The sequence below is a fragment of the Shinella sp. Sh6 genome (assembly GCF_055392685.1).
The window spans coordinates 1,156,485-1,267,067 of the sequence record NZ_AP044005.1 but is presented as its reverse complement, the minus strand read 5'-3'; the positions used below and the strand labels follow the sequence as shown (position 1 = coordinate 1,267,067).

102 protein-coding genes, 3 tRNA genes and 1 pseudogene (1 of these 106 cut by a window edge) are annotated in these 110,583 nt (G+C 65.9%); 43 read left to right on the top strand and 63 right to left on the bottom strand.

The genetic code is table 11. The features are described 5' to 3' along the window. Positions 1 to 85: 85 nt before the first annotated feature. The gene (locus tag ACZ5TO_RS06110) at positions 86 to 859 is read left to right on the top strand and encodes an NAD kinase (RefSeq protein ID WP_184145465.1); all 774 of its coding nucleotides are present in this window, start codon (positions 86 to 88) and stop codon (positions 857 to 859) included. A 31-nt stretch (positions 860 to 890) separates the two neighbouring features. After that, positions 891 to 1,382, top strand: coding sequence for a hypothetical protein (locus ACZ5TO_RS06105; RefSeq protein WP_184145464.1), 492 nt, complete (start codon positions 891 to 893; stop codon positions 1,380 to 1,382). Positions 1,383 to 1,614: 232 nt separating this feature from the next. On the opposite strand, the gene prfB is transcribed toward ACZ5TO_RS06105, so the two are convergent. The 3 genes from prfB to ACZ5TO_RS06090 all read right to left on the bottom strand — a co-directional run bounded on the left by prfB (position 1,615) and on the right by ACZ5TO_RS06090 (position 6,772). Further along, a protein-coding gene (prfB, locus tag ACZ5TO_RS06100; protein WP_184145463.1) for a peptide chain release factor 2 occupies positions 1,615 to 2,746 on the bottom strand; the annotation gives its coding sequence in 2 pieces (ribosomal slippage) (positions 1,615 to 2,676 and positions 2,678 to 2,746; 1,131 coding nt in all). Between the two features lie 100 nt (positions 2,747 to 2,846). After that, entirely contained in the window at positions 2,847 to 5,297 is a 2,451-nt protein-coding gene (locus tag ACZ5TO_RS06095; RefSeq protein ID WP_184145462.1) for a penicillin-binding protein 1A, read from the bottom strand. Positions 5,298 to 5,536: 239 nt separating this feature from the next. Next, on the bottom strand, positions 5,537 to 6,772 hold the full coding sequence (locus tag ACZ5TO_RS06090; RefSeq protein ID WP_464799919.1) for an N-acetylmuramoyl-L-alanine amidase: 1,236 nt from the start codon (positions 6,770 to 6,772) through the stop codon (positions 5,537 to 5,539). Between the two features lie 626 nt (positions 6,773 to 7,398). Here ACZ5TO_RS06090 and ACZ5TO_RS06085 point away from each other — a divergent pair. Both ACZ5TO_RS06085 and ACZ5TO_RS06080 read left to right on the top strand, forming a co-directional pair. Next, positions 7,399 to 10,230 carry an Rne/Rng family ribonuclease gene (locus ACZ5TO_RS06085; RefSeq protein WP_464799918.1) on the top strand — a complete coding sequence of 944 codons (2,832 nt, stop codon included), beginning with the start codon at positions 7,399 to 7,401 and terminating at the stop codon, positions 10,228 to 10,230. A gap of 134 nt (positions 10,231 to 10,364) precedes the next feature. After that, positions 10,365 to 11,129 (top strand): SDR family oxidoreductase, encoded by a 765-nt coding sequence (locus ACZ5TO_RS06080; protein ID WP_464799917.1) that lies wholly within the window; start codon positions 10,365 to 10,367, stop codon positions 11,127 to 11,129. 68 nt (positions 11,130 to 11,197) lie between these two features. On the opposite strand, the gene ACZ5TO_RS06075 is transcribed toward ACZ5TO_RS06080, so the two are convergent. Further along, complete coding sequence (locus ACZ5TO_RS06075) at positions 11,198 to 12,337, bottom strand: pyridoxal phosphate-dependent aminotransferase (protein ID WP_464799916.1); 1,140 nt, start codon at positions 12,335 to 12,337, stop codon at positions 11,198 to 11,200. A gap of 207 nt (positions 12,338 to 12,544) precedes the next feature. Between ACZ5TO_RS06075 and ACZ5TO_RS06070 the strand changes: the two genes are divergently transcribed. The 5 genes from ACZ5TO_RS06070 (at position 12,545) to aat (ending at position 16,362) form a co-directional block, all read left to right on the top strand. Continuing rightward, the gene (locus tag ACZ5TO_RS06070) at positions 12,545 to 13,303 is read left to right on the top strand and encodes a DsbA family protein (RefSeq protein WP_464799915.1); all 759 of its coding nucleotides are present in this window, start codon (positions 12,545 to 12,547) and stop codon (positions 13,301 to 13,303) included. Positions 13,304 to 13,452: 149 nt separating this feature from the next. After that, entirely contained in the window at positions 13,453 to 13,890 is a 438-nt protein-coding gene (aroQ, locus tag ACZ5TO_RS06065; RefSeq protein WP_184145456.1) for a type II 3-dehydroquinate dehydratase, read from the top strand. Positions 13,891 to 13,912: 22 nt separating this feature from the next. Further along, the gene (accB, locus tag ACZ5TO_RS06060; RefSeq protein WP_184145455.1) at positions 13,913 to 14,377 is read left to right on the top strand and encodes an acetyl-CoA carboxylase biotin carboxyl carrier protein; all 465 of its coding nucleotides are present in this window, start codon (positions 13,913 to 13,915) and stop codon (positions 14,375 to 14,377) included. A 10-nt stretch (positions 14,378 to 14,387) separates the two neighbouring features. Beyond that, on the top strand, positions 14,388 to 15,734 hold the full coding sequence (gene accC, locus ACZ5TO_RS06055; protein ID WP_464799914.1) for an acetyl-CoA carboxylase biotin carboxylase subunit: 1,347 nt from the start codon (positions 14,388 to 14,390) through the stop codon (positions 15,732 to 15,734). Between the two features lie 13 nt (positions 15,735 to 15,747). After that, complete coding sequence (gene aat / locus ACZ5TO_RS06050) at positions 15,748 to 16,362, top strand: leucyl/phenylalanyl-tRNA--protein transferase (protein WP_464799913.1); 615 nt, start codon at positions 15,748 to 15,750, stop codon at positions 16,360 to 16,362. Positions 16,363 to 16,530: 168 nt separating this feature from the next. Here the strand turns inward: aat and ACZ5TO_RS06045 are convergent, their stop codons facing one another. The 4 genes from ACZ5TO_RS06045 to gatB form a co-directional block, all read right to left on the bottom strand. Further along, a complete protein-coding gene (locus tag ACZ5TO_RS06045) occupies positions 16,531 to 16,923 on the bottom strand; it encodes a DUF2155 domain-containing protein (RefSeq protein WP_464800340.1) in 393 nt (130 codons plus the stop codon). Positions 16,924 to 17,063: 140 nt separating this feature from the next. Then, the gene (locus ACZ5TO_RS06040) at positions 17,064 to 17,459 is read right to left on the bottom strand and encodes an NADH:ubiquinone oxidoreductase subunit NDUFA12 (RefSeq protein ID WP_184145451.1); all 396 of its coding nucleotides are present in this window, start codon (positions 17,457 to 17,459) and stop codon (positions 17,064 to 17,066) included. Between the two features lie 129 nt (positions 17,460 to 17,588). Continuing rightward, positions 17,589 to 18,089, bottom strand: coding sequence for an N-acetyltransferase family protein (locus ACZ5TO_RS06035; RefSeq protein WP_464799912.1), 501 nt, complete (start codon positions 18,087 to 18,089; stop codon positions 17,589 to 17,591). Positions 18,090 to 18,093: 4 nt separating this feature from the next. Then, a complete protein-coding gene (gatB, locus tag ACZ5TO_RS06030) occupies positions 18,094 to 19,596 on the bottom strand; it encodes an Asp-tRNA(Asn)/Glu-tRNA(Gln) amidotransferase subunit GatB (protein WP_464799911.1) in 1,503 nt (500 codons plus the stop codon). A 130-nt stretch (positions 19,597 to 19,726) separates the two neighbouring features. Here gatB and ACZ5TO_RS06025 point away from each other — a divergent pair, with 130 nt between their 5' ends. The 4 genes from ACZ5TO_RS06025 (at position 19,727) to ACZ5TO_RS06010 (ending at position 21,968) form a co-directional block, all read left to right on the top strand. Then, entirely contained in the window at positions 19,727 to 20,032 is a 306-nt protein-coding gene (locus ACZ5TO_RS06025) for a DUF1294 domain-containing protein (protein WP_464799910.1), read from the top strand. Positions 20,033 to 20,089: 57 nt separating this feature from the next. After that, the gene (locus tag ACZ5TO_RS06020) at positions 20,090 to 20,533 is read left to right on the top strand and encodes an Rrf2 family transcriptional regulator (protein ID WP_464799909.1); all 444 of its coding nucleotides are present in this window, start codon (positions 20,090 to 20,092) and stop codon (positions 20,531 to 20,533) included. Between the two features lie 83 nt (positions 20,534 to 20,616). Beyond that, positions 20,617 to 21,519, top strand: coding sequence for an NAD(P)/FAD-dependent oxidoreductase (locus tag ACZ5TO_RS06015; RefSeq protein ID WP_464799908.1), 903 nt, complete (start codon positions 20,617 to 20,619; stop codon positions 21,517 to 21,519). 191 nt (positions 21,520 to 21,710) lie between these two features. Further along, complete coding sequence (locus ACZ5TO_RS06010; protein ID WP_464799907.1) at positions 21,711 to 21,968, top strand: YjhX family toxin; 258 nt, start codon at positions 21,711 to 21,713, stop codon at positions 21,966 to 21,968. 37 nt (positions 21,969 to 22,005) lie between these two features. On the opposite strand, the gene ACZ5TO_RS06005 is transcribed toward ACZ5TO_RS06010, so the two are convergent. The 5 genes from ACZ5TO_RS06005 to ACZ5TO_RS05985 form a co-directional block, all read right to left on the bottom strand. Further along, entirely contained in the window at positions 22,006 to 22,224 is a 219-nt protein-coding gene (locus ACZ5TO_RS06005) for a hypothetical protein (RefSeq protein WP_464799906.1), read from the bottom strand. Between the two features lie 51 nt (positions 22,225 to 22,275). Further along, complete coding sequence (locus tag ACZ5TO_RS06000; RefSeq protein WP_464799905.1) at positions 22,276 to 22,518, bottom strand: GNAT family N-acetyltransferase; 243 nt, start codon at positions 22,516 to 22,518, stop codon at positions 22,276 to 22,278. A 102-nt stretch (positions 22,519 to 22,620) separates the two neighbouring features. Next, entirely contained in the window at positions 22,621 to 24,102 is a 1,482-nt protein-coding gene (gene gatA, locus ACZ5TO_RS05995; protein ID WP_464799904.1) for an Asp-tRNA(Asn)/Glu-tRNA(Gln) amidotransferase subunit GatA, read from the bottom strand. Positions 24,103 to 24,147: 45 nt separating this feature from the next. Then, positions 24,148 to 24,435, bottom strand: coding sequence for an Asp-tRNA(Asn)/Glu-tRNA(Gln) amidotransferase subunit GatC (gene gatC / locus ACZ5TO_RS05990; protein WP_184145440.1), 288 nt, complete (start codon positions 24,433 to 24,435; stop codon positions 24,148 to 24,150). Between the two features lie 226 nt (positions 24,436 to 24,661). Next, entirely contained in the window at positions 24,662 to 25,366 is a 705-nt protein-coding gene (locus ACZ5TO_RS05985) for a metal-dependent hydrolase (RefSeq protein WP_464799903.1), read from the bottom strand. A gap of 111 nt (positions 25,367 to 25,477) precedes the next feature. Here ACZ5TO_RS05985 and ACZ5TO_RS05980 point away from each other — a divergent pair, with 111 nt between their 5' ends. After that, complete coding sequence (locus tag ACZ5TO_RS05980) at positions 25,478 to 25,774, top strand: alkylphosphonate utilization protein (protein WP_184145438.1); 297 nt, start codon at positions 25,478 to 25,480, stop codon at positions 25,772 to 25,774. 10 nt (positions 25,775 to 25,784) lie between these two features. Then, complete coding sequence (ruvX, locus tag ACZ5TO_RS05975; protein WP_464799902.1) at positions 25,785 to 26,270, top strand: Holliday junction resolvase RuvX; 486 nt, start codon at positions 25,785 to 25,787, stop codon at positions 26,268 to 26,270. Here ruvX and ACZ5TO_RS05970 read toward each other — a convergent pair. Continuing rightward, positions 26,216 to 26,542 (bottom strand): DUF6105 family protein, encoded by a 327-nt coding sequence (locus ACZ5TO_RS05970; RefSeq protein WP_464799901.1) that lies wholly within the window; start codon positions 26,540 to 26,542, stop codon positions 26,216 to 26,218. The two genes, ruvX and ACZ5TO_RS05970, sit on opposite strands and share 55 nt — an antisense overlap. Further along, positions 26,539 to 26,670, bottom strand: coding sequence for a hypothetical protein (locus ACZ5TO_RS05965; RefSeq protein WP_281396990.1), 132 nt, complete (start codon positions 26,668 to 26,670; stop codon positions 26,539 to 26,541). Before ACZ5TO_RS05965 ends, ACZ5TO_RS05970 begins: the two co-directional genes overlap by 4 nt. A gap of 209 nt (positions 26,671 to 26,879) precedes the next feature. Between ACZ5TO_RS05965 and ACZ5TO_RS05960 the strand changes: the two genes are divergently transcribed. Then, the gene (locus tag ACZ5TO_RS05960; protein ID WP_464799900.1) at positions 26,880 to 27,815 is read left to right on the top strand and encodes an AEC family transporter; all 936 of its coding nucleotides are present in this window, start codon (positions 26,880 to 26,882) and stop codon (positions 27,813 to 27,815) included. Here the strand turns inward: ACZ5TO_RS05960 and ACZ5TO_RS05955 are convergent. Then, positions 27,797 to 29,443 (bottom strand): acyl-CoA dehydrogenase family protein, encoded by a 1,647-nt coding sequence (locus ACZ5TO_RS05955; RefSeq protein ID WP_184145434.1) that lies wholly within the window; start codon positions 29,441 to 29,443, stop codon positions 27,797 to 27,799. The genes ACZ5TO_RS05960 and ACZ5TO_RS05955 overlap by 19 nt on opposite strands. A gap of 171 nt (positions 29,444 to 29,614) precedes the next feature. On the opposite strand from ACZ5TO_RS05955, the gene ACZ5TO_RS05950 reads away from it, so the two are divergent. The 4 genes from ACZ5TO_RS05950 (at position 29,615) to dprA (ending at position 33,789) form a co-directional block, all read left to right on the top strand. After that, complete coding sequence (locus ACZ5TO_RS05950; RefSeq protein ID WP_464799899.1) at positions 29,615 to 30,556, top strand: aspartate carbamoyltransferase catalytic subunit; 942 nt, start codon at positions 29,615 to 29,617, stop codon at positions 30,554 to 30,556. Further along, positions 30,553 to 31,845, top strand: coding sequence for a dihydroorotase (locus tag ACZ5TO_RS05945; protein ID WP_464799898.1), 1,293 nt, complete (start codon positions 30,553 to 30,555; stop codon positions 31,843 to 31,845). Before ACZ5TO_RS05950 ends, ACZ5TO_RS05945 begins: the two co-directional genes overlap by 4 nt. A gap of 172 nt (positions 31,846 to 32,017) precedes the next feature. Next, positions 32,018 to 32,632: a glycerol-3-phosphate 1-O-acyltransferase PlsY gene (gene plsY, locus ACZ5TO_RS05940; RefSeq protein WP_464799897.1), complete on the top strand. Its 615-nt coding sequence runs from the start codon at positions 32,018 to 32,020 to the stop codon at positions 32,630 to 32,632. Positions 32,633 to 32,634: 2 nt separating this feature from the next. Beyond that, on the top strand, positions 32,635 to 33,789 hold the full coding sequence (gene dprA / locus ACZ5TO_RS05935; protein ID WP_464799896.1) for a DNA-processing protein DprA: 1,155 nt from the start codon (positions 32,635 to 32,637) through the stop codon (positions 33,787 to 33,789). Here the strand turns inward: dprA and ACZ5TO_RS05930 are convergent. Then, positions 33,721 to 33,972, bottom strand: coding sequence for a hypothetical protein (locus ACZ5TO_RS05930; protein ID WP_184145429.1), 252 nt, complete (start codon positions 33,970 to 33,972; stop codon positions 33,721 to 33,723). The two genes, dprA and ACZ5TO_RS05930, sit on opposite strands and share 69 nt — an antisense overlap. 258 nt (positions 33,973 to 34,230) lie before the next feature. Here ACZ5TO_RS05930 and topA point away from each other — a divergent pair, with 258 nt between their 5' ends. From topA to rpmG, 6 genes are all read left to right on the top strand, one after another. Next, positions 34,231 to 36,879 (top strand): type I DNA topoisomerase, encoded by a 2,649-nt coding sequence (gene topA / locus ACZ5TO_RS05925; RefSeq protein WP_464799895.1) that lies wholly within the window; start codon positions 34,231 to 34,233, stop codon positions 36,877 to 36,879. Positions 36,880 to 36,882: 3 nt separating this feature from the next. After that, positions 36,883 to 39,234, top strand: a complete 2,352-nt coding sequence (rnr, locus tag ACZ5TO_RS05920; RefSeq protein ID WP_464799894.1) for a ribonuclease R — start codon at positions 36,883 to 36,885, stop codon at positions 39,232 to 39,234. A 31-nt stretch (positions 39,235 to 39,265) separates the two neighbouring features. Beyond that, positions 39,266 to 39,745, top strand: coding sequence for a DUF983 domain-containing protein (locus ACZ5TO_RS05915; protein WP_464799893.1), 480 nt, complete (start codon positions 39,266 to 39,268; stop codon positions 39,743 to 39,745). Then, a complete protein-coding gene (locus tag ACZ5TO_RS05910; RefSeq protein ID WP_464799892.1) occupies positions 39,742 to 40,404 on the top strand; it encodes an NUDIX hydrolase in 663 nt (220 codons plus the stop codon). The genes ACZ5TO_RS05915 and ACZ5TO_RS05910 overlap by 4 nt, the downstream gene beginning before the upstream one ends. A gap of 13 nt (positions 40,405 to 40,417) precedes the next feature. Next, entirely contained in the window at positions 40,418 to 41,602 is a 1,185-nt protein-coding gene (locus ACZ5TO_RS05905) for an MFS transporter (protein ID WP_464799891.1), read from the top strand. An 87-nt stretch (positions 41,603 to 41,689) separates the two neighbouring features. Then, on the top strand, positions 41,690 to 41,857 hold the full coding sequence (rpmG, locus tag ACZ5TO_RS05900; protein WP_034795357.1) for a 50S ribosomal protein L33: 168 nt from the start codon (positions 41,690 to 41,692) through the stop codon (positions 41,855 to 41,857). Between the two features lie 689 nt (positions 41,858 to 42,546). On the opposite strand, the gene ACZ5TO_RS05895 is transcribed toward rpmG, so the two are convergent. Both ACZ5TO_RS05895 and ACZ5TO_RS05890 read right to left on the bottom strand, forming a co-directional pair. Beyond that, complete coding sequence (locus ACZ5TO_RS05895) at positions 42,547 to 43,914, bottom strand: PleD family two-component system response regulator (RefSeq protein ID WP_184145424.1); 1,368 nt, start codon at positions 43,912 to 43,914, stop codon at positions 42,547 to 42,549. Positions 43,915 to 43,929: 15 nt separating this feature from the next. Further along, the gene (locus ACZ5TO_RS05890; RefSeq protein ID WP_184145423.1) at positions 43,930 to 44,301 is read right to left on the bottom strand and encodes a response regulator; all 372 of its coding nucleotides are present in this window, start codon (positions 44,299 to 44,301) and stop codon (positions 43,930 to 43,932) included. Positions 44,302 to 44,442: 141 nt separating this feature from the next. Between ACZ5TO_RS05890 and ACZ5TO_RS05885 the strand changes: the two genes are divergently transcribed. The 3 genes from ACZ5TO_RS05885 to ACZ5TO_RS05875 all read left to right on the top strand — a co-directional run bounded on the left by ACZ5TO_RS05885 (position 44,443) and on the right by ACZ5TO_RS05875 (position 47,665). Continuing rightward, complete coding sequence (locus tag ACZ5TO_RS05885; RefSeq protein WP_464799890.1) at positions 44,443 to 44,742, top strand: DUF3572 domain-containing protein; 300 nt, start codon at positions 44,443 to 44,445, stop codon at positions 44,740 to 44,742. A gap of 127 nt (positions 44,743 to 44,869) precedes the next feature. Further along, positions 44,870 to 46,216: a DNA polymerase IV gene (locus ACZ5TO_RS05880; protein ID WP_464799889.1), complete on the top strand. Its 1,347-nt coding sequence runs from the start codon at positions 44,870 to 44,872 to the stop codon at positions 46,214 to 46,216. Positions 46,217 to 46,348: 132 nt separating this feature from the next. Beyond that, positions 46,349 to 47,665, top strand: coding sequence for a L,D-transpeptidase family protein (locus tag ACZ5TO_RS05875; protein ID WP_464799888.1), 1,317 nt, complete (start codon positions 46,349 to 46,351; stop codon positions 47,663 to 47,665). A gap of 106 nt (positions 47,666 to 47,771) precedes the next feature. Here ACZ5TO_RS05875 and ACZ5TO_RS05870 read toward each other — a convergent pair whose 3' ends face one another. Further along, positions 47,772 to 48,341, bottom strand: a complete 570-nt coding sequence (locus tag ACZ5TO_RS05870; RefSeq protein WP_184145475.1) for a TetR/AcrR family transcriptional regulator — start codon at positions 48,339 to 48,341, stop codon at positions 47,772 to 47,774. Positions 48,342 to 48,519: 178 nt separating this feature from the next. Between ACZ5TO_RS05870 and ACZ5TO_RS05865 the strand changes: the two genes are divergently transcribed. Continuing rightward, positions 48,520 to 48,918 carry a RidA family protein gene (locus ACZ5TO_RS05865; protein WP_184145419.1) on the top strand — a complete coding sequence of 133 codons (399 nt, stop codon included), beginning with the start codon at positions 48,520 to 48,522 and terminating at the stop codon, positions 48,916 to 48,918. 3 nt (positions 48,919 to 48,921) lie between these two features. Here ACZ5TO_RS05865 and dnaE read toward each other — a convergent pair whose 3' ends face one another. Further along, entirely contained in the window at positions 48,922 to 52,416 is a 3,495-nt protein-coding gene (gene dnaE / locus ACZ5TO_RS05860; protein WP_464799887.1) for a DNA polymerase III subunit alpha, read from the bottom strand. A 355-nt stretch (positions 52,417 to 52,771) separates the two neighbouring features. On the opposite strand from dnaE, the gene ACZ5TO_RS05855 reads away from it, so the two are divergent. Continuing rightward, positions 52,772 to 53,344, top strand: a complete 573-nt coding sequence (locus ACZ5TO_RS05855; protein WP_464799886.1) for a hypothetical protein — start codon at positions 52,772 to 52,774, stop codon at positions 53,342 to 53,344. A gap of 9 nt (positions 53,345 to 53,353) precedes the next feature. On the opposite strand, the gene ACZ5TO_RS05850 is transcribed toward ACZ5TO_RS05855, so the two are convergent. The 25 genes from ACZ5TO_RS05850 to ACZ5TO_RS05730 form a co-directional block, all read right to left on the bottom strand. Next, a complete protein-coding gene (locus tag ACZ5TO_RS05850) occupies positions 53,354 to 54,040 on the bottom strand; it encodes an ABC transporter ATP-binding protein (RefSeq protein WP_184145416.1) in 687 nt (228 codons plus the stop codon). Positions 54,041 to 54,053: 13 nt separating this feature from the next. Continuing rightward, a complete protein-coding gene (locus ACZ5TO_RS05845; protein WP_464799885.1) occupies positions 54,054 to 55,361 on the bottom strand; it encodes a lipoprotein-releasing ABC transporter permease subunit in 1,308 nt (435 codons plus the stop codon). A gap of 26 nt (positions 55,362 to 55,387) precedes the next feature. Beyond that, the gene (proS, locus tag ACZ5TO_RS05840) at positions 55,388 to 56,716 is read right to left on the bottom strand and encodes a proline--tRNA ligase (protein ID WP_184145414.1); all 1,329 of its coding nucleotides are present in this window, start codon (positions 56,714 to 56,716) and stop codon (positions 55,388 to 55,390) included. 709 nt (positions 56,717 to 57,425) lie between these two features. Next, the gene (locus tag ACZ5TO_RS05835) at positions 57,426 to 57,692 is read right to left on the bottom strand and encodes a DUF1467 family protein (protein WP_184145413.1); all 267 of its coding nucleotides are present in this window, start codon (positions 57,690 to 57,692) and stop codon (positions 57,426 to 57,428) included. A gap of 75 nt (positions 57,693 to 57,767) precedes the next feature. Further along, positions 57,768 to 58,172, bottom strand: coding sequence for a methylmalonyl-CoA epimerase (gene mce, locus ACZ5TO_RS05830; RefSeq protein WP_464799884.1), 405 nt, complete (start codon positions 58,170 to 58,172; stop codon positions 57,768 to 57,770). A 208-nt stretch (positions 58,173 to 58,380) separates the two neighbouring features. Beyond that, positions 58,381 to 60,048, bottom strand: a complete 1,668-nt coding sequence (locus tag ACZ5TO_RS05825; protein ID WP_464799883.1) for a ribonuclease J — start codon at positions 60,046 to 60,048, stop codon at positions 58,381 to 58,383. Positions 60,049 to 60,063: 15 nt separating this feature from the next. After that, positions 60,064 to 60,828, bottom strand: coding sequence for a biotin--[acetyl-CoA-carboxylase] ligase (locus tag ACZ5TO_RS05820; RefSeq protein ID WP_464799882.1), 765 nt, complete (start codon positions 60,826 to 60,828; stop codon positions 60,064 to 60,066). Then, positions 60,828 to 62,270: an NADH-quinone oxidoreductase subunit NuoN gene (gene nuoN / locus ACZ5TO_RS05815; RefSeq protein ID WP_464799881.1), complete on the bottom strand. Its 1,443-nt coding sequence runs from the start codon at positions 62,268 to 62,270 to the stop codon at positions 60,828 to 60,830. The genes ACZ5TO_RS05820 and nuoN overlap by 1 nt, the downstream gene beginning before the upstream one ends. Before the next feature lie 18 nt (positions 62,271 to 62,288). Next, on the bottom strand, positions 62,289 to 63,803 hold the full coding sequence (locus ACZ5TO_RS05810) for an NADH-quinone oxidoreductase subunit M (protein ID WP_184145408.1): 1,515 nt from the start codon (positions 63,801 to 63,803) through the stop codon (positions 62,289 to 62,291). Beyond that, positions 63,803 to 65,800 (bottom strand): NADH-quinone oxidoreductase subunit L, encoded by a 1,998-nt coding sequence (gene nuoL, locus ACZ5TO_RS05805; protein WP_464799880.1) that lies wholly within the window; start codon positions 65,798 to 65,800, stop codon positions 63,803 to 63,805. The genes ACZ5TO_RS05810 and nuoL overlap by 1 nt, the downstream gene beginning before the upstream one ends. A 7-nt stretch (positions 65,801 to 65,807) precedes the next feature. After that, the gene (gene nuoK, locus ACZ5TO_RS05800; protein WP_184145406.1) at positions 65,808 to 66,116 is read right to left on the bottom strand and encodes an NADH-quinone oxidoreductase subunit NuoK; all 309 of its coding nucleotides are present in this window, start codon (positions 66,114 to 66,116) and stop codon (positions 65,808 to 65,810) included. Positions 66,117 to 66,143: 27 nt separating this feature from the next. Then, positions 66,144 to 66,758, bottom strand: a complete 615-nt coding sequence (locus ACZ5TO_RS05795) for an NADH-quinone oxidoreductase subunit J (protein ID WP_464799879.1) — start codon at positions 66,756 to 66,758, stop codon at positions 66,144 to 66,146. Positions 66,759 to 66,860: 102 nt separating this feature from the next. Next, on the bottom strand, positions 66,861 to 67,352 hold the full coding sequence (gene nuoI, locus ACZ5TO_RS05790; RefSeq protein ID WP_184145404.1) for an NADH-quinone oxidoreductase subunit NuoI: 492 nt from the start codon (positions 67,350 to 67,352) through the stop codon (positions 66,861 to 66,863). A gap of 36 nt (positions 67,353 to 67,388) precedes the next feature. Continuing rightward, on the bottom strand, positions 67,389 to 68,435 hold the full coding sequence (nuoH, locus tag ACZ5TO_RS05785) for an NADH-quinone oxidoreductase subunit NuoH (RefSeq protein WP_184145403.1): 1,047 nt from the start codon (positions 68,433 to 68,435) through the stop codon (positions 67,389 to 67,391). A gap of 20 nt (positions 68,436 to 68,455) precedes the next feature. Beyond that, the gene (nuoG, locus tag ACZ5TO_RS05780) at positions 68,456 to 70,534 is read right to left on the bottom strand and encodes an NADH-quinone oxidoreductase subunit NuoG (protein ID WP_464799878.1); all 2,079 of its coding nucleotides are present in this window, start codon (positions 70,532 to 70,534) and stop codon (positions 68,456 to 68,458) included. A 119-nt stretch (positions 70,535 to 70,653) separates the two neighbouring features. Further along, a complete protein-coding gene (locus tag ACZ5TO_RS05775) occupies positions 70,654 to 71,265 on the bottom strand; it encodes an NADH:ubiquinone oxidoreductase (RefSeq protein ID WP_464799877.1) in 612 nt (203 codons plus the stop codon). Between the two features lie 4 nt (positions 71,266 to 71,269). Then, the gene (nuoF, locus tag ACZ5TO_RS05770; RefSeq protein ID WP_184145400.1) at positions 71,270 to 72,574 is read right to left on the bottom strand and encodes an NADH-quinone oxidoreductase subunit NuoF; all 1,305 of its coding nucleotides are present in this window, start codon (positions 72,572 to 72,574) and stop codon (positions 71,270 to 71,272) included. A gap of 11 nt (positions 72,575 to 72,585) precedes the next feature. Next, positions 72,586 to 73,698: an NADH-quinone oxidoreductase subunit E gene (locus ACZ5TO_RS05765; protein WP_464799876.1), complete on the bottom strand. Its 1,113-nt coding sequence runs from the start codon at positions 73,696 to 73,698 to the stop codon at positions 72,586 to 72,588. 16 nt (positions 73,699 to 73,714) lie between these two features. Next, positions 73,715 to 73,951, bottom strand: a complete 237-nt coding sequence (locus ACZ5TO_RS05760; RefSeq protein ID WP_464799875.1) for a hypothetical protein — start codon at positions 73,949 to 73,951, stop codon at positions 73,715 to 73,717. Continuing rightward, entirely contained in the window at positions 73,951 to 75,141 is a 1,191-nt protein-coding gene (locus ACZ5TO_RS05755; protein ID WP_184145397.1) for an NADH-quinone oxidoreductase subunit D, read from the bottom strand. Before ACZ5TO_RS05755 ends, ACZ5TO_RS05760 begins: the two co-directional genes overlap by 1 nt. Positions 75,142 to 75,189: 48 nt before the next feature. Beyond that, the gene (locus ACZ5TO_RS05750) at positions 75,190 to 75,795 is read right to left on the bottom strand and encodes an NADH-quinone oxidoreductase subunit C (RefSeq protein ID WP_464799874.1); all 606 of its coding nucleotides are present in this window, start codon (positions 75,793 to 75,795) and stop codon (positions 75,190 to 75,192) included. 19 nt (positions 75,796 to 75,814) lie between these two features. Next, entirely contained in the window at positions 75,815 to 76,396 is a 582-nt protein-coding gene (locus tag ACZ5TO_RS05745) for a NuoB/complex I 20 kDa subunit family protein (protein ID WP_464799873.1), read from the bottom strand. Next, complete coding sequence (locus tag ACZ5TO_RS05740) at positions 76,387 to 76,752, bottom strand: NADH-quinone oxidoreductase subunit A (RefSeq protein ID WP_184145395.1); 366 nt, start codon at positions 76,750 to 76,752, stop codon at positions 76,387 to 76,389. Before ACZ5TO_RS05740 ends, ACZ5TO_RS05745 begins: the two co-directional genes overlap by 10 nt. A gap of 489 nt (positions 76,753 to 77,241) precedes the next feature. Continuing rightward, a tRNA-Asp gene (locus ACZ5TO_RS05735) sits at positions 77,242 to 77,318 on the bottom strand. Positions 77,319 to 77,365: 47 nt separating this feature from the next. Continuing rightward, positions 77,366 to 77,442: transfer RNA gene (locus ACZ5TO_RS05730), tRNA-Asp, on the bottom strand. Between the two features lie 242 nt (positions 77,443 to 77,684). Between ACZ5TO_RS05730 and ACZ5TO_RS05725 the strand changes: the two genes are divergently transcribed. Continuing rightward, positions 77,685 to 77,760, top strand: a tRNA-Val gene (locus ACZ5TO_RS05725). A gap of 123 nt (positions 77,761 to 77,883) precedes the next feature. On the opposite strand, the gene hutC is transcribed toward ACZ5TO_RS05725, so the two are convergent. Beyond that, complete coding sequence (gene hutC, locus ACZ5TO_RS05720) at positions 77,884 to 78,561, bottom strand: histidine utilization repressor (RefSeq protein ID WP_464799872.1); 678 nt, start codon at positions 78,559 to 78,561, stop codon at positions 77,884 to 77,886. Positions 78,562 to 78,719: 158 nt separating this feature from the next. Then, entirely contained in the window at positions 78,720 to 80,066 is a 1,347-nt protein-coding gene (locus ACZ5TO_RS05715; RefSeq protein ID WP_464799871.1) for a formimidoylglutamate deiminase, read from the bottom strand. 105 nt (positions 80,067 to 80,171) lie between these two features. Here ACZ5TO_RS05715 and hutI point away from each other — a divergent pair, with 105 nt between their 5' ends. The 9 genes from hutI (at position 80,172) to ACZ5TO_RS05670 (ending at position 90,643) form a co-directional block, all read left to right on the top strand. Continuing rightward, positions 80,172 to 81,395 (top strand): imidazolonepropionase, encoded by a 1,224-nt coding sequence (gene hutI, locus ACZ5TO_RS05710; protein ID WP_464799870.1) that lies wholly within the window; start codon positions 80,172 to 80,174, stop codon positions 81,393 to 81,395. Between the two features lie 40 nt (positions 81,396 to 81,435). Continuing rightward, positions 81,436 to 82,971: a histidine ammonia-lyase gene (gene hutH / locus ACZ5TO_RS05705; RefSeq protein WP_464799869.1), complete on the top strand. Its 1,536-nt coding sequence runs from the start codon at positions 81,436 to 81,438 to the stop codon at positions 82,969 to 82,971. Between the two features lie 202 nt (positions 82,972 to 83,173). Next, complete coding sequence (gene hutG / locus ACZ5TO_RS05700) at positions 83,174 to 83,977, top strand: N-formylglutamate deformylase (protein ID WP_464799868.1); 804 nt, start codon at positions 83,174 to 83,176, stop codon at positions 83,975 to 83,977. 16 nt (positions 83,978 to 83,993) lie between these two features. Continuing rightward, positions 83,994 to 85,670: a urocanate hydratase gene (gene hutU / locus ACZ5TO_RS05695; protein ID WP_464799867.1), complete on the top strand. Its 1,677-nt coding sequence runs from the start codon at positions 83,994 to 83,996 to the stop codon at positions 85,668 to 85,670. Then, the gene (locus tag ACZ5TO_RS05690; protein WP_464799866.1) at positions 85,670 to 86,248 is read left to right on the top strand and encodes a HutD/Ves family protein; all 579 of its coding nucleotides are present in this window, start codon (positions 85,670 to 85,672) and stop codon (positions 86,246 to 86,248) included. Before hutU ends, ACZ5TO_RS05690 begins: the two co-directional genes overlap by 1 nt. An 83-nt stretch (positions 86,249 to 86,331) precedes the next feature. Next, positions 86,332 to 87,318 carry an aldo/keto reductase gene (locus ACZ5TO_RS05685; protein ID WP_464799865.1) on the top strand — a complete coding sequence of 329 codons (987 nt, stop codon included), beginning with the start codon at positions 86,332 to 86,334 and terminating at the stop codon, positions 87,316 to 87,318. A gap of 122 nt (positions 87,319 to 87,440) precedes the next feature. Further along, complete coding sequence (locus ACZ5TO_RS05680) at positions 87,441 to 88,217, top strand: ABC transporter substrate-binding protein (RefSeq protein ID WP_464799864.1); 777 nt, start codon at positions 87,441 to 87,443, stop codon at positions 88,215 to 88,217. A gap of 264 nt (positions 88,218 to 88,481) precedes the next feature. Next, positions 88,482 to 89,438 (top strand): LysR substrate-binding domain-containing protein, encoded by a 957-nt coding sequence (locus ACZ5TO_RS05675; protein ID WP_464799863.1) that lies wholly within the window; start codon positions 88,482 to 88,484, stop codon positions 89,436 to 89,438. Between the two features lie 80 nt (positions 89,439 to 89,518). Further along, complete coding sequence (locus ACZ5TO_RS05670; protein ID WP_464799862.1) at positions 89,519 to 90,643, top strand: NAD(P)/FAD-dependent oxidoreductase; 1,125 nt, start codon at positions 89,519 to 89,521, stop codon at positions 90,641 to 90,643. A gap of 36 nt (positions 90,644 to 90,679) precedes the next feature. Here the strand turns inward: ACZ5TO_RS05670 and secD are convergent, their stop codons facing one another. The 4 genes from secD to ACZ5TO_RS05650 form a co-directional block, all read right to left on the bottom strand. Continuing rightward, positions 90,680 to 93,208, bottom strand: coding sequence for a protein translocase subunit SecD (gene secD / locus ACZ5TO_RS05665; protein ID WP_184145371.1), 2,529 nt, complete (start codon positions 93,206 to 93,208; stop codon positions 90,680 to 90,682). 102 nt (positions 93,209 to 93,310) lie between these two features. Then, positions 93,311 to 93,733: a hypothetical protein gene (locus ACZ5TO_RS05660; protein ID WP_464799861.1), complete on the bottom strand. Its 423-nt coding sequence runs from the start codon at positions 93,731 to 93,733 to the stop codon at positions 93,311 to 93,313. Between the two features lie 118 nt (positions 93,734 to 93,851). Next, complete coding sequence (locus ACZ5TO_RS05655; protein ID WP_464799860.1) at positions 93,852 to 97,310, bottom strand: ATP-binding protein; 3,459 nt, start codon at positions 97,308 to 97,310, stop codon at positions 93,852 to 93,854. 1 nt (position 97,311) lies between these two features. Beyond that, positions 97,312 to 98,580, bottom strand: a complete 1,269-nt coding sequence (locus tag ACZ5TO_RS05650; RefSeq protein ID WP_464799859.1) for a metallophosphoesterase family protein — start codon at positions 98,578 to 98,580, stop codon at positions 97,312 to 97,314. 247 nt (positions 98,581 to 98,827) lie between these two features. On the opposite strand from ACZ5TO_RS05650, the gene ACZ5TO_RS05645 reads away from it, so the two are divergent. Next, a complete protein-coding gene (locus ACZ5TO_RS05645; protein ID WP_464799858.1) occupies positions 98,828 to 99,292 on the top strand; it encodes a MarR family winged helix-turn-helix transcriptional regulator in 465 nt (154 codons plus the stop codon). 265 nt (positions 99,293 to 99,557) lie between these two features. On the opposite strand, the pseudogene ACZ5TO_RS05640 reads toward ACZ5TO_RS05645, so the two are convergent. From ACZ5TO_RS05640 to ACZ5TO_RS05610, 7 genes and pseudogenes are all read right to left on the bottom strand, one after another. Then, a pseudogene (locus ACZ5TO_RS05640) lies at positions 99,558 to 99,761 on the bottom strand (hypothetical protein); the annotation flags it as partial. Positions 99,762 to 99,966: 205 nt separating this feature from the next. Further along, entirely contained in the window at positions 99,967 to 100,242 is a 276-nt protein-coding gene (gene hupB / locus ACZ5TO_RS05635) for a DNA-binding protein HupB (RefSeq protein WP_108001199.1), read from the bottom strand. 201 nt (positions 100,243 to 100,443) lie between these two features. Further along, complete coding sequence (gene lon, locus ACZ5TO_RS05630) at positions 100,444 to 102,867, bottom strand: endopeptidase La (protein ID WP_184144554.1); 2,424 nt, start codon at positions 102,865 to 102,867, stop codon at positions 100,444 to 100,446. Positions 102,868 to 103,412: 545 nt separating this feature from the next. Beyond that, the gene (clpX, locus tag ACZ5TO_RS05625; RefSeq protein ID WP_184144555.1) at positions 103,413 to 104,690 is read right to left on the bottom strand and encodes an ATP-dependent Clp protease ATP-binding subunit ClpX; all 1,278 of its coding nucleotides are present in this window, start codon (positions 104,688 to 104,690) and stop codon (positions 103,413 to 103,415) included. 293 nt (positions 104,691 to 104,983) lie between these two features. Continuing rightward, positions 104,984 to 105,616 (bottom strand): ATP-dependent Clp endopeptidase proteolytic subunit ClpP, encoded by a 633-nt coding sequence (gene clpP / locus ACZ5TO_RS05620; protein WP_184144556.1) that lies wholly within the window; start codon positions 105,614 to 105,616, stop codon positions 104,984 to 104,986. 224 nt (positions 105,617 to 105,840) lie between these two features. Next, a complete protein-coding gene (locus ACZ5TO_RS05615; RefSeq protein WP_464799857.1) occupies positions 105,841 to 106,227 on the bottom strand; it encodes a type II toxin-antitoxin system VapC family toxin in 387 nt (128 codons plus the stop codon). Further along, positions 106,224 to 106,472: a type II toxin-antitoxin system Phd/YefM family antitoxin gene (locus tag ACZ5TO_RS05610; RefSeq protein ID WP_464799856.1), complete on the bottom strand. Its 249-nt coding sequence runs from the start codon at positions 106,470 to 106,472 to the stop codon at positions 106,224 to 106,226. The genes ACZ5TO_RS05615 and ACZ5TO_RS05610 overlap by 4 nt, the downstream gene beginning before the upstream one ends. A gap of 100 nt (positions 106,473 to 106,572) precedes the next feature. Between ACZ5TO_RS05610 and ACZ5TO_RS05605 the strand changes: the two genes are divergently transcribed. Then, positions 106,573 to 107,823 (top strand): cytochrome P450, encoded by a 1,251-nt coding sequence (locus ACZ5TO_RS05605; RefSeq protein WP_464799855.1) that lies wholly within the window; start codon positions 106,573 to 106,575, stop codon positions 107,821 to 107,823. 18 nt (positions 107,824 to 107,841) lie between these two features. On the opposite strand, the gene ACZ5TO_RS05600 is transcribed toward ACZ5TO_RS05605, so the two are convergent. The 4 genes from ACZ5TO_RS05600 to ACZ5TO_RS05585 form a co-directional block, all read right to left on the bottom strand. Continuing rightward, positions 107,842 to 108,186, bottom strand: coding sequence for a cupin domain-containing protein (locus ACZ5TO_RS05600; RefSeq protein WP_464799854.1), 345 nt, complete (start codon positions 108,184 to 108,186; stop codon positions 107,842 to 107,844). A gap of 110 nt (positions 108,187 to 108,296) precedes the next feature. Beyond that, entirely contained in the window at positions 108,297 to 109,580 is a 1,284-nt protein-coding gene (locus ACZ5TO_RS05595) for an O-acetylhomoserine aminocarboxypropyltransferase (RefSeq protein ID WP_464799853.1), read from the bottom strand. 111 nt (positions 109,581 to 109,691) lie between these two features. Next, positions 109,692 to 110,120, bottom strand: a complete 429-nt coding sequence (locus ACZ5TO_RS05590; protein ID WP_184144562.1) for a CoA-binding protein — start codon at positions 110,118 to 110,120, stop codon at positions 109,692 to 109,694. A gap of 65 nt (positions 110,121 to 110,185) precedes the next feature. Beyond that, positions 110,186 to 110,583 carry the 3' portion of a CoA-binding protein gene (locus tag ACZ5TO_RS05585; protein ID WP_464799852.1) on the bottom strand. 40 nt of this gene lie beyond the right edge of the window, so only the last 398 of its 438 coding nucleotides appear in the window; its start codon lies beyond the right edge, outside the window; it ends in the stop codon at positions 110,186 to 110,188.

Below are 110,583 nucleotides of genomic sequence, written 5' to 3'. Positions count from 1 at the left end.
ACATTTTTCAGATGCGCATGCCGTAAAGGCATGCGACAAAGACCGGCCCGACGGGCGCCGTTCGAACGAGGATGCGGGATCCGGCATGACGCGTAACTTCCACTCCCTTTCCTTCGTCGCCTCGCAGGCGGCCGAAGCGCAGGAAGCGCGCGAGGAGCTGATCTCCGTCTACGGCAATACCGATCCCGAGGAAGCGGACGTGATCGTCGCGCTCGGCGGCGACGGCTTCATGCTCCAGACGCTGCACACGACCATGAGCACCGGCAAGCCGGTCTACGGCATGAACCGCGGCTCGGTCGGCTTCCTGATGAACCGCTACGACACGAAGGACCTGCCGGCCCGCATCGACGGGGCGGTGGAGAACGCCTTCCGGCCGCTGGAAATGGTGACGGGCGATGCGAGCGGCCAGGAGCGCCGGGCGCTCGCCATCAACGAGGTCTACGTCTTCCGCCAGTCCTACCAGGCGGCGAAGCTGAGGGTCAGCATCGACGGGCGCGTGCGGCTGGAGGAGCTGATCTGCGACGGGCTGCTTCTGGCGACGCCCGCCGGCTCGACGGCCTACAACCTTTCCGCCCACGGCCCCATCCTGCCGCTGGAGGCGCCTCTCCTGGCGCTCACCCCCGTCAGCGCCTTCCGCCCCCGGCGCTGGCGCGGCGCGCTGCTGCCCAACAAGGTGACGGTGGAGATCGAGGTGCTGGAGGCGGAAAAGCGTCCGGTCAACGCGGTCGCCGACAATACCGAGGTCAAGTCCGTCACATCGGTGCGCATCGCCGAATCGGCCCACCTTGCGGCCCGCATCCTGTCCGATCCGGATCATTCCTGGTCCGACCGGATTCTCGCCGAACAGTTCGATTATTGACGGATCGACGGAACCGAACGGACTTTTCGCCATGAAGCGCCCCCTGCTTGCCAGCGCCCTCACCCTTCTCCTCCTTGCCGCGCCCGCCTTCGCCGAAGGCGAGCCGCCCGTGCCGGAGACGATCACCTTCGTGGTGAGCACCGGCTACTGGGAAGAGCCGGCCGACGCGGAGGACGGCGAAACGGCAGAGGCCCCTGCCGGCAAGCCGGCGGAGATGCGGCGCGGCTACTACAAGCTGATCGCCGTGCGCCAGCCGGACGGCACGGCCGAAATCCATCTCCAGCAGATCGAATCGACGGCCGAAGGTCCGAAGATCGCCTCCTCCACCGAACTGGAGGAGTTTTCGGCGCTGAAACCCTACGTGACGGATATCCGCCCGGAAAATTCTTCCGGCATCACCACGCAGCCCGGTCTCTTCGCCACCGTCTACCTCAAGACGGACCCGAAGGCGGCGGAACCGGAAAGCTGGACGGTGCTGGTCGACGATCTCGGCGAGATCAGGATAGAACGGGCGACGAACTGAGCCGCAATCGTTGCGGGTGAGTTGTGGATCCTCGGGTCAAGCCCGAGGATGACGGTGGGGGAGGAGAAGCCGACCACCTCCTGCCGACAGCGCGGCATGCCGGACCATCGCTTTGGCCGCCATACGTCCCTTCTGCCCTTATTCTTGGGCTTGACCCGGGGATCCACAAGGCGCCGCTCGCAAAAACGGGCGCCGAAGCGCCCGTTTTCCATTCCGGATAGACAGCCCAACCTCAGTTCAGGTCGTCCACCACGGCATCGGCGCCGCCGTTGACGCGGTGGGCGAGCGCGGCTTCCATGAACTCGTCGATTTCGCCGTCAAGGACATCGGAGGGCGCCGTGCTTTCGACGCCCGTGCGAAGGTCCTTGACGAGCTGGTAGGGCTGGAGGACGTAGGAGCGGATCTGGTGGCCCCAGCCGATATCCGTCTTGGAGGCGGCTTCGGCGTTGGCGGCTTCCTCGCGCTTCTTCAGCTCGGCCTCGTAGAGACGGGCGCGCAGCATGTCCCAAGCCTTGGCGCGGTTCTTGTGCTGCGAGCGCTCCTGCTGGCAGGCGACCACGATGCCGGTCGGGATATGCGTGATGCGCACGGCCGAGTCGGTCGTGTTGACGTGCTGGCCGCCGGCACCCGAGGAACGGTAGGTATCGATGCGGCAATCGCTCTCGTTGACCTCGATATTGATCGATTCGTCGACAACGGGATAAACCCAGATCGACGAGAACGAGGTGTGCCGGCGCGCATTGCTGTCATAGGGCGAGATGCGCACGAGGCGATGCACGCCCGATTCCGTCTTCAGCCAGCCATAGGCGTTGTGGCCCTTGACGAGCATCGTCGCCGACTTGATGCCGGCCTCTTCGCCGTCGTGGACTTCCAGCAGCTCCACCTTGTAGCCCGAGCGCTCCGCCCAGCGGGTGTACATGCGCAGAAGCATGTTCGCCCAGTCCTGGCTTTCCGTGCCGCCGGCGCCGGAATGCACTTCGAGATAGGTGTCGTTGCCGTCCGCCTCGCCCGAGAGCATGGCCTCGACCTGCTTGCGCGCGGCCTCGGTCCTCAGCGCCTTCAGGGCGTCCTCGGCGTCCTTGACGATCGCCTCGTCGCCTTCTTCCTCACCCATTTCGATGAGTTCGACATTGTCCCTGAGCTGCTGCTCGATGGCCTTGACGCCATTGATGCCCTCATCCAGCTGCTGGCGCTCGCGCATCAGCTTCTGGGCTTCCTGGGCATCGTTCCAGAGGCTCGGATCCTCTGCCTTGTTGTTCAACCAGTCCAGTCGTCTTACCGCCTGATCCCAGTCAAAGATGCCTCCTCAGCAGGCTTATGGCCTGCTTGATTTCGTCGACGATATTCTCGATTTCCGCGCGCATGTCCGTTTCTTCGATGCTTCAGGTTTCGGTGGCCCCGAAATAGAGAGGGCGGGCGCGGATGTAAAGCCCCGCGCCCGCCCTCGAAGTGGGTGGCGATGGATCAGAACAGGCCGCCGCTGCCGCCCGTCACGGCCTGGTTCGCCTGTGGCGAGCTCTTCAGGATTTCCTCGGGCGTCGCGTATTCGTCGCCGCCGATGACGGAGAAGACGTCGGCGGGGCCGGTGCCGGGCTTGAAGGCTTCCATGATCGTGTCCGGATCGCCCTCGATGGCCTGCATGCCCGTCTTGCGGTTGACGGCGATGAACTTCATGCCTTCCGGCACGATGAACTTCGTCTGCGGCGTGCCGTCGACGGCGGCCTGCATGAACTCGTTGAAGATCGGCGCGGCAAGCGAGCCGCCGGTCGCGCCACGCCCCAGCGGAGCCGGGTTGTCGAAGCCGATATAGAGGCCGGCCACGAGGTCCGGCGTATAGCCGACGAACCAGGCGTCCTTCTCGTCGTTGGTCGTGCCGGTCTTGCCGGCCACCGGGCGGTCGAGCTTGACCTTGCCGGCGGCGGTGCCGCGCGAGATGACGCCTTCCATCATCGAGGTGATCTGGTAGGCGGTCATCGGGTCGAGCACCTGCTCGCGGTTGTCCACCAGCACCGGCTCTTCCTGGTTCTCCCAGTCGCCGGCATTGCAATCCTCGCAGATGCGCTGCTCGTGGCGGAAGATGGTCTTGCCGTAGCGGTCCTGGATGCGGTCGATCAGCGAGGGCTTGATCTGCTTGCCGCCGTTGGCAAGCACGGCATAGGCCGAGACCATGCGCAGCACCGTCGTCTCGCCCGAGCCGAGCGACATGGCAAGCACGGGCAGCATCTTGTCGTAGATGCCGAAGCGCTCGGCATATTCGGCGACGAGGTTCATGCCCATGTCGTTGGCAAGGCGGACAGTCATCAGGTTGCGCGACTTCTCGATGCCGAGGCGCAGCGTCGAGGGGCCGGACGAGCCGCCGCCATAGTTCTGCGGCCGCCAGACCTGCCCGCCCGAGACCATCTCGAAGGGCGCGTCGAGGATCACCGAGGCCGGCGTATAGCCGTTGTCGAGCGCGGCGGCGTAGACGAAGGGCTTGAAGGAGGAGCCCGGCTGGCGCATCGCCTGCGTGGCGCGGTTGAACTCCGACTGGGCATAGGAGAAGCCGCCGACCATGGCGAGCACGCGGCCGGTATGCGGGTCCATGGCGACGAGACCGCCCTGCACCTTCGGCGGCTGGCGCAGGCGGTAGGACTTGCCGTCCTCCGTCGGCTCGACATAGACGACGTCGCCGGCGTCGAACACGCCGACCGGCGTCTTCGTCGTCTTGCGGTCGCCCTTGGCCGAGCGGAAGGCCCAGCTCATGTCCTTGGCCTCGATGCGGCCCGTCACGCGCTCGGCGACGACCTTGCCGGCGCTGTCCTTGCGCGGCTGGAGGCCGATATCGGCGCCGCTTTCGTCCACGGCGAGGACGACGGCGAGCTTCCATTCCGGCACGTCGGAGAAGCTGTCGACCTTGGCCAGTTCCACGCCCCAGTCGCCGCCGACCTCGATCGTCTTGATCGGGCCGTGGAAGCCGCGGCGCTCGTCGTAGGTGACGAGGCCGTGCTGGAGCGCCTTGCGGGCCGCGACCTGGACGCGCGGGTCGAGCGAGGTGCGCACCGAAAGGCCGCCCTCATAAAGGGCGTTGTCGCCGTAGCGCTCGATGATCTGGCGGCGGACCTCCTCGGAGAAATATTCCGAGGCGAAGAGATGGGAACCGCGTTGACGCGGCGTCACGCCGAGCGGCTGCGCCTTGGCTTCCGCTCCGTCGGCCTGGCTGACATAGCCGTTCTCGACCATGCGGTCGATCACCCAGTTGCGGCGCTCGAGCGCGGCGTCCGGATGGCGGAACGGGTGGTAGTTCGACGGGCCCTTCGGCAGGGAGGCGAGGTAGGCGGTCTCGGCGATCGTCAGTTCCGTCACCGACTTGTCGAAATAGGTGAGCGCGGCGCTGGCGATGCCGTAGGAATTGAGGCCGAAGAAGATCTCGTTGAGGTAGAGCTCGAGAATGCGGTCCTTGGAATAGGCCTGCTCGATGCGGAAGGAGAGGATCGCTTCCTTCACCTTGCGGTCGATCGTCTGGTCGGAGGAGAGCAGGAAGTTCTTGGCGACCTGCTGGGTGATGGTCGAGGCGCCGACCGGACGGCGGCCCGAGCCCATGTTCTGGATGTTGACGAGGACGGCGCGGAAGAGGCCCGTCACGTCGACGCCGGGGTGCTGGTAGAAGTTCTTGTCTTCCGCCGACAGGAAGGCGGCCTTCACCCGGTCGGGGATCGCCTGGATCGGCAGGAAGAGGCGGCGCTCGCGGGCATATTCGGCCATCAGCGCGCCGTTGCCGGCATGCATGCGGGTCGTCACCGGCGGCGCGTAGCTATTGAGGACCTCATAGTCGGGAAGATCCTTCGTGACACTTCCGAGATAGAGCGCGACCGCAGCCGCCACGCCGAGGAACGCCACGGCGCCAATCCCGAAGAAATATCCAATCAGTCTGATCATGAGCCAGCTACCGATGCCTGTATCTTGTCGTTCTCTCGGGCAGCCCTGCCGCCCGGCCTCTTCGCCACGGCCGCAGACGACCGTCGCGCCTTCGCGTGCGAAGACGAGTCACCCCATTCTGCCGATCCCGTCTAGCGATCGGAATGTGAGGAAAATAGGGCTTACAGCATGCATCCCGGCTTCGCCACCGCACAATGGCGGCCAATGTCACTTTTCCAGCACAACGCGAAGGCCCCGCGTCAGCCGCCGTTCGCCACCACCGTCGTGCGGTATTCGCCCACGGCCTTTGCGAGCAGGCCGGCCACCTTCTTCTGCCAGGCCGGATCGACCAGCAGCTTCTCGTCGTCCTTGTTCGACAGGAAGCCGAGCTCGACGAGGACGGAGGGCACGTCCGGCGCGGTCAGCACGCGGAAGCCGGCATGGCGGTGGGGATTGTTGATCAGCAGCACCTGGTCCTTGAAGGCGCCGACGACGCTGCGGGCAAGGTTGACGGAGAAGGCCTGCGTCTCCCGGCGCGTCAGGTCGAGGAGGATGTCGGCGACCTCCGCCGGCTCCTCGGAAAGGGCGATGCCGGCGATCTGGTCGGAAAGGTTCTCGCGCTCGGCAAGGCTTGCGGCAAGGCTGTCGGAGGCCTTGTCGGAGATCGTGTAGACCGTCGCGCCGCGGATGTCCTTCTGCCTGACCGTGTCGGCATGGATGGAGATGAGGAGATTGGCGCCCTCGTTGCGGGCAAGCTGCACGCGCTGCGAGAGCGAGAGGAATTCGTCCTTGTCGCGCGTCAGGAAGGCGCGCGTGTCCGGCAGCTTGTTCAGCGCCTCGGCAAGCTGCCGCGCGAAGGCCAGCGTGACGACCTTCTCCTCCGTCTTGGTGACGCCGCCGCTCGCGCCGTTGTCGATGCCGCCATGGCCCGCATCGACGGCGATGATGAAGGGACCGCCGGCCTTGCCGCCGGGCAGCAGCATGGCGGACTGGCCGGCAGAGGCCGAGGCCTCCTGCCAGCTCTGCGTCTTCATCTTCTCCTGGAAGGCCTGGTCGGTGACGATCGCCGTATCGATCACGAGGCGGTAGGTCGTCGCCCCCTTCTCTTCCTGCACCTCGGCCAGCACCACGCCGATGGGACGCGCCGCCGTGAGCACGATGCGCGAGCGGCCGGCGGCCATGGTGCCGTAGCGGATATCGGAAATGATGCCGCGCGCCTCCATCTCCTCCGCCTTGATGCCGAAATCGGTCTCCGGCAGGTCGATCAGCACGCGGTAGGGATTGGCGACATAGTGCACCTCGAATTCCGGCTTGCGGTCGAAATCGATGACGAGGCGCGTGCGCGCATCGTCGCCGGCGACGCGGGCGGAAAAGGCGAGCAGCGGGGCGGATGCGGGCGCGGCGGCGAAGGCCGGCACGGCAAGCGCCACGCAGAGAAGGAAAAGGAGCGCGCCGGCGGCAAGGCGGAGCGGATATGGAATCGGAAGACTTGGCATCACCAGTGGCGGTCCGTTCAAACGCGTGAATTGCGCGCGGTGCGGCGCTGGACAAGCCCCATAGATGCCCCCATATGGTTAACCGAAACTTGCCACCGCCCGCGTTCCGGCAGCCATAAGGGCAAATCCATCAGGATTATGGCGCTTTCGGCTTTTCCCTTGCCATTGTGACATATCCGCCATAAAAGCAAAATCAGGGAAAAAGAATAGACGGGATAGAATCGTCTGGAGCAGGCAGCCCCCCTTCCCGGGACTTGGCGCCAAACCGGGCCTTCATCCGCCGTCGCACCGTTTTTTCCCGGCCGATTAGATCGCGTAAACCGGCGGTGGCCGGAACAGTCAAGGTGGATTTCCACCGCTCGCCCTTCACGAAGGGCAATTTCATCGGACCTTCAGGGTCTATGGCACTGGCATTCTCGTTGGACGTTGATGTTGTCACGGCGGCTTTTATCAGAGGGTAACAGGTATCGGGACGCTCGCGTGCCCGCCGCCCTCCGGCCGCTCACCCCTCACCGGGGCCTGACGGGAACTTACTTATCCGGCGCATCCCACTCCTCCCCCGGCTCATCCCTCCTAGGGAACAGCTTGCCGCACGGATTGCGGCTGCGCCGAGGAGCTCAATCTACATGGCAGAGAAAATGCTTATCGATGCGTCTCACGCTGAGGAGACGCGGGTTGTCGTCGTACGCGGGAACCGCATAGAAGAATTCGACTTCGAGTCCCAATACAAGAAACAGATCCGCGGCAATATCTACCTTGCCAAGGTCACGCGCGTCGAACCGTCGCTCCAGGCGGCCTTCGTCGACTACGGCGGCAACCGCCACGGCTTCCTGGCCTTCGCCGAAATCCACCCGGATTACTACCAGATCCCGCTTGCCGACCGTCAGGCCCTCCTGAGGGCCGAGGCCGAGGAGCACCGCCGCGACGACGACATCGAGCATGTCGAGACCGCCGGCGACCGTTCCGAGGAGAGCGAGGCACCGGCCGAGGCCGAAGCCGCCGCCACCGTCGAGGAGACGCCGGTCGAGGCCGTAGCCGAACCCGAGGTCGTCGAGGCCTCCGCCGATCTGGCCGAGGAAGCCCCGGCCGAAAAGCCGAAGAAGCCGCGCCGCACCCGCAAGGCCAAGGCGAAGACCGAGGACGCCCCGGCCGCCGAAGAGGCCGCCGCCCCCTCCGAAGGCAGCGACGACGAGACGCCCGGCGGCGCGATGGCCATGGCCGTCGACACCGATGAGGTCTCCGAACCCGCCGAACGCAAGCGCGGCCGCCGCCGGCGCGACGAAGACGAGGATGACGACGACCACAACGGCGAGGAAAAGGAAGTCATCGAATCCGTCGGCGCCGAAGACGCCATGGAAGAGGTTCCGGACCGCGTCCAGCGCAAGCCGCGCAAGCAGTACCGCATCCAGGAAGTCATCAAGCGCCGCCAGATCCTGCTCGTGCAGGTCGCCAAGGAAGAGCGCGGCAACAAGGGCGCGGCGCTGACCACGTACCTGTCGCTCGCCGGCCGCTACTCCGTCCTGATGCCGAACACGGCGCGCGGCGGCGGCATTTCCCGCAAGATCACCAACCTGCAGGACCGCAAGCGCCTGAAGGAGATCGCCCGCGATCTGGAAGTTCCGCAGGGCATGGGCGTCATCCTGCGCACCGCCGGCGCCAACCGCACCCGCGTCGAGGTCAAGCGCGACTTCGAATACCTGATGCGCCTTTGGGAGAACGTCCGCACGCTCACCCTCGCCTCCACGGCGCCCTGCCTCGTCTACGAGGAAGGCTCGCTCATCAAGCGCTCGATCCGCGACCTCTACAACAAGGACATCAGCGAGATCGTCGTTGCCGGCGAGGAAGGCTACAAGGAGGCGAAAGCTTTCATGAAGATGCTGATGCCGAGCCACGCGAAGGTCGTCCAGCCCTATCGCGACGTGCATCCGATCTTCTCGCGCTCGGGCATCGAAGCCCAGCTCGACCGCATGCTGCAGCCGCAGGTGACGCTGAAGTCCGGCGGCTACATCATCATCAACCAGACCGAGGCGCTCGTCTCGATCGACGTCAACTCCGGCCGCTCGACGCGCGAGCACTCCATCGAGGAGACCGCGCTGCAGACGAACCTGGAAGCGGCGGAAGAAGTCGCGCGCCAGCTGCGCCTGCGCGACCTTGCCGGCCTCGTCGTCATCGACTTCATCGACATGGAGGAGAAGCGCAACAACCGGGCCGTCGAGAAGCGCCTGAAGGACCATCTCAAGAACGACCGCGCGCGCATCCAGGTCGGCCGCATCTCGCATTTCGGCCTGCTCGAAATGTCGCGCCAGCGCATCCGCGCCTCCGTTCTCGAATCGACCATGCAGACCTGCCCGCACTGCAACGGCACGGGGCATATCCGCTCGCAGTCGTCCGTCGCGCTGCATGTCCTGCGCGGCATCGAGGAATATCTCCTCAAGAACACGACGCACAACATCACCGTCCGCACCACACCGGACATCGCGCTCTACCTCCTCAATCACAAGCGCGGCACGATCATCGACTATGAGGCCCGCTTCGGCGTCGCCATCATCATCGAGGCGGATGCCCATGTCGGCGCGCAGCACTTCGCTGTCGACCGCGGCGAGCCCGTCGAGAACCCGGTCAAGATCGAACAGCTCATGCATTTCGAGCCCGAGCCGGAAGAAGACGACGTCGTGATCGAGGAGGAGATCGACGAGGAAGAGGACGAGGCCCGTCCCGCTGCGGCAGCCCAGGCCGCGCAGTCGGCCTCCGACGAGAACGGCCGCAAGCGCAAGCGCCGCCGCCGCCGTCGCGGCAAGGGCCGCGAGAACGGCGAAGGCGCCGACACCGCCTCCTTCGGCGGCGAGCGGGCGGGCGATGAAGACACGCTCGACGGCGACGACGAGGATGCCGAAGGCGAGGAAGGCCAGGACGGCGCACAGGCCTCCGATTCCGAGCCCCGCCGCAAGCGCCGCCGCCGCGGCAAGCGCGGTGGCCGCCGCAATCGTCCCGAGGACGAGGGTTCCGCCGATGCCGAAGGCGCCGATGGCGAGGATGAAGGCGACGACGAGGGTGAAGAGATCGCCGCCGTCGAAGCCGAAACCGTCGAGGTAGCGGCCGCTCCCGAGGAAGTGCCGGCCGAGGTCGTCGCCGAAGAGGCGCCGGCCAAGCCGAAGCGGGCCCGCCGCAGCCGCGCCAAGGCTGCTGCCGAGGACGTCGCGCCGGACGAAGCCGCCCGCAGCGAAGTCGAGGCGCAGCCCGTCGCCGTCGTGGAAGAAGCCGCTCCGGCCGAGCCGGAAGTCGAGGAGGCCTCCGCCGATCTCGAAGAGCCGGCCAAGCCCGTCCGCGCCAACCGCGACATCAACAAGATCGCTTCCGAGCCGGTGGTGAAGTCGTCCACGACGAAGGAAGCCACGCCGGAAGACGAACCGGAAAAGCCCAAGAAGGGCGGCTGGTGGCAGCGCCGCGGCTTCTTCTGAGACGCCTGTCTTAACGGATGAATTTGAAAGGCCCGGTTTCGACCGGGCCTTTTGCTTTCATGCGGAAATCGGGTGGCTGCCTGCCTGCCCTTCTGCGACACCCGCGGTCGTCAGAAACCAGCAGGGAGACATCCATGACCCGCCTCGACGACAAGGTCGCCATCATCACCGGCGCAAGCTCCGGCATCGGCCGCGCCGCCGCCCTCCTCTTTTCCCGCAATGGTGCAAAACTCGTGCTCTCATCGCGCGGGCGCGACCGGCTGGAGGCCGTGGCCGGCGAGGTCCGCGCGGCCGGCGGCAGCGCCATCGCCCTTGCCGGCGACGTCGCCGACGAAGCGCATCACCGGGACCTTGTCGATGCCGCGAAGGCGGAATTCGGCGGCCTCGACATCGCCTTCAACAATGCCGGCACGACGGGACCCGTCGGCCCGCTGCCCGACCTTTCCATGGAGGACTGGCAGGGCGTCCTCGGCGCCAATCTCACGAGCGGCTTCCTTGCCGCCAAGTACCAGTTGCCGGCGCTGGAGGCGCGCGGCGGCGGCTCGCTGGTCTTCACCTCCACCTTCGTCGGCCATACGGCGGGCTTTCCGGGGCTTGCGGCCTATGCCGCCTCGAAATCGGGCCTCATCGGCCTCGTGCAGGTGCTCGCCTCGGAATGCGGGCCGAAGGGCATCCGCGTGAACGCGCTGTTGCCGGGCGCCACGGACACGCCGATGGGACGGGAAGTGGCGGCGACGCCCGAGGCACGCGCCTTCGTGGCGGGCCTCAACGCCTTCAAGCGCATGGCCGAGCCGGAGGAGATCGCCGAGGCGGCGCTTTTCCTCGCCGCGCCGGCCTCCAGCTTCATGACCGGCACGGCCATGCTGGTGGACGGCGGCGTCTCGATCAACCGCGTGTGAGAAAGTGATTCACCTGCCTGAAAGATCGATTCCGCTTCGCGCCGCAACGCCTTGAAGCGGAATCCTTTTCAGCCGAGCCAGCGTGCGAGGCGGTCGACCGCCTCGCTCATCTCCTCGAAGGAACCGGCATAGGAAAAGCGCATCGTGTGATGGCCGTCCTTCGGGTCGAAGTCGATGCCGGGCGTCGCCGCCACGTCGGTCTCGGCCAGCATGCGCCGGGCGAAGGCCATGCTGTCGTTGGTGAAGCGGCTGACATCGACATAGGCGTAGAAGGCGCCGTCCATCGGCGAGGCGACGGAGAAGCCGAGTTCCGGCAGGCGCTTGACGAGGAAGTCACAGTTCACCCGGTAGGCGTCGCGATAGACGTTCAGCTCCGCCTCCGCGCCGAGCGCCGCCTCCGCTGCGATCTGCGAGAGCTCCGGCGCGGAGATGTAGAGGCTCTGGGCGATGCGCTCGACGGGGCGCACCAGTTTTTCCGGCAGCACCATCCAGCCGATCCGCCAGCCGGTCATGCAATAGTATTTCGAGAACGAGTTGATGATGACGGCATCCTCGCCGAATTCCAGCGCCGTCGCCTCCTCGCCGACGAAGGTGAGGCCGTGATAGATCTCGTCCGAGATGAAGGCGATGCCGTTCTCCCGGCAATAGGCCGAGAGCGCGGCAAGGTTCGCCCGCCCCGTCACCGTGCCGGTGGGATTGGCGGGGCTTGCCAGCAGCACGCCGTCGATGCGGCCCGCGGCCTGAAGCGCCTCCGGCGTCAGCGTGAAGCCGTTTTCGGCGCTCACCTCAATCTCCACCGTCTCGATGCCGAGCGCGGCGAGGATGTTGCGATAGGCCGGGTAGCCGGGACGCGCGATGGCAACGCGGTCGCCGGCATCGAAGAGGGCGAGGAAGGCAAGGTTGAAGCCGGCCGACGAGCCCGTGGTAATGGCGATGCGGCCGGGATCGACCGAAACGCCGTGGCGCTCCCGGTAGAAATCCGAGATGGCGCGGCGCAGCGAGAGAAGGCCGAGCGCGTCCGTATAGCCGATGCGGCCGATCTCCAGCGCCTTGCGCGCCGCCTGGCGGGCCGCCTCGGGCGCCGGGTGCACGGGCTGGCCGACGGCCATGGAGATGACCGGCCGGCCGCTTGCGCGCCGCTTCGTCGCCTCGGCGAGCACGTCCATGGCGTGGAAGGGTTCGACGGCCCCGCGGCGGGAGAGTTTCATGGCTTGCCTTTCTGCGCTTCCGGTCCGCCGCCTTCCTGCCGCAAGACGCCGCTCTTCACAATCCCGCGAGGGCCGAAAATCCGCCGCTTTTGCCCTGTCGTTTGCAAGGCTTGCGTCATAAGGTCGTTGAAAGCCCGCCCCCGGCATTGACGCGGCGGCGCGGGCAATGGCACTTCTGCGGCGCATCACGACGAGGACAGGACAAAGATGATTTTCAAGACGAAGCTCGCGGCCACCGTTGCCCTTGCCATTACGGTCGCAGCCCCCCTTCCCGCCCTCGCGCTCGACGACGCGCAGAAGAAGGAGTTCGGCGACTTCATCAAGGAATACCTCGTCGAGAATCCGGAAATCCTCATCGACGTGCAGGAAGCCCTGCAGAAGAAGCAGGCGGCGCAGCAGCAGGCCAAGGCCGAGGCCGTCATCACCGACAACGAGAAGACGATCTTCTCCTCGCCCTACGATATCGCCCTCGGCAATCCGAAGGGCGACGTCACCATCGTCGAGTTCTTCGACTACAATTGCGGCTACTGCAAGCGGGCGCTGCCGGACATGGACGCGATCCTGAAGGACGACAAGAACGTCCGCTTCGTCCTCAAGGAACTGCCGATCCTCGGCCCCGATTCGCTTGCCGCCCACAAGGTGAGCGCCGCCGTGCGCGACCTTGCGCCGGAAAAATACGGCGCGTTCCACCGGGCGCTGCTCGGCAGCGAAGGCCGCGCGACGGAGGAGAGCGCCATTGCGATCGCCTCCGGCATGGGCATTTCCGAGGCGGATATCCGCAAGACCATGGCCGACAAGCCGCATGACGACGCCGTGCGCCAGGCCTATTCGCTGGCGAACGACCTCGGCATCACCGGCACGCCGTCCTATGTCGTGGGCCAGGAAATGGTGTTCGGCGCGGTCGGCGAAGAGGACCTTCGCGAAAAGATCGCCAACGTGCGCGCCTGCGGCAAGGCAACCTGCTGATTTCGCCATCTTCCTGCCATGCTGGCCGTGTTGAGCGCTTGGCTTGTGGACATCGGCCCTTTCGACCGGCAAAGCCCCTGCCCTTGGGGCTTTCCCTGCGGGAACCGCCGGTCTATAGGTAGTCCTCTATCCAGCATGCGGAATTGCGAATGGCTCTACCCCTTTTCGTGCTCAACGGCCCCAACCTCAACGCACTCGGCAAGCGCGAGCCCGGTATCTACGGCGGCCACACGCTCGCCGACATCGAGGCGCTCTGCAAGGCGGAGGGCGAGAAGCTGGGCTTTGCCGTCGATTTCCGCCAATCCAACCACGAAGGCGATCTGGTCGACTGGATCCATGAGGCCGGCGACGTTGCCGCCGGCATCGCCATCAACGCCGGTGCCTATACCCACACCTCGCTCGCCCTGCATGACGCCATCCGCGCCATCAAGATCCCGGTGGTCGAGCTGCACCTTTCCAACGTGCATGCCCGTGAGGAATTCCGCCACAAGTCGATGATCGCGCCCGCCGTGAAGGGCGTCATCTGCGGCTTCGGCGCGCACAGCTATATCCTCGCGCTCCATGCGCTCTCATCCATCACGACATAAGAAGAACCAGAGGCTCACTTCCATGGCTGAAAAGAAACACGGCATCGATCAGGCTCTGATCCGCGATCTCGCCAACATCCTCAACGAGACGGACCTGACCGAGATCGAAGTGGAGCAGGACGACCTGCGCATCCGCGTCTCGCGCGCCGGCACGCCGCAATATGTCCAGGCCCCGATCGCCGCTCCCGCCCTCAGCGCGGCCCCGGCCGCCGCGCCCGCCGCAGCGGCAGCCCCCGCCGACGCCCGCAACAACAAGAATGCCGTGACGGCGCCGATGGTGGGCACCGCCTACCTCTCGCCCGCCCCGGGCGCCCGCGCCTTCGTCGAAGTCGGCGCGAGCGTCAAGGAAGGCCAGACCATCCTCATCATCGAAGCCATGAAGACGATGAACCAGATCCCCGCGCCGCGCTCGGGCAAGGTCACCGAAATCCTCGTCTCGGATGCAAGCCCGGTCGAATACGGCGAACCGCTGATCGTCATCGAATAAGGCGGGTCCCATGATCTCCAAAGTCCTCATTGCCAACCGCGGCGAAATCGCCCTTCGGGTCCTTCGGGCCTGCAAGGAGCTGGGCATCGCCACGGTCGCCGTGCATTCGACGGCCGACGCCGATGCCATGCATGTGCGCCTTGCCGACGAGAGCGTGTGCATCGGCCCGCCGCCCTCGCGCGAAAGCTACCTCAACATCCACCAGATCGTCGCGGCCTGCGAGATCACCGGCGCCGATGCCGTGCATCCGGGCTACGGCTTCCTGTCGGAGAACGCCAAGTTCGCGGAAATCCTCGACGCGCACGGCATCACCTTCATCGGCCCGACGGCGGAGCACATCCGCATCATGGGCGACAAGATCACTGCCAAGCAGACGGCGCAGGAACTCGGCATTCCCGTCGTTCCGGGCTCCGACGGCGAGGTGAAGCCGGAGAACGCGCTGGAAGTCGCCCGCAAGATCGGCTTTCCCGTGCTCATCAAGGCCACCGCCGGCGGCGGCGGCCGCGGCATGAAGGTCGCCAAGACCGAAGCCGACCTCGACGAGGCCGTCTCGACCGCCCGTTCCGAGGCGCTTGCCGCCTTCGGCAACGATGCCGTCTACATGGAAAAGTACCTCGGCAAGCCGCGCCACATCGAAATCCAGGTCGTCGGCGACGGCATGGGCAATGCTGTGCACCTCGGCGAGCGCGACTGCTCGCTGCAGCGCCGCCACCAGAAGGTCTGGGAAGAAGCCAATTCCCCGGCCCTCAATGTCGAGCAGCGCATGAAGATCGGCCAGATCTGCGCCGATGCCATGAAGAAGCTGAAATACCGCGGCGCCGGCACGGTGGAGTTCCTCTACGAGAACGGCGAGTTCTATTTCATCGAGATGAACACGCGCCTGCAGGTGGAGCACCCGATCACCGAGGCCATCACCGGCATCGACCTCGTGCACGAGCAGATCCGCGTCGCCTCCGGCGCCGGCCTCTCCGTGGAGCAGAAGGACATCGTCTTCTCGGGCCATGCCATCGAGTGCCGCATCAACGCCGAGGACCCGCGCACCTTCGTTCCCTCGCCGGGTACGATCACGCATTTCCATGCGCCGGGCGGCCTTGGCGTGCGCGTCGATTCGGGCGCCTATCAGGGCTACCGCATCCCGCCCTACTACGACAGCCTGATCGGCAAGCTCATCGTGCACGGGCGCACGCGCGTCGAATGCATGATGCGCCTGCGCCGCGTGCTCGACGAGTTCGTCATCGACGGCATCAAGACGACGCTGCCGCTGTTCCAGGACCTCATCGGCAACCAGGACATCGCCAACGGCGACTACGACATTCACTGGCTGGAAAACTACCTGGCCAGCAAGACCGACGCCTGAGAGGGCGCCGGTCATGGCAGGGCGGCGCAGCAGGCACCCGGAGATCACCCCGGAACTCCTCCTGCGCGCCTATTCCATCGGTCTCTTCCCGATGGCCGATTCGGCAGACGACCCGGAGCTCTTCTGGGTCGAGCCGGACATGCGGGGCGTCATCCCGCTCGATGGCTTCCATGTCTCGCGCAGCCTCGCCAGGACGATCCGCAGGAAACCCTTCGACATCCGTTTCGACACCGCCTTCGACGCGGTGGTGGCCGCCTGCGCCGAGGCCGCGCCGGACCGGCCGTCGACCTGGATCAACGCGAAGATCAAGTCGCTCTACGGCACGCTGCACCGTATGGGCCACGCACATTCCGTCGAGGCCTGGGAGGGCGATACGCTGGTCGGCGGCCTCTACGGCGTCTCGCTGGGCGCTGCGTTCTTCGGCGAAAGCATGTTCTCGCGGCGCACGGACGCCTCCAAGATCTGCCTCGTGCATCTCGTGGAGCGTCTCAGGGAACGCGGCTTCCGCCTGCTCGACACGCAGTTCACGACGGAGCACCTGAAGACGTTCGGGGCGGTCGACGTGCCGAAGATCGAGTACGAGGACATGCTGGCGGGCGCGCTGGCCTCGCCGCATTTGCCGTTCTGACGGTCGTGCCGGGGGCGTGGATCCTCGGGTCAAGCCCGAGGATGACGTAAGAAGACAGAATTGCGATAAAAGCAGCGTTGCCTATGCCGCGCCAGTCGACGGAAGGAAACCTCCTCCCCTCCGTCATCCTCGGGCTTGACCCGAGGATCCACGCGGCACGGGAGTCCCCTACTCGGCCTTCGCCTGCGAATCGTCCGGGGGCGGGACGTCCGACTTCGTCTTGCACTCGGTCAGCCACACGTCGTAGACGGGGTGCTCCACGGCGTTGAGGCCGGGGCTGTCGGCGAACATCCAGCCGGTGAAGATGCGGCGGATCTTGCGGTCGAGGGTGATTTCGTCGACCTCGACGAAGGAGGTGATCTTCTGCGCCTCGGTGTCGTCGCGGCTGTAGCAGACCTTCGGCGTCACCTGCAGCGCGCCGAACTGCACCGTCTCGCCGATATAGACGTCGAAGCTGGTGATGCGGCCGGTGATCTTGTCGATGCCGGAAAAGGTGGCGACGGGATTTTCGATGCGCGCGGCCTTTGAGGGCACGGGCGCCATGACGATGCCGGCAGCCATCGCCGCGAACGCGGCCGAAAGAAGCCGCCGCCCTGCCCTTGCCGTCGAAAAGCCGATTGTCATGAATGCCGTCTCCTGCGCTCCGCGCCGGCCTTTGCCGGCCCGTTCGGAGCTACCGGCGAAATGTGGCCAAATCGGTGTCAGTTGCCCGGCGTCCAGGCATCGTAGTCGCCCGTCACGCGCGGACGCTCGCCGGCAGCGGCAATCGAGCCCGGCGGGCGATAGGCCTGGGCGGTGCCGGTGGGGTTCTTGCGGTGCGGCTGTTCCCACTCGCGCGCCTTGTAATCCTCGTCGGCCGGGGAAACGTCGGTGCGGTGGTGCATCCAGCCGTGCCAGCCGGCCGGAATGGCCGAAGCTTCGGCGTAACCGTTGTAGATCACCCAGCGGCGCGTGCGCCCCTCGGAATCCTTGCCGCCCTGATAATAGACGTTGCCGAACTCATCCTGTCCGACCCGGGTGCCGAAGCGCCAGGTGTGAAAGCGGGTGCCGATCGTCTGACCGTTCCACCAGGTGAAGATCTGCTTGAGAAGGTTCATGGGCTGGCGTCCTTGGCAGGGCCATGCCGGAAGCGCGGCCCGAGACTGATATTTTCTTCCGCTTATGGCGCGGCGGGGCCGGAATGTCCAGCGATTCCCGCGCCTTCGCATAGGGCTTTTCGCCGCTTTTCAGCCGCCGAGCGGCTTCTCGTAGACGTGCAGCGGCACGCCGGAAACATCGTCCGCCGTGTGCCTGGCCTCGCCGACCTTGGCAAAGCCGTGCGCCAGATAGAAGGCGACGGCCGCTTCGTTGCGCGGATCGACCTCCAGCAGCATGGCATTGGCATCGGGAAAGCAGGTCTCTAGCTCGGCGAACATGTCGCGGCCGATGCCCTGCCGCTGGTAGCGCGGCAGCACGTAGAGCTGGTGCAGCAGTGCCGTCTTCGGCCGGTCCTTTGCCATGGCGACATAGCCCATGCCGGCGAACTCCCTGCCGTTGTCGGCGACGACGAACTCGCTGTCCTTGCGCTCCAGCCGGGCCTTCAGCGCCGGCACGGAATGCCAGCGCGCGGTGATCTCGCTCACCCTGTCCGCGCCGTAGAGGCCATCATAGGTCGCGTGCCACGTCTCGGCCAGAAGCGCGCTGACCTTCGCCAGATCGCGCTCCGAAGCCGTACGGACAAAAAACACCGGGTTACTCCTCGATGCCGAGCTTGGCCTTGACGAGGGCCTGCACGGCCTGCGGGTTGGCCTTGCCGCCCGTCGCCTTCATCACCTGGCCGACGAACCAGCCGGCAAGCGTGGGCTTGGCCTTGACCTTCTCGACCTGATCGGGGTTCGCGGCGATGATCTCGTCCACGGCCTTCTCGATGGCGCCGGTATCCGTCACCTGCTTCATGCCGCGCGCCTCGACGATCTCCGCCGGGTTGCCGCCCTCGTTCCAGACGATCTCGAAGAGGTCCTTGGCGATCTTGCCGGAGATGGTGCCGTCCTTGATGAGGTCGATGATGCCGCCGAGCTGGTCGGGCGAAACCGGAGTCTCCTCGATGGCCTTGCCGCCCTTGTTCAGGGCGCCGAGCAGGTCGTTGATGACCCAGTTGGCGGCAATCTTGCCGTCGCGGCCGGCGGCGACGGCCTCGTAGTAATCGGCGATCGCCTTCTCCGAGACGAGCACCGAGGCGTCATAGACCGAAAGGCCGAGATCCTTGACGAAGCGCAGCTTCTTGTCGTCCGGCAGTTCCGGCAGGTCGGCGAGAAGCGCGGCGACGAAGGCATTGTCGAATTCGAGCGGCAAGAGGTCCGGATCGGGGAAGTAGCGGTAGTCGTGCGCGTCTTCCTTGGAGCGCATGGAGCGCGTCTCGCCCTTGCCCGGATCGAAGAGGCGGGTTTCCTGGTCGATGGAACCGCCATCCTCCAGAATGCCGATCTGGCGGCGGGCCTCATATTCGATGGCCTGGCCGATGAAGCGGATGGAGTTGACGTTCTTGATCTCGCAGCGCGTGCCGAAGGGTTCGCCCGGACGGCGCACCGAGACGTTGACGTCCGCGCGCATCGAGCCCTCGTCCATGTTGCCGTCGCAGGTGCCGAGGTAGCGCACGATGGAGCGCAGCTTCGTCATGTAGGCCTTGGCCTCGTCCGAGGAGCGCATGTCCGGCTTGGAGACGATCTCCATCAGTGCCACGCCCGAGCGGTTGAGGTCGACATAGGACATGGTCGGATGCTGGTCGTGCATCGACTTGCCGGCGTCCTGCTCGAGGTGCAGGCGCTCGATGCCGATCTCGATATCCTCGAAATTGCCCTGCCGGTCGGGCCCGAGCGAGATGACGATCTTGCCCTCGCCGACGATCGGGTCCTTGAACTGCGAGATCTGGTAGCCCTGCGGCAGGTCCGGGTAGAAGTAGTTCTTGCGGTCGAAGATCGAGCGGTGGTTGATCTCGGCTTTCAGGCCAAGGCCGGTGCGCACCGCCTGCCGGACGCATTCGATGTTGATGACGGGCAGCATGCCGGGCATGGCGGCGTCGACGAGCGAGACATTGGCGTTCGGCGCCTTGCCGAACTCGGTGGAGGCGCCCGAGAAGAGCTTGGAATTGGACAGGACCTGCGCATGCACCTCCATGCCGATGATGACTTCCCAGTCGCCGGTGGCGCCGGGGATCAAGCGTTTCGGATCGGGGGTGCGGACGTCGACGAGGGTCATTGCAGGCTCTTTTTGTGGTGTCTTCGGTGCTGTCTCGGTAGAACATATGGGCAGGCGGCGCAAGGTTTTCAGCGGGTGCCGCCGACCCTCGTTAGCCAAGCCGCAAGGTTGACCGGCTATAAAGCGCGCCATGGGCACGACAGCAACGCTTTTCATCATCTTCCTCCTCTTCAACGTCGTCACCTTCTGCCTCTACTGGTGGGACAAGGAAGCAGCGCGGGACGGCCACTGGCGCGTTTCCGAGGCACGGCTGCTGCAGTTCGCCTTCCTCGGCGGCAGTCTCGGCGCCGTTGCTGCGCAACGCCTGCTACGGCACAAGACGCGCAAGGAACCGTTCCGCACGCAACTGATGGCGATCCTAGTCCTTCACGCGGCGCTCGTGCCGGCGGCGCTGATCTTCGGCCCTACCCTGCTCGATATGCTGCGTGCCGGCTGAGCGGCCTCTTGCCCGCATGTGTTGACAGACGGCAAGATTCGTAACTATTATTGTTACATGAAGAGAAACAGCCGACTTTCCGCCGTGCTCCATGCACTCATGCACATGGCCGAGCGCGAGGCGCCGATGACCTCGGAAGACCTCGCCTTCTGCCTCGACACCAATGCCGTCGTCGTCCGGCGCACCATGGCCGGGCTGCGCGATGCCGGCATCGTGCAATCCGGCCGCGGCCATGGCGGCGGCTGGCACTTCGCCCGGCCGCTCGCCGACATCTCGCTGCTCGACATCTACAACGCACTCGGCGAGCCCATCGTCTTCCAGATCGGCCCGGCGACGGAAATGCCGGGCTGCGCGGTCGAGCAATCCGTCAACCGGGTGATCGGCGATGCCCTGAAGGATGCCGAGGCGATCCTGATGGCGCGCTTCGCCGCCACGACGCTCGCCGACCTTGCCGCCGATTTCCGGGTGGCGGCGAAACACTGCCGGGCCGATACCGGCTGACGGCAGCCAATTCCCGAGACCTGCATCGAACGGCCGGCACCTGTCGGGCGAACGATGCCGCACGCTCCACGAAAGGATGAACCATGACCGAAGATGCCATCATCATCGGCGGGGGCTTTGCAGGCCTTTCCGCCGCCCTGCAGCTTGCCCGCGCCCGCCGCCGCATCACCGTTCTCGACACCGGCGAGCCGCGCAACCGCTTCGCCGCCCGTTCGCACGGCTTCCTCGCGCAGGACGGCAGGCCGGGACGCGATATCCTCGCGGAAGCCCGCCGGCAACTTGCCGCCTACGGGACCGTCAATTTCCGAAACGCGCCGGCCGAGCGGCTGGACGGCGAGAGGGATGCCTTTTCGGTCGTCACCGGCGACGGCAGCCGGATCGAGGGGCGGCGCGTGCTGCTCGCCACCGGCTTCGAGGACCGGCTGCCCGACATTCCCGGCCTTGCAGAGCGCTGGGGCAGGACGGTGCTGCATTGCCCCTACTGCCACGGCTACGAGGTGGGCGGCGGCCCCGTCGGCGTGCTGGCCCGCACCGCCGAAGCGGCCCGCTTTGCCGCCGTCGTCGCCGACTGGGGCGACGTCACGCTCTTCACCAACATGGCACCGGAGCCGGACGAGGAGGCGCTTGCCGTACTCGCCGCCCGAAAGGTCAGGCTCCGGCCCGGCCGCGTCACCGCCATTGCCGACGGGCCGGACGGCATGCTCTCCGTCGAGACGGGGCCGGGCATCCCGACATTGGTGAAGGCGCTGTTCGTGATGCCGGAGGCACGGGTGCGCAGCGCCATCCCCGCCGGGCGCGGCCTGAAGCTGAAGGAAACGCCGGTCGGCAGCATCCTTGCAACCGACGACACGGGCCAGACCTCCCTGCCCGGCCTCTATGCCGCCGGCGACATCGCGCTCGGCGCGGCCAATATCTCGCTCGCCTCGGCCAATGGCGTGAAGACAGCGGTGTTCCTGCACCATTCGCTGATCTGGCCGTCGCATTGACCTTCGCGGCTCTCCCGGTTATCCCGGGATATCCGCAAATGGAGTTTTGATGTCCAACTCGTCCGAGACCTGCTGAGGACCCTGCCCGCAACGGTTTGCGCGCAGGGTCGGAAAAACGATGAGCCTGCCGCCCTCAGGGCGGCGGAACGTTTTTTCGCGTTCATCCGAACGCCGGACGGATTCTCAAGACAATGGACATTTCCCGCGCCGAACAGCGCATTCTCCACCTGCTCGCCCAGGGCGGCAGGATCGACATCGAAAAAGACGAGATGAAAACGATCGTGGCCGTGACCTGCGTCACCCGCGAGGGGTGGCGCGCCGGCGGGCTCGACATCGCGCTCTTCCGCAAGCTGAAACGCCGGCGATGCATCGCCTCCTCCGGCGGCAGGCCCTATCGCATCACCCAGCGCGGGCTGGAACTGGTGCGCTCGCAGTTGAACAACCGCTAAGGCAGCCGGGAGGGGCGGCGAAGGCCGCCTCTCCTCCTCAAAACCCGCCCGGCCCGTAGCCGAGCGGCTCGTCCGCGACGAGTTGCCGGTGGAGGCCGATCGATTCGACATCGCGGTCGAGGCGCGGGGAATAATCGACGGAAAGCCAGCTCACCGAATAGCCGTGCTTCTGGAAGAAGCCGACGGCGGCAGAATTGCGCGCATGGGTCTGGAGCCGCGCGGCTTCGAAGCCGGCCGCGACGATCTCCGCTTCCATCGCGGCAAGAAGGGCAGCGCCGAGCCCCTTGCGCTGCCGCGGCGGGTCGACTCAGAGATCGGTGATCTCGTCGTCCAGCGCCTCGCGGGAAGCCCAGCCGGCGGGAACGCCGTCCGCCTCGGCGAGGGTGACGCGCAGCCAATGGTTGGCAAGGAACTGCTGGAAGGCGTTGCGCGCATGCTCGCGCCGCATCTGGAGGTCGACGGCGCCCGTCACGGCCTGTTCCCAGGCACGCACGCCAATCTCGATCAGGCCCGGCACATCCTCTTCAAGGGCATTGCGAACGGTGATCATGCGGCACCTCTTCCTGCCCCCATGAAAGCATTCCGGGGGCCGGTTGGCGAGAGAGGCTGGCGGCTATCCACGGATGAAGAGCCGACAGGGGGCTATCGCCCGTTACCACCACCTGGTCGGCGAGAAGCGGCCGGCGGCTTTTTCGATGACATGGGCCGTCTTGAAGAGGGTTTCTTCCTCGAAGGGCTTGCCGATGAGCTGGAGGCCGAGGGGCAGGCCCTTGTGGTCGAGGCCGGCGGGGACGGAAAGGCCCGGCAGGCCCGCCATGTTCACCGTCACCGTGAAGATGTCGTTGAGGTACATCTTCACCGGATCGGAGGCGAGGTCCTCGTCGGCGATGCCGAAGGCCGACGACGGCGTGGCCGGCGTCAGGATGGCGTCGACGCCGGCGTTGAAGGCGAGCTCGAAGTCGCGCTTGATCAGCGTACGCACTTTCTGCGCCTGCAGGTAATAGGCGTCGTAGTAGCCGGCCGAGAGCACATAGGTGCCGATCATGATGCGGCGCTTGACCTCGGCGCCGAAGCCGGCGGCACGGGTCTTCTCGTACATGTCGACGATGTCCTTGCCGTCGACGCGCAGGCCGTAGCGCACGCCGTCGTAGCGGGCAAGGTTCGAGGAGGCTTCGGCCGGGGCGACGATGTAATAGGCCGGAAGGGCGTATTTCGTGTGCGGCAGGGAGATGTCGATGACGTCGGCGCCGGCATCCTTCAGCCAGGCGATGCCCTGCTGCCAGAGCGCCTCGATCTCCTCGGGCATGCCGTCGACGCGGTATTCGCGCGGAATGCCGATGCGCATGCCCTTCAGCGACTGGCCGAGCGAGGCTTCGTAATCCGGCACCGGCAGATCGACGGAGGTCGTGTCCTTGGCGTCGACGCTGGCCATGGATTTGAGGAGGATCGCCGCGTCGCGCACGTCGCGGGCGATGGGGCCGGCCTGGTCCAGCGAGGAGGCGAAGGCGACGACGCCCCAGCGCGAGCAGCGGCCGTAGGTCGGCTTGATGCCGACGGTGCCGGTGAAGGCGGCCGGCTGGCGGATCGAGCCGCCGGTATCCGTTGCGGTCGCACCCGCGCACAGGAACGCAGCGACGGCGGCGGCCGAGCCGCCCGAGGAACCGCCCGGCACGAGGTCGGCGTTGGAGCCCTTGGCGCGCCACGGGTTCTTGACCGCGCCGTAGTAGGAGGTCTCGTTGGAGGAGCCCATGGCGAACTCGTCCATGTTCAGCTTGCCGAGCATGACGGCGCCGTCGTTCCACAGGTTCTGCGTGACGGTCGATTCGTAGCGCGGCTTGAAGCCGTCGAGGATGTGGCTTGCCGCCTGCGTGTGCACGCCCTCGGTGGCGAAGAGGTCCTTGATGCCGAGCGGAATGCCTTCCAGGCTGCCTGCCTTGCCGGCGGCGATGCGGCCGTCGGAGGCTTTCGCCATCTCCCGCGCCTTGTCCGGCGTGACGGCGATATAGGCGTTGATCGCCGGGTTCGCCGCTTCGATCGCGGAAAGATACGCGTCCGTCAGCTCGACGGCCTTGATCTCCCCGGCGGAGAGTTTCTCGCGGGCTTCGGCAATGGTGAGGCGGGTGAGGTCGGTCATGGAAGAACTACTTTCGGAAGCGGAGGCTCTGGCGGCTAAGGGGCGTTACTCGACGACCTTCGGAACCTGGAAGAAGTTGCGATCGGAGGCCGGCGCGTTGGCGACGATGTCGTCGGCCTTGTTGCCGTCGTTGACGACGTCCTCGCGCTTCCGCATCTCCATGGGCGTGACGGAGGTCATCGGCTCGACGCCTTCGACATTCACCTCGGAAAGCTGCTCGACGAAGCCGAGGATGCCGTTCAGCTCGCCCGTCATGCGGTTTGCCTCTTCCTCGCTGACAGCGATGCGGGCAAGGCGCGCGACGCGCTTCACGGTTGCTATATCTACGGACATGGACGGTCTCCGATGGGAAATTTCCCCTTCGCTATACTGACCAAGCCCAAGGGGCGCAACGGGGAATGCAGGCAAACTGGCCCCTCACCCTAACCCTCTCCCCGCAAGCGGGGAGAGGGAACGTGCCTTGCTAACGGATATTGGTTGGGGAAAGGGACGCAACAGGTTCCCTTCGCCCCGCCTGCGGGGAGAAGGTGGCCGGCAGGCCGGATGAGGGGCGGCACCTTCAGCGCGAGACCGAGCCGCCGGGCTTGGGCACCTCGATCTTCGTGGATGCGCCGTCCATGGCCTGCACGAAGAGGTCGGCCGTCTGGTCGATGATGCCGAAGGAGCCGTAGTGGCAGGGAAGGACGGTGTCGAAGTCGAGGAAGCGCTGGCAGGCGAGCGCGGCGACGGCCCCGCCCATGGTGAAGCGGTCGCCGATCGGCACGAGGCCGATTTCCGGCCGGTGCAGTTCGTTGATCAGCGCCATGTCGGAAAAGATGTCCGTGTCGCCCATGTGATAGAGCGTCGGCTCGTCCTCGAAATGCAGGACGAGGCCGTTGGCGTTGCCGAGCGAATGGGAGACGCCGTCCTCGGTGATCTGCGCGGAGGAATGCAGCGCGTTGACGAAGGTGGTGGAGAAGCCGTCGAAATGCACCGTGCCGCCGGTATTGCCCATGTCGATCTTCTCCACACCCTTCGCGCCGAGCCAGGCGGCAAGGTCGGCATTCGCCAGCACCGTGGCGCCGGTCTCCTTCGCGATCGCGATCGTATCGCCGACATGGTCGCCATGGCCGTGCGTCAGCAGGATATGGGTGAGGCCGGCGACGGCGTCCTTGCGGGTCGCCTCGTCGAAGGCGGGATTGCCGGTGAAGAACGGGTCGATCAGGATTTTCGCCTTCGCCGTTTCGATGCGGAAGGCGGAGTGGCCGAGCCAGGTGATTTTCATGTCTGTTCTCCCGTTTGGATTCGCCACGCAATATAGTCCCGGCGAAGGCCGTTTCCATCCGCCGCCGGATCGTTATAAGCGTGGGCTTGAACGTATCGAAGGGAACCCGCCATGAGCGACGACGACTATATCTATGACGAAGCGACCGGCGAATGGCGCCCGGCCTCGGAGATCGCGGCCGAGAAGGCCGCGCAGAACGTCGTGCGCGACGCCAGCGGCACCGTGCTTTCCGACGGCGATTCGGTCGTGCTGATCAAGGACCTCAAGGTCAAGGGCGCCGGGCAGACGCTGAAGCAGGGCACGGTGATCAGGTCGATCCGCCTCACCGACAATCCCGAAGAGATCGACTGCCGGCACGAAGCCATCAAGGGGCTGGTGCTGCGGACGGAATTCGTGCGCAAGCGCTGAGGAACTTCAAATGGCGACGCTGACCCTCGAAGAACTGGCAGAGACCCTTGCCCCCGGCCAGCCGGTCGCCGGCCTCGACCTCGGCACCAAGACGATCGGCCTTTCCGTCTCCGATCTCGGCCGGCGGCTGGCAACGCCGCGCCCGGTGCTCAAACGCGTGAAGTTCACGCAGGACGCCGAAGTGCTGCTCGCCTTCGCGGCGAAGGAGAAGGTCGCCGCCTTCGTCATCGGCCTGCCGATGAACATGGACGGCAGCGCGGGTCCGCGCGTCCAGGCGACGCGCGCCTTCGTGCGCTCCATGGCGGACAAGACCGACATTCCCTTCGTCTTCTGGGACGAGCGGCTGTCGACGGTGGCGGCGGAGCGCACGCTGATCGAGATGGACGTCTCGCGCAAGAAGCGGGCCGAGCGCATCGACTCGGCCGCCGCCTCCTTCATCCTTCAGGGGGTGCTGGACAGGCTCTCGTCGCTGGCAAGGGCTGCTGGCGCGGACTGACGGCGGGCCTGCCACCAGGCCCGGATCTGCCTGCGGCGGCGGAAGGCGAGCAGCGCGAAGACCAGGAAGCTGTCGAAGACGATGGCGCGCATCACCAGCGGCGGCAGGTCCTCCGGCGGAATGCCGAGGATATGGCCGTAAATCTGGAACACCAGATCGTGCGCATCGCGCGTCAGCATGAAGATGCCGAAATTCATGTCGTAGTAGGAAAGCCCGTACCAGCTTCCCAGAAGCGCGATGGGCCCCGCCCAGAAGATCAGGAACCACTTCATGCCGCCCTCCCCTTCAACGCGAGGAGGTCGGCGGCGGCGAAGATCATCTCGCTCACCGCGACGCCCGCGACAAGCACGAGGAGCGGCACGACGATATCCACCGCCGCGAAGGAAAACAGGGTCGTCATGACCGATATGCGGGCCGTTCTGGCCATACTCAGCACTCGCTTCACATGGTTAACACCAAGTAAACATCACCTTTGCCCGTTAACCCTCTTCGCGCAACGCAAACCCGTCGTTAAGGTTAATTTCCACATGGCCGCATCGCCCGATGCCCCTTGCCATGCGCTTGCGGGCATGGAATGAGCGACAACCCTTTTTCAGCCGATCCGGTTCCATGCTCGCCATCTTCGAAAGCATTCTCCCCGTCTTCCTGCTCGTCGTGCTGGGGGCGCTTCTCAAGCGCTGGCGGGCGATCGACCGCGACATGTGGGGCGGGCTCGAGCAGCTCGGCTTCTACGTGCTGTTCCCGGCGCTCCTCTTCGTCACGCTCGCCGAGGCGGAATTCTCCGGCATGGCCGTCGGCGGCCTTGCGGTCGAATCGATCGGCTCGCTGAGCCTCATCGCCCTCCTCCTCACGCTTTGCTGGCCGCTCTTCAACGCCGCCGGCGTCTCGGGACCGGCCTTCACCTCGGTCTTCCAGACCTCGACGCGCTGGAACGCCTTCATCGCGCTCGCTATCGCCGAAAAGCTCTACGGCGCGCAGAGCCTTGCCCTCGTCGCGCTGATCGCGACGCTGATCATCATTCCGATCAACCTCTACAATATCGGCATGCTGGTCTGGTTCGGCGGCGGCACGCGCAGCCTGGGCATCTTCGCAAAGAAGATCGCCACCAACCCGATGATCATCGGCTCGGTGGCGGGCGTTGCGGTCAACCTCCTGAAAATCCCGATCTACCATCCGCTGATGGAAGCGGCGGAGCTCGTCGGCCACACGTCCCTCAGCCTCGGCCTCCTGATGGTGGGTGCGGGCCTCAAGCTCGCCGACGCGCTGAAGCCGCGCCCGCTCGCGCTGCTGCCCGTCATCCTGAAGCTCCTCTTCATGCCGCTCATCATGACCGTTTCGGCCTATGTTCTCGGCATTCGCGGCGAACAGCTCCTCACCATCGCCATGGGCGCGAGCGTGCCGACGGCGATGAACGGCTATGTGCTGGCAAAGCAGATGGGGGGCGACGCACCGCTCTATGCGGCGGTCGCAACGCTCCAGACCGTCGCGTCCTTCTTCACCATTCCGGTGGTGCTGGCGGCGACGGCCTATCTGGCCGGCGGATAGAGCAGGTCGACGATATAGGCCGAATCGAAGCGCGAATCGAGCATGCCGTAGGTCGAGCGCCAGCCGGAGGCGAGGCGCGTTTCCAGGAACGCATCGGCAACGCGCCCGGCGCCGGCGCGGTAGAGTTCCGCGGCGGCGGCGGCAAGAGCCAACTGCTCGACCAGCATGCGGGCCGCGCCCTCGTCGCGCTCGCAGAGCGAGAGGCAGGCGCGCAGCACCTCCACCGTCTTGCGGCCGGCCGAGCCGAGGTCGCGGGCAAGGCCGGCGAAGAGCATTTCGAACAGGTCCCTGCCGCGGGCGATGACGCGCATCAGGTCCAGCGCCATGACATTGCCCGAGCCTTCCCAGATCGCGTTGACCGGCGCCTCGCGGTAATGCCGGGCGATGGGGCGTTCCTCGACATAGCCGCTGCCGCCGATGCACTCCATCGCCTCGTAGATCAGCGCGGGGGCGATCTTGCAGCACCAGTATTTCGTCACCGGCGTCATGATGCGGGCATAGGCGGCGTCTTCCGCGCTGTCGCGGGCCTTGTCGAAGGCCTCGGCAAGGCGGAAGGAAAGCGCCGTCGCACCGGCGACGTCGAGCGCCATGTCGGCGAGAACGCGCGTCATGATCGGCTGGGCGACAAGCGGCTTGCCGAAGACGCTGCGCCCGCGGGTGTGGTGCACCGCCTCGGCCAGCGAGGCGCGCATGATGCCCGAGGAGGCGAGCGCGCAGTCGAGCCGCGTCAGCGTCACCATGTCGAGGATGGTGCGGATACCGGCGTCCGGCGCGCCGAGCAGGAAGCCGAACGTATCGGAGAACTCGACTTCCGAGGAGGCGTTCGAGCGGTTGCCGACCTTGTCCTTGAGGCGCTGGAAGCGAAGGCCGTTGGTCGAGCCGTCCTCCAGCAGGCGCGGCACGAGGAAGCAGCCGAGGCCCTCGCGCGTCTGCGCCAGCATGACGAAGCCGTCGCTCATCGGCGCGGACATGAACCACTTGTGGCCGGTGAGGCGATAGATGCCCTCGCCGACGCGCTCGGCGGTCGAGGTGTTGGCGCGCACATCCGTGCCGCCCTGCTTTTCCGTCATCCCCATGCCGAGCGTGACGGCGCTCTTCTGCATGGCGGGCTTGTTGGCGCTGTCGTATTTGCGCGAGAGGATCTTGCGGCCCCATTCGCGCTGCACCTGCGGCGAGGCGGAGAGCGCGGCGACGGAGGCGCTCGTCATCGTCAGCGGGCACAGATGCCCGCATTCGAGCTGGGCGGTGAGATAGAAGCGCACGGCGCGCGCCTTGTGCGCCCTGCCCTGCTCGTCCGGCACGTTCTCCCAGAGCGAGGAATGCAGGCCGCTCGCCATGGAGCGGCGCATCAGCGCGTGCCAGGCGGGATGGAAGTCCACGACATCGAGCCGCTCGCCGCGGGCCCCGTGCGTGCGAAGCTGCGGCACGCCGACATTGGCCATGCGGGCAAGCTCCTGCGCCTCCGGCGAGGTCACGTAGCGGCCGATCGCGTCGAACTCGTCGCGCAAGGCCTTCGGCATGGCGTCGGTGGCGTCGACCAAGAGCGGGTCCGAGCGATAGGCATTGATGCCCGACCAGAGCGGCGGCTGGTTGAGATCGGCGAGTTTCTGTTCGGTGTCGCGAGTCATGAGCGGGTTCTATCCCAAGTCGCGGGCCGGCGAAACGGGGCGTTGCGGCGCCATGCACCGTTGCGCGCACAAAAGCGTGGGAATGCACGAGCGCCCGCCCTCTTCGCCTTGCCGCGACCGGATCGAGGCTCTATAGACCGCGCGTATCCACGACAGTTGAGGCGGAGCCCCATGGACTTCTTTCCGCATCGCCACCTTCTCGGCATCAAGGGTCTGACCGAGCAGGACATCACCGTCCTGCTCGACCGCGCCGACGAGGCGGTCAAGATCTCCCGCCAGCGGGAAAAGAAAACCTCCACCCTACGCGGCCTGACGCAGATCAACCTGTTCTTCGAGGCCTCCACCCGCACGCAATCCTCCTTCGAACTGGCCGGCAAGCGCCTCGGCGCCGACGTGATGAACATGTCGGTCGGCAATTCCTCGGTGAAGAAGGGCGAAACGCTGATCGACACGGCGATGACGCTGAACGCCATGCACCCGGACGTGCTGGTGGTGCGCCATTCCTCCGCCGGGGCCGCCGCGCTCCTGGCGCAAAAGGTCTCCTGCGCGGTGGTCAATGCCGGCGACGGCCAGCACGAGCATCCGACACAGGCCCTTCTCGACGCGCTGACCATCCGCCGCGCCAAGGGCAAGCTCTCGCGCATCATCGTCGCCATCTGCGGCGACGTGCTGCATTCGCGCGTCGCCCGCTCGAACATCCTCTTGCTCAACGCCATGGGCGCGCGGGTGCGGGTCGTCGCGCCCGCGACGCTGCTGCCGGCCGGCATCGGGCAGATGGGCGCGGAAGTCTACCATTCCATGGAGGAAGGCCTGAAGGACGCCGACGTCGTGATGATGCTGCGCCTCCAGCGCGAGCGGATGTCCGGCGCCTTCGTGCCCTCGGTGCGCGAATATTTCCACTACTACGGCCTCGACGCGGAAAAGCTGAGGGCGGCCAAGGACGATGCGCTCGTCATGCATCCCGGCCCGATGAACCGCGGCGTCGAGATCGCCTCGGAGATCGCCGACGGCCCGCAGAGCGTCATCGAGCAGCAGGTCGAGATGGGCGTCGCCGTGCGCATGGCCGTGATGGAAACGCTTCTCGTCTCGCAGAACCAGGGCCCCCGCGCATGACCCGCACGAAAGTCCTCAAGAACCTCCGCATCCTCGATCCCTCCCGCAACGTGGACGAGAACGGCTCCATCGTCATCGAGAACGGCCGGATCGCCGCCATCGGCAGCGGCGCGCAGAACCAGGGCGCGCCGGAGGGCGCGAAAATCGTCGACGGGCGCGGCCTCATCGCCGCCCCCGGCCTCGTCGATGCGCGCGTCTTCGTCGGCGAGCCCGGCGCGGAACACCGCGAGACCATCGAATCCGCCTCGCGGGCGGCGGCGGCCGGCGGCGTCACCACCTTCGTCATGATGCCCGATACCGATCCGGTGATCGACGACGTGGCGCTGGTCGAATTCGTGCTGAAGACGGCGCGCGACAAGGCCGTCGTCAACATCCATCCGGCAGCGGCGCTCACCAAGCACCTTGCGGGCGAGGAGATGACGGAATTCGGCCTCCTGCGCGATGCCGGCGCCGTCGCCTTCACCAACGGCCGCAACCCGATGCACAATGCGCAGGTGCTGCGCCGCGCCATGACCTATGCGCGCGAATTCGGCAGCGTGATCGCGCTCGAAACCCGCGACAAGCATCTGGGCAATGGCGGCGTGATGAACGAGGGGCTGCTTGCAAGCTGGCTCGGCCTTTCCGGCACGCCGCGCGAAGCCGAGCTCATCCCGCTCGAACGGGACCTGCGCATCGCCGCCCTCACCCGCGCCAAATACCACGCCGCGCAGATTTCCGTGCCCGAATCGGCCGAGGCCGTGAAGACCGCCCGCGAGCGCGGCGCGAACGTCACCTGCGCGGTCTCGATCAACCACCTGACGCTGAACGAGAACGACATCGGCGAATACCGCACCTTCTTCAAGCTCTCCCCGCCGCTGCGCGGCGAGGACGACCGCAAGGCGATGGTCGACGCGCTGGCACGGGGCGAGATCGACATCGTCGTTTCCTCGCACGATCCGCAGGACGTCGACACCAAGCGCCTGCCCTTCGCCGATGCCGCGGACGGAGCCATCGGCCTCGAGACCATGCTGGCCGCCGCGCTCCGGCTGCATCACAGCGGCGAAGTCCCGCTGATGCGGCTCCTCGATGCGCTCTCGACGCGCCCGGCGAAGATTTTCGGCCTCGACGCCGGCACGCTGGCGCCGGGCGCGAAAGCCGACATCGTGCTCATCGACCCCGACGAGCCGTGGCTCGCCACCAAGGATCGCTTCGTCTCGCGTTCGAAGAACACGCCCTTCGAAGATGCCCGCTTTACGGGACGCGCCGTCAGCACCTATGTTGCCGGCGAACGGGTGCATTCGCTGGACTGAGGGGACAGCCGGCGGAAAGCGTGTGGATCCTCGGGTCGAACCCGAGGATGACGGAGGGATAGGGTGTGCTTCGCCTTCCCTTCCCGCCTTCCACCGCGTTTCCGTCGCCATCCTCGGGCTCGACCCGAGGATCCACGGCCGCGAATGCCACTATATGAACGGGGGAACGACCATGTCCGACATCTTCACCTGGCAGCTCGGCGCGCTGCCGAGCCTTGCCACCCTCGCCTTCGGCTATCTCCTCGGCTCCATTCCCTTCGGCCTCCTCCTCACGCGGATGGCCGGGCTCGGCGACGTGCGCAAGATCGGCTCGGGCAATATCGGCGCGACGAACGTGCTGCGCACCGGCAACAAGAAGCTCGCCGCCGCAACGCTCCTGCTCGACGCGCTGAAGGGCACGGCGGCGGCGGCCATTGCTTCGCGCTGGGGGCTCGATGCCGGCATCGCCGCCGGCTTTGCCGCCTTCCTCGGCCATCTCTTTCCCGTCTGGCTCGGCTTCAAGGGCGGCAAGGGCGTCGCCACCTATGTCGGCGTGCTGCTCGGCCTTGCGCCCGTCATGGTCCTCGTCTTCGCCGTCGTGTGGATCGGGCTTGCCTATCTCACGCGTTATTCGTCCCTCTCCGCCCTGGTTGCAACAATCGTATCTCCGGTTGTATTGTGGTTCATCGGTCACGAGAAGGTCGCGCTGCTCTTTGCCGTCCTCACCGTGATCACCTGGTGGAAGCACCGCGCCAATATCGGCCGCCTCCTCGGCGGCACCGAAAGCAGGATCGGCAGCAAGGGATAGCCATGGACGACCGCAGCGCAGGGACAAGGGGAATTGCGCTGACGGAAAGACAGAGGATCGCCTGGCTGCGCCTCATCCGCAGCGACAATGTCGGGCCGGTCACCTTCCGCGAACTCATCAACCATTTCGGCAGCGCCGAGACGGCGCTGGAGATGCTGCCGGAGCTTTCGCGCCGCGGCGGCGCGTCGCGCAGCATCCGCGTCGCCGGCCGGGCCGATGCGGAGCGCGAGCTGGAGATCGCCGAGCGGCACGGCGCCGCCTTCGTCGGCATCGGCGAACCGGACTATCCGCCGCTCCTGCGCCAGATCGACGGCGCGCCGCCGCTTCTCGCCGTGAAGGGCAACCGCAAGGCTGCGGCCGCACCGGCGGTCGGCATCGTCGGCGCGCGCAACGCCTCCATCGCCGGCATGAAGTTCACCGGGCAGCTCGCCCGCGAGATCGGCCGGGCGGGCTATTGCATCGTCTCCGGCCTTGCCCGCGGCATCGACACGGCCGCCCACCGCGCCAGCCTCGACACCGGCACCGTCGCTGCCATGGCCGGCGGGCTCGACAAGCCCTATCCGCCGGAAAACATCGGCCTCCTGAACGAGCTCACCGAAGGACAGGGGCTTGCCGTCAGCGAGATGCCCTTCGGCTGGGAGCCGCGCGCGCGGGACTTCCCCCGCCGCAACCGGCTGATCGCCGGCATGTCGCTCGGCCTCGTCGTGGTGGAGGCGGCGGTGCGCTCCGGCTCGCTGATCACCGCGCGCAATGCGGCGGATTTCGGCCGGCTCGTCTTCGCCGTGCCAGGCTCGCCGCTCGACCCGCGCTGCGAAGGCACGAACGGCCTCCTCAAGGACGGCGCGACGATCGTGACGACGGCGGACGATGTGCTGGAGGGCCTGCGGCCGCTCTGCGAGCCGGATCTCTTCTCCGCCCGCGGGACGGGCGCGGACGAACCGGCGGAGGAGACGCCCCCCGCCCTGCGCCTGCCGCCGAGCGAAACCGAGCGGGAGCGGATTGCCGAGGCGCTGAGCCAGGTGCCCGCCGAGATCGACGAGATCATCCGCCATACCGGCATAACGGCCGCGACCGTCTACCTCGTCCTTCTAGAGCTTGAACTTGCCGGTCGCCTTGAACGCCACGTCGACGGCCGGGTCGCGATGGCCGCGGACTGACAGCGGGCGCAGGCCCGTGAGGATATCGCCCGCCTCCACATAGGCCATCTCGATCAGGTAGCGCAGCATGTCTGCCCCCTCGTTGTTGGCGACGGTGCGCAATTCACCCAGCATCTGGCGAAGATAGGCGATGTTCTCTTCCGTCGAATGCGGCGGCGGGGCGGGCTTGGTTTTCGAGTTCATGGCTTCCTCGTTGTGCCAAGGATTCAGAATCACCGATAGGTTGCAATTCCTACACCCAGGAAACGATACAACGATTATTTATAATTGCAACCAATGATTAATCTCGCAATGGTTGCATCACGTTGCATCCCACTAATTTCAGCCCTACCTCTTGACCCGAACGCTTTGTCTGTTCATGTCGAGACACTATCCTTCGGCGGAGAACCGCCCTTTTCGCCGCGCCTTCAAGCCGCGGCACCCGGTATCAGAGAAATGACGATGAATGTTGTAGTTGTGGAATCGCCCGCCAAGGCCAAGACGATCAACAAGTATCTCGGCCCCGGCTACAAGGTGCTTGCCTCCTTCGGCCATGTGCGCGACCTGCCGGCCAAGGACGGCTCCGTGCGCCCGGACGAGGACTTCGAGATGTCCTGGGAAGTGGACAGCGCCTCCGCCAAGCGCATGAAGGACATCGCCGACGCGGTGAAGTCCTCCGACGGCCTGATCCTGGCAACCGACCCGGATCGCGAGGGCGAGGCGATTTCCTGGCACGTTCTGGACGTCCTGAAGAAGAAGCGCGTCATCGGCGACAAGCCGGTCCAGCGCGTCGTCTTCAACGCCATCACCAAGTCGGCCGTGCTCGACGCGATGAAGAACCCGCGCGATATCGATACGCCCCTGGTGGACGCCTATCTCGCCCGCCGCGCGCTCGATTATCTCGTCGGCTTCAACCTGTCGCCCGTTCTCTGGCGCAAGCTGCCGGGCGCCCGCTCGGCCGGCCGCGTGCAATCGGTGGCGCTGCGCCTCGTCTGCGACCGCGAGGCCGAGATCGAGCGTTTCGTCTCGGAAGAATACTGGAACCTTTCCGCGCTCCTGAAGACGCCGCGCGGCGACGAGTTCGAGGCACGCCTCGTCTCGGCCGAAGGCAAGCGCCTGCAGGCGAAGTCCATCGGCAACGGCGAGGAGGCGAACCGCCTCAAGGCGCTGCTCGACGGCGCGGCCTATCGCGTCGAGAGCGTCGAGGCCAAGCCGACGAAGCGCAATCCCGCCCCACCCTTCACCACTTCGACCCTGCAGCAGGCCGCCTCCTCCAAGCTCGGCTTCTCCGCCTCGCGCACCATGCAGGTGGCGCAGCGGCTCTATGAAGGCATCGACATCGGCGGCGAGACGGTCGGCCTGATCACCTATATGCGTACCGACGGCGTGCAGATGGCGCCCGAGGCGATCGACGCGGCCCGCCGGGCCGTCGGCGAGCAGTTCGGCGCGCGCTACGTGCCGGAAAAGCCGCGCTTCTACTCCACCAAGGCGAAGAACGCGCAGGAAGCCCACGAGGCGATCCGCCCGACCTCCTTCGACCGCACGCCCGACCAGGTGCGCCGCTACCTCGACCCCGACCAGCTCCGCCTCTACGACCTCGTCTGGAAGCGCGGCATCGCCAGCCAGATGGCCTCGGCCGAGATCGAGCGCACGACCGTCGAGATCGAGGCGGACAACGGCGGTCGCAAGGCGGGCCTTCGCGCCACCGGCTCCGTCATCCGCTTCGACGGCTTCATCGCCGCCTATACGGACCAGAAGGAGGACGGCGAGCAGCCGGACGAGGGCGACGAGGACGGCCGCCTGCCGGAGATCAACGCGCAGGAGAAGCTCGACAAGCAGAAGGTGAACGCCACCCAGCACTTCACCGAGCCGCCGCCGCGCTATTCCGAAGCCTCGCTGATCAAGAAGATGGAAGAGCTCGGCATCGGCCGCCCCTCGACCTACGCCGCGACGCTGGCGACGCTGCGCGACCGCGAATACATCACCATCGACAAGCGCAAGCTCATCCCCGAGGCCAAGGGCCGGCTGGTGACGGCCTTCCTCGAAAGCTTCTTCACCCGCTATGTCGAATACGACTTCACGGCGGACCTTGAAGAGAAGCTCGACAAGATTTCGGCCGGCGAGCTCGACTGGAAGCAGGTTCTCCGCGATTTCTGGAAGGACTTCTTCGCCCAGATCGAGGATACGAAGGAGCTGCGCGTCACCAACGTGCTCGATGCGCTCAACGAGGAGCTGGCACCGCTCGTCTTCCCCAAGCGCGAGGACGGCAGCGATCCGCGCATCTGCCAGGTCTGCGGCACGGGCAAGCTCTCGCTGAAGCTCGGGAAATTCGGCGCCTTCGTCGGCTGCTCGAACTATCCGGAATGCAACTATACCCGCCAGCTTTCCGCCGACGCCGGCTCGGACGCGGAGGCGGCCGCCTCCAACGAGCCGCAGAGCCTCGGCAAGGACCCGCATACCGGCGAGGAGATCACCCTGCGCTCCGGCCGCTTCGGGCCCTACGTCCAGCGCGGCGACGGCAAGGAGGCCAAGCGCGCCAGCCTGCCGAAGGGCTGGACGCCGGCGAGCATCGACCATGAGAAGGCGCTCGCCCTCCTCTCGCTGCCGCGCGACATCGGCCAGCATCCGGAGACCGGCAAGATGATCTCTGCCGGCATCGGCCGCTACGGGCCGTTCCTGCTGCACGACGGCAGCTATGCGAACCTGGAGGCCGTCGAGGACGTCTTCTCCATCGGCCTCAACCGCGCCGTGACCGTGATCGCCGAAAAGCAGTCGAAGGGCCCGGGCGGGCGTTCGCGCGGCACGCCGGCGGCGCTGAAGACGCTCGGCGACCATCCGGACGGCGGCCCCATCACGGTGCGCGACGGCAAATACGGCCCCTACGTCAACTGGGGCAAGGTCAATGCCACCCTGCCGAAGGGCAAGGCGGCCGACAGCGTGACGCTGGAAGAAGCGCTCGTGCTGATCGCCGACAAGGCCGGCAAGATGCCCGCCAAGGGCAAGGCCAAGGCGGCGGCGAAGACGACGAAAGCCGGCGAAGCCAAGGCCGCCAAGCCGAAGGCGAAGGCGGCCGCCAAGCCCAAGACGGCATCCAAGGCAAAGAAGGCCTGACGCATGACGAAGGAACCACGCAGCCGGGCAGGACAGTCGAGGCGGCCCGGCCTCGCGGGCCGTGACGCGCCGCCGGCGGACGACACGCCGATCATCCACGGCGCCGTGCCGCCGCGCGAGGTGCTCCTGCGCTTCATTTCGGAAAATCCCGAGCAGGCCTCCAAGCGCGAGATCGCCAAGGCCTTCGGCCTCAAGGGCGAGGCGCGGGTGGAGCTGAAGGCGCTGCTGAAATCCTTCGAGGAAGACGGGCTTCTCGAAAAGCGCCGCAAGTCGCTGGTGCGCCCCGGCGCGCTTCCGCCCGTCACCGTCCTCGACATCACGACGCGCGACGTCGACGGCGAGCTGATCGGCCGGCCGGCCGAATGGCTGGACGATGCGGGCGTCGCGCCCGCCGTGCTCATCCGCCAGTCGGGCGGGCCGCGCAAGGACAAGGCGCCCGTCGCCGGGCTCGGCGACCGGGTGCTGGCAAAGATCTTCCCGGCGAAGGAACGCGGCGGGCCGGCCTATACGGGCCGCGTCATCAAGGTCCTCGACAAGAAGAAGAATTCCGGCATGGGCGTCTTCCGCGCCATGGCCGGCGGCGGCGGGCGCATCATGCCTATCGACCGGCGCGGCGAGGAGATGGAGGTCGACGCCGACTTCACGGCCGGCGCCAAGGACGGCGACCTCGTCGAGATCGACGTCGTGCGCATGGGCCGCTACGGCCTGCCGCGCGCGCAGGTGAAGGGCGTCATCGGCTCGGTCGCCTCGGAAAAGGCGATCTCGATGATCGCCATCCACGCCCACGGCATTCCCTACATCTTCCCCGACGCGGCGATCCGCGAGGCGGAAGCGATGGGGCCGGCGAGCATGTCGCACCGCGAGGACTGGCGCAGCCTTCCCCTCATCACCATCGACCCGGCCGACGCCAAGGACCACGACGACGCGGTCTTCGCCGAGCCCGATCCCTCGCCCGACAATCCGGGCGGCGTGATCGTCACCGTCGCCATCGCCGACGTCAGCTATTACGTCCGGCCGAAATCGGCGCTCGACCGCGAGGCGCTGAAGCGCGGCAACTCGGTCTATTTCCCCGACCGCGTCGTGCCCATGCTGCCGGAGCGCATCTCCAACGACCTCTGCTCGCTGAAGGAGGGCGTCGACCGCCCGGCGCTCGCCGTGCGCATGGTCTTCTCGCACGAGGGCCGCAAGGCGAGCCACACCTTCCACCGGATCATGATGAAGAGCGCGGCCAAGCTCTCCTACCAACAGGCACAGGCCGCCATCGACGGCGCGCCGGACGACAAGACCGGACCGATCCTCGAGACGATCCTGAAGCCGCTGTGGGAAGCCTACCGCATCATGACGGTCGGCCGGAACCGCCGCCAGCCGCTCGAGCTCGACATGCCGGAGCGCAAGATCCTGCTGAAGGAGGACGGCACCGTCGACCGGGTCGTCGTGCCGCCGCGGCTCGACGCGCACAAGCTCATCGAGGAGATGATGATCCAGGCGAACGTCTCGGCCGCCGAGACGCTGGAGAAGAAGAAGCAGGCCCTCGTCTACCGCATCCACGACGCACCCTCGCTCGCCAAGCAGGAGGTGCTGCGCGAGTTCCTGCAGACGCTCGACATCTCGCTCGTCAAGGGCGGCAACATGCGCTCCAACCATTTCAACGGTGTCCTCGCCAAGGCGAAGGACAAGCCGTTCGAGCAGATGGTGAACGAGATGGTGTTGCGCTCGCAGAGCCAGGCGATCTACAGCCCGGAGAACATCGGCCATTTCGGCCTCAACCTCTTGAAATACGCCCATTTCACCTCGCCGATCCGCCGCTATGCCGACCTCATCGTGCACCGGGCGCTGGTGGGCTCGCTGGGGCTTGGCGAAGGCGGCATCACGCCGGACGAGGAAGCCGCGCTCGACGACATCGCGGCGGAGATCTCCACCTTCGAGCGCCGCGCCATGGCCGCCGAGCGCGACACGGTGGACAGGCTCATCGCGCACCATCTTGCCGGCCGCATCGGCGAGGAGTTCGACGGGCGCGTCTCGGGCGTCACCAAGGCGGGACTTTTTGTCACCCTGCCCGCCTATGGCGCGGACGGCTTCGTGCCTATATCTATGCTGGGACGCGACTATTATATCTACGACGAAGCCCATCAGGCACTTTCCGGTGAGAAGACCGGGCTCGGCTACCGGCTCGGCGATGAAGTGCGCGTCAGGCTCGCGGAAGCGGTGCCGCTCGCCGGTTCGCTCCGGTTCGACATGCTGAGCGAGGGACGCAAGATGCCGACGGCGGTGCGCTCCTTCCACAAGTCGGGCCGGCGCAAGGGCGCAGCGCCGCGGCGCCAGCCGGGAACGCGCCCACCGCGGGGAAGACGTTAGGCCGGCCAGGGTCCGGCAGGAAGGACATGACATGCAGGCGAACGAGACTACCGGCAGCACGCTGCATTTCGGGGATAGCGCTTCGGTTTCCAGGCAGGAGCGCCCGCTCGGCCGCTCCATCAAGCGCGGCCTGCTGAGCCGCTGCCCGGCCTGCGGCACCGGCCGTCTCTTCAAGTCCTTCGTCAAGCCGGTCGACAATTGCGCGGCCTGCGGCGAGGACTATACGGCCCAGCGCGCCGACGACCTGCCGCCCTATCTCGTCATCATGATCGTCGGCCACATCGTCGTCGGCGGCTATATGATGACGGACCTCACCTGGCAGATCAACACCTGGCAGCACCTCGCCATCTGGACGCCGATCACGCTCATCCTCTCGCTTCTCCTGCTGCAGCCCATCAAGGGCGGCACCATCGGGCTGCAATGGGCGCTGCGCATGCACGGCTTCTCCGACAAGCCGGCCGAGGATGATGCGGACGCAGCGCACGCCTATAGCGGCGACAAGGCCGCATGACGGCTATCCGGCCCGTCGACGCCGCTTCGATCCTGCTTCTCGACCGCTCCGGGGGCCGTACGCGCGTCCTCGTCGGCCGGCGCAGCAGCAAGCACGTCTTCATGCCGGACGTCTATGTCTTTCCCGGCGGCCGGCGCGATGCCGGCGACCGGCTCGTTCCCGTCGCGGCCCCTCTCAACCCGCTCGCCAGCGAACGGCTCGCCATAAGGGCCGGGACGCGTTGTTCGCAGGCGCGCCTTCGCGCCCTTGCCGTCACCGCCCTTCGCGAGCTTTACGAGGAGGCCGGCATCGGCGTCGGCCCGGCGCATGCATCGCCGGCGACCGGCGCCCTTCCCTTCCGGCCCGACCTTTCCAATCTGCGGTTCCTCGCCCGCGCCATCACGCCCGCCGGCATGGTGCGGCGCTTCGATACGCGGTTCTTCGCGCTCTTCACCGACGAGGCCGGCGTCGACCCGGCCGGAGCGAGGGCCAGCCACGAACTGGAAGACCTGCGCTGGGTGGATATTTTCGACCATAAGGGCGTCGATATGCCCGACATAACCGTCTTGATCCTTGAAGAACTGAAGAAAAGCATTCAGGAAGACAAGTCTCTGCCCTTCGGAAGGGCCGCGCCGTTCTACTATGCCCGGCGCGGGCAATTCCGGCGGGACCTTCTTTAAGGATCGACCGCTTATGACGCAGCCGCAATCCGGCACCTCCGGCCCGGTGGAGCATATTCACTGGCGGTCCCTGCTTGCAGCCATCGCCGCCATTTCCGCCGTCGGCATCGCCATGGGCCTCGGCCTTCCGCTGCTCTCCATCATCATGGAGAAGCGCGGCATTTCCTCGACGCTCATCGGCATCAACTCCGCGATGGCGGGCGTCGCCGCCATGGCGGCGGCCCCCTGCACGACGCGCCTTGCCCATGCCTGGGGCACGTCGACGACCATGCTCGGCGCCATCCTGCTCGCCGCCGTCAGCGGCCTCGGCTTCTACTATATCGAGAACTTCTGGCTGTGGTTTCCGCTGCGCCTCGTCTTCCACGGCGCAACCACCATGCTCTTCATCCTCTCGGAGTTCTGGATCAATGCCGCCGCCCCGCCGCGCCGGCGCGGGCTGGTGCTCGGCATCTACGCGACGGTGCTCTCGCTCGGCTTTGCGACCGGCCCCCTCCTCTTCTCGCTGATCGGCAGCGACGGCGTGCTGCCCTTCGCGGTCGGGGCGATGATCATCCTGCTTGCCGCCGCGCCGATCTTCATCGCCCGGCGCGAAAGCCCGATCATAAACGAGAAGCCGGAGCTGCATTTCATGCGCTACATCCTTCTCGTGCCGACGGCGACGGCCGCCGTCTTCATCTTCGGCGCGGTGCAGGTCGGCGGCCTCTCGCTGCTGCCGATCTACGCCACGCGGGCGGGCTTCACGGAAGCGCAGGCCGCCCTCCTGCTCACCGTCATGGGCGTCGGCAACATGGCCTTCCAGATCCCGCTCGGCATGCTCTCCGACCGCATGCGCGACCGCCGCAGCCTGCTGACGATCATGGCCGCCATCGGCCTTCTCGGCTCGCTCTCGCTGCCGGTCATCTCGCACAACTGGCTGCTGATGGCGGGCGTCCTCCTGGTCTGGGGCGGGTGCGTGGCCGGCCTCTACACGATCGGCCTCGGCCATCTCGGCTCGCGACTCGTCGGCGCGGACCTTGCCGCCGCCAATGCCGCCTTCATCTTCTGCTATGCCGTCGGCACCGTCGTCGGCCCGCAGGCCATCGGCGCGGCGATGGACGTTTCCGGCAACGACGGTTTTGCCTGGGCGATCGTCGCCTTCTTCGGCTTTTACCTCGTACTTTCCCTGCTGCGGATCGTTTTCCGGCCGAAGCGGGGTTGACTTTTCGGCCGCGATTTGTAGTTTCCGGCCAGATTTAAAGCCGTGGAAGCTGTCCGCGGCTTCGTTTTTCATAAAGGCAGGACGACCATGGCCAAGGCTACCACCATCAAGATCAAGCTGCTGTCGACGGCCGACACGGGCTTCTTCTACGTAACGACGAAGAACAGCCGCACGATGACGGAAAAGATGACCAAGACGAAGTATGACCCGGTCGTCAAGAAGCACGTCGAGTTCAAGGAAACCAAGATCAAGTAATCCTGGTGGCCTTAAAAGGTTCGCAAAGGCGCTGGACGGAAACGTCCGGCGCCTTTTCTTTTGGCCCTTCCCCACAACCTTTCGCAACCGCCGAATCAAAAACGCCGCCCCCATGGCGGGAGCGGCGTTGAATGGGGGTCGGCCAGATACGACGACGGCACGAGGATTCCGTATTTGCCGTAGCTGGCCGACCGACCCCACGACCCAGGAGATGCGGCGGACCTAGCATCATGGGGTAACCGGCTGGGCTGTCTTGTTTGCTGCCCATGGATTGAGCATCGCGCCAAAAAGAAAAAAAATCAACGAATTCTTAACATTCCCGGCAGGTGTCCTTGTCTCATAGTTAACCGCGGAGCGGGCGGATGTGCCATCGGGCGCCAATTGCGTCATGGATCAAAACGGCGCCGTCCCGCGCCACTCAACCTCCACGCGAGAAGGCAACCACCCTTACAAATTGACACGCGCCTACACGGTGAAATTGTGAAAACCACAAGCCGTTGATAAGTTTTGCCAAAAATAATCAGTACGACTTATGGCCAGATTTCACGACACGAACTGTCATGAAATTGCGAAAACGCATCTTCCGATTGCAGTTTCTACTTATGAGCAACTGGCTCTGCCGCAGCGCATTTGCTTGGGCGGACCACGGAGCTGTGGACAAGTTTATTTGATCGGGCGCGATTCGCCCTTCAGGCGGCCGCGGCCACCACGCGGTTGCGGCCGGAGCGCTTGGCCTCGTAGAGCGCGGTATCGGCGCGCTTGAGCAAGGCTTCCGGCGTATCCCCGGCCGGCACCAGCGAGGCGATGCCGAGCGAGGCGGTGATGGACAGGAAGACATCCGTGCCCGGAATGCGGAACGGCGCCTCCTCGACGGTCATGCGCAGGCGCTCGGCGACGCCGGCCGCCATGTCCTCGGGCGTATCGGGCATCACCAGCACGAATTCCTCCCCGCCATAGCGGCAGGCAAGGTCGGCCCCGCGCACGGCGGAGCGGACGCGGCTTGCGAATTCGCGCAGCACCGCATCGCCCGCATCGTGGCCATAGGTATCGTTGACGGCCTTGAAGCGGTCGATATCCGTGATGCAGACGGAGAGCGGCCGCCCCCGCGCGGCGGCGCGGTCGACCAGGAGCTTCATGTGGTTGTCGAGGTAGCGGCGGTTGTGCAGTCCCGTCAGCCCGTCGGTAACGGCAAGCTCGATCGTCTGGCGCACGCTGTTGCGCAGGCGGTCGTTGCAGCGCTTGCGGCGGATCTGGGTGAGGCTGCGGGCGATCAGCTCGTTCGGGTCGATGGGCCGCATCAGGTAGTCCGTCACGCCGAGGTCGAGCGCGCGCACGATGATGTCGTCGTCGCCCTGCTCGGCGATGAGGAGGATCGGCAGGAAGCGCGTGCGCTCCAGCGAGCGGAGCTGCGAGCAGAGGCGAAGCGGATCGTAGTCCTCGAAATTGGCGTTGACGATGACGAGCTCGAAATTGCTCTCGGCCGCCTGGAACAGCGCGGCCTGCGGATCGGACATGCAGGTGACGTCGGCGATCGGCTTCAGCGCGCGGGCGATGCGCTCCTGCGAGGAGCCGCGGCCGTCGACGAGGAGGATATCGCCCGGCTCGTCGCCGAGATTGGTATCCAGCCCCTCCTCCAGCGAGATGGCGCGGGCGGTGGCCGCGCGCATGCGCAGCTCGTCCGTCAGCGTCTTCAGCCGCACGAGGCTTTTCACCCGCGACATGAGCTGGAGGTCGTTGACCGGCTTGGTGAGGAAATCGTCCGCGCCGGCCTTGAGGCCCCGCACGCGGTCGGACGGCTGGTCGAGCGCCGTCACCATGACGACGGGGATATGGGCGGTGCGCGGATTGGCCTTCAGCCGCTCGCAGACCTCGAAACCGTCGATGCCCGGCATCATGATGTCGAGCAGGATGAGGTCGACCTGCGTGCGCTCGCAGATGGAGAGGGCATCGTAGCCGTTCTCGGCCGTCAGCACGTCGAAATATTCCGCCAGCAGCCGCGCTTCGAGCAGCTTCACATTGGCCGGAATGTCGTCGACGACGAGGATGCGTGCCGTCATTCTGCTGCCCCCGCCTTACGCGTCCCCGAGATAGGTCTTGATGGTCTCGATGAACTTCGGCACCGAAATGGGCTTGGAGACATAGGCCTCGCAGCCGCCCTGGCGGATGCGCTCCTCGTCGCCCTTCATCGCGAAGGCCGTGACGGCGATCACGGGAATGACGTGGAGCTCGTCGTCCTCCTTCAGCCACTTGGTGACCTCGAGGCCCGAGACCTCGGGGAGCTGAATGTCCATCAGGATCAGGTCGGGGCGATATTTGCGCGCAAGATCAAGGGCTTCCATACCGTTCCGGGTCTGGATGGTCGCATAGCCGGATGCCTCGATGAGGTCCCGGAAGAGCTTCATGTTCAGCTCGTTGTCCTCGACAATCATGACCTGTTTGGGCATCGTGCGTCCCTGTTCCTCTCGCCGGCCTTGCAACCGTCCGGGAGATAGATAAGTTGCGGCAAAGCCGAAATCACCCAGCCCGACCGCAGCCACGTTAGCGTCACTTGGTTGATTAAAAGGTAAATTTCCCGAGGAAAAACGATGAAAAGCCAGAAAGATACAACCGCGGGTGAAGACGCGGAGGCTGTCGCCGTCTCCATCCTCGGCTGGCTTGCCGGCGAGCCGGAGCTGCTCTCCCGCTTCCTTTCGCTCACCGGCGTCACGCCCGCGGAGGTGCGGGGCGCGGTGAACGATCCGGGCTTCCTTGCCGGCCTTGTCGAATTCCTGATGGGCCACGAGCCGACGCTGCTTTCCTTCAGCGCGGCGACGGGCATTGCGCCCGAGGCGGTCGTCGCCGCCCATGCGCGCCTTGCCGGGCCGCCGGGCGGGGCCGATTTCTGAGCCCGCGCCCGGGGCGAATCCCGGCAGGCTTTCTGCCTGTGCATCGCCATGCTCTGCGCCTTCCATGACTATTGAGACTCATGAATTTAGGCGCTAATGTCGCGATGTTCAATATTTGTTCCAGGTCATGACCGTTGCCGCCACGCGCTTTCCGGGCTTTTGCCGCGACTGCCTTGCCGGGCAGCCTGCCGGCCTGCGGCGTTGCCGGGCCTGCGGCAGCCCGCGCCTCGTCTACCACGACGAACTCAACGACCTGACGCTCGCCCATATCGACTGCGACGCCTTCTATGCGGCGATCGAGAAGCGCGACAATCCGGAGCTTGCCGACAAGCCCGTCATCATCGGCGGGGGAAAGCGCGGCGTCGTCTCCACCGCCTGCTATATCGCCCGCATCCACGGCGTGCGCTCGGCCATGCCGATGTTCAAGGCGCTGGAAGCCTGCCCGAACGCCGTGGTCATCAAGCCGGACATGGAGAAATATGTCGCCGTCGGCCGGCAGGTCCGCACCATGATGCAGGACCTGACGCCGCTCGTGCAGCCTTTGTCCATCGATGAAGCCTTCCTCGAATTGAAAGGCACGGAGCGGCTGCACCACGATCCCCCTGCCCGCGTGCTCGCGCGCTTCGCCCAGCGGGTGGAGAGGGAAGTCGGCATCACCATCTCCATCGGCCTTTCCTATTGCAAGTTCCTCGCCAAGGTCGCCTCCGATCTCAACAAGCCGCGCGGCTTTTCCGTCATCGGCGCCGCCGAGGCGCTGGATTTCCTGCGCGACAAGCCGGTGCGCCTCATCTGGGGCGTCGGCAAGGCCTTTGCCGAGACGCTGGAGCGCGACGGCATCCGCACCGTCGGCCAGCTCCAGACCATGGAGGAAACCGACCTGATGCGCCGCTACGGCATCATGGGCAAGCGGCTCTTCCATCTCTCGCGCGGGCAGGACGACCGCGAGGTGCACCCCAACGATCCGGCAAAAAGCGTTTCGGCGGAAACCACCTTCTTCGACGACATCTCGCGCTATGACGACCTCGTTGCGCATCTGCGCCGCCTCAGCGAGAAGGTGGCGACGCGCCTGCGCAAGTCCGGCATCGCCGGCCACACCGTCGTCCTCAAGCTGAAGACCGCCGACTTCAAGGGCCGCACCCGCAACCGCAAGCTGGAAGACCCGACGATGCTCGCCGACAGGATCTTCCGCACCGGCATGGAGCTCCTGCGCAAGGAGGCGGACGGCACGAAATACCGCCTGATCGGCATCGGCGTCAGCGACCTCACCGACCCCGGCCGCGCCGATCCGCCGGACCTCGTCGATCCCGCCGCCGCGCGCCGGGCCGCCGCCGAGGCGGCCATGAACACGCTGCGCGACAAGTTCGGCAAGGCGAGCGTGGAGACCGGCTATACCTTCGGCAAGTCGGGCCCGGAGCGCTTTCACGGAAAGTTGACCCTGAAATCCAGCGGCAGGGACGAGGAACCGGCCGAATAAAACCCGGCGGACCAGCGTTCCTGACTGCATCGGGATGGCACAGACCGGCCCGCCGCCACGGCCGCATCAAGCCTTCCTTAAACCAGATGCGCTAGGCTTTCGGCCGGTTTGTATTGCGTACGGATGGGTAACATGAAGTTTCGCCTCGCCACTGGCATAAGCATCGTGGGCCTGATGCTGAGTTGCGGCACCGCGCTTGCCGGCACGCTCGAAGGTCCGCTCCAGATCGTGGTGTCGAAGGATCAGCAGCAATTGAAGGTCTATGACGGCGGCGTGGTCGTGGCGACCTCCCGCGTTTCCACCGGCAAGGCGGGCCATGCGACGCCGACCGGCATCTTCTCCATCCTCGAAAAGAAGCGCACGCATTTCTCCAACATCTACGACAGCGCGCCGATGCCCTTCATGCAGCGGCTCACCTGGTCGGGCATCGCCCTGCACGCATCGGGCAGCGTGCCCTCCTATCCGGCCTCGCACGGCTGCGTGCGCATGCCGAACGATTTTGCGAAAACGCTGTTCTCCGTCACCCGCCGCGGCGCGCATGTACTGATCAGCGACCGCGAGCTTACCCCGCAGCGCATCGTGCATTCCGCCCTCTTCAAGCCTTCCATCGTCGTGCCGGATACGCCGCTCCTCTCCGACGCGGGCCTGCGCCCCGCCCTCATCGAGGCCGGCGACAAAAGCGTCGAAGTGGCGATGACCGACCCGAAGCCGGTGATCGAGACCCCGACCGTGCACCCGACGGAAGAAGACCCGATCCGCATCCTCATCACCCGCCGCGGCGAGCGCGAAAGGCTGCTCGACCTGCAGACGCTGCTGAACGATCTCGGCTACGATGCCGGCGTGCCGGACGGCAGCCACGGCAGGCAGACTGTCGCCGCCATCCGCGCCTTCCAGCTTGCCGAAGGCCTGAAGGAGGACGGCATGGTGACGCCGGAGCTCATCGCCGCCGTCTATGCCAAGGCCGGCAAAGGCACGCCGCCGAATGGCGTCGTCTTCGTGCGCCAGAAATTCAAGCCGCTGCTCGAGGAGCCGGTCGCCATCCGCGATCCTCAGATCGCGCTCGGAACGCACTTCCTCCTTGCCCGCGAGGTCGATGCCGACACGGGCACGGCCGAATGGTACGGCGTGAGCATGGACAACCAGCTTTCGCCGGCGACGGAAAAGCGCCTCGGCATCACCACGGAGGCCGACGCCGAAGCGCCCGACGCCATCGCCCGCACGCTCGACCGGCTCGACATTCCCGAAGAGACCCGCAATCGCATCTCCGCCCTGATGGGCGAAGGCGCCTCACTCTCCATCTCCGACACGGGCCTCGGCCCCGAAACCGGCAACGGCACCGACTTCATCACCATGACGCGTGAGGTGCCGCAGAAGGCAGTCGCCACGGCGGTGCAGGGCGTCAAGAAGAAGAAAAAGAAGAAGGCATCGTCCGTCACCGTCATCGATTGACCGGAAACGTTTGACATGACGTCAGGGCCGCTCGCTCTTCCGGCGCAGCGGCTCTTTTCGTTGCGTCCCTTGCCGAAACGCTGCAGCAGGAATTGCGCGCACCTCGTCAGGCAGGCCGGGCGAGGAGGCCCGTCGCAAGCGCCCGGAACACCTCGATCGCCTTCGGCAAGACGCCCTTCGGATCGTCGCTTGCCGCGATCCAGAGCGCGGCGTTGAACGCCATGCTGCTGAGGAGCCGGGCGGCCGCCTCGGCATCCACCGGCTTGAGCATTCCTTCGGCAACGAGCTGCTCGACCTTCGCCTGCGTGACCTGCAGGCAGTTGCTCTGGCTCGGCCATTGCGAGGGGTCGCCCAGCACGGCGGGTCCATCGAGCAGGACGATGCGCTGCACTTCGGGGTCGAGGGACATTTCGATATAGGCCGCCCCTTCCGCCAGGAGACCGTTCCAATCGTCTCCTGCACAAGCGCCGATCTGCTTGGCGCGTGTGGCCATCTCCGTGTCGATCTGATGCACGACCGCCGCCAGAAGACCACGCTTGTCGCCAAAAATATTGTAGAGCGCGCCGCGCGTCAGTCCCACATCGGCGGTCAGGTCGTCCATGGAGGCGGCCGCGTATCCCTTCTTGCCGAAGGCCTTGCGCGCCGCGCCGATCAGCTTGATCCGGTTTTCCTCCATCATCGCGATGCGTCGATTCACGCTTTCATCCTCATTCTTTTCATATACGAAACGTATATGAACTTGACATCGCGGCCGCGTACACCCAATTTCATATACGCAACGTATATTAAATTACGATCGTTGTGAAGCATCGTGGCCTCCCCGGCCCCTTCCACCCTTGAAAGAGAGATCAGCCATGACCCAGCGCGAAGCGATTTTTCCGGCGGGCAGACACGCCCTCTACGACGAGCACGGCTATTCGGCCGCGATCAAATCCGGCGACCTCCTGTTCGTCTCAGGCCAGGTCGGCAGCCGTCTCGACGGCACGCCGGAGCCCGATTTCGGGCAGCAGGTGCGCCTCGCCTTCCAGAACCTCGAAGCGACGCTCGCGGCAGCGGGCTGCACCTTCGACGACATCATCGACGTGACGTCCTTCCACACCGATCCCGAAAGCCAGTTCGGCACGATCCTGGCCGTCAAACAGGAGATCTTCGACACGCGCCCCTATCCGAACTGGACCGCGATCGGCGTGAACTGGCTCGCCGGTTTCGACTTCGAGATCAAGGTCGTGGCCCGCGTGCCGGCCGCCGCTTGAGCCTCACACCAGCTCCACGTCGAGAACACCCGGCGTGGAGCGCATGGCGGCGGCGATTTCGGGGGAGATGCGGAAGCGCTCGTTCAACTCCACCTCGATCTCGCGCTGGCCGCTGTCCTTGATGACGATGAAGGAGACGAGGCCGTCGCCCTTGGTGTTGAGATGGGCGGCGATGGAGCGCAGCGGGCCGCTGTCGCGCACGTAGACGCGCAGCGCCTTCTGCGTCTGCAGCGATTCCTCCTCCAGCGAGCGCAGCGTCTGGATGCGAAGGCCGATGCCTTCCGGGCGCTCCTCCGCCTGCACCGTCATCACCAGCGATTTGCCGGGCTCCAGCAGGTCGCGGTACTGGTTCAGCATTTCGGAGAACAGCACCGCCTCGAACTGGCCGGAGGAATCGGAGAAGGCGACGATGCCCATCTTGTTGCCGGTGCGGGTCTTGCGCTCCTGCTTGGAGGTGACCGTGCCGGCAAGGCGGCCAGCCGTCGCGCCGCGCTTCACCGCCGCGGAAAAATCGGCGAAGGTCTGCACCCGCATCTTGGCAAGGATCGGCGCATAGGTGTCGAGCGGGTGAGCCGAAAGGTAGAAGCCGAGCACCTGGAACTCGCGGTGCAGCTTCTCCGAGGCGAGCCAGGGCGTGTAGGACGGCAGCGTGATGACCTCCGGCCCCGTCGCCGCACCCATGCCGAAGATGTCGCCCTGCCCGCTCGTCTTGTTCTCCTGCGCGCGCTGGGCGGCGCCGAGCAGCCGGTCGAGGCCGGCGATCATGGCGGCGCGGTCATGGCCGAAGCAATCGAAGGCGCCGGCGATGATCAGGCTTTCGAAGACGCGGCGGTTGACGAATTTCGGGTCGATCCGCGCGCAGAAATCTTCCAGACTCTTGAACGGCGTATCGCCGCGCACCTCGACGATATGCTGCACGGCCGCCTCGCCGACGCCCTTGATGGCGGCGAGCGCGTAGTAGATGCGGTTCTCGCCCGTCTCGAAATGGGCGAACGAGGTCTGCACCGACGGCGGGATGACCTCGATGCCGAGACGGCCGGCATCCTGCCGGAAATCGTTCAGCTTGTCGGTGTTCGACATATCGTAGGTCATCGACGCGGCGAGGAACTCGACCGGGTAATGCGCCTTCAGATAGGCCGTCTGGTAGGAGACGATGGCGTAGGCGGCGGCGTGCGACTTGTTGAAGCCGTAGTTGGCGAACTTGGCGAGCAGGTCGAAGATGAGGTCGGCCTGCGGCTTCGACACGCCGTTCCTGACGGCGCCGTCGACGAAGCGGGCGCGCTGCTTGTCCATCTCCTCCTTGATCTTCTTGCCCATGGCGCGGCGCAGGAGGTCGGCCTCGCCGAGCGAGTAGCCGGAAAGGACCTGGGCGATCTGCATCACCTGTTCCTGATAGACGATGACGCCCTGCGTCTCTTTCAGGAGATGGTCGATCATCGGGTGGATCGACTCGATCTCCTCCTCGCCGTGCTTGCGGGCGTTGTAGACCGGGATGTTCTCCATCGGGCCCGGGCGGTAGAGCGCGACGAGGGCGATGATGTCCTCGATGCAGTCCGGCCGCATGCCGATCAGCGCCTTGCGCATACCCGCGCTTTCCACCTGGAACACGCCGACGGTCTCGCCGCGCGACAGCATGTCGTAGGTGAGCGTATCGTCGAGCGGCAGGCTCTCCAGCTTCACCTCGATCTTGCGCTTGCGGATGAAATCCACCGCCGTCTTGAGGACGGTCAGCGTCTTGAGGCCGAGGAAGTCGAACTTCACGAGGCCTGCCTGCTCCACCCATTTCATGTTGAACTGGGTGACCGGCATATCCGAGCGCGGATCGCGGTACATCGGCACCAGCTTGGAGAGCGGGCGGTCGCCGATGACGATGCCGGCGGCGTGGGTGGAAGCGTGGCGGTAGAGCCCCTCGATCTTCTGGGCGATATCGAGGAGACGCGCGACGACAGGCTCCTTCTCCGCCTCCTCCTGCAGCTTCGGCTCCTCCTCGATGGCCTTGTAGAGCGGCGTCGGATTGGCCGGGTTGTTCGGCACGAGCTTACAGATCTTGTCGACCTGGCCGTAGGGCATTTCAAGCACGCGGCCGACGTCACGCAGCGCCGCGCGCGCCTGCAGCGAACCGAAGGTGATGATCTGCGCCACCTGCTCGCGGCCGTACTTGCCCTGCACATAGCGGATCACCTCTTCGCGGCGGTCCTGGCAGAAGTCGATGTCGAAGTCGGGCATCGAGACGCGTTCCGGGTTGAGGAAGCGTTCGAAGAGCAGCGAGAAGCGCAAGGGGTCGACGTCGGTGATGGTCAGCGCATAGGCGACGAGCGAGCCCGCGCCCGAGCCGCGGCCGGGCCCGACGGGGATGTTGTGCTGCTTGGCCCATTTGATGAAGTCGGCAACGATGAGGAAGTAGCCGGGGAACTTCATGCGCTCGATGACGCTGAGCTCGAATTCCAGCCGCTCGCGGTAATCCTTCTCCGTATAGCCGGGCGACAGGCCGAGCAGTTCCATGCGGCGGTCGAGGCCCTCGATCGCCTGGCGGCGCAGCTCCGCCGCCTCGGCGCGCTCGGCCTCCTCCGGATCGCCCGTCGCGCCGGTGAAGCGCGGCAGGATGGGCGCGCGGGTCTTCAGCACGAAGGAGCAGCGCTGCGCGATCTCCACCGTGTTCTCCAGCGCCTCCGGCAGGTCGGCGAAGAGCTTCGCCATGTCCTTGCGGCTCTTGAGATAGTGGTCCGGCGACAGGCGGAAGCGGTTGTCGTCGGAGACCATGGCGTTGTGCGCCACCGCCATCAGCGCGTCGTGCGCATCGTAGTCGTCGGGCGCCGGGAAGAACGGCTCGTTGGTCGCGACCAGCGGCAGGTCCTCTGCATAAGCGAGGTCCACCATGCGCCGCTCGTGCTGCTTGTCGTAGCGCCCGTGGCGCTGCAATTCGATATAGAGCCGGTCGCCGAAGAGCCGCTTCAGCGCATGGAGCCGCGCCGTCGCGGCCGCCGGATGGCCGGAGAGGAACGCCATGTCGACGGGGCCGCCGAGCGCACCGGAAAGCGCGATCAGCCCCTCCGTACCCTCCTCCAGCCAGCTCAGGGCGATATGGATCGCCTGGCTGCCCTCGCCGCCGAGATAGGCCCGGCTGACGAGATCGACGAGCCGCGCATAGCCGGCATCGGTGGCGGCCAGGAGCACGATGGACGGCAATTTCGCAAGCTGCGACTGGCCGCCGCGCCGTTCCCCCTCGCCCTCGTCTTCCATGTCGATCGAAAGCTGGCAGCCGATCAGCGGCTGGATGCCCTCGCCGACCGCCTTCTGCGAGAATTCGAGCGCCGCGAACAGGTTATTCGTGTCGGTGATGGCGATGGCCGGCTGCTGGTCGGACGTCGCCTTGCCGATGATCTTCTTGATCGGCAGGGCCCCTTCCAGAAGCGAGAAGGCCGAATGAACGCGCAGATGCACGAAGCCCGGCGTTTCCGCGATCTTTTCGCCATCCGTCTTCAGAGCTTCGTCCGCCATCCGCATCGTCCTTCCAGTGAGAGGAAGAGCTTAAACGGATTCGCAGCCGTCTCGTCCAGCCGGTTCTTGGCTTTGCGCCCGCTTTCCACGCCTTGAAGGCGTGGAGACGATGCATTGGCGTCGGGGAAATGCGGTTCCGTCAGATTCCGAAGAGGATGACGGAGAAGCTGGCGAAGAAAATCGCCATGGAGGTGAATGCTGCAAGTTCGCGAAGAAAATCGGTCATTGTGGCTCCCTTTCCTTTTATGTTTTTATTTTGTTCTATTATTGTTCTCATGTCAACGGCTTTCCACAGCCCCTCTGGACCGGTGCTTTCCGGCGCAATAAGGTCGCCTCGACCAATGGAGGAAAAACGATGAAGCCGCTTGCCGCCGCCCTTCTGCTTGCCGCCGCGCTGCCCGTGAGCGCCCATGCCGCCGACTTTGCGGCAGACCGGGTCGTTGCCATGGCGAGCGGCGACTGGGACAAGGACGGCGTGGCGGACCTGGTGCTGGTGGCACGGCCGGACGACGACAGCGGCGAGGACAACGGGCTCTACGTCTATCTCGCCAAAGCCGGGGAAAACCGGCTGACGCTGGCGCTCGCCCTGCCGAACTCCGTCTGGGGCAACTACACCCTCTACGGCCAGGAGCCGGAGCTTTCGGCGCTTGCCAACGGCTCCTTCACACTGACGACGAAGAACGACGCGGTCGGGCGCGACCGCTGGCGCCAGTCGCTCACCATCGCCTACCGCAACTTCGATTTCATCGTCGCCGGCTATACCTATTCGGCCTATGACACGATCGACAACGGCACGCGGGACTGCGACCTCAACGTGCTGACCGGCAAGGGCAAAAGCGGCGGCCGGCCCGTTGCGGGCCCCGCGCAGTTCGTTCTGCTGAAAGACTGGAAGGACGAGATCGGCCGATCGATCTGCGGGCTGGAGTAGGCCCCGGGCCTACTCCATTTCACGCACGAGGCCGTCCTCGATGGTGACGCGCCGGTCCATGAGGCCGGCAAGCTCATGGTTGTGCGTGGCGATCAGCGCGGCAAGGCCCGACTGGCGGGCGAGCGCCTCCAGCGCCTCGAAGACGTAGCCGGCGGTTTCCGGGTCGAGGTTACCGGTCGGCTCGTCGGCCAAGAGCACGAGCGGCGCATTGGCGACGGCCCGCGCGATGGCGACGCGCTGCTGCTCGCCGCCGGAAAGCTCCGAGGGGCGATGGTCGGCGCGGTGGCCGATGCGCATGTAGTCGAGGAGCTGGGCGGCGCGCTCGCGCGCTTCCGCCCTGGAAAGGCCGCCGATGAGCTGGGGCATCATGATGTTTTCCAGCGCCGTGAATTCCGGCAGCAGGTGGTGGAACTGGTAGACGAAGCCGATCTCGCCGCGGCGGATACCGGTGCGCTGGTCGTCGGAAAGCGCCGCGCAGGAATGGCCGTTGACGAAGACCTCGCCGGCATCGGGCTTTTCGAGAAGGCCGGCGATGTGGAGCAGCGTCGACTTGCCGGTGCCGGACGGGGCGACGAGCGCGACGGTCTCGCCGCTTCTCAGCGTGAAATCGGCCCCCTTGAGGATCGACAGCAGGGTCTCGCCCTGGCCGTAGTGCCGTTCGATGCCCTTGAGTTCCAAAGCGACGCGCGCAGCCATGCGTTTCTCTATCCTATTCGTAGCGGAGGGCCTGGACGGGATCCAGCCTGGAGGCGCGCCAGGCGGGGAAGATCGTCGCGAGGAACGAGAGCACCAGCGCCATGACGATGACCGAGACCGTCTCGCCGGCATTCATGTCCGCCGGCAACTGGCTCAGGAAGTAGAGTTCGGGGTTGAACAGCGTCGTGCCGGAAACCCAGGAGAAGAACTGGCGGATCGATTCGACGTTGAGGCACACGACAACGCCGAGAAGGACGCCGGCGAAGGTGCCGACCGTGCCGATGGCCGCGCCCGTCATGAAGAAGATGCGCATGATGGCGCCCGAAGTCGCCCCCATGGTGCGCAGGATCGCGATGTCGCTGCCCTTGTCCTTCACCAGCATGATGAGGCCGGAGATGATGTTGAGCGCGGCAACGAGCACGATCAGCGTCAGGATCATGAACATGACGTTGCGCTCGACCTGAAGCGCGGAGAAGAAGGTCTGGTTGCGCTGGCGCCAGTCGGTGATGAAGATCTGCCGGCCTGCGGCCGCCTCGACGGGCTGGCGCAAGTCGTCGACCGCATCGGGATTGGAGACGAAGAGCTCGATCGACTGCACGATGCCTTCGGCGTTGAAATAGAGCTGGGCTTCCTCCAGCGGCATATAAATGATCGAGGCGTCGTATTCCGACATGCCGATCTCGAAGATCGCCGAGACCGTGTAGGTCTTCACGCGCGGGTTGACGCCGAGCGGCGTCACGTCGCCCTCGGGCGCCACGAGCGTGATCTGGCTGCCGGCGGTGAGCCCGAGCGCCTCGGCCATGCGCGAGCCGATGGCGACCCCCGTGCCGGCGGCAAAGCCGACGAGGTCGCCTTCCTTGATATGGTCGGAGACGGCCTTCATCCTGGCGAGGTCGTCGGCGCGGATGCCGCGCACCAGCGCGCCCGTTCCGCCGCCGGCCGTACCCTGCGCCAGCGTCTGGCCCTCGACGAGCGGGATCGCCATGGTGACGCCCGGAATGGCGGCCAGCCGGTCGGCGAGCGCGGCATAGTCGTTCAGCGGGCTGTCGACCGGCTGGATGATCATGTGGCCGTTGATGCCGAGGATGCGCGAGATCAGCTCCGTGCGGAAGCCGTTCATCACCGCCATGACGATGATGAGCGTGGCGACGCCCAGCATGATGCCGATGAAGGAAAAGCCGGCGATGACCGAGATATAGGCTTCCTTGCGCCGGGAGCGCAGGTAGCGCCAGGCGACCATCCGCTCGAAGGCGGAGAACGGGCGGCTCTTCTTGAAGGCCTGGGCCTCGGTTGCCGATGCACCGCTCGCTGCGTCCGCCATGGTCTCTCCCCGTTGGCTGGTCTCGATCAGTTGCCGGACGTCAGGCGGTTGATGGCCGCCTCGATGGTCAGCGTCTCGCGTTCGCCGGTCTTGCGGTCCTTGATCTCGACCTCGCCGTTCGCAACGCCGCGCGGGCCGGCGATGACCTGCACCGGCGCGCCGATGAGGTCGGCGGTGGCGAACTTGGCGCCCGCGCGCTCATCCTTGTCGTCATAGAGCACGTCGATGCCGGCCTTCTGCAGCGCGGCGTAGATTTTCTCGCAGGCCGCATCGCAGGCGGCGTCGCCCGACTTCATGTTGATGACGATCGCCTCGAAGGGCGCGATGGCCTTCGGCCAGATAATGCCGTTCTCGTCGTGCGAGGCCTCGATGATCGCCGGCACGAGGCGCGTCGGGCCGATGCCGTAGGAGCCCATGTGCACGGCATGTTCCTTGCCGTCCGGGCCCTGCACCCTGGCGCCCATGACCTCGGAATACTTTGTGCCGAAATAGAAGATGTGGCCGACCTCGATGCCGCGGGCCGAAAGGCGCTCGCCTTCCGGGATCGCCTCGAAGGCGGGTGCGTCGTGCATCTCCGAGGTCGCGGCATAGCGCGAGGTCCACTTGTCGAAGATCGCCTTCAGGCCGGCGACGTCCTCGAAATCCGTGTCCTCGGCGGGCACGTCGAAGCCCAGGAAGTCCTTGTGGCAGAAGACCTCCGACTCGCCCGTGTCGGCAAGGATGATGAATTCGTGGCTGAGATTGCCGCCGATCGGGCCGGTATCGGCGCGCATCGGAATGGCGCGAAGGCCCATGCGCGCGAAGGTGCGAAGATAGGCCGCGAACATGCGGTTATAGGCATGCTCGGCGCCCTCGCGGCTGAGGTCGAAGGAATAGGCGTCCTTCATCAGGAACTCGCGCGAGCGCATGGTGCCGAAGCGCGGGCGGATCTCGTCGCGGAACTTGAGCTGGATATGGTAGAGGTTGAGCGGCAGGTCCTTGTAGGACTTCACGTACGAGCGGAAGACGTCGGTGATCATCTCCTCGTTCGTGGGGCCGTAGAGCATGGGGCGCTCCTGCCGGTCCTTGATGCGCAGCATCTCCTTGCCGTAGGCGTCGTAGCGCCCGCTCTCCTGCCAGAGCTCGGCCGACTGCAGCGTCGGCATCAGGAGCTCGACGGCGCCGGAGCGGTTCTGCTCCTCGCGGATGATGGCGTTGACCTTGTCGAGAACGCGCTTTCCGAGCGGCAGCCAGGTGTAGATGCCCTGGGACTGCTGCTTGATCATGCCCGCACGCAGCATGAGCCGGTGGGAGACGATCTCGGCCTCCTTGGGGTTTTCCTTGAGGATGGGCAGGAAGAAGCGGGAAAGGCGCATATCGGGTTCCGGAGTGACTGATCCGCCCTATTTCGGGAATCGGGCAAAATGACGTTGATTTTCACGCGTTCATAAACGCTTCGCCAACGGAAGGAAACCCGCCACGCGGCGCGGGGCCGCCGGCGCGAAGCACTGTCCACGGCCCGGACAAATGTGGCAGAAAAATGGGGCCGCCAATAACGGAAATTGCGCGAAGCTTGTCAACGGAAAAATTTTATTCCAGTGTAGCAAAAATGCAAAAAAAGCGGATGACAACGCCCAATGTTTGGGCTAGTTTCACGCCACAAAATAGGCAGGGAGCAAAAATTCTTGCCAATTTCGCGGTCAAGTCTTGGGAGGATCAGATCTTTGGCGCGCGTAGACGCTGCCACCGCACAACGGATAGAGATCACGCGATACCTGTAAAACAAGGCTTTCAGCCTTGTTTTTTTTTGCTTTTCATTCACGGCGGCATTTCTGCCGCAACCTTCTCCGCAAAGTCCATGCGTCAAAGACGCACAGCCGCCTTACCCTGCGGCACTCGGCCTCACGTTAGGAGAGGCAAAGTCCCTACCCTGCGCTGCTTTTTCCAGCCCGAACGGGTCGGCGAAACGGGCTTTTCCGCCGGCTTCGCCAAGAGGCGCAAAGGAAGAGTTTTCCGAAAGAACGCGCGCAACGGGAATGACGTGCTTCCCGGCGGTCGGGCTCCGTTAATCTTTAAGGCGGCGGCCTATTCGAAATCCGGATAGAGCTGCGGGATGGCGTCGAGGCCGTAGCCCGACTTCATCGCCAGGATATAGAGGGCGTAGACGATCGCCGAAATGCAGGTGGTGATCAGCACCACGCGGCCCCCGCGAAAGCGCGCCGGCGCGCTCGCCACCGTTCCCAGCACCACCTCCTCGGCTTCCGCCTGCGTCTTCAGCCCGAAGGGCAGGACGGCGAAGAGCGTGAGCCACCAGACGATGAAATAGACGGCGAGATAGGAAAATACCTGCATGGGCGAGCCTCCTGCGACGGGGCTCTTTTACGCCCCTTCCCCACAAAGTTCAAACGGCGCGATGGCGGCGCGCTGTCACACCTGTTCGAGCTCGACCAGCGTGCCGAGGAAGTCCTTCGGGTGCAGGAAGAGCACGGGCTTGCCGTGCGCGCCGATCTTCGGATTGCCGTCGCCCAGCACGCGCGTGCCGCGCGCCGCCAGCCGGTCGCGCGCGGCGAGGATATCGTCCACCTCGTAGCATATGTGATGCATGCCGCCGGCCGGCGCCTTTTCCAGGAAAGCGGCAATGGGGGAGGCCTCGCCCAGCGGCTCCAGCAGTTCCACCTTGGTGTTCGCCAGTTCGACGAAGACCACCGTCACGCCGTGTTCCGGCAGGGCCTGCGGCGCGGAGACCTTCGCGCCCAGCGTATCGCGATAGGTCGCGATGGCGGCGGCAAGGTCCGGCACGGCGATGGCGATGTGGTTGACCTTTCCGAGCATGCTTTTCTCTCCGTGAGGCAAGTCCTTCGGGCAGCCCCTCATCCGGCTGCCGCCACCTTCTCCCCGCAAGCGGGGCGAAGGGGATGTTGCGTCGGCCTCCTCAAGCAATTCACGCAGCAAGAAGGAAAACTTTGCCGCTCGTTTCCTTCTCCCCGCTTGCGGGGAGAAGGTGGCCGGCAGGCCGGATGAGGGGCAACGCCAAGCGGGATCAGACTTTCGTCAAGAACACCGTGACGACAGGCTTCTTGCCCCAGATCTCGTTCGCGGTGGAGCGGACGGCGCGGCGCACGGCCTCGCGCACCATTTCGAGGTCCTTTCGGCGGGCGCGCGGAATGCTCTCCACGGCCCCGAGCACGGCGTCGTAGAGCGTGTCGCCCATGTCCTCGCCCTCGTCGTCGAACTGCGGCAGGCCGAAGGGCTCCACCTCGGGATCGCCCATGAAATCGAAACGGCTGTCGAGCAGCACGCTGACGGCGACATGGCCGACGAAGGCGAGCTTGCGGCGGTCGCCGATGCCCATCTCCTCATAGTCGCCGATGAGGTTGCCGTCCTTGAAGATGCGGCCGTGCGGCGCTTCGCCGACGACCTCCGGCGCACCGGGCGCCAGCCGCAGGATATCGCCGTTGCGCACGCGCGGCACCTCGGCAATGCCCGACTGCGCGGCAAGCTCGGCGTGGGCGACGAGATGCGCCGCCTCGCCATGCACCGGCACGACCATCTTCGGGCGCACCCAGCCATACATCTGCTGCAGCTCGTTGCGGCGCGGATGGCCGGAGACGTGCACCAGCGCCTCGGCGTCGGTGATGATGTGGATGCCCTGCTCGACGAGGCCGTTCTTGATGTCGTTGATCGCCTTCTCGTTGCCGGGAATGGCGCGCGAGGAGAAGATGATCGTGTCGCCGGCGGAGAAGGCGACGTTGCGCATCTCGTCGCGGGCGATCTTGGCGAGCGCCGCGCGCGGCTCGCCCTGGCTGCCGGTGAGGATGACGACGACCTTGTCGCGCGGGATATAGCCGAACTCGTCCTCGGCGATGAAGGGCTTGATGCCCTCCATGAGGCCGATGTCGCGCGCCACATCCGTCACGCGCTTCATGGAGCTGCCGAGCAGCAGCACCTCGCGGCCGGCGGCCTCGGCGGCCCGCGCGATGGAACGGATGCGCCCGACATTCGAGGAGAAGGTGGTGATGCCCACCCTGCCCTCGGACGCCTCGATGATCTTGGTGAGGCTCTCGGAGACCTCGCGCTCGGAGGGCGAGATGCCGTCGCGCACCGCGTTCGTGCTGTCGCAGATGAGGGCAAGGACACCCTCGTCGCCGAGCTTGCGGAAGCGGGCCTCGTCCGTCAGGGGCCCGAGCGAGGGTTCGAGGTCGATCTTCCAGTCGCCGGTATGGATGACGGTGCCGAGCGGCGTCCTGATCGCCAGCGACATCGGCTCGGGAATGGAGTGGTTGACGCCCACCGCCTCGATCTCGAACGGGCCGAGGTTGATGCGGTCGCCCTGCTTGAAGATCGTCACCGGGATCTCGGTGCGGCTGCGCTCGTAGTCGCGCTTGGCCTCCAGCATGCCGGCGGTGAACGGCGAGGCGTAGACCGGCACGTTGAGGCCCGGCCACAGCTCGTTCAGCGCGCCGTAATGGTCCTCGTGCGCATGGGTGATGATGATGCCCTTGAGGTTCCTGCGCTCTTCGGCGAGGAAGCGGATATCGGGCAGAACGAGGTCGACGCCCGGCAGATCCGGCCCCGGGAAGGTGACGCCGCAATCGACCATGATCCACTGGCGGTTCGTCTTCGGCCCATAGCCGTAGAGCGCCAGATTCATGCCGATTTCGCCGACGCCGCCAAGCGGCAGGAACACCAGTTCGTCTTCTTTTGCCATCGGGTTCAAACAGTCCTATCCAAAAAATACGTCGCCGGCCGCGATCAGCCGCGTGCCGCCGTCATCCGTCTCCAGTTTCAGGAGACCTGTATCATCAATTCCGGCAAAGCGCCCGGAAATAGAACGGTCGGGAAGATTGACCGTTATGTTTTCCCCGATGCCGCCGGCGACCGATTTCCAGCGCTCCATGACGGCCGAAATCCCGCGCCCGCGGTTCCACAGGGCAAGCGTTTCGGCCATCGAGCGGAAGAGCCAGGCGAAGAGCTCGTCCGGCGAGGCCGAGGCGCCGAAACCCCGTAGCGTCGCCACCGGATAGAGCCCGGCCTCCGGCGCCACGGCGACGTTGATGCCGCAGCCGATCACCACCGCATGGCGCCCGTCGGCAAGCGTCTCGCCCTCGATCAGGATGCCGCAGATCTTGCGGCGGTCGACGAGGATGTCATTCGGCCACTTGATCAGCACGTCGGGGCTGTCCAGCGGCATGATGCGGCTGACGGCCTCTTGCACGGCGACGGCGACGGCGAGCGGCAGGGAGCCGAGCCGTTCCATCGGGGCGGGATCGATCAGGAGCAGCGAGGCATAGAGATTGCCGGGTTCGGAGAACCAGGCGCGTCCGCGCCGCCCGCGCCCGCCCGTCTGCCGGCCGGCGGTGATCCAGAGACCGGAAAGCGCGCCCTTTCGGGCGCGCTCCAGGCATTCCGTGTTGGTCGAGCCGACCTCTGCGAGCGCCTCGTGCCGGAAATCGTCGAGCGACATCCGGCCGGGCATGTCTGCGCGCATCAGAAGAAGGTCCGCGCCGCAGCTTCGGCCGCGCTGCCGAGCGGCCCGCCGATCAGCACATAGCCGACGACGAAGAGGCCGGCGAGGCCGAAGACCAGCTTCAATTCGCCCGGCGTGCGGGCGAATTCGCCGGTGGCGTTGTCGAACCACATCACCTTGACCACGCGCAGGTAGTAGTAGGCGCCGACGACCGAGGCGAGGACGCCGATGATGGCGAGCGCATAGAGCTGCGCCTCGATGGCGGCCATGAAGACGAAGTACTTGGCGAAGAAGCCGCCCAGCGGCGGGATGCCGGCCAGCGAGAACATCATCGCCGTCATCGCCGTCGCCATGAAGGGGTTGGTCGCGGAGGCGCCGGCAAGATCGTCGATGTTCTCGACATAGCCGCCTTCCTTGCGGCGCATGGCGAGGATGCAGGCGAAGGCACCGAGCGTCATGACCATGTAGACCAGCATGTAGAGGACGACGCCGCGCACGCCCGCCATGGAGCCGGAGGCAAGGCCGACCAGCGCATAGCCCATATGGCCGATGGAGGAATAGGCCATCATGCGCTTGATGTTGCGCTGGCCGATGGCGCCGAAGGCGCCGAGCAGCATGGAGGCGATGGCGATGAAGACCACGACCTGCTGCCAGTCGGCGACGACCGGCTGGAAGGCGTCGATGACGATGCGCACCAGCATGGCCATGGCGGCGACCTTCGGGGCACCCGAGAAATAGGCCGTGACCGGGGTCGGCGCGCCTTCATAGACGTCCGGCGTCCACATGTGGAACGGCACGGCGGAGATCTTGAAAGCGATGCCGGCGAGGATGAACACGAGGCCGAAGACGAGGCCGAGCGAGCGGCCTTCCGAGGTCAGCGCCGCGGCGATCTCGGCAAAGCCGATATGGCCGGTGAAGCCGTAGACCAGCGACATGCCGTAGAGCAGCAGGCCCGAGGACAGCGCGCCGAGCACGAAGTATTTCAGGCCCGCTTCCGTCGAGCGCAGGCTGTCGCGGTTGATCGCGGCGAGCACGTAGAGCGCCAGCGACTGCAGCTCGAGCGCGAGATACAGCGACAGGAGGCTGTTGGCCGAAATCATCAGCAGCATGCCGAGCGTCGAGAGCACGATGAGCACGGGGAACTCGAAGCGGTCGAGCTGCTCGGACCGGTCGTGGCCGACGGTCATCACCATGGCCGTGACGGAGCCGATCAGCGCCAGCACCTTCATGAACTTGCCGAAGGCATCGGAGACGAAGGCGCCGCCATAGGCCTCGCCCTCGCCCGTCGCAAGGACGAGCCAGAGGCCGGCGATGATCAGCAGGGCGACGGCAAGCCCGGTGACGATCGTTCCCGACCGTTCGCCGGAGAAGACACCGATCATCAGCAGGACCAGGCCGCCGACGGCGAGGATGATCTCCGGCGTCGAGAGATGAAGGCTGGCAAGGATTGTATCAGCGGTCATTGTCTTCCAGTCCCGTCGTCAGTTCGCCAAGAGCGCAACGGATTGCTGCGCCGCCTGCAGAGCCGCGGAATAGTGATTGAGGAGCGCGTCGACCGAGGCCGCCGTCACGTCGAAGACGGGCGCAGGGTAGACACCGAAGAAGATCGTCAGGATCAAGAGCGGATAGAGAAGCAGCTTCTCGCGGCCGGAAAGGTCGGGCAGCGACTTCAGGCTTTCCTTCTCCAGCGCGCCGAAGATGATGCGGCGGTAGAGCCACAGCGCATAGGAGGCCGACAGGATGACGCCCGTCGTGGCGAAGAGCGCGACCCAGGTATTGGCGCGGAAGGCGCCGAGCAGGGTCGTGATTTCGCCGACGAAGCCGGACGTGCCCGGAAGGCCGACATTGGCCATGGTGAAGACCATGAAGGCGACGGCATATTTCGGCATGTTGTTGACGAGGCCGCCGTAGGCCGCGATCTCGCGGGTGTGCAGCCGGTCGTAGACGACGCCGACGCACAGGAACAGCGCTCCGGAGACGAGGCCGTGCGAGAGCATCTGGTAGATGGCGCCCTGCAGGCCCTGCACGTTCGCCGCGAAGATGCCCATGGTGACGTAGCCCATGTGCGCGACCGACGAATAGGCGATCAGCTTCTTCATGTCGTCCTGCATCATCGCGACCAGCGAGGTGTAGATGATGGCGATGACCGACAGCGTGAAGACGAAGGGCGCGAAATAGTCGGAGGCGAGCGGGAACATGGCGAGCGAGAAGCGGATCAGGCCGTAGCCGCCGAGCTTCAGGAGAACGCCCGCCAGGATGACGGAGCCGGCCGTCGGAGCCTGGACGTGCGCGTCCGGAAGCCAGGTATGCACCGGCCACATCGGCATCTTCACCGCGAAGGAGGCGAAGAAGGCGAGCCACAGCCAGGTCTGCATATGTGCCGGGAAATTATAGGCGAGCAGCTCCGTGATGTCCGTCGTGCCGGCCTGCCAGTACATCGCCATGATGGCGAGCAGCATCAGCACCGAGCCGAGCAGCGTATAGAGGAAGAACTTGTAGGATGCGTAGACGCGATCCTTGCCGCCCCACACGCCGATGATGATGAACATCGGAATGAGGCCCGCCTCGAAGAAGACGTAGAAGAGGACGATGTCGAGCGAGACGAACACGCCGACCATGAACACTTCCAGGAGCAGGAAGGCGATCATGTATTCCTTCAGGCGCTTCTCGATGGTGTTCCAGCTTGCAAGCACGCAGAACGGCATCAGGAAGGTCGTCAGGATGACGAACAGCATGGAGATGCCGTCGACGCCGAGATGGTAGGAGATGCCGGTGCCGAGCCATTCGTGCTTCTCGGTCATCTGGAAGCCGGGGTTCGACGCATCGAAGCCCGTCCAGATGAAGAGCGAGAGGACGAAGGTGAAGACCGTCGTCAGCAGCGAGACGTTCAGGATGTTGCGGCGCCCGTAGGGGCTGTCTTCACGCGTCAGCAGCAGAAGCGCCACGCCGACGAGCGGGAGAAAGGTGACCGCTGAAAGAATGGGCCAATCGGTCATCAGATGGAACTCCCGAGCATCATCCAGGTGACGAGTGCTGCAATACCCAGCAGCATCGCGAATGCGTAGTGATAGAGGTAGCCGGTCTGGAGGCGCACGACGCGGTCGGTGACGTCCACGACGCGGGCGGCGATGCCGTTCGGGCCGAGCCCGTCGATGACGGCGCCGTCGCCCTTCTTCCAGAGGAACTTGCCGAGCCGCTTGGCCGGGCGGACGAAGAGGAAGTCGTACAATTCGTCGAAGTACCACTTGTTGAGCAGGAACTGGTAGAGGCCGCGATGCTGCTCGGCAAGGTACTTCGGCGTTTCCGGCGAGCGGATGTACATGTACCAGGCCAGCACGAAGCCGACGGCCATGGCGACGAACGAGCTCCACTTCACCCAGATCGGGACGTTGTGGAATTCGTGGACGAGATGGTTGTCGGGGAGCGTGAAGAGCGCGCCCTGCCAGAATTCGTCATAGTGGTGGCCGTAGAAATACTGCACGAACAGGACGCCGGCGAGGACGGCGCCCGCGCCGAGGATGTAGAGCGGCACCAGCATGACGGCCGGCGATTCATGGACATGGTGCATGACGTCGGCGGAAGCGCGCGGCTTGCCGAAGAAGGTCATGAACGCCAGGCGCCAGGAATAGAAGCTCGTGAAGAGCGCGGCGATGACCAGCAGCGCGAAGGCGAAGCCGGAAAGCGGGCTTTCCGAGGCGAACGAGCTCTCGATGATCGCGTCCTTCGAGAAGAAGCCGGCAAAGCCGATGACGGTGCCCGGGATGCCGACGCCGGTCAGCGCCAGCGTACCGATGGTCATCATCCAGAAGGTGACCGGAATGTGCTTCCTGAGGCCGCCCATGTAGCGCATGTCCTGCTCGCCGTCGACCGCGTGGATGACCGAGCCGGCGCCGAGGAACAGGAGCGCCTTGAAGAAGGCGTGCGTGAAGAGGTGGAAGATCGCCGCGCCGTAAGCGCCGATGCCGAGCGCCACGAACATGTAGCCGAGCTGCGAGCAGGTCGAATAGGCGATGACGCGCTTGATGTCGTTCTGCACGAGGCCGACGGTCGCGGCGAAGAAGGCGGTGATGGCGCCGACCAGCGTCACGACCATGAGGGCGGTGTGCGACAGCTCGAAGAGCGGCGACATGCGGGCGACGAGGAAGACGCCGGCGGTGACCATGGTGGCGGCATGGATGAGGGCCGAGACCGGGGTCGGGCCTTCCATGGCGTCCGGCAGCCAGGTGTGCAGCAGGAACTGCGCCGACTTGCCCATCGCGCCCATGAAGAGCAGCAGGCAGGTGGCGGTCAGCGCCTGCGACTTGTCGAGCGTCATGCCGAAGAGGTTGATGACGGGCTCTGCGGCGTCCGCCGCGCCTTCGGCCGGCAGATAGCTCGCTGCGGCGGCGAAGATCGTCTCGAAATTGACCGAGCCGAAGAGTACGAAGACGCAGAAGATGCCGAGCGCGAAGCCGAAGTCACCAACGCGGTTGACGATGAAGGCCTTCATGGCGGCAGCGCAGGCCGACGGCTTCTTGTACCAGAAGCCGATCAGCAGGTACGAGGCAAGGCCCACGCCTTCCCAGCCGAAGAACATCTGGAAGAGGTTGTCCGACGTCACCAGCATGAGCATGGCGAAGGTGAAGAGCGAGAGATAGGCGAAGAAGCGCGGCCGGTTCGGATCGTGGTGCATGTAGCCGATCGAATAGACGTGCACGAGCGTGGAGACCGTGTTCACGACGACGAACATGACGGCCGTCAGCGTATCGACGCGGAAGGCCCATTCGACGTCGAGGCCGCCGCTCTGGATCCAGCGCAGCACGCTGACCTTGAGCATCTCCGTCTCGCCGAGCGCGACATGGAAGAAGACGATCCACGACAGCGCGGCCACGAGGATCATGAGGCCGGAGGTCACGTATTCCGACGCCTTGGCGCCGATGGTGTTGCCACCGAGGCCGGCGATCAGGAAGCCGATCAGCGGGAGGAAGACGATTGCCTTGATGATGGTATCCATGACCCGATCAGCCCTTCATCATATTGACGTCTTCGACGGCGATCGAACCGCGGTTACGGTAGAAGACGACGAGAATTGCAAGACCGATGGCCGCTTCCGCGGCCGCGACGGTCAGAATGAACAGCGCGAAGACCTGGCCGACGATGTCGTTCAGGAAGTGCGAGAACGCGACCATGTTGATGTTGACCGACAGCAGGATCAATTCGACCGACATCAGGATGACGATGACGTTCTTCCGGTTCAGGAAGATGCCGAAGACGCCGAGCATGAAGAGGATCGCGCTGACGGTGAGGTAGTGGGAAATACCGATTTCCATGATGCTTTTCCTTGGTCTCTCGCGGCCTCAGATACCCTGGCCCGGCTTCACCTTGACCACCTCGACGGCGGTTTCGGGCGTGCGGGCGACCTGCCTGGAAATATCCTGGCGCTTGATGTGCTCGCGGTGGCGCAGCGTCAGCACGATCGCGCCGATCATGGCGACGAGCAGCACGAGGCCGGCAAGCTGGAAGAAGTAGACGTAGTTCGTATAGAGCACGTCGCCGAGGGCGGCCGTGTTCGTGCGCTCGGTGACCGGCGGGATCGGCATGGCCGCACTGGCGGCGATCTCCGGCGAGAGCGTCGAGCCGCCGATGACGACGATGAGCTCGATGGCGAGGATGACGCCGATCAGCGCGCCGACCGGGGCATATTCGAGGGCCCCCGCGCGCAGCTCGGCGAAATCGATGTCCAGCATCATGACGACGAAGAGGAAGAGAACCGCCACGGCCCCGACATAGACGACCAGCAGGATCATCGCCAGGAACTCGGCGCCCGTCAGAAGGAAGAGGCCCGCCGAGTTGAAGAAGGTGAGGATCAGGAACAGCACGGAATAGACCGGGTTCCTGGACGCGATCACCATGAAGGCGGACGCCACCGCCACGAAGGCGAAGAGATAGAAGAATAGAGCCTGCAGACCCATTTTGGTGCCTTTTCGTCTTCCCCGGAGAAGGTTCCCCCTCCCCCGTCGAAGCCTGACGACCTCGCCGCCAGGCACTTCAGTTCATTCATGCCCTGCCGCCGGTCAGCGGTAAGGCGAGTCCATAGCGATGTTGCGGGCGATTTCCCGCTCCCAGCGGTCGCCGTTGTCGAGCAGCTTCTGCTTGTCGTAGTAGAGCTCCTCGCGCGTCTCGGTCGAGAACTCGAAGTTCGGCCCTTCGACGATGGCGTCGACCGGGCAGGCCTCCTGGCAGAAACCGCAATAGATGCACTTCACCATGTCGATGTCGTAGCGCACCGTGCGGCGCGTGCCGTCGTTGCGGCGCGGCCCCGCCTCGATGGTGATGGCCTGGGCCGGACAGATGGCCTCGCACAGCTTGCAGGCGATGCAGCGTTCCTCGCCATTGGGATAGCGGCGCAGCGCATGCTCGCCGCGGAAGCGCGGGGAGACCGGGCCCTTTTCGAAGGGATAGTTCACTGTCGCCTTCGCGCGGAAGAAGTAGCGCATCGACAGGGCGAAGGCGGCTACGAATTCCTTGAGGAACAGCGAATTTGCGGCTTGCGAAAGACTAGCCATTTCAAGCTCCAATGCTGCCGAGGTTCAGGGCGGTCCTCATGCGGACCAGCCCGTGAGCTTCAGCACGAATGCGACGATGACGACCATGGCGAGCGAGATCGGAAGGAAGACCTTCCAGCCGAGGCGCATGAGCTGGTCGTAGCGATAGCGCGGCACGAAGGCCTTCACCATCGCGAACATGAAGAAGACGAAGCCGGCCTTGAGGACGAACCAGACGATGCCCGGGACCCAGTTGAGGAACCAGACGTCGACCGGGGGCAGCCAGCCGCCGAGGAAGAGGATCGTCGTCAGCGCGCACATCAGGCAGATGGCAGCATATTCGCCGAGCATGAACATCATGTACGGGGTCGAGCCGTATTCGACCATGAAGCCGGCGACGAGTTCGGATTCGGCTTCCGGAAGGTCGAAGGGCGGGCGGTTCGTCTCGGCGAGTGCCGAGATGAAGAACACGATGAACATCGGGAACAGCGACAGCCAGTGCCAGTCGAGGAAGGACGCCGGCAGGCCGAGGCGCGTGCCGAGGCCGTCATGCTGCGAATTGACGATGTCGGTGAGGTTCAGCGAGCCGACGCAGAGCAGAACGGTGACGATGACGAAGCCGATGGAGACCTCGTAGGAGACCATCTGCGCGGCCGAGCGCAGCGCGCCGAGGAACGGATACTTCGAGTTCGAAGCCCAGCCGCCCATGATGATGCCGTACACTTCCAGCGAGGAGATCGCGAAGATGTAGAGGATGCCGACATTGATGTTGGCGATCACCCAGCCGTCGTTGAGCGGCACGACCGCCCAGGTGGCGAGCGCCAGCGTCACGGAGACGAGCGGGGCGAGCAGGAAGATCACCTTGTTGGCCGTCGCCGGGATCACCGGTTCCTTGAAGACGAACTTCAAGAGGTCGGCGAAGGACTGGAAGAGGCCCCAGGGGCCGACGACGTTCGGGCCGCGGCGAAGCTGCACGGCCGCCCAGATCTTGCGGTCGGCAAGAAGGATATAGGCGATGAAGATCAGCAGCGCGACCAGCAGCAGGAGCGACTGGCCGATCATGATCGCGGCAGGCCAAACGTAGGTCGAAACGAAAGCGTCCATAATGCTTTATCCCTTCGCGCTCATTCCGCCGCGACTTTGAAGTTGTTGCGGGCCAGTGCCGAGCATTCGGCCATGACCGCGGACGCGCGCGCTATCGGGTTCGTCAAATAGAAGTCTTTGATCGGAGACGCAAACCCGGAATTCGCCATCGTCCCGCCTTTTTTCGCAAGCGCGGAAAGATCGGCGATATTGCCGGCCGCGATCTCGTCGATCCCGGCGAAATGCGGGTGCGCCTCATAGAGCTTCGCACGGAGCTGGAGCAGCGAATCGAACGGCAGCTTCTTGCCGAGCACGTCGGAAAGCGCGCGCAGGATCGCCCAGTCCTCGCGGGCGTCGCCCGGCGCGAACCCGGCGCGGTTGCCCATCTGGACGCGGCCTTCGGTGTTGACCCAGGTGCCCGACTTCTCGGTATAGGTCGCGCCCGGCAGGATGACGTCGGCGACATGCGCCGCGTTGTCGCCGTGCGAGCCGATATAGACGGTGAAGGCGGTCTTCCTGGAAAAATCCATCTCGTCGGCGCCGAGCAGGAAGAGGACGTCCGTGCCCGTCAGCATGTCGGCCGCGGTCTTGCCGCTTGTCCCCGGCACGAAGCCGAGATCGAGGCCGCCGACGCGCGCGGCGGCGGTGTGGAGCACGGCAAGGCCGTTCCAGTCCGCCTTGACGGCGCCGACCTTCTCGGCAAGCGCCGAGACGGCCGAAAGAACGGCAAGGCCGTCGGCGCGCGACAGCGCGCCCTGGCCGACGATGATCATCGGGCGCACGGCCTTCTTCAGCTTGGCGGCGAACTTGACCGAACCGTCGAGGAGGCCGGAGAGCGTGTCCGTGCCGGCGCCGAGGTAGTCGTAGCCGTAGCGCAGGTCCGCCTCTTCGCCGATCACGCCGATCGGGAAGTTGTCCATGCGCCAGCGCTTGCGGATGCGGGCGTTGAGCACGGCCGCTTCCAGGCGCGGATTGGCGCCGACGATGAGCAGCGCATCGGCTTCGTCGATGCCCTCGATGGTCGGGTTGAAGAGGTAGCTGGCGCGGCCGAGCGAGGGATCGAGCACCGAGCCGTCCTGGCGGCAGTCGATGTTCTTCGAGCCGAGCGACGCCATCAGTTCGCGAAGGGCGAACATTTCCTCGACGGAAGCGAGGTCGCCGGCGATCGCGCCGATCCGGTCGCCCGACTTGCCGGCGACGGCGGCCTTGACGGCGCCGAAGGCCTCGGCCCAGGTGGCGGGCTGCAGGCGGCCGTCCTTGCGCACATAGGGGCGGTCGAGGCGCTGGGTCTTCAGGCCGTCCCAGATGTAGCGGGTCTTGTCGGAGATCCACTCCTCGTTTACCGCCTCGTTGACGCGCGGCAGGATGCGCATGACTTCGCGGCCGCGCGTATCGACGCGGATCGCCGAGCCGACGGCATCCATGACGTCGATCGATTCGGTCTTGTTCAGCTCCCACGGACGGGCCGTGAAGGCGAAGGGCTTGGAGGTGAGCGCGCCGACCGGGCAGAGGTCGACCACGTTGCCCTGCAGCTCGGAGGTCATCGCCTGTTCGAGATAGGTGGTGATCTCGGCGTCCTCGCCGCGGCCGATCAGGCCGAGCTCGGAAATGCCGGCGACTTCCGTCGTGAAGCGGACGCACCGCGTGCAGTGGATGCAGCGGTTCATGATCGTCTTGACGAGCGGGCCGATATACTTGTCCTCGACCGCGCGCTTGTTTTCCTGGAAGCGCGAGCTGTCGACGCCGTAGGCCATGGCCTGGTCCTGCAGGTCGCATTCGCCGCCCTGGTCGCAGATCGGGCAGTCCAGCGGATGGTTGATGAGCAGGAACTCCATCACGCCTTCGCGCGCCTTCTTGACCATCGGCGTGGTCGTGAAGACTTCCGGCGGCTCGCCGTTCGGGCCCGGGCGCAGGTCGCGCACGCCCATGGCGCAGGAGGCCGCCGGCTTCGGCGGGCCGCCCTTCACCTCGACGAGGCACATGCGGCAGTTGCCGGCAACCGACAGCCGCTCGTGGAAACAGAAGCGCGGAACCTCGGCGCCGGCCTCCTCGCACGCCTGAAGCAGCGTGAAGTGATCCGGGACTTCGATTTCTTTTCCGTCGACTTTCAGCTTTGCCATATCTCAATCCCGCTTTTGACGAGGGAAGCTCCCCGCGTCTTGCCAGCGCCATTCTCTCCGGCTTCGGTGCGGGCCTTCGCCCGTCCCTTCGGCCTTCGTTCTCTGCCGGTTCCGGTAGGTCAGCCCCTGCCCTTTGCCAGCGTTCTTGCCTGCTCCACCCAGCCGTCGCGGGCGATACGCCCGCCGAGGCCGAGTTCGGCTTCGATCCGTGCCACATCGCCGTCCGTCAGGGCCGCGATGTCGGCGTAGCGCCGGAAGCCCATGCCGTTCAGCACCTGCTCCAGCTTCGGCCCGATACCCGAAATCGCCTTCAGGTCATCGGCCCTTGCGGCCTTCGCCGCCGTCTTCGGCGTCGCGCCCTTGCGCGCCACCTTCTCCGTCTTCTCCGCGGCGGACACTTCCGCCTTCGGAACGATCCTCAGCACCGGCGGCGCCCTGCGTTCCACCGCGTCCGCCCTTGCGGCCCGTTCGGCCGCCTCGTCCAGCACCGCCTTCGTCCGCTCGGCCGCGCCCTGCATCATGCCCAGCATCATGCCGGCCATCTGGCCCGCAAGGCCGAAGCCAATCGCGGTGGTGGCGACGAGGCCCGCGACCGGATGGGCCATCAGCGGATGCAGCGGAACGTCCGGCATCTGCCTCAGCCAGGGCGAGAACCCGAAGGGATCCTCGCCGGCGGCTTCGTCCGGCGGGGTCCTGGTCGCATTCGCATCCTGTCCCGCCGGCGTCTTCATCGTCTTACTCCGCGGCTTCCAGCACCGCGCCATGCGCCATGGCATTGGCGGTGTACTGGTCGATGCGCGCCTCGATCTCGGGGCGGAAGTTGCGGATGAGGCCCTGGATCGGCCAGGCCGCCGCGTCGCCGAGCGCGCAGATCGTGTGACCCTCGATCTGCTTGGTGACGTCGAACAGCATGTCGATCTCGCGCTTCTGCGCATTGCCGCGCACCATGCGCTCCATCACGCGCATCATCCAGCCCGTGCCTTCGCGGCAGGGCGTGCACTGGCCGCAGCTCTCGTGCTTGAAGAAGGCCGAGATGCGCCAGATCGCCTTGATGATGTCGGTCGAGCGATCCATGACGATCATGCCGCCGGTGCCGAAGGAGGATTTCACCTCGCGCAGGCCATCGAAGTCGAGCGTGACGTTCATCATGTCCTCGGCCTTGACGACCGGGCACGATGCGCCGCCGGGGATGACGGCAAGCAGGTTGTCCCAGCCGCCGCGGATGCCGCCGCCGTGCTTTTCGACCATCTCCTTGAAGGAGATGCCCATGGTCTCCTCGACCGTGCAGGGCGTGTTGACGTGGCCGGACATCATGAACAGCTTGGTGCCGACGTTGTTCGGGCGGCCGAACGAGGAGAACCAGCTTGCGCCGCGGCGCAGGATCGTCGGCGTGACGGCGATCGATTCCACGTTGTTGACCGTCGTCGGGCAGCCGTAGAGACCCATATTGGCCGGGAACGGCGGCTTCAAGCGCGGCTGGCCCTTCTTGCCCTCGAGGCTTTCGAGCAGCGCGGTCTCCTCGCCGCAGATATAGGCGCCGGCGCCGTGGTGCACGAAGACGTCGATGTCGTAGCCGAGCTTGTTGTTCTTGCCGAGCAGGCCCGCATCGTAGCATTCGTCGATGGCGGCCTGCAGCGCCTCGCGCTCGCGGATGAACTCGCCGCGCACGTAGATGTAGGCGGTGTTGGCGCCCATGGCGAAGGACGCGACCACGCAGCCCTCGATCAGCGTATGCGGATCGTGGCGCAGGATATCGCGGTCCTTGCAGGTGCCGGGCTCGGATTCGTCCGCATTGACGACGAGGTAATGCGGCCGGCCGTCGCTCTCCTTCGGCATGAAGGACCATTTTAGGCCCGTCGGGAAGCCGGCGCCGCCACGGCCGCGCAGGCCCGAGGCCTTGATCTCGTTGACGATCCAGTCGCGGCCCTTTTCGAGAAGCTGCTTGGTGCCGTCCCACTGGCCGCGGGCCATGGCGCCCTTCAGCGACTTATCCTTGGTGCCGTAGATGTTGGTGAAGATGCGATCCTGGTCTTTAAGCATGGTTCACCTCTTTACCGCGGCTTCTTGCCGAAGACGCGGATGTATTCTGCTTCGCCGCCCTTGGCGAGCGCCTTGGCCTGCTTGACCCAGTCGTCGCGCTCGATGCGGCCCTTGAAGTTCAGGTAGCTGTCGACCCATTCGCGCTCTGCCTTCTTCCAGGAGGCGACCTGCGCGAAGGTGAAGATGCCGAGATCGTGGAGAATGCCCTCGATCTTCGGGCCGACGCCGGAGATGAGCTTGAGGTCGTCCGGGGTTTCGGGACGCGCAATCGCGGCCGGACGATTCCTGTCGGCCAGCGAGGGCTTGCCTGCGGGGGCGCTCTCGCCTTCGGCGCGGGTCTCGCCCTTCACCTCGGCATTGGCGGCAGCTTCCGCCTTGGCGTTCGCCGGGGTCTTCAGCTTGGGGTTCGTCTCGTCCGCATCGGTCCGGGCGCGGGCGGCGTTCGACGGGGGAACGCTGACGCTGTCCTCGTCCGCCTTCCTGGCGCGGGACGGCGTCTTCTTCGCGGCCGCTTCCGGCGCGTTGAGGCTGGTGAGGCCGCCGACCGGCGCGGAATAGACACGGTCGATCTGCGGGCCCGGCTCGACGGTCGAGCCCTTGCCGGCGTCGAAGCGGTCGATGATGTGCTCGAGCTGCGTGGCCGTCAGGTCCTCGTAGCTGTCCTTGAAGATCATGACCATCGGTGCGTTGACGCAGGCGCCCTGACACTCGACCTCTTCCCAGGAGAGCGTGCCGCTCTCGTTGCGGTGGAAGGGCTCGGGGTGGATGCGCTTCTTGCACACGTTGATCAGGTCTTCCGCGCCGCGCAGCATGCAGGGCGTCGTGCCGCAGACCTGGACATGGGCGCGCGTGCCGACCGGCAGGAGCTGGAACTGCGTGTAGAAGGTCGCCACTTCCAGAACGCGGATATAGGCCATGCCGAGCATGTCGGCGACGACCTCGATGGCGGCCTTGGTGACCCAGCCGTCCTGCTCCTGCGCCCGCATGAGAAGCGGGATGACCGCCGATTGCTGGCGGCCCTTCGGATACTTGTTGATCGTTGCCTTCGCCCAGGCCGCGTTCTCCTTGGTGAAGGCGAAGCTGGCGGGCTGGACACTGTCTTCGGCTAGTCGACGAACGGACATTCTGTAACGCCTTGTCTCAGTTAATCTGCCGGCACTGCGTTTGGTTCGTGTTGACGAACTCGCAGGCATAGGCCGACTTGTCATTCTGCATGAATACGACGTAGCGGCCGCCGTTCGGCGCCGCCGCCTTGATTTCATAGCCCTGGCTGGCGAGCTGCCCCATGGTCACGGACGCGCTCTTCTCACCGCTGTCCTGCGCGAAGGCGGGAGCGGCAAGGAGAACGGCGGCGGCGGCAAGGGCGGGCTTCATCATCAGCGGTCAACCTCGCCGAACACGATATCGAGCGAACCGAGGATCGCCGAGACGTCGGCAAGCTGATGGCCGCGACAGATGAAATCCATGGCCTGCAGGTGCGCATAGCCCGGTGCGCGGATCTTGCAGCGATAGGGCTTGTTGGTGCCGTCGGCGACGACGTAGACGCCGAACTCGCCCTTCGGCGCTTCCACGGCGGCATACACTTCGCCGGCCGGAACGTGGTAGCCTTCCGTATAGAGCTTGAAGTGATGGATGAGCGCTTCCATCGAACGCTTCATCTGGCCGCGCTTCGGCGGCACCATCTTGCCGTCGATGGAGGAGACCGGGCCGACCTTGGCATCGCCCAGCAGGCGGTTGACGCACTGGCGCATGATCTTGGCAGATTCGCGCATCTCGATCATGCGGATCAGGTAGCGGTCGTAGCAGTCGCCGTTCTTGCCGATCGGGATGTCGAAATCCAGCTCGGAATAGCACTCGTAGGGCTGCGAGCGGCGCAGGTCCCAGGCGGCGCCCGAACCACGCACCATGACGCCCGAAAAGCCCCAGGCCCACGCGTCTTCCAGCTTCACCACGCCGATATCGACGTTGCGCTGCTTGAAGATGCGGTTGTCGGTCAGCAGGACCTCGATCTCGTCGACCGTCTTCAGGAACGGGTCGATCCACTTGCCGATGTCTTCCACCAGCTCGTGCGGCAGGTCCTGGTGCACGCCGCCCGGCCGGACATAGGCCGCATGCATGCGCGCGCCGCAGGCCCGCTCGTAGAACACCATCAGCTTCTCGCGCTCCTCGAAGCCCCAGAGCGGCGGCGTCAGCGCGCCGACGTCCATGGCCTGGGTCGTCACGTTGAGGAGGTGCGACAGGATACGGCCGATCTCCGAATAGAGCACGCGGATGAGCTGGCCGCGGATCGGCACCTCGGTGCCCGTCAGCTTCTCGACGGCGAGCGCGAAGGCATGCTCCTGGTTCATCGGCGCCACGTAGTCGAGGCGGTCGAAATAGGGCACGGCCTGAAGATAGGTCTTCGTCTCGATCAGCTTCTCGGTACCGCGATGCAGGAGCCCGATATGCGGATCGACGCGCTCGACGATTTCGCCATCGAGCTCGAGGACGAGACGCAGAACCCCGTGCGCCGCAGGGTGCTGCGGGCCGAAGTTGATATTAAAGTTGCGAACGTTGTGCTCGTTCATGCCGCTTGCTCCAGAAGCCGGTGCCCTGTCGGGCCACACGACCCAAAATCAGTTCGTCTTCGCCTTCTCGTCGCCCGGCAGCACGTAGTCGGTGCCTTCCCAGGGAGAGAGGAAGTCGAAGTTGCGGAATTCCTGCTTCAGCTCGACAGGCTCGTACACGACGCGCTTGACCTCGTCGTTGTAGCGCACCTCCACGAAGCCGGTGGTCGGGAAGTCCTTGCGCAGCGGATGCCCCTCGAAACCGTAGTCCGTGAGGATGCGGCGAAGGTCCGGATGGCCGGTGAAGAGGATGCCGTACATGTCGTAGGCCTCGCGCTCGAACCAGTCCGCGCCCGGATAGACGGAGCAGGCGGACGGCACCGGCTGGTCCTCGCCCGTCGCCACCTTGACGCGGATGCGCAGGTTCTGGCGCGGCGACAGGAGGTGGTAGACCACGTCGAAGCGCTCGGCGCGGGCCGGCCAGTCCACGCCGCAGATGTCGACGAGGTTGACGAAGCCGCACTGCACGTCGTCGCGCAGGAAGGTCAGAAGCTCGATGACGCGGGCGCCATCCGTCTTCAGGGTGAGTTCGCCATAGGCGATGTCGGCGGAGGCGACGAGACCGCCGGCCGCTTCGCCGATATGGGAGGAAAGCTCCTGGAGGGCTTCGCTCATATTCTAAAGTCCCCTGCCCTTAACGCTCGATCGTACCCGTCCGGCGGATCTTCTTCTGCAGCAGGAGCACGCCGTAGAGGAGCGCTTCTGCCGTGGGAGGACAGCCCGGTACGTAGATGTCGACCGGCACCACGCGGTCGCAGCCGCGCACCACCGAATAGGAATAGTGATAGTAGCCGCCGCCGTTGGCGCACGAGCCCATCGAGATGACGTAGCGCGGCTCGGGCATCTGGTCGTAGACCTTGCGGAGCGCGGGCGCCATCTTGTTGGTGAGCGTGCCGGCGACGATCATGACGTCGGACTGGCGCGGCGAGGCGCGCGGCGCGAAGCCGAAGCGCTCGACGTCGTAGCGCGGCATGGAAAGCTGCATCATCTCGACGGCGCAGCAGGCCAGGCCGAAGGTCATCCACATCAGCGAGCCGGTGCGCGCCCAGGTGATGAGCTCATCGGTCGAGGTGACGAGGAAACCCTTGTCGGCGAGCTCGTTGTTGATCTCGCCGAAGAAGGCGTCGTTGCTGCCGACCGGCTTGCCGGTGTTGGGATCGATGATCCCCTTGGCCTCAGGCGCGACGAGCGTGGCGTTCGTATGAGCTACTCCCATTCGAGTGCTCCCTTCTTCCATTCGTAGATGAAGCCGATGGTCAGGACGCCGAGGAAGACCATCATGGACCAGAAGCCGAACCAGCCCATCTTCGCGAAGGAGACGGCCCACGGAAAGAGGAAGGCGACTTCCAGGTCGAAGATGATGAAGAGGATCGACACGAGGTAGAACCGGATGTCGAATTTCATGCGCGCATCGTCGAAGGCGTTGAAGCCGCATTCGTAAGCGGAGAGCTTTTCCGAATCGGGCGCCTTGTATGCGACGGCGAACGGCGCGACGAGCAGCGCGATGCCGATCACAAGCGCGATACCGATGAAAATGGCGATCGGGATATAGGAACCGAGAAGTTCAGTCATTGGCGTCCATCCTGCCTGCCCGCGGCGCCGGAGAGACGCCTGTGGCCATGAAGGCCTGCAAGCCGATAAAGTATGTTGCAACGGCACGTCGTTAGCGCAGTGAGCGTCCCCGCGCAAGGCTTTGTCCGGCTTTCGCCGCAATCATTGTGCTCTTTTCCCGGCCGGCCGGAAACGCCACCGCCAAAGCCATTTAAATCGTTACGATTTCATGAAGCCCGGCTTATGAGGGCCTTCACTTTCATATAGGCATCCCTCCCGGTCGCCGCAACGGCCCCGCGTCCGGCCGGCCGCGCCGCCAGCGATGTGGCGGCCACCCGCAATCACGCCCGGGCCGGGCATCCCCACTCTTGACGGAAGGCAAAATCCGCGACGTGCGACCGGCATGCGCCGGCGGAAAGACGGGGATCCACAGCGGCGATTCGGCGCAGGCGCGCGCCGCGCACAAACGACTTCAGGAAACGGATGCAATATCCTGGAGAGAAAGAAGAATGGCGCGAGTGACGGGGCTCGAACCCGCGACCTCCGGCGTGACAGGCCGGCACTCTAACCGACTGAGCTACACCCGCGCATCTTGTTGGCCGCAAGGGCCCGCATGCTTGTCCGAACCTTCGAGTGGCGCGAGTGACGGGGCTCGAACCCGCGACCTCCGGCGTGACAGGCCGGCACTCTAACCGACTGAGCTACACCCGCATTCCTCGAAAGACCGGATGACGAAGCATCCGCGTCGAGCGGCCGAGCCGTTCGATGAGCGGCTAACTACGGGGTTCGTGTTTGGGTGTCAAGCAGGTTTCAAGACAAAAGAATGACGTGCCGGAAAATGTTTCCACACCCTTCCGGCTTCCCGCGGGCCGGCTCAAAAAAATGCAAAAAACTTGGCGATTGCCTCTTGCGGTTCGATCCGGTTCCGCATAGATCACAGCCACCAACGCGGCGGGCGATTAGCTCAGTTGGTAGAGCGCCTCGTTTACACCGAGGATGTCGGGAGTTCGAGTCTCTCATCGCCCACCATTTTCCCCTTGTTTCCATCCGGTTACACCAATCTGCCGCAAGGCTGCGCTGGTCGATGCGCGTCCTCTCGTCGTGATGGGCGCAACCTGCCTCCGTCTTTTTTCTACAGTTCGAAAAGAATGCCTACCGCGGGTGGGTCGGGGCGAATTCGGCGACGAGTTCGTGCTTTTCGCCGGGGTAGGTCAGGCGGACGTGGGTGATGTAGAGGCCGCCGCTCCAGGTGCGGCGCTCGACGACGAGGCACGGCGTGCCCGGGGGGATAGCGAGGAGCGCGGCGGCGCGGGGATCGGCGCCGACGGCGCGAATGCGGTGCTCGGCGGCGCTCCAGGGCACGCGGCTGATGAGCCATGGGCCGGGGGCGACGGTGTCGAAGGTTTCCCCGGCCGTTTCGGGCACGGCGGCGAGGTTGATGATGCGCTCTTCCAGGCAGAAGGGCTGGACGCCGGCGAAATGCAGGGCCGTGATGTCGGTGAGGCGCGTCGGCTCCGGCAGGTCGAGCAGGCGGCGGTCGGCGGCCTTCGCTGCCCGGTCCGTGCGGCTGCGGCGCTCGTAGCGGTACGGCAGGCCGAGCGATTCGACCTCCAGGCGGATATCGTGGATCTCCAGCACCGCCGACTGCGCGTGCGGATGGGTGACGTAGCTGCCGGACTTGCGGCGGCGCTCGATGAGGCCGCGCTTGACGAGCTCGGTGATCGCCTTGTTCACCGTCATGCGCGAGCATTGGTATTGCTCGGTCAATTCGTGCTCGAAGGGGATGCGGTGGCCGGGCGGCCATTCGCCCGAGAGGATTTTCCCCTCCACATCGTCGAGGATGCGGCGGTGCAGCGACGGCTCCTTGCCGTCGGCCTGGGGCTTGTCCTCTTCGGGGGAAATGGAAATGGCCGCCTCCGCGCGTGTGCCGGGCGGGAATCGCCCGGCTCCTTGTCTTAGGAAAGGCCGCAGCGCCTTTCAATGGAAAGTCAGGCGTCGGCGAGCGCCCGCATCGTCTCGGCAAAGCGCCGGCCGACCGCCTCGCGCGCGACATGGCGGCCGCCCTCGACCTGCCTGCGCCCGTTCACCCAGACGCAATCGACCGTCGCGCCGTTGGCGAAGATCCAGCCGTCGAGCAGGCCGTCGCCCGCAAGCGCCAGGCCGTGGCGCGGCGCAAGGCTGACGAAATCGGCGGCGTTGCCGGCGGCAAGGCCCGACGGCGCACCGAGCGCGGCGGCCCCGCCGGCAAGCGCCCCGTCGAAGAGCGCGCGGCCCGTCGAACCGCCGGGGGCGGCCAGCACATTGCGGGCACGGTGGGCGAGGCGCTGCGAATATTCGTACTGGCGCAACTCGTCCGGCAGGCCGATCAGCACGTTGGAATCCGAGCCGACGCCGAATCGGCCGCCGGCGGCAAGGAAATCGGCGCCTGCGAAGATGCCGTCGCCGAGATTGGCCTCCGTCACCGGGCAGAGGCCGGCAATCGCGCCGGCCTTCGCCATGCCGGCGGTCTCGGCCCCGGTCATGTGCGTGGCGTGGATGAAGCACCAGCGCGAATCGACGGCCTGATTGTCGAGCAGCCACTCCACGGGGCGTCGGCCGGACCAGGCGATGCTGTCCTCCACCTCCTTCACCTGCTCGGCGATGTGGATATGCACCGGCCTGTCGCCGGCCATGGCGACGACGGCGGAAAGCTCCTGCGGCGTGACGGCGCGCAGGCTGTGCGGGGCGACGCCGGTGACGCCTTCCGGCAGGCCGTCGGTGAGCGCGCGGCAGCGCTCCAGCAGGCGCGCATAGGACTCGGGATCGTTGATGAAGCGGCGCTGCCCCTCGCCCGGCGCCGTGCCGCCGAAGCCGGCATGGGCGTAGAAGACCGGCAGCAGCGTGAGCGCGATGCCGGTCGTGGAGGCCGCGGCGGCGATGCGCGCGGCCATCTCGGCGATGTCACTATAATGCCCACCGTCCTTGTCATGATGCAGGTAGTGGAACTCGCCGACGCGGGTGAAGCCCGCCTCCAGCATCTCGACATAGAGCTGGGCGGCGACGGCCTCGACGTCGTCCGGCGTCATGGAGAGCGCGAAGCGGTACATGACGTTGCGCCAGCTCCAGAAACTGTCGCTGCCCGGCCCGCGCGTCTCGGCAAGGCCGGCCATGCCGCGCTGGAAGGCGTGGCTGTGCAGGTTCGGCATGCCGGCGACGAGGGTGTCGTGGCGCTCGTCGGCGGCTTCAGGGGCGGCGTCCGTCTCGACCGCGCTTATGCGGCCCGCCTCGACATGCAGCCGCACATCGTTCGCCCAGCCGCCCGAAAGCAGCGCCTGCCTTGCATGAATGACGGCCATCGTCCCCTCCTTCGCGGTACACTTGAACGCGGCCTCAAATTGGCCCTTGCGTGTTGCGCTATTATGTATATACATTATCTCCATCACAGGGAAGAGGCAATCGTGATGACGACACCGGAAAAGGATACGCCCCGCGTCTGGCGCAATGCGCGCCTCGCCACGCTCAACGAAAGCCTTCCGGGGCTCGGCATCATCGAGGCCGGCGCCATCGCCGTCGAGGACGGGCGCATCGCCTTCGCTGGCCCGGAAGCCGAGCTTCCCGCAGCCTTTGCCGGCGCCGAAAGCATCGACTGCGAGGGCCGCTGGATCACGCCGGGCCTCATCGATTGCCACACACATCTCGTCCATGCCGGCGACCGCGCCCATGAATTCGAGCTTCGCCTTGCCGGCGCCTCCTATGAGGAGATCGCGCGGGCGGGCGGCGGCATCGTCTCCTCCGTCAAGGCGCTGCGCGCGGCGAGCGAGGACGAACTGGTGCGCCAGACGCTTCCCCGCGTGGATGCGCTGATCGCCGAGGGCGTGACGACGCTGGAGATCAAGTCCGGCTACGGGCTCGATACCGAGAACGAGCTGAAGTCGCTGCGCGCGGCCCGCCGCATCGCCGAGGCGCGCGACGTCACCGTGCGCACCACCTTCCTCGGCGCCCATGCGCTGCCGGCGGAAATGAACGGCGACAAGGCCGCCTATATCGAGAAGGTCGTCGGCGAGATGCTGCCGGCCGTCGCCGCCGAAGGGCTGGCGGACGCCGTCGACGGCTTCTGCGAGGGCATCGCCTTCTCGACGGACGAGATGGCCAGGGTCTTCGATGCCGCGAAAAGCCACGGCCTGCCGGTCAAGCTCCATGCCGACCAGCTCTCCAACCTGCATGGCGCGGCGCTTGCCGCGCGTTACGGCGCGCTTTCGGCCGACCACCTCGAATATACTGACGATGCAGGCGCGGCCGCCATGGCGGAGGCCGGCAGCGTCGCCGTCATCCTGCCGGGCGCCTTCTATTTCATCCGCGAGACGAAGAAGCCGCCGGTCGAGCTCTTCCGCAAGCACGGCGTGAAGATGGCGGTCGCGACCGACGCCAATCCCGGCACCTCGCCGCTCACCTCCCTCCTCCTCACCATGAACATGGCCGCGACGCTCTTCGGCATGACGGTCGAGGAATGCATCGCCGGCACGACGCGCGAGGCCGCCCGCGCGCTCGGCCTCGTCGACGAGGTGGGAACGCTGGAGGCCGGGAAATGGGCCGATTTCGTCCTCTGGGACATCGGCCGGCCGGCGGAGCTGGTCTACCGCATGGGCTTCAACCCCATGCACAGCCGCATCCGCAGCGGACAGTAATTCGATCAATGGCAGCCGGGAGCTGCCACGGGAGTGAACCATGACAATCACGCTTCATCCGGGCTCCGTGCCCCTCAAGACCCTTGAAACCATCTACCGCACGGGCGAAGCCGCCCGGCTCGACGCGTCCTTCGACGCGGGCATCGAGAAGGCCGCCGCGCGCATCGCCGAGATCGCCAGCGGCGACGTGCCGGTCTACGGCATCAACACGGGCTTCGGCAAACTCGCTTCCATCAAGATCGCGCCGGCCGACGTCGCCACGCTCCAGCGCAACCTGATCCTGTCGCATTGCTGCGGCGTCGGCAAACCGCTCGGCGAGAACATCGTGCGCCTCGTCATGGCGCTGAAGCTCATCTCGCTCGGCCGCGGCGCCTCCGGCGTGCGGCTGGAGGTCGTGCGCCTCATCGAGGCCATGCAGGAAAAGGGCGTCGTCCCGGTCATCCCGGAACAGGGTTCCGTCGGCGCCTCCGGCGACCTTGCCCCCCTCGCCCACATGACGGCGGTGATGATCGGCGAAGGCGAGGCCTTCTATGCCGGCGAGCGCCTGCCGGGCGGGGCGGCGCTCGAAAAGGCCGGCCTGAAGCCGGTCGTGCTGGCCGCCAAGGAGGGCCTTGCCCTCATCAACGGCACGCAGGTCTCCACGGCGCTGGCGCTCACCGGCCTCTTCCGCGCCCACCGCGCCGCGCAGGCCGCGCTCGTCACCGGCGCGCTCTCGACGGATGCCGCCATGGGCTCCTCCGCGCCGTTCCATCCCGATATCCACACGCTGCGCGGCCACAAGGGCCAGATCGACGCAGCCGCGGCGCTCCGCGCGCTGCTCGCCGGTTCCGTCATCCGCGAAAGCCACATCACCGGCGACGAGCGCGTGCAGGATCCCTATTGCATCCGCTGCCAGCCGCAGGTCGACGGCGCCTGCCTCGACCTCCTGCGGTCTGCCGCCCGCACGCTGGAAATCGAAGCGAACGCCGTGACGGACAATCCGCTGGTGCTTTCCGACGACACGGTCGTCTCCGGCGGCAACTTCCATGCCGAGCCCGTCGCCTTTGCCGCCGACCAGATCGCGATTGCGGTCTGCGAGATCGGCGCCATCGCGCAGCGGCGCATCGCGCTGCTGGTCGACCCGGCCCTCTCCTTCGGCCTGCCGGCCTTCCTCGCCAAGAAGCCGGGCCTCAATTCCGGCCTGATGATCGCGGAAGTCACCTCCGCCGCGCTGATGAGCGAGAACAAGCAGATGGCGCATCCCGCCTCGGTCGATTCGACGCCGACCTCGGCCAACCAGGAAGACCACGTCTCCATGGCCTGCCACGGCGCCCGCCGCCTCCTGCGCATGACGGAGAACCTTGCCGCCATCGTCGGCATCGAGGCGCTGACGGCAGCACAGGGCATCGAGTTCCGCGCCCCGCTCACCACGAGCCCGGAACTGCAGAAGGTCGTGGCCGCATTGCGCACCGTCGTGCCGACGCTGGAGGAAGACCGCTACATGGCCCCCGACCTTGCGGCCGCCGGCACCTTCATCTCCTCCGGCGCGCTCGCCGCCTCCGTCTCCAAGGGCATCCTGCCGGTGCTGGAGGTGTGAGGATGGACATGTTTGCCTTGATACCCTCCTCTGCCCTGCCGGGCATGAAGACCCTCTCTGCCTGCCGGCATCTCCCCCACAAGGGGGGAGAAAGGCTGGACGCACGCTCTTCCCTCCATTCTTTTGCGCGCAGAGTGCCGCGCGTTAAGTCCCTCCCCCTTGTGGGGAGGGGTTGGGGAGGGGTTTTCATGGAGGCCATCCGATGAGCACCGTCTTCGAAACCCACCAGGGCACCTCGCCCGTCATCCTCGCCTTTCCGCATACCGGCACGGAGGTTCCGGCCGATATATGGGAGCGGCTGAACGACAACGGCCGCATCCTCGCGGACACCGACTGGCACATCGAGCGCCTCTATGACGGCCTCCTGCCGGACGTGACGACGGTGCGCGCCACCTTCCACCGCTACGTGATCGACGCCAACCGCGACCCGGCCGGCGTCAGCCTCTATCCGGGGCAGAACACGACGGGCCTCGTGCCGGAGACGGATTTCGACGGCAAGGCGATCTGGAAGGACGGCGCTGCGCCGACCGAAGCGGATATCGCCCATCGGCTCGCCAATTTCCATGCGCCCTACCATGCGGCCCTTGCCGCCGAGATCGAGCGCGTGAAGGCGGTCCATGGCGTTGCCATCCTCTACGACTGCCATTCGATCCGCTCGCTGATCCCCTTCCTCTTCGAGGGTCGGCTGCCGGATTTCAACGTCGGCACCGACATGGGCCGCACCTGCGCCAAAGAGATCGAGGCGGCGACCGTCGACGTCTGCTCGAAGGCCGAGGGCTATACGAGCGTGCTCAACGGCCGCTTCAAGGGCGGCTGGACGACGCGCCACTACGGCAGGCCGGAAACCGGCGTCCACGCCATCCAGATGGAGCTTGCCCAGTGCAGCCATCTTGCAAGCGAGGCCCCGCCATTCGCCTACGACGCGGAAAAGGCCGAAAAACTCCGCGTCCACCTGAAAGACATCCTCACCCACATCGAGGCGCTTGCCTCCACCCTCAATCGCTGATCCGGGAGAACCAGCCATGACCGACAATCCCCGCCACAACATCCGGGACGTGCGCGCCGCCACCGGCACCGAGCGCACCGCCAAGAGCTGGATGACCGAAGCGCCGCTGCGCATGCTGATGAACAACCTCGACCCGGACGTCGCGGAAAACCCGCACGAGCTGGTCGTCTACGGCGGCATCGGCCGCGCCGCCCGCACCTGGGCGGATTTCGACACGATCGTCGCCTCGCTGCGCGATCTGGAAGAAAACGAGACGCTCGTCGTGCAGTCCGGCAAGCCGGTCGGCATCTTCCGCACGCACAAGGATGCCCCGCGCGTCCTCATCGCCAATTCCAACCTCGTGCCGCACTGGGCCAACTGGGACCATTTCAACGAGCTGGATAAGAAGGGCCTTGCCATGTACGGCCAGATGACGGCCGGCTCGTGGATCTATATCGGCAGCCAGGGCATCGTGCAGGGCACCTACGAGACCTTCGTGGAAGCCGGCCGCCAGCATTACAACGGCAGCCTCAAGGGCAAGTGGATCCTCACCGGTGGCCTCGGCGGCATGGGCGGCGCCCAGCCGCTCGCCGCCGTCATGGCCGGCGCTTCCTGCCTTGCCATCGAGTGCAACCCCGATTCCATCGATTTCCGCCTGCGCACCCGCTATGTCGACGAGAAGGCGGAGACGCTGGACGAGGCCATGGAGATGATCGACCGCTGGACGCAGGCGGGCGAGGCCAAGTCCGTCGCCCTCCTCGGCAATGCGGCCGAGATCCTGCCTGAAATGGTCCGCCGCGGCATCCGCCCGGACATCGTCACCGACCAGACCTCCGCGCACGACCCGATCAACGGCTACCTGCCGAAGGGCTGGACCATGGCCGAATGGCGGGCAAAGCGCGAAAGCGACCCGAAGGCCGTGGAAAAGGCCGCCCGCGCCTCCATGCGCGACCATGTCGAGGCGATGCTCGCCTTCCACCATGCCGGCATCCCGACGCTCGACTACGGCAACAACATCCGCCAGGTCGCCAAAGACGAAGGCCTGGAAAACGCCTTCGACTTCCCCGGCTTCGTGCCGGCCTATATCCGCCCGCTGTTCTGCCGCGGCATCGGCCCGTTCCGCTGGGCGGCCCTCTCCGGCGACCCGGAGGATATCTACAAGACCGACGCCAAGGTGAAGGAGCTGCTGCCCGACAACACGCACCTACACAACTGGCTGGACATGGCGCGGGAGCGCATCTCCTTCCAGGGCCTGCCGGCGCGCATCTGCTGGGTCGGCCTCGGCGACCGCCACCGCCTCGGCCTCGCCTTCAACGAGATGGTCAGGAACGGCGAGCTGAAGGCACCGATCGTCATCGGCCGCGACCACCTCGATTCGGGCTCGGTCGCTTCCCCGAACCGCGAGACGGAAGCCATGAAGGACGGCTCGGACGCCGTTTCCGACTGGCCGCTGCTCAATGCCCTCCTCAACACCGCCTCGGGCGCGACCTGGGTGTCGCTCCACCACGGCGGCGGCGTCGGCATGGGCTTCTCGCAGCATTCGGGCATGGTCATCTGCTGCGACGGCTCGGATGACGCCGCCGAGCGCATCGGCCGCGTGCTGTGGAACGACCCGGCCACCGGCGTCATGCGCCATGCCGATGCCGGCTACGACATCGCCATCGACTGCGCCAAGGAAAAGGGCCTGCGCCTGCCGGCCATCCTCGGCAACTGATGGCGAGGCTCCTGCCCAACGCCGACCATCGCCGCATGCCGTGGAAGAACGGCGGCGGCGAGACGGTCGAGGTGATCGTCCATCCGGAAGGCGCGAGCCTTTCGGATTTCGGCTGGCGCGTCAGCATGGCGAGCGTGGCGAGCGACGGCCCCTTCTCCGTCTTCCCCGGCATCGACCGCACGCTGGCGGTGCTTTCGGGCGACGGCATGGCGCTTTCCATCGAAGGGCTCGGCGACAGGCTGCTGACGCCGCAGTCCGCGCCGCTCGCCTTTCCCGCCGATGCGCCCACCACGGCGCGCCTTGCCGGCGGACCGATCACCGACCTCAACGTGATGACGCGGCGCGGCGCCTTCCGGCACACGCTCACGCATCATGTCGCGTCGGCATCGACGGTCCTTCCGGCATCGTCCGGCGGGCGCCTGCTTCTGGCGCTCGCACCGCTCGGCGTTTCGACGGGCGACGGCCTCATCGGCCTCCAGCCGCTCGACGCGCTCGTGCTCGCCGGCGCGGAAAAGGCGGAGGTGGTGCCGGCCGGCGACAGCGCCGCCTTCTATCTCGTTGAAATCATGCCGGCCTGACCGGAAGATCGCGCGATTTCCTTGTCCGCCTCCCGGCGGAATGCTACCTCCCGGCACATCGATTTTTGCCGGGAGACATTTTCATGAGACATCGCACCTTCGGCCGCACGGGCTTCACCACGACCGACATCGGCTTCGGCGCCTGGCAGATCGGCGGCGCCTGGGGCGATGTGAGCGAGGCCGACGGCCGCGCCGCCCTCAACGCCGCGCTCGATGCCGGCATGACCTTCATCGACACGGCGGACGTCTATGGCGACGGCCGCTCGGAAAAGATCATCGCCGACGTTCTGAAGGACCGCGGCGGCGCGCGCCCGATGGTCGCCACCAAGGCCGGCCGCCGCCTTTCGCCCCATGTCGCCGACGGCTACACCAAGGAAAACCTCGAAGGCTTCATCGACCGGAGCCTGAAGAACCTCGGCGTCGAGCGGCTCGACCTCGTGCAGCTCCATTGCCCGCCGACCGAGGTGTTCTATCGCCCCGAGGTCTTCGGAGCGCTGGAGGAGATCAAGGCCGCCGGCAAGATCGCCAATTACGGCGTCAGCGTCGAGAAGGTCGAGGAGGCGCTGAAGGCGATCGAATATCCGGGCGTCGTCAGCGTGCAGATCATCTACAATATCTTCCGCCAGCGCCCGGCGCGGCTCTTCTTCCAGGAAGCCGCCCGCCGCAACGTCGCCGTCATCGCCCGCGTGCCGCTGGCAAGCGGGCTCCTCTCCGGCAAGATTTCGCGCGAGACCGCCTTCGCCGCCGACGACCACCGCAACTTCAACCGCAACGGCGAGGCCTTCGACGTCGGCGAGACCTTTGCGGGCGTTCCCTTCGAGACGGGGCTTCAGGCGGTCGAAGAGATCCGCGCGCTGGTGCCGGCGGGCGAAAGCATGGCCGCCTTCGCGCTCCGCTGGATCCTGATGGCGGACGCCGTCAGCGTCGTCATTCCCGGCGCGCGCAACGCCGCGCAGGCGAAGGCCAATGCTGCGGCCGCAAGCCTTCCGCCCATCCCGCAGGACGTGATGGATGCCACGCGGGAGATCTACGAACGCCTCGTCGCCCCGCACGTCCACCAGCGCTGGTAGCAGCCGGAAAACCAGGCCGGCGCATCAACCGGAATGATAGCGAACATCATGGCTATCTATTTCGTTTATGCGCCGCCCCGCGCTACCGTTCCCCATCGTCCAAAGACAACAGGGGAACCACCATGAAAAGAATGCTTCTGGCACTGGCGCTCGCCGGCTCCACGCTGCTTGCCGCCAACGCCTCCGCCGAGACGCTGAAGATCGGCACGGAAGGCGCCTATCCGCCCTTCAACTACCAGGATTCGGCCGGCAAGCTCGGCGGCTTCGACGTCGAGATCGGCCTTGCGCTCTGCGAGAAGATGAAGGTCGAGTGCGAGGTGGTCGCGCAGGATTGGGACGGCATCATTCCCGGCCTCATCGCCAAAAAATACGACATGATCATCGCCTCGATGTTCATCACCGAGGAACGCAAGAAGCAGGTCGCCTTCACCGATCCCTACTACCTCGCCGCCATGACCCATGCCGCCGCGAAGAATTCCGGCATCACCGACTTCACCAACGAGGGCATGAAGGGCAAGGCCATCGGCGCCCAGTCCGGCACCACGCAGGCCGACTATGTCGCCGCCGTCTACCCGGATGCCGACATCAAGCTCTATCCGACGCAGGACGAGGTCAACCTCGACATGGCGAACGGCCGTCTCGACCTTCAGGTCGGCGACATGATCCCGCTGCTCGACTGGGTCACCAAGAACGACGACGGCAAGGCCTGCTGCGAGCTGATCGGCAAGCCGATCACCGACCCGAAGTTCGTCGGCGAAGGCGTCGGCATCGCCGTGCGCCAGGACGACAACGACCTGCGCGAAAAGCTCAACGCCGCCCTGAAGGCCATCCGCGAGGACGGCACCTACCAGAAGATCAACGACAAGTATTTCTCCATCGATATCTATACGATGAAGTGAGGTGCGGGTGACCGTCTCCACCGGATGGTGGTGGGCGAAACCTCGCCTCCCCTCCGTCGTCATCCTCGGCCTTGAGCCGAGGATCCATCGCCGTGGCTCGTGGATGCTCGGGTCAAGCCCGAGCATGACGGAGGAGAGGTGTGAGAATGAAATTTCGTAGACACTCCAAGGCGGTTTCGACCGCCTTGTTCTTTCGCGAAAAATACAAGGCTGCCGATCCGACCGCCCCTTGCCTTCGCGGGGTTGCGGAGCCTAGCTAGGCGCATGCCGCTCAACCGTCTCGAACGCTTTGCCCACAATCTCGACTGGAACCTCCTGCGCACCTTCGTGGTCGTGGTGGAGGAAGGCTCGATCACGCGGGCGGCGAACCGGCTCCTGTTGCAGCAGCCGGCCGTCAGCATGGCGCTGAAGCGGCTGGAGCAATCGGTCGGCCACCGGCTGATCGACCGCAGCCCCGGCCGTTTCGAGCTGACCGAAGCCGGCGTGCGGCTGCATGCGCTCTGCCGCGACATCTTCACCTCCATCGTGCGCCTGCCGGAAGCGATGGAAACCTCGGGCGAGGAGGTCGCCGGCCATATCGCCATCCACACCGTCAGCCATGCCATGAACCCGGCCTGGGACCGGGCGATCGCCGATTTCTTCAAGCGCTATCCGCGCGTGACGGTCGGCGTCACCGTCGAGACCACCACGGACGTCATCCGCTCGGTGGAGCGGGGCGTCGCCACGCTCGGCCTTTCGGACGGAATCATCCCCGAGGCGCTGGAAAAGGCGCCTTTCTGCTACGAGCGCTATGCGCTCTATTGCGGGCGCAGCCACCGGCTGTTCGGCGCGGCGGATGCGCGACTGGAGGATTTGCGGGGCGAGCCCTATGTCAGCTTCCTCGCCGACGTGCTGGGCGGCCCGCATATGGGCCCGGTGACGGCCGTGCGCGCCATCGGCTCCTTCGGCCAGCAGGTGCGCGCCCTCGCCTTCAACGTGGAGGAGGTGCTGCGGCTCGTCATCGCCAATGCGGGCATCGGCATGCTGCCCGTCCACCTCGCCGGCCGGGCGCTCGATGCCGGCGAGCTCTGGCAATTGCCGCCCTATGCCGACCTGCCGGTGACGGAGACCTTCCGCATCACCAATCCCGGCGCGACGCTGAACCCGGCCGAACGCGCCTTCCTCACCCATATCGCCGATGTCCCCGCATGGCGCTGGGGCGACCAGCATCAATCCGGCTGATAGCCACCTTCATCCCTATAAATTTGAAGAATGGCGGCCGCTCCCTTACCCCTGTGGCGAAACGACAGGCGGAGACGACCATGCAGACCTTCGACATCGCGATCATCGGCGGCGGCATCGCCGGCCTGTCGCTGACCTATTTCCTGAGCCCGCACCGCTCCGTCGTCGTTCTGGAGCAGGAAGGCGCGCTCGGCTACCACAGCACGGGCCGGTCGGCCGCCGAGTTCACGTTGCGCGACAACGCCCCCGCCGTCAACGCGCTCGCCCGCGCCAGCCACGCCTTCATGACCGCGCCGCCGGAAGGCTTTTGCGAGGTGCCGCTGCTCATCCCCCGCGGCAGCGTGGTCTTCGGCGCTACGGAAAAGGCGGCCTTGGTGCAGGCCCGCTTTAACGAAGCGAAGGCGCTCGGTGCCGCCGTCGAATGGCTCGACGAGACCGCCCTCCTCGCCCGCGCACCGATCATGAATCCCGCCTATGTCGCCGCCGCCTATTTCGACCCGGATTATTGGGACATCGAGGTCGACGCGCTCCTGCAATCCTATGCCCGCCACGCCCGCCGCCACGGCACGCAGGTCCTCGAAAAGCGCGAATTTTCCGGCGCCCGGCGCGTCGGCGGCAAATGGCTGGTCGAGACGAACGAGGAGACGCTTGTCGCCGGCATGCTGGTGAATGCGGCCGGCGGCTGGGCCGATACCGTCGCCGCCCGCGCCGGCGTTCAGCCCATCGGCATCGTGCCGCACCGACGCACCGCCGTCACGGTCGACCTGCCGGAGGGCGTCGAGGCAAGCCGCCTGCCGGAGATGAACGAGATCGAGGACACGTTCTATTTCAAGCCGGAGGGCCGACGCCTGCTTGCCTCCCCCGCTGACGAGACGCCGTGCGAGCCCGCCGACGTGCAGCCGGAAGAACTGGATGTCGCCTATGCCGCCCACTACATCGAGGAGGCGACGACCCTCAGCGTGCGCCGCGTCTTCAGGAGCTGGGCCGGCATGCGCAGCTTCTCGCCGGACCGCCTGCCGGTCGTGGGTTTTGCGAAGGACGAACCGTCCTTCTTCTGGCTCGCCGGCCAGGGCGGCTACGGCATCCTCACCTCGCCCGCCCTCGGCAGCCTTGCCGGCAGCCTCCTCGCCGGCGCTCCGGTGCCCGAACCGCTTGCCCGCGAGGGCGTGGAGGCGGCGGCCTTCAGCCCGGCGCGCTTCTCCTGAAACGAAACGGGCGCCTCAAGGGCGCCCGTTCTGCATTCAAGCCTCCGCCGCCGGCGCGTCGGCCGTGCGCGTCGCGCTGCGATCCTTCCAGTAACGGCTGAGGAAGAGCAGGATCGGGCCGCCGATATAGATCGACGAGGTCGTCGCCACGACGACGCCGAAGAGCATCGGCCAGGCGAAGGGCTTGACCGTATCGCCGCCCCAGATCGCCATCGGCAGCAGCGAGGCCGCGACGGCGAGCGAGGTGAAGATGCATCGCATGATCACCTGGTTGATCGACAGGTCGATGAGGTCGGAGAACGGCATCGTCTTGTACTTGCGCAGGTTCTCGCGCATGCGGTCGTAGACCACCACCTTGTCGTTCACCGAATAGCCGATCAGCGTCAGCACCGCGGCGATGGCCGTCAGGTTGAAGTCGATCTGCATCAGCGAGAAGAAGCCGATCATCTTGGTGATGTCCAGCACCAGCGTGACGATGGCGCCCACGGCGAAGTGCCATTCGAAGCGCCACCAGATGTAGATCAGGATCGCCAGCATGCCGAGGCCGACGGCAAGGAAGCCGGAGCGGGCAAGCTCGGTGCTGACCGTCGGACCGACCACTTCCGTGCGCTCGAAGCTGGCGTCCGGGATCACTTCGGCAACGCCGTTGCGGATTTCCTGGAGCGCGGCGGTCTGCACCGCTTCGCCGCCCGGCTGGCGCTGGACGCGCACGAGGACGGACGTGCCCTGGCCGAATTCCTGCAGCGCCACCTCACCGAGGTTCAGGTCCTCCATCTTCTTGCGCAGCACGGCAAGGTCGATCGGCGCCTTGGAGGTCGCCTCCACCTGGATACCGCCGACGAAGTCGATGCCGTAGTTGAGGCCCGGCGTGAAGAACAGGACGATCGAGCTGGTCGAGATGATCGCCGACGTCGCGATCGCGATATAGCGCCCGCGCATGAAGGAGAAGCTCGGGATGCTCCAGACCTGGCCGAAGATCGAATGGATGTTGATCTTCTTCATCTTGCTGCGGATGACCACTTCGCGCATCAGCAGGCGCACGAAGGTGATCGAGGTGAACATGGAGATGGCAAGGCCGATGATCATGGTGATGGCGAAGCCGCGCACCGGACCCGAGCCGAACATGAAGAGCAGGATCATGCCCACCATGGTGGTCATGTTGCCGTCGACGATGGTGGCGTAGGCCTTGTTGAAGCCGACGTCGAGCGCCTTCATGGCCCCCGCCCCGCCCGCCGTCTCTTCACGGATACGGGCGTTGATGAGGATGTTGGCGTCCACGGCCATGCCGATGCCGAGGATGATGCCGGCGATGCCGGGCAGCGTCAGCGTCGAGCCGAGAAGGCCGAGCAGGCCGATGGTCAGGATCGTGTGCAGCACGAGGCCGAGATTGGCGATGAGGCCCCAGGAGCCGTAGAGCACCTGCATCATCACGACGACGGCGGCAAGGCCGGCAAGACCGGTATAGAGGCCCATGCGGATCGAGTCCGAACCGAGGTTCGGGCCGACGGTGCGCTCCTCGATGATGGTGAGCGGGGCCGGCAGGGCGCCCGAGCGCAGCAGCGCCGAAAGCACGGTCGCTTCCTGCGGGTTGAAGTTGCCCGAGATCTGGCCCTGGCCGCCGAGGATCGGCTCGCGGATGACCGGCGCCGTCAGCACCTTGCCGTCGAGGACGATGGCGAAGGGCTTGCCGACATTGGCCTGGGTGACTTCCGCGAACTGGCGCGCGCCAGTGGAATCGAAGGTGAACGAGACGATCGGCTCGTTCGTGCGCTGGTCGAAGCCGGCCTTGGCGTCGGCAAGGCGGTCGCCGGAGATCGCGACGCGCTCCTCGACCGCATACTTCCGGCCGTCGTTGGCGCCGGGCAGGATCAGCACGCCGCGCGGGGCGACGCCGTTCGGATCGACGCTCTGGTCGACCATGTGGAAGCTCATCTGCGCGGTCGAGCCGAGCAGCTGGCGAAGGCGCGTCGGGTCCTGGAGGCCCGGAAGCTGGACGAGGATGCGGTCGCCGCCGACGCGCTGGATGAGCGGTTCGGCAACGCCAACCTGGTCGACGCGGCGGCGGATGATCTCGAGGCTCTGCTCGACGGCGGCCGACATGCGCTCGTTGATGCCGGCTTCCGTCAGCGTCACGTTGATGACGGTGCCGCTCGTGGCGACGTCGATATCGGCCGAGCCGCCGCCGAAGCCGAGCGCGGAGGCAGGCGCGGCAAGCTTGCGCACTTCCGGCAGCACCTTGTCGAGCGCGTCCTGGTCGGGCAGCGTGATCGTCAGCGTGGCGCCGTTGAGGCGGGCGGCCGAGGCCCGCTCGCCGGCCTTGCGCAGGATGGCGCGGGCGTCGTTGAGGAGCGTATCCATGCGCGCCTTGCGCAGCGCGGCGGAATCCACTTCGAGGACGAGGTGCGAGCCGCCCTTCAGGTCGAGGCCGAGGGTGACGGGGTTGGCGGGCAGGTAGCGCCCGAATTTCGCCTGCTGCTCAGACGTCAGCACGTTGGGCACGGCCGCGAGCATCCCGAAAAGGATGATGACGGCGTAGACCATCAGGGCCCACTTGGAGGTTTTCATTGGGTGTTCCACTTCAACTGCCGGAACGGCGCGCCCTCAGGCCGACGCCGTCCGCTGGGATCGGAATGTCATCGAATGGCGCGCAACCGGCGCCACGGAGCCTCAACCGGCAAGGGCCGGAGGCGCACGGCTTCTGAAGAACGCGGTGGCTGCACGCGCCGGGCCCGCATCGTCGGCAAGGACGAAGACCAGCAAAGCCGCCGTCTCGAAGGGATAGGCAAGGAAGCCCGTGCCGGGCAGGAGAGCATTGCCGCCGGCATTGCCGCTTTCAAGGCCGGCCTTCGCCTTGGCCGTCCGCCGCTCGGCATGGCCGCTCGCCGGGAACCAGAGATCGTCGCCGGAAGGCGAAAGCGGCGACGGCGCGACGCCCCCTTCCGCAGCCGCACGCTGCGGATGGCCTGCGGTGCGTGCGCTGTCGGGCAGGGAGAACTGCGAGAGGAAGAGGGTGAAAAGCAGCACGAGGAAGCCGGCAGGCGCAAGACCCCGCTCCCACATCGTCGCCTCTTTCCCGGTCCTCATGTTCATGCCTGTCCGTTCATCGAAGGCGGAAGGTCGCGCGAAGCAGGCTTCGCACGGCGCAGATGGTGCGCCAAGAACCATTTACCGCCGGGCGAGTCAAGTTCCGCGCCCGGCGGGGCGGCCGTTACAACTCGTGGATCGCAACGTCCGGGCAGGCTTCCCGCGCCAGATCGCGCAGGTGCCGGTGGTGGGTGAGGTAGATCACCTGCCCGCCCCTTGCCATCTCGCCCATGACGCGCAGGGCATTCAGCGCGCGCCCGTCGTCGAAGGTCTCCATGATGTCGTCGGCGATGAAGGGCACGGTCTCGCGGGTTTCGGCGATCTCGTGGTAGCCCGCCACGCGCAGCGCGAGATAGAGCTGGAAGCGCGTGCCCTTGGAAAGGTCCTTCGCGAGCTTCGAGGCGCCGGAGGCGGCATTGGCGACGAGGAACTCGCCGTCCTTCTCCAGCACCGTCGACAGGCCCGCATATTCCCCGCCCGTGATGGCGCGGAAGGTGTGCGAGGCCCGCTCCATCATCCGGCTGCGGTGGCGCTCGCGGTAGAGCCGCAGCGCCTGCTCGGCCGCAAGGATGCCGGCGCGCGTAGCAAGGTAGCGCCGCGAACGCTCGGCAAGATCGACGAGCGCCGTGCGCCGCCGCTCCTCCAGCGCCGCCGCCGCATCGCTGCCGGCGATCTTCGACAGGGCCTCGTCGGCGCGGGCCTTTGCAAGGTGCTGCTCCTCCACCGCACGGTCGAGATCGTCGAGCCGTGCGGCAAGGTCGGCCCGCTCGCCCGCAAGCTGGTCCTCGTCGACCGTCGACAGGACCGCCTCCGCCTCCTCGGCGGTTTCCAGGCGCATCTGCCGGGCAAGGTCGCGCGCCGCCTCGCCGATGCGGTCGAGAAGATCGTCGCGCCGGCGATAGGATTCCAGGAGGATTTCCGCCTCCGCGAGGCCGGTGCAGCCAAGGAAGGCGAATATCTCCGAAAGCCGCGCGGCAAGCGCCGCCCGGCGCTCCTCCAGCGTGCGGGCCTCCTCGCCGAGCCGCGCCAGCGCCTTGTCGAGCGCCGCGCGCCGGTCGTGCACCGCTTTCGCCGCGGCGAGCCGGCGGGCAAGGCCTGCGACCGCGGCAAGCGGGTCCGCCGCGTCGAACGCCTCGCCGAGCCGGCCGGCGAGCCGCTGCGCATGGCCGGTATAATCCTCCTGATCGCGCCGCATGGCGGCGATGCGATGCTCCAGTTCGCGGTGCCGCTCGACGGTGCGGGCGAGTGCCTGCAGGGCGGGCAGAAGGGCGGCAAGGCGCTCCGGATCGCCCGGCGCCCGGTCCGTTGTGAGCCATGTGCCGGCGATGTCCCGCTGCCATGCCGCCTGCCATGCGGAAAGGGTGTCCGCCGCCTCCCCTGCCGCCCTGCCGCGCGCTTCGGCTTCGGCTGTGGCACGGGTGTGGCGCTCGGCGGCGGCAAGGCGGCGCGCTTCCGCCGTCTTCAGCGCCTCCAGACGGTCCTCCGCAAGGAAGACGGCTTCCTCGAACGTGGTCCCGGCGGGAAAATCCGCCCCGAGCAGGCCTGCAAGCCGCAGGAGCGTCACCCTTGCCTCCTCCTCGACCACATCGGCCTCCGTGCCGCGCCGGGCAAGATCGGCGGCCATGGCGAGCGCGGCCGAGCGGCGCTCGATCCAGCCCGCCGTTTCCGGCAAGGGCGTCTCCGCCGGCAGGCCGCAGCGGCGGGCGGCGGCGGCGATCTCCGCATCCGTCTCTGTCCGCGCCGCCTCAAGCCGTTCCGTCTCGCCGGCGAGTGCCGCAAGACGCGCCGAACCGTCCGCCACGCTGCGCTCAAGCAGGCGGATTTCGGAGAGGCGGTCGGCGCTGCGCAGGCGCGCATCCGTCGCCCGGTCGTCGTCCCGCATCGCCGCCTCGAAGGCGGCGGCGGTCTGGCGGTCGAGCCGGGCGAGATGCGCCTGCCAGGCCTCCTCGCGCCCGGCGCGCAGGCGGCCCGCCTGCTCCTCGCCTGCAGCGCCCGTTATCGCCTGCAGCGCGTCGAGCCTTGCCTTGGCGCCGGCGCTTTCGAGCGTCAGGACGGCGACCTGCTCCTGCTGGCGGCGAAGGGCGTCCTCCGCCGCCTCGCGCCGCTTGCGCAGGCTTTCCAGTTCCGAAGACGACGGCACCGGCAGGGCCGCGAGCGCCGCCGTCGTGCCGGACCACGGTGCAAGCCCCGCCATCGCCGCCTCGGCCTCCCGCCGGCCAAGGGCGAGAAGACGGCGGGCTTCGCGAAGACGGCCGGGAAGATCGCCGGAGCGGGCGGCGCGCAGCGCGGCGCCGAGCGCCACTTGCTGCGCCTCATCGCCCTCCGCGCCGCAATCCTGCGCCGCGCGCGCGGCCTCCAGCGCTTTTTCCGCCTCGGCCCGCTCGCGAAGGGCGGCCTCGGCGCGCTCGGCAAGCGCGGCGCGGCGGGAAAGCTGCGCGGTGAGCTTTTCGCCGAGGCCGGGCGGCAGCAGGATCTCTGTCGGGTCGGCCTCCGGCGGAAGGCCGAGCGCGGCGATCTCCGCCCGAAGCGTCGCGGCAAGCCGGTCACGCTCGCCCTCGCGCGCGGCAAGGTCCATCGCGGCGGTGCGGAAGCGGGCTTCCAGCGCGGAGCCGGCAAGGGCCGCGATATCGGCCTCGGCCTCCAGCACCGCGGCATCCTCGGATAGGCCCGCACGCTCCTCGGCGGAACGGTCGCGCTCGGCAGCCACGCCCTCGGTCCGAGCGGTAATCTCCGCCTCCTCACGGGCAAGCTCGCCCAGAAGGGTGCGCCAGCCGGGCGGCGGGGAATCGCCGAGGTCGAAGGCGCCGAGCTCGGCCCTCAGGGCGCGCAGGCGGCGAAGGGCGGGCAGCGCCTCAAGGCTGCGCTCGGCCTGCCCCAGCGCGGCGCGCGCTTCGGCCCGTTCGGCGCTCGCCTCCGCATGGCGCCGGGCGGCCTCGTCGCGCTCGCGCACGAGAAGGCCGTAGTCGCGGGCGGCGACGTCGAGCGCCTTGCGCTCGGCCGCCAGCGCCTCGATCTCGGTTTTCAGCGTGGAGAGCCCGTGCTTGCGGCCGGCGGGCCGGTAGAAATCGTCCGCCTCCGCCTTCAGCGCGGCAAGGCCGGAGGCCATGTCTGAAAGGCCGGAACTGGCCGAGAACAGCATGGCGCCAAGCTCGCCCTCGCTCTTGAGGATATCTTCGCCGCCCTTCTCGATGCTCTCGTCGTCGAGCGAGAACATGGTGCGGTAGGCGCTGCGGTCCATGCCGCCGAGGACGGAGGCGAAGAGCGTATCGGGCAGCGGCCGGTCGTCGGCGGCGACCAGCGTTCCCTGGTTGCGCTTAAGCCGGTATGCCTCCACGGCGTCCGCGCCGATGGAAAGCCGCCCGCCGACGCGCATCAGCGCATAAGGATGCAGGAAACCGTAGGCGCTCGTCTTCTCGATGCCGAAGAGGAGGTCGAGATAGGCGGAAAAGAGCGTCGACTTGCCGGCCTCGTTCGGGCCGTGCACGAGATGGAAATCCGGCTTGCCCGGCCGGGGCGCGCCGAAATCGAGGCTGCGCTCGGTGAACTTGCCGTAGCGGACGAGGTCGAGACGGTTGAGGCGCATGTCAGGCCCCTTCCCGCTCGCCGCCGAGGCGGGCGAGCACGGTATCGGCCCCCTCGCGGGCAAGCTCGGCGATCAGCCCCTCCTCCGCCGCCTCGTCCGGCACGAGAAGGTGGCGCGCCTCCTTCGGCAATTGCCGCAGGAGATCGGCGAGCGTCTCGCGCAGCTCCTCGCGATAGGCATGGCTGAGGGTGACGTCCGCGTGCATCAGGCGGGAAAGCTCGGAGAGCGGCCCGGCATCGCTCCCTTCGGCGACCGGCGGGGCGGTGACGGCAAGCTCCACCGCCTCGATCCAGCCGGAGCCGAGCGAGGCGGCGATGTTCTGCAATTCGGCGAGCAGCAGGTCCTCATCGCGGCGCAGGCGCCAGGCGAGCGGCGTCGCGCCCGCCAGCGTCAGGCGCGCGACGAGATGGGCGCCGCCGGTCGCGGCGAGCGCGGCGGCAAGCACCGCCTCGGCCCGCTCCTGCATGCCGCGCCAGTCGTCGACGCCGGCAAGGTCCACCGACAGCCGCTCGAAGACGGCGACGGCGACCGGGCGCTCCTCGCAGGCGATCGTGCCGTCCTCCTCCACGGTGACGAGCGTGATGCCCTTCGGCCCGCTTTCGTTGATGTCGCGCCCCTGCGGGTTGCCGGGCATGACGATCCACGGCTTTTCCAGATGCACGCGGCGCTGGTGGATATGGCCGAGCGCCCAATAGTCGAAGCCGTGCGCGGCGAGGTCGGCGATGCTGACGGGCGCGTAAGGATCGTGGCGGCTTGCGCCGGCAAGGCTGGTGTGGAGCAGGCCGATATTGACCGCATCGGCCACCGGCGCGCGGAAGGACGGCAGCAGCGAGGCCGGCGCATGCGGATTGGCGAAGCTGATGCCGTGGACATGGACCTCGCGCCCGTTCGCCAGCGCCCCCGCCTGCACCGGCTTTCCCCGTCCGTCGAAGACATGCACGTTCGGCGGGAAGGTGAGCTCGCGGGTGATCTGCGACTGCGCGTCGTGATTACCGCGGATGAGATAGACGCGGATGCCCGCCGCCTCCAGCCGCCGCATCTCGGCCATCAGGAAGAGCGCCGTCGCCATGGAGGTCTGCGAGCCGTCGTAGAGATCGCCGGCGATCACGAGGGCGTCGACCGCCTCGGCAAGCGCGATGTCGACGATGCGCTCCAGCGCCGTGCGGGTCGCCCCGCGCACGAGGTCGCCGAGGTCGGCATTGCGGAGGGCCAGGGAGGTGAGCGGCGAATCGAGGTGCAGGTCGGCCGTGTGGATGAAGCGGAAAGGCATGGCCGGACAATCGCCCCGACGCCCCGAAGGGTCAATGCCCGCAGGCCGAAGAGCCGGGTTATGCAGGGTGAAATGATGCCCCCGGAAAAAACCTTCCGGGAAGGCGGAAATAACGGCCGGGCGGCTTTACGATGATCGTTCAATATCTATGATCAAATTCATCGAAAAACGTTACGATCCTTTGACATGGTCCCTCATAATACCTATATTCCACCTCATGAGTAGCACGATAGAAATCTCCCAGGGCATGTTCAAGCTCTACCATCAGGTCAGCCGCCTGGTGAACGAGTGCATGATGGACGAAGGTGTGTCGCTCGCCCGCAGCAAGTTCCTGCTTCTTCTGGAATGTCAGGGCCCGCAACGGTCGACGGATATCGCCTGCGCTCTTGGTTTCGCACCCCGCACGGTGACGGAAGCGATCGACGGTCTCGAGCGTGACAAGCTGGTCAAGCGCGAGCCCGACCCGAAGGACCGCCGTGCCAAGATCGTCTCGATCACGGATATGGGCCGGACCGTCATTTCGGCCGCCCAGCAGCCGCAGCACAAGACGATCGAGGCGATCTTCGCCGTCCTCACCGAGGAACAGAAGCAGCAGCTCAAGGAAATCATCCGCTGTCTCAGCGAGAAAACCGAGGCGCTGCAACGGGAAAGAGACAAGAACGCGGGTACTGCCGACATGGCACCGATCCGTTCATTGGAAGCCGTCGACTGACAGCCCCGACGGAAAGACGAACTGGAAAGGCCGGGATCGCAGAATCCCGGCCTTTTGTATCTTTGGCCGCCCCTCATCCGGCCTGCCGGCCACCTTTGTAACTTCCTTTTGCCCGGGATTGGCGCTGTATTGCCGATTGCGGTGGCGGATGAGAGACCGCAGCACCTTTGGGACACCAAGCCCGTGGGAGAGCCTGGGTCTTCATCCGCCGTTCCATCGAACCCGAACAGTCGCCAGGGCCGCTCGCGCATGCGAAGCCCGCTTAGACGAGCGCGTTGCCGTCCTCGCTCGCCGCGATGATCTCGGACGAGGTGGGCGTCGCCTTGCCCTTGCCGTCCGGCAGGTTGTCGGCGATGGCGAAGGATGCAACGCGGTTGAATACGGGCTCGGCGCTGGCGGCGGGCGCCACCGATGCGGCGAGGACCGCCGCGAGCGCGGCGGTTCTGCGGCCTTCGTGTAACAGCCGCATGACAGGCGGCCGTTCCTTGGCGCAATAAAAAGGGGCCCGGAAAACCGGGCCCCGATCCTGAAATCCAGGATTTTGCGGCGGAGTGGATAACCGCTCTGCCCTGCAGCGCAGCGCGCCATGAAAGACACATCAGGCGCTGCACGACATCGATATGCCGCGTGATCCCTAAACCGCTTCCGACTTAGGGATCATGCGGCACGAAGGATCAGCCGTTGACGGCGTCCTTCAGGCCCTTGCCGGCCGAGAACTTCGGCACGTTGCGAGCCGGGATATCGATCTCGGCGCCGGTCGAAAGGTTGCGGCCCTTCGAAGCTTCGCGACGCGATACGGAGAAATTGCCGAAACCGACGAGACGAACGTCGCCACCGTTCTTGAGTTCGCCCTGGATCGTCTCGAAAACGGCGTCGACAGCCGATGCTGCGTCCGTCTTGGAGAGGCCGGACTTCTCAGCGACCGCGGATACGAGTTCATTCTTGTTCATGTTTCCACCCCTTTCTTACGGTTTGAAACGACTCATACAAGTCGGGGGCAGAATACGCATCGCCCTTCGACCCGCAAGAATATTTCGCCGCAATCCCCTGAGAATCCGGGGTTTACACACGTTTTCAACGAAAAAGACCGGCCCGAAGGCCGGTCTTTCGCTTTTCCGCGCCGAAAACGCGGCAATGCGGGAGGCGAAGGCTCAGTGCGCGACGGCGCCTGCGCCCTCCTCGGACGATTCGACGGCGGGCACCTTGGCCGCCTCGAGAGAGCCGTCCCATTCGATCGGCTCGGGCTTGCGCAGCAGCGCATGTTCGATGACTTCGCCCATGCGGGAGACCGGCACGATCTCCATGCTGTTCTTCACGTTGTCCGGAATGTCCGCCAGATCCTTGGCGTTTTCTTCCGGGATCAGCACCTTCTTGATGCCGCCGCGAAGGGCTGCGAGCAGCTTCTCCTTGAGGCCGCCGATCGGCAGGACCCGGCCGCGCAGCGTCACCTCACCCGTCATCGCGATATCCTTCGAGACCGGGATGCCGGTCATGATGGACACGATGGCGGTCGCCATGGCGATGCCGGCCGACGGGCCGTCCTTGGGCGTCGCGCCTTCCGGAACGTGGACGTGGATGTCCGTCTTGTCGAAGCGCGGCGGCTCGATGCCGAAATCGACGGCGCGCGAACGGACATAGGAGGCCGCTGCCGAGATCGATTCCTTCATCACGTCCTTGAGGTTGCCGGTCACCGTCATGCGGCCCTTGCCACCCGGCAGGCTGACGCCTTCGATGGTGAGCAGCTCGCCGCCGACTTCCGTCCAGGCAAGGCCCGTGACGACACCGACCTGATCCTCGCGCTCGGCTTCGCCGTGGCGGAAGCGCGGAACGCCGAGGAAGTCGTGGATGTTCTCCGCCGTGACCTCGACCTTCTTCGCCTTGCCCTTGATGATCTCGGTGACCGCCTTGCGGGCGAGCTTCATCAGTTCACGCTCGAAGTTACGAACGCCCGCCTCGCGGGTGTACTGCTGGATAACCGCCATCAGCGCGCCGTCGGTAACCGAGAATTCCTTCGGCTGCAGCGCGTGGTCGCGGATCGCCTTGGGCAAGAGGTGCCTTTTGGCGATTTCCAGCTTTTCCTCTTCCGTGTAGCCGGCGATGCGGATCACTTCCATGCGGTCCATGAGGGGCGCGGGAATGTTCAGCGTATTCGCCGTCGTCACGAACATGACGTTGGAGAGATCGTATTCGACTTCCAGGTAGTGGTCCATGAAGGTCGAATTCTGTTCCGGGTCCAGCACCTCAAGCAGGGCCGAAGACGGGTCGCCGCGGAAGTCCATGCCCATCTTGTCGATCTCGTCGAGCAGGAAGAGCGGGTTGGACTTCTTCGCCTTCTTCATCGACTGGATGACCTTGCCGGGCATCGAGCCGATATAGGTGCGGCGGTGGCCGCGGATCTCGGCCTCGTCCCGCACGCCGCCGAGCGCCATGCGGACATATTCGCGGCCCGTCGCCTTGGCGATGGATTTCGCAAGCGAGGTCTTGCCGACGCCCGGAGGGCCGACGAGGCAAAGGATCGGGCCCTTGATCTTGTTGGACCGGGCCTGCACGGCGAGGTACTCGACGATGCGCTCCTTGACCTTGTCGAGGCCGAAATGATCCTCGTCGAGGATCTTTTCCGCATTGTTGAGGTCGGTCTTGATCTTCGACTTCTTGCCCCACGGAATGCCCGTCAGCCAGTCGAGATAGTTGCGCACGACGGTGGCTTCGGCCGACATCGGGCTCATCTGGCGCAGCTTCTTGAGCTCGGCGTCCGCCTTCTCGCGGGCCTCCTTCGAGAGCTTGGCCTTGGCGATCTTCTCTTCCAGTTCGGCCATCTCGTCGCGGCCGTCCTCGCCGTCGCCGAGCTCCTTCTGGATCGCCTTCATCTGTTCGTTGAGGTAGTACTCGCGCTGGGTCTTCTCCATCTGGCGTTTTACACGCGACCGGATGCGCTTTTCGACCTGCAGGACGGAGATTTCTCCTTCCATGAAGCCGAGCGCCTTTTCAAGGCGCAGCTTCACGCTCGTCGTCTCCAGCATTTCCTGCTTCTCGACGATCTTGATGGAGAGGTGCGAAGCGACCGTGTCGGCGAGCTTCGAGTAGTCCTCGATCTGGCTCGCGGCACCGACGACCTCGGGCGAGATCTTCTTGTTGAGCTTCACATAGTTCTCGAACTCGGAGACGACCGAGCGCGACAGCGCCTCGATCTCCACCGGGTCCTCTTCCGGCTCGGCCAGCACATGGGCCGTCGCCTCGTAGAATTCCTCGCGGTCGGTATAGCCGTCGATCTCGGCGCGCGCGCGGCCTTCGACCAGCACCTTGACGGTGCCGTCGGGCAGCTTGAGGAGCTGGAGAACGTTGGCGACGGTGCCGATGCGGTAGATGGCGTCGGTCTCCGGGTCGTCGTCGGAGGCGTTGATCTGGGTGGCAAGCATGATCTGCCTGTCGGTGCCCATCACCTCTTCCAGCGCGCGGATCGACTTCTCGCGACCGACGAACAGCGGCACGATCATATGCGGGAACACCACGATGTCGCGCAGGGGCAGGACCGGGAAAGCGGTCGATTCGTGCGGCGCAGACGTCTTCTTCGTCATGTCATTTCCTTTCAAACGTCCCGTTTCCGGGAACCGGACCGATCGGTGCTTGGGCTCACCGGGCCGGCGATCTTTTCCACCCACAAGTGGCGTGCGGTTAACGCTTTTTCAAGTACGGCCGCGGAGTGCCCCACCCCGCGGCGGACCGGATATGCGCTTACATGGAGAAAGCCTAGCCTGCGGCCCTGTCGCGGAACTTGCGGCCTTCTTCCGGAACATTGATTGAGTGACGCAGAACAGGATCGAGGTCTTTCATCGTCGCCTGTCCCGCCTCGCTGCGCAACCCCTCTTGCGATGGCGGATCCCGCATCATGCTCCCTCCGGTGGACGGGAACCAGTCACGAAATGTCGCTAGATGAGGCACGATGAAGACGCAGACGGCAACGCCCCTGCTTTACGGGGCCGCCCCCTCTGCCTGCCGGCATCTCCCCCACAAGGGGGGGGAGAAAGATTGAGGCTTGCTCATCACCCTGATTTTGAATGCGGGGGCGCGGCATATCAGGTCCCTCCCCCTTGTGGGGAGGGATTTAGGGAGGGGTCCTGGCTCAGGCCGAAACGTTGGCCTTCTCTTCGGAACGCTCCGAGTAGATGTAGAGCGGACGGGCCGCCCCCTTGACCACCTCGTCGGAGATGACGACCTCGCGCACGCCTTCCAGCGTCGGCAGCTCGAACATCGTGTCGAGCAGGATCTTCTCCATGATCGAGCGAAGGCCGCGGGCGCCGGTCTTGCGCACGATCGCCTTGCGGGCGATCTCGCGCAGCGCGTCCTCGTGGAAGGTGAGTTCCACGTCTTCCATCTCGAACAGGCGCTGGTACTGTTTGACGAGCGCGTTCTTCGGCTCGGACAGGATCTGGATCAGCGCGTCCTCGTCGAGATCCTCCAGCGTCGCCAGCACGGGCAGACGGCCGATGAACTCGGGGATGAGGCCGAACTTGACCAGGTCTTCCGGCTCCAGTTCGCGCAGGACCTCGCCGACGCGGCGGTCCTCCGGTGCGCGCACCGTCGCGCCGAAGCCGATGGAGGTCTTCTCGCCGCGGGCGGAGATGATCTTGTCGAGGCCGGCGAAGGCGCCGCCGCAGATGAACAGGATGTTCGTCGTGTCGACCTGCAGGAATTCCTGCTGCGGATGCTTGCGGCCGCCCTGCGGGGGCACGGAAGCGACCGTGCCTTCCATGATCTTCAGAAGCGCCTGCTGCACGCCCTCGCCCGACACGTCCCGCGTGATGGACGGATTGTCGGACTTGCGCGAGATCTTGTCGACTTCGTCGATATAGACGATGCCGCGCTGGGCGCGCTCGACATTGTAGTCGGCCGCCTGCAGGAGCTTGAGGATGATGTTCTCCACGTCCTCGCCGACGTAACCGGCTTCGGTCAGCGTCGTGGCGTCGGCCATGGTGAAGGGCACGTCGATGATGCGGGCGAGCGTCTGGGCGAGGTAGGTCTTGCCGCAGCCCGTGGGGCCGACCAGCATGATGTTCGACTTCGCCAGTTCCACGTCCGAGCCCTTGGCGGCATGCGCCAGGCGCTTGTAGTGGTTGTGCACCGCGACCGACAGGATGCGCTTGGCCTGCTGCTGGCCGATGACGTATTCGTCGAGGACCTTGATGATATCCTGGGGCGTGGGAACGCCGTCGCGGGATTTCACCATCGAGGTCTTGTTCTCCTCGCGGATGATGTCCATGCACAGTTCGACGCATTCATCGCAGATGAACACCGTCGGTCCGGCAATCAGCTTGCGGACCTCGTGCTGGCTCTTGCCGCAGAAGGAGCAGTAAAGGGTATTCTTGGAGTCGCCGCCGTTGCTGCCGCTGACCTTGCTCATATCACTTTCCTTCCAGCACGCCGCCCATTCCTTGCGGAAGATGGCCGGACCACTCAAACCGCCCTTGCCGGAACCGCTCGCGCCATCCGTCAAAGGCTCCAGGGGTACTGACCGGAAAAGGGGCTGGGCCCCAGACCCGGTGGCAACGAATCCCCCACCGAAATACCGAATGCTAGGCTGTCACAAATCAACATAGCATTAACGGCCAATATTACCGCCTTTGCCGGGCGGATAAAGCCCCGTGGACCTTACAAATGTGTCACAATAGCTTCATCCGCGGCAAAACCATGACCTTACGCTGCGTCAGGTCCTTCGACCGCTTCGCGGCTCGTGATGACGCGGTCGACGAGGCCCCAGTCCTTCGCCTCGTCCGCGCTCATGAAATGGTCGCGGTCGAGCGTCTGCTCGACTTCCTCGTAGGTGCGCCCGCAATGCTTGACGTAGACCTCGTTCAGCTTGCGCTTCATCTTGAGGATGTCCTTGGCGTGGCGCTCGATGTCCGAGGCCTGGCCCTGGAAGCCGCCGGAGGGCTGGTGCACCATGATGCGGGCGTTCGGCGTCGCAAAGCGCATGTCCTTGTGGCCGGCGGCCAGAAGCAGCGAGCCCATCGAGGCGGCCTGGCCGATGCACAGCGTCGAGACGGCCGGCTTGATGAACTGCATCGTGTCGTAGATCGCCATGCCGGAGGTGACGACACCGCCCGGCGAATTGATGTAGAGCGCGATCTCCTTCTTCGGGTTCTCTGCCTCGAGGAAGAGAAGCTGCGCGCAGACGAGCGTGGCGATATGGTCCTCGACGGGACCCGTCAGGAAGATGATGCGCTCCTTCAGGAGGCGCGAATAGATGTCGTAGGAACGCTCGCCGCGGTTGGTCTGCTCGACGACCATCGGCACCAGAGCCATGGCGGTATCTACGGGATTTGTCATGTCAATCCTTCATCTCAAGTGGCCCTGAAACCCGTCGCCAAGCGTTGGGAATCAGCAAGTTTCGTCCTCCCTACATAGAGTGTCAGGGTATCGGACTTCAAGGCGGCCGCATGTTTTGCGGCGCTCTATGCCAGAATGCGGTTAACCGGCGCGCGGCCGAAGCGCAGATTTCCACAACCGGATGGCGGACAGGGTGAAGGAAGGGTGAATCCTGCCGGGCAGGATCACACGAGACGGATCGGGCCGGGATAGGACGCCAGACGCCGGTCTGCGGTGAGCAGCAGGAGACCCTCGGTTCGCGCCTGGGCGACGAGCATGCGGTCGAAAGGATCGGCATGAATGGCCGGCAGGTTTGCCACCGCAACCGCGTGGGCGGCATTGATCGGCAATTCCTCATAGCCGTTTTCGAGGAGGCCGCGCCAGACAAGGGACGCATCGGCCGAGAAATCATGCCGGTTCAGAGCCTGCTTGATCGCGATCTCCCAAATGCTTGCGGCACTGAAAACCAGCAGGTTATCCTCGTCGGCCATCAGGGAGACGGCCTCGGCGCTGAGGCGTTCAGGCCCTTCGGCGGCCCAGATCAGGAGACGGGTATCGATCAGCAGCCTCATTCGTCACCGCTGAACAGCTTTTCGATTTCCCCCTCGCCCATCCTGTCGAAATCCGCGGGAACCTTCAGTTGCCCCCGAAGAAACCCGAAGCGACGCGGAGCCGCCTTGGCAGCGCCGCTCTCCAGCGGCACGACGCGCACCATCGGCTTTCCCGCCTTGGCGATGACGAAGGCCTCGCCCTCTGCCGCCTGCTCGACAAGGCGGGAAAGGTGGGTCTTGGCTTCATGGATGTTGACGACACGCACGGGCGCCTCCTCATGGACTTAGTCCACTAAACTTAGTTTACTTCATCCTCATTGTCGAATCGCTCTTTCCGCCGGGCGCCAAATGGATTAGCTCTCGGCCATGACGACGACCCACCTGCCCTTCCTCACCATCGATCCCGCCAGCCGCCGCGTTTCGCTCGACGGTCGCGATCCGCAATTCTATCGCGATCCGAATCCGGCCTATGCGGCGCTGCATGCGCACTGTCCCACCTTCTGGTGGGAAGAGCAGAAGATGTGGTATTTCACCGGCTACGACCATGTGAACGCGCTCCTGCGCGACCGCCGCTTCGGCCGGCAGATCCTGCATGTGGCAACGCGCGAGGAACTCGGGATGCCGGCGCCCCAGCCGCATCTTGCCCATTTCGACGCCGCGGAGGCCTGGTCGCTGCTGGAGCTGGAGCCGCCGGAGCACACGCGGCTGCGCACCCTCGTCAACCGCGCCTTCGTCTCGCGCATGATCGAGAAGCTGACGCCGGAGATCGCCGCGCTCTGCCATGAGGCGATCGACCGTTTCGAGAAGGACGGCAGGGTCGAACTGCTGTCCGCCTTCGCCGATATCCTGCCGGTGACGATGATCGCCCGCATGATCGGCATTCCCGACGCGATGGGGCCGCAACTCCTGAAATGGTCGCATGCCTATGTACGCATGTACATGTTCGGCCGCACGCGCGAGGACGAGGTCAATGCCGACAGGGCGGCCGAGGAATTTTCCGATTACGTGCGCGGCGTGATCGCCGAGCGCCGGGCCGAGCCGCGCGACGACCTGCTCTCGCACATGGTGCATACCGAGCACCGCGGCCAGCTCCTCACCGAGGACGAATTGGTCTCCACCACCATCGTGCTGCTCAATGCCGGCCACGAGGCGACGGTGCACCAGATCGGCAATGCCGTGCGCACCATCCTCGAAAACGACGCCGATCCGGCCATGCTCTTCGCCGATGCGAAAACGACGGAGCGCACGGTCGAGGAATGCCTGCGCATCTCCGCGCCGGTGCACATCTTCCAGCGCTATGCGCTCGAGGACGTCGAACTCGACGGCATCCGGTTCCGCCGCGGCGAGAAGGTGGCGATGATCCTCGCCGCTGCCAATCTCGACCCGAAGAAATTCACCGACCCGCTCACCTTCAGGCCGGATCGCGACGAGGGCGCGAACCTCTCCTTCGGCGCCGGCATCCATTTCTGCATCGGCGCGCCGCTTGCCCGTCTGGAGCTGAACGTCGCCCTGCCGATCCTCTTCCAGCGCCTGCCCGGCCTCAGGATCGAGAAGAAGCCCGTGGTGAAGGACGTCTATCACTTCCACGGGCTGGAGGCGCTGGAACTCGCATGGTGATCACGGCATGCGAAAAACCTAAAGCCGGATGACGTAATCCTTGCGAGTCGTTTCAACGACTTCCCAGGTTCCCTTGAAGCCGGGCCTGAGGATCAGGCGGTCGCCGGCCTTCAGGTGCGTGGTCTCGCCGTTTTCCGAAACGATGATCGAGTGCCCTTCGAGGATATGGAAATATTCCCACTCGTCGTACTGGATGCGCCATTTACCCGGCGTCGACTGCCAGATACCGGCATAAAGGCCGCCATCGGCTTCTTCGATGTTCCAGGTGGTGAAGACCGGGTCGCCCGCGATCAGCCGGTCGGCGGCAGGGCGGCCCGTCTCGGGCTCGATGCCGGTAATGTCGAAATCGCGTATCTTGGTCATAAGGCTATCCGTTCCTTCGTGAGCGAAGCGCCCCTCATCCGGCTGCCGCCACCTTCTCCCGGCAAGCGGGACGAAGGTGGCCGGCAGGCCGGATGAGGGGCGATCCCGCCTTAAGCCTTGGCGAGCGCCTGCTCGATATCGGCGATGATGTCGGCGACGTCCTCAAGGCCGATGGACAGGCGCACGACGTCCGGGCCGGCGCCGGCCGCGATCTGCTGCTCCTCGGAAAGCTGGCGATGCGTGGTGGAGGCCGGGTGGATGACCAGTGAGCGCGTGTCGCCGATATTGGCGAGGTGCGAGAGCATTTCCAGCCCCTCGACGAAGCGCTTGCCCGATTCGTAGCCGCCCTTGAGGCCGAAGGTGAAGACGGCCCCCGCCCCCTTCGGCGAATAGCGCTGCTGGAGGGCGTGGTTCTCGTTGTCCTCAAGGCCGGCATAGTTGACCCAGGCCACCTTGTCGTGGGTCTTCAGCCACTTGGCGACGGCAAGCGCATTGTCGCAATGGCGCTGCATGCGAAGCGGCAGCGTCTCGATGCCGTTGAGGATCTGGAACGCGTTGAACGGCGAGATGGCCGGGCCGAAATCGCGCAGGCCCAGCACCCGGCAGGCGATGGCGAAGGCGAAGTTGCCGAAGGTGGCGTGCAGCACGATGCCGGCATAGTCCGGCCGCGGCTCGGACAGCGCCGGATATTTCCCGGAGGCCGACCAGTCGAAGGTGCCACCGTCGACGATGATGCCGCCCATCGACGTGCCGTGGCCGCCCATGAACTTGGTCAGCGACTGCACGACGATGTCGGCGCCGTGCTCCAGCGGGCGCAGGAGATAGGGCGTCGCCATAGTGTTGTCGACGATGAGCGGCAGCCCGTGGCGATGGGCGATCTCGGCAATGGCCGCGATATCGACGAAGGTGCCGCCGGGATTGGCCGGGCTCTCGATGAAGATCGCCTTGGTCTTGTCATCGATCTGGCTTTCGAAGGCGGAAAGATCGAGCGGATCGACCCAGCGCACATGCCAGTCGAAGCTCTTGAACGCATTGCCGAACTGGTTGATCGAGCCGCCATAGAGCCGGCGCGCGGCGATGAAATTGTCGCCGGGCCGCATGATCGTGTGGAAGACGAGGAGCTGGGCGGCATGGCCCGAGGCGACGGCGAGCGCCGCCGTGCCGCCTTCAAGCGCCGCGACGCGCTCTTCGAGCACCGCCTGCGTCGGGTTCATGATGCGGGTGTAGATATTGCCGAAAGCCTGCAGGCCGAAGAGCGCGGCGGCATGGTCCGTATCGTTGAAGACGAAGCTGGTGGTCTGGTAGATCGGCGTCGCCCGCGCGCCGGTCGTCGGGTCCGGCTGGGCGCCGGCATGGATGGCGAGCGTGGAAAATCCGGGCTTGTTCTTCGTCATGAATGGGGCCTCCCTGGCTGAGTTCCGGCACTATTTCAGAGAGATAGGAGGCGGTCAAAGAAAGATTTTCCGCCAGGAAGGCAAGGCGCAGGGCGCGCTTTGCGGAAATCTTCAGGCAACGAGGCGCGGATATTCGATCGCCGGGCAGCGGTCCATCACCACCTTGACGCCCGCAGCCTCGGCCTTGGCGGCCGCCGCATCGTTGCGCACGGAGAGCTGGCCCCAGATCGCCTTGGGCAGAGGGTCGAGCGCCAGCGCCTCGTCGACGACGGAGGGCAGCGCATCGGCCGCGCGGAAGACGTCGATCATGTCGATCGGCTCGAGGATATCGGCAAGGCGGGCGACGACGGGCTGGCCGAGGATCTCCTTGCCGGCCTGCCCCGGATTGACCGGGATGACCCGATAGCCCTTGCGCAGGAGGAAACCCATGACCCGGTAGCTCGGCCGCTCGGGGTTCGGCGAGGCGCCGACGAGCGCGATCACCTTGGTCGAGCGCAGGATGTCGGCGAGATAATAGTCCGGATAGGAATCGTGATTCATGGCGTTACCCCGTTTCTCGGCGGAGAATTGGGATAACGCAACGTGAAGTCAATATGCGCCCTGCGTCAGGACGCCTTGAGCATCAGCACCGGATATTCCGTCACCGGGCAGCGGTCCATGACGACCCGGATGCCCGCCGCTTCCGCACGGGCGGCGGCGGCATCGTCGCGCACCGTAAACTGGCCCCACAGCACGGACGGCAGCGGGGAGAGCGCCAGCACCTCGTCGACGACGGAGGGGAACTGGCTTGCCGCGCGGAAGACGTCGACCATGTCGATCGGCTCGGGGATGTCGGCAAGGCGGGCATAGACGGTCTGCCCGAGGATCTGCTTGCCGGCATGGCCGGGATTGACCGGGATGACATGATAGCCCTTGCCGAGCAGGAAACCCATGACGCCGTGGCTCGGCCGCGCATCGTTCGGCGAGGCGCCGAGCACGGCGATCGTGTGCACGGATTTCAGAA

What these genes read in the sequence shown, in the direction of transcription:
- ACZ5TO_RS05740 (WP_184145395.1), bottom strand. Translation starts at nt 76,752, where the DNA reads ATGACTGAACTTCTCGGTTCCTATATCCCGATCGCCATTTTCATCGGT.
- hutG (WP_464799868.1), top strand. Translation starts at nt 83,174, where the DNA reads ATGAGCACCGTCTTCGAAACCCACCAGGGCACCTCGCCCGTCATCCTC.
- ACZ5TO_RS05715 (WP_464799871.1), bottom strand. Translation starts at nt 80,066, where the DNA reads ATGGCCGTCATTCATGCAAGGCAGGCGCTGCTTTCGGGCGGCTGGGCG.
- ACZ5TO_RS05680 (WP_464799864.1), top strand. Translation starts at nt 87,441, where the DNA reads ATGAAAAGAATGCTTCTGGCACTGGCGCTCGCCGGCTCCACGCTGCTT.
- ACZ5TO_RS06015 (WP_464799908.1), top strand. Translation starts at nt 20,617, where the DNA reads ATGACCGAAGATGCCATCATCATCGGCGGGGGCTTTGCAGGCCTTTCC.
- nuoI (WP_184145404.1), bottom strand. Translation starts at nt 67,352, where the DNA reads ATGGCTAGTCTTTCGCAAGCCGCAAATTCGCTGTTCCTCAAGGAATTC.
- ACZ5TO_RS05825 (WP_464799883.1), bottom strand. Translation starts at nt 60,048, where the DNA reads ATGGCAAAAGAAGACGAACTGGTGTTCCTGCCGCTTGGCGGCGTCGGC.
- ACZ5TO_RS05945 (WP_464799898.1), top strand. Translation starts at nt 30,553, where the DNA reads ATGACCCGCACGAAAGTCCTCAAGAACCTCCGCATCCTCGATCCCTCC.
- ACZ5TO_RS05950 (WP_464799899.1), top strand. Translation starts at nt 29,615, where the DNA reads ATGGACTTCTTTCCGCATCGCCACCTTCTCGGCATCAAGGGTCTGACC.
- ACZ5TO_RS05985 (WP_464799903.1), bottom strand. Translation starts at nt 25,366, where the DNA reads ATGAAAATCACCTGGCTCGGCCACTCCGCCTTCCGCATCGAAACGGCG.
- nuoN (WP_464799881.1), bottom strand. Translation starts at nt 62,270, where the DNA reads ATGACCGCTGATACAATCCTTGCCAGCCTTCATCTCTCGACGCCGGAG.
- accC (WP_464799914.1), top strand. Translation starts at nt 14,388, where the DNA reads ATGATCTCCAAAGTCCTCATTGCCAACCGCGGCGAAATCGCCCTTCGG.
- ACZ5TO_RS05820 (WP_464799882.1), bottom strand. Translation starts at nt 60,828, where the DNA reads ATGCGCGCAGACATGCCCGGCCGGATGTCGCTCGACGATTTCCGGCAC.
- ACZ5TO_RS06110 (WP_184145465.1), top strand. Translation starts at nt 86, where the DNA reads ATGACGCGTAACTTCCACTCCCTTTCCTTCGTCGCCTCGCAGGCGGCC.
- ACZ5TO_RS05960 (WP_464799900.1), top strand. Translation starts at nt 26,880, where the DNA reads ATGCTCGCCATCTTCGAAAGCATTCTCCCCGTCTTCCTGCTCGTCGTG.
- ACZ5TO_RS06020 (WP_464799909.1), top strand. Translation starts at nt 20,090, where the DNA reads ATGAAGAGAAACAGCCGACTTTCCGCCGTGCTCCATGCACTCATGCAC.
- ACZ5TO_RS05595 (WP_464799853.1), bottom strand. Translation starts at nt 109,580, where the DNA reads ATGACGAAGAACAAGCCCGGATTTTCCACGCTCGCCATCCATGCCGGC.
- ACZ5TO_RS06000 (WP_464799905.1), bottom strand. Translation starts at nt 22,518, where the DNA reads ATGATCACCGTTCGCAATGCCCTTGAAGAGGATGTGCCGGGCCTGATC.
- lon (WP_184144554.1), bottom strand. Translation starts at nt 102,867, where the DNA reads ATGACGAAGAAGACGTCTGCGCCGCACGAATCGACCGCTTTCCCGGTC.
- ACZ5TO_RS05655 (WP_464799860.1), bottom strand. Translation starts at nt 97,310, where the DNA reads ATGCGCCTCAACCGTCTCGACCTCGTCCGCTACGGCAAGTTCACCGAG.
- ACZ5TO_RS05885 (WP_464799890.1), top strand. Translation starts at nt 44,443, where the DNA reads ATGAAAAGCCAGAAAGATACAACCGCGGGTGAAGACGCGGAGGCTGTC.
- ACZ5TO_RS05850 (WP_184145416.1), bottom strand. Translation starts at nt 54,040, where the DNA reads ATGGCTGCGCGCGTCGCTTTGGAACTCAAGGGCATCGAACGGCACTAC.
- ACZ5TO_RS06085 (WP_464799918.1), top strand. Translation starts at nt 7,399, where the DNA reads ATGGCAGAGAAAATGCTTATCGATGCGTCTCACGCTGAGGAGACGCGG.
- ACZ5TO_RS05910 (WP_464799892.1), top strand. Translation starts at nt 39,742, where the DNA reads ATGACGGCTATCCGGCCCGTCGACGCCGCTTCGATCCTGCTTCTCGAC.
- ACZ5TO_RS06105 (WP_184145464.1), top strand. Translation starts at nt 891, where the DNA reads ATGAAGCGCCCCCTGCTTGCCAGCGCCCTCACCCTTCTCCTCCTTGCC.
- hutU (WP_464799867.1), top strand. Translation starts at nt 83,994, where the DNA reads ATGACCGACAATCCCCGCCACAACATCCGGGACGTGCGCGCCGCCACC.
- ACZ5TO_RS05955 (WP_184145434.1), bottom strand. Translation starts at nt 29,443, where the DNA reads ATGACTCGCGACACCGAACAGAAACTCGCCGATCTCAACCAGCCGCCG.
- ACZ5TO_RS05845 (WP_464799885.1), bottom strand. Translation starts at nt 55,361, where the DNA reads ATGGCGGACGCAGCGAGCGGTGCATCGGCAACCGAGGCCCAGGCCTTC.
- dnaE (WP_464799887.1), bottom strand. Translation starts at nt 52,416, where the DNA reads ATGGCGGACGAAGCTCTGAAGACGGATGGCGAAAAGATCGCGGAAACG.
- ACZ5TO_RS05745 (WP_464799873.1), bottom strand. Translation starts at nt 76,396, where the DNA reads ATGGGAGTAGCTCATACGAACGCCACGCTCGTCGCGCCTGAGGCCAAG.
- ACZ5TO_RS06010 (WP_464799907.1), top strand. Translation starts at nt 21,711, where the DNA reads ATGGACATTTCCCGCGCCGAACAGCGCATTCTCCACCTGCTCGCCCAG.
- nuoG (WP_464799878.1), bottom strand. Translation starts at nt 70,534, where the DNA reads ATGGCAAAGCTGAAAGTCGACGGAAAAGAAATCGAAGTCCCGGATCAC.
- ACZ5TO_RS05895 (WP_184145424.1), bottom strand. Translation starts at nt 43,914, where the DNA reads ATGACGGCACGCATCCTCGTCGTCGACGACATTCCGGCCAATGTGAAG.
- mce (WP_464799884.1), bottom strand. Translation starts at nt 58,172, where the DNA reads ATGCTCGGAAAGGTCAACCACATCGCCATCGCCGTGCCGGACCTTGCC.
- ACZ5TO_RS05605 (WP_464799855.1), top strand. Translation starts at nt 106,573, where the DNA reads ATGACGACGACCCACCTGCCCTTCCTCACCATCGATCCCGCCAGCCGC.
- ACZ5TO_RS05865 (WP_184145419.1), top strand. Translation starts at nt 48,520, where the DNA reads ATGACCCAGCGCGAAGCGATTTTTCCGGCGGGCAGACACGCCCTCTAC.
- dprA (WP_464799896.1), top strand. Translation starts at nt 32,635, where the DNA reads ATGGACGACCGCAGCGCAGGGACAAGGGGAATTGCGCTGACGGAAAGA.
- rpmG (WP_034795357.1), top strand. Translation starts at nt 41,690, where the DNA reads ATGGCCAAGGCTACCACCATCAAGATCAAGCTGCTGTCGACGGCCGAC.
- aroQ (WP_184145456.1), top strand. Translation starts at nt 13,453, where the DNA reads ATGGCTCTACCCCTTTTCGTGCTCAACGGCCCCAACCTCAACGCACTC.
- ACZ5TO_RS05905 (WP_464799891.1), top strand. Translation starts at nt 40,418, where the DNA reads ATGACGCAGCCGCAATCCGGCACCTCCGGCCCGGTGGAGCATATTCAC.
- ACZ5TO_RS05880 (WP_464799889.1), top strand. Translation starts at nt 44,870, where the DNA reads ATGACCGTTGCCGCCACGCGCTTTCCGGGCTTTTGCCGCGACTGCCTT.
- ACZ5TO_RS06070 (WP_464799915.1), top strand. Translation starts at nt 12,545, where the DNA reads ATGATTTTCAAGACGAAGCTCGCGGCCACCGTTGCCCTTGCCATTACG.
- nuoH (WP_184145403.1), bottom strand. Translation starts at nt 68,435, where the DNA reads ATGGACGCTTTCGTTTCGACCTACGTTTGGCCTGCCGCGATCATGATC.
- ACZ5TO_RS05855 (WP_464799886.1), top strand. Translation starts at nt 52,772, where the DNA reads ATGAAGCCGCTTGCCGCCGCCCTTCTGCTTGCCGCCGCGCTGCCCGTG.
- hutH (WP_464799869.1), top strand. Translation starts at nt 81,436, where the DNA reads ATGACAATCACGCTTCATCCGGGCTCCGTGCCCCTCAAGACCCTTGAA.
- ACZ5TO_RS05590 (WP_184144562.1), bottom strand. Translation starts at nt 110,120, where the DNA reads ATGAATCACGATTCCTATCCGGACTATTATCTCGCCGACATCCTGCGC.
- ACZ5TO_RS05970 (WP_464799901.1), bottom strand. Translation starts at nt 26,542, where the DNA reads ATGAAGTGGTTCCTGATCTTCTGGGCGGGGCCCATCGCGCTTCTGGGA.
- topA (WP_464799895.1), top strand. Translation starts at nt 34,231, where the DNA reads ATGAATGTTGTAGTTGTGGAATCGCCCGCCAAGGCCAAGACGATCAAC.
- nuoF (WP_184145400.1), bottom strand. Translation starts at nt 72,574, where the DNA reads ATGCTTAAAGACCAGGATCGCATCTTCACCAACATCTACGGCACCAAG.
- ruvX (WP_464799902.1), top strand. Translation starts at nt 25,785, where the DNA reads ATGGCGACGCTGACCCTCGAAGAACTGGCAGAGACCCTTGCCCCCGGC.
- ACZ5TO_RS05690 (WP_464799866.1), top strand. Translation starts at nt 85,670, where the DNA reads ATGGCGAGGCTCCTGCCCAACGCCGACCATCGCCGCATGCCGTGGAAG.
- nuoL (WP_464799880.1), bottom strand. Translation starts at nt 65,800, where the DNA reads ATGGATACCATCATCAAGGCAATCGTCTTCCTCCCGCTGATCGGCTTC.
- ACZ5TO_RS05775 (WP_464799877.1), bottom strand. Translation starts at nt 71,265, where the DNA reads ATGAAGACGCCGGCGGGACAGGATGCGAATGCGACCAGGACCCCGCCG.
- ACZ5TO_RS06080 (WP_464799917.1), top strand. Translation starts at nt 10,365, where the DNA reads ATGACCCGCCTCGACGACAAGGTCGCCATCATCACCGGCGCAAGCTCC.
- rnr (WP_464799894.1), top strand. Translation starts at nt 36,883, where the DNA reads ATGACGAAGGAACCACGCAGCCGGGCAGGACAGTCGAGGCGGCCCGGC.
- gatC (WP_184145440.1), bottom strand. Translation starts at nt 24,435, where the DNA reads ATGTCCGTAGATATAGCAACCGTGAAGCGCGTCGCGCGCCTTGCCCGC.
- secD (WP_184145371.1), bottom strand. Translation starts at nt 93,208, where the DNA reads ATGAAAACCTCCAAGTGGGCCCTGATGGTCTACGCCGTCATCATCCTT.
- nuoK (WP_184145406.1), bottom strand. Translation starts at nt 66,116, where the DNA reads ATGGAAATCGGTATTTCCCACTACCTCACCGTCAGCGCGATCCTCTTC.
- ACZ5TO_RS05765 (WP_464799876.1), bottom strand. Translation starts at nt 73,698, where the DNA reads ATGTCCGTTCGTCGACTAGCCGAAGACAGTGTCCAGCCCGCCAGCTTC.
- plsY (WP_464799897.1), top strand. Translation starts at nt 32,018, where the DNA reads ATGTCCGACATCTTCACCTGGCAGCTCGGCGCGCTGCCGAGCCTTGCC.
- ACZ5TO_RS05650 (WP_464799859.1), bottom strand. Translation starts at nt 98,580, where the DNA reads ATGCCTTTCCGCTTCATCCACACGGCCGACCTGCACCTCGATTCGCCG.
- ACZ5TO_RS05890 (WP_184145423.1), bottom strand. Translation starts at nt 44,301, where the DNA reads ATGCCCAAACAGGTCATGATTGTCGAGGACAACGAGCTGAACATGAAG.
- ACZ5TO_RS05755 (WP_184145397.1), bottom strand. Translation starts at nt 75,141, where the DNA reads ATGAACGAGCACAACGTTCGCAACTTTAATATCAACTTCGGCCCGCAG.
- ACZ5TO_RS05930 (WP_184145429.1), bottom strand. Translation starts at nt 33,972, where the DNA reads ATGAACTCGAAAACCAAGCCCGCCCCGCCGCCGCATTCGACGGAAGAG.
- ACZ5TO_RS05870 (WP_184145475.1), bottom strand. Translation starts at nt 48,341, where the DNA reads ATGGAGGAAAACCGGATCAAGCTGATCGGCGCGGCGCGCAAGGCCTTC.
- ACZ5TO_RS06095 (WP_184145462.1), bottom strand. Translation starts at nt 5,297, where the DNA reads ATGATCAGACTGATTGGATATTTCTTCGGGATTGGCGCCGTGGCGTTC.
- ACZ5TO_RS06090 (WP_464799919.1), bottom strand. Translation starts at nt 6,772, where the DNA reads ATGCCAAGTCTTCCGATTCCATATCCGCTCCGCCTTGCCGCCGGCGCG.
- ACZ5TO_RS06045 (WP_464800340.1), bottom strand. Translation starts at nt 16,923, where the DNA reads ATGGCTGCCGGCATCGTCATGGCGCCCGTGCCCTCAAAGGCCGCGCGC.
- ACZ5TO_RS06005 (WP_464799906.1), bottom strand. Translation starts at nt 22,224, where the DNA reads ATGGAAGCGGAGATCGTCGCGGCCGGCTTCGAAGCCGCGCGGCTCCAG.
- accB (WP_184145455.1), top strand. Translation starts at nt 13,913, where the DNA reads ATGGCTGAAAAGAAACACGGCATCGATCAGGCTCTGATCCGCGATCTC.
- ACZ5TO_RS05675 (WP_464799863.1), top strand. Translation starts at nt 88,482, where the DNA reads ATGCCGCTCAACCGTCTCGAACGCTTTGCCCACAATCTCGACTGGAAC.
- ACZ5TO_RS05670 (WP_464799862.1), top strand. Translation starts at nt 89,519, where the DNA reads ATGCAGACCTTCGACATCGCGATCATCGGCGGCGGCATCGCCGGCCTG.
- ACZ5TO_RS06075 (WP_464799916.1), bottom strand. Translation starts at nt 12,337, where the DNA reads ATGAAACTCTCCCGCCGCGGGGCCGTCGAACCCTTCCACGCCATGGAC.
- ACZ5TO_RS05980 (WP_184145438.1), top strand. Translation starts at nt 25,478, where the DNA reads ATGAGCGACGACGACTATATCTATGACGAAGCGACCGGCGAATGGCGC.
- ACZ5TO_RS05615 (WP_464799857.1), bottom strand. Translation starts at nt 106,227, where the DNA reads ATGAGGCTGCTGATCGATACCCGTCTCCTGATCTGGGCCGCCGAAGGG.
- hupB (WP_108001199.1), bottom strand. Translation starts at nt 100,242, where the DNA reads ATGAACAAGAATGAACTCGTATCCGCGGTCGCTGAGAAGTCCGGCCTC.
- hutI (WP_464799870.1), top strand. Translation starts at nt 80,172, where the DNA reads ATGACGACACCGGAAAAGGATACGCCCCGCGTCTGGCGCAATGCGCGC.
- clpX (WP_184144555.1), bottom strand. Translation starts at nt 104,690, where the DNA reads ATGAGCAAGGTCAGCGGCAGCAACGGCGGCGACTCCAAGAATACCCTT.
- proS (WP_184145414.1), bottom strand. Translation starts at nt 56,716, where the DNA reads ATGCGCCTTTCCCGCTTCTTCCTGCCCATCCTCAAGGAAAACCCCAAG.
- ACZ5TO_RS05965 (WP_281396990.1), bottom strand. Translation starts at nt 26,670, where the DNA reads ATGACGACCCTGTTTTCCTTCGCGGCGGTGGATATCGTCGTGCCGCTC.
- ACZ5TO_RS05835 (WP_184145413.1), bottom strand. Translation starts at nt 57,692, where the DNA reads ATGCAGGTATTTTCCTATCTCGCCGTCTATTTCATCGTCTGGTGGCTC.
- ACZ5TO_RS05750 (WP_464799874.1), bottom strand. Translation starts at nt 75,795, where the DNA reads ATGAGCGAAGCCCTCCAGGAGCTTTCCTCCCATATCGGCGAAGCGGCC.
- ACZ5TO_RS05810 (WP_184145408.1), bottom strand. Translation starts at nt 63,803, where the DNA reads ATGACCGATTGGCCCATTCTTTCAGCGGTCACCTTTCTCCCGCTCGTC.
- ACZ5TO_RS05685 (WP_464799865.1), top strand. Translation starts at nt 86,332, where the DNA reads ATGAGACATCGCACCTTCGGCCGCACGGGCTTCACCACGACCGACATC.
- ACZ5TO_RS06040 (WP_184145451.1), bottom strand. Translation starts at nt 17,459, where the DNA reads ATGAACCTTCTCAAGCAGATCTTCACCTGGTGGAACGGTCAGACGATC.
- gatA (WP_464799904.1), bottom strand. Translation starts at nt 24,102, where the DNA reads ATGACCGACCTCACCCGCCTCACCATTGCCGAAGCCCGCGAGAAACTC.
- ACZ5TO_RS05600 (WP_464799854.1), bottom strand. Translation starts at nt 108,186, where the DNA reads ATGACCAAGATACGCGATTTCGACATTACCGGCATCGAGCCCGAGACG.
- ACZ5TO_RS05645 (WP_464799858.1), top strand. Translation starts at nt 98,828, where the DNA reads ATGTTCAAGCTCTACCATCAGGTCAGCCGCCTGGTGAACGAGTGCATG.
- aat (WP_464799913.1), top strand. Translation starts at nt 15,748, where the DNA reads ATGGCAGGGCGGCGCAGCAGGCACCCGGAGATCACCCCGGAACTCCTC.
- ACZ5TO_RS05915 (WP_464799893.1), top strand. Translation starts at nt 39,266, where the DNA reads ATGCAGGCGAACGAGACTACCGGCAGCACGCTGCATTTCGGGGATAGC.
- ACZ5TO_RS06025 (WP_464799910.1), top strand. Translation starts at nt 19,727, where the DNA reads ATGGGCACGACAGCAACGCTTTTCATCATCTTCCTCCTCTTCAACGTC.
- ACZ5TO_RS05660 (WP_464799861.1), bottom strand. Translation starts at nt 93,733, where the DNA reads ATGAACATGAGGACCGGGAAAGAGGCGACGATGTGGGAGCGGGGTCTT.
- ACZ5TO_RS05795 (WP_464799879.1), bottom strand. Translation starts at nt 66,758, where the DNA reads ATGGGTCTGCAGGCTCTATTCTTCTATCTCTTCGCCTTCGTGGCGGTG.
- ACZ5TO_RS05760 (WP_464799875.1), bottom strand. Translation starts at nt 73,951, where the DNA reads ATGATGAAGCCCGCCCTTGCCGCCGCCGCCGTTCTCCTTGCCGCTCCC.
- ACZ5TO_RS05875 (WP_464799888.1), top strand. Translation starts at nt 46,349, where the DNA reads ATGAAGTTTCGCCTCGCCACTGGCATAAGCATCGTGGGCCTGATGCTG.
- gatB (WP_464799911.1), bottom strand. Translation starts at nt 19,596, where the DNA reads ATGACCCTCGTCGACGTCCGCACCCCCGATCCGAAACGCTTGATCCCC.
- clpP (WP_184144556.1), bottom strand. Translation starts at nt 105,616, where the DNA reads ATGACAAATCCCGTAGATACCGCCATGGCTCTGGTGCCGATGGTCGTC.